At 65.1% G+C, this 92,803-nt stretch carries 85 protein-coding genes and 2 tRNA genes (1 of these 87 running past the window's edge); 39 read left to right on the top strand and 48 right to left on the bottom strand.

Annotated features, from left to right (window positions below; translation table 11 throughout):
- Positions 1-230, bottom strand: the start of a protein-coding gene (locus tag IEV62_RS08350) for a response regulator transcription factor (RefSeq protein ID WP_229732953.1). 394 nt of this gene lie to the left of the window's left edge; only the first 230 of its 624 coding nucleotides appear in the window; the start codon lies at positions 228-230; the stop codon falls past the left edge of the window.
- A gap of 135 nt (positions 231-365) precedes the next feature.
- On the opposite strand from IEV62_RS08350, the gene IEV62_RS08355 reads away from it, so the two are divergent.
- Positions 366-1,745 carry a hypothetical protein gene (locus IEV62_RS08355; RefSeq protein WP_188446433.1) on the top strand — a complete coding sequence of 460 codons (1,380 nt, stop codon included), beginning with the start codon at positions 366-368 and terminating at the stop codon, positions 1,743-1,745.
- Between the two features lie 32 nt (positions 1,746-1,777).
- Here IEV62_RS08355 and IEV62_RS08360 read toward each other — a convergent pair.
- From IEV62_RS08360 to IEV62_RS08370, 3 genes are all read right to left on the bottom strand, one after another.
- Positions 1,778-1,854, bottom strand: a tRNA-Pro gene (locus IEV62_RS08360).
- A 66-nt stretch (positions 1,855-1,920) separates the two neighbouring features.
- Positions 1,921-2,592, bottom strand: a complete 672-nt coding sequence (locus IEV62_RS08365) for a hypothetical protein (protein ID WP_188446435.1) — start codon at positions 2,590-2,592, stop codon at positions 1,921-1,923.
- Positions 2,593-2,661: 69 nt separating this feature from the next.
- Entirely contained in the window at positions 2,662-2,973 is a 312-nt protein-coding gene (locus IEV62_RS08370) for a putative quinol monooxygenase (protein WP_188446437.1), read from the bottom strand.
- Positions 2,974-3,120: 147 nt separating this feature from the next.
- Here IEV62_RS08370 and yajC point away from each other — a divergent pair, with 147 nt between their 5' ends.
- The 5 genes from yajC to IEV62_RS08395 all read left to right on the top strand — a co-directional run bounded on the left by yajC (position 3,121) and on the right by IEV62_RS08395 (position 7,736).
- Positions 3,121-3,465, top strand: coding sequence for a preprotein translocase subunit YajC (gene yajC, locus IEV62_RS08375; protein ID WP_188446439.1), 345 nt, complete (start codon positions 3,121-3,123; stop codon positions 3,463-3,465).
- Positions 3,466-3,469: 4 nt separating this feature from the next.
- Complete coding sequence (secD, locus tag IEV62_RS08380; protein ID WP_188446440.1) at positions 3,470-5,050, top strand: protein translocase subunit SecD; 1,581 nt, start codon at positions 3,470-3,472, stop codon at positions 5,048-5,050.
- A gap of 104 nt (positions 5,051-5,154) precedes the next feature.
- Positions 5,155-6,111, top strand: a complete 957-nt coding sequence (gene secF, locus IEV62_RS08385; RefSeq protein ID WP_188446442.1) for a protein translocase subunit SecF — start codon at positions 5,155-5,157, stop codon at positions 6,109-6,111.
- Positions 6,111-6,491: an Mth938-like domain-containing protein gene (locus tag IEV62_RS08390; RefSeq protein ID WP_188446444.1), complete on the top strand. Its 381-nt coding sequence runs from the start codon at positions 6,111-6,113 to the stop codon at positions 6,489-6,491. Before secF ends, IEV62_RS08390 begins: the two co-directional genes overlap by 1 nt.
- A 54-nt stretch (positions 6,492-6,545) precedes the next feature.
- A complete protein-coding gene (locus tag IEV62_RS08395; protein WP_188446446.1) occupies positions 6,546-7,736 on the top strand; it encodes a DUF3089 domain-containing protein in 1,191 nt (396 codons plus the stop codon).
- Between the two features lie 159 nt (positions 7,737-7,895).
- Here the strand turns inward: IEV62_RS08395 and IEV62_RS08400 are convergent, their stop codons facing one another.
- Both IEV62_RS08400 and IEV62_RS08405 read right to left on the bottom strand, forming a co-directional pair.
- Entirely contained in the window at positions 7,896-9,062 is a 1,167-nt protein-coding gene (locus IEV62_RS08400; protein ID WP_188446448.1) for a glycosyltransferase, read from the bottom strand.
- A gap of 154 nt (positions 9,063-9,216) precedes the next feature.
- Positions 9,217-10,041, bottom strand: coding sequence for a class I mannose-6-phosphate isomerase (locus tag IEV62_RS08405; RefSeq protein ID WP_188446450.1), 825 nt, complete (start codon positions 10,039-10,041; stop codon positions 9,217-9,219).
- Positions 10,042-10,154: 113 nt separating this feature from the next.
- Between IEV62_RS08405 and IEV62_RS08410 the strand changes: the two genes are divergently transcribed.
- The 6 genes from IEV62_RS08410 (at position 10,155) to IEV62_RS08435 (ending at position 18,995) form a co-directional block, all read left to right on the top strand.
- On the top strand, positions 10,155-11,105 hold the full coding sequence (locus IEV62_RS08410) for an outer membrane protein assembly factor BamD (protein ID WP_188446452.1): 951 nt from the start codon (positions 10,155-10,157) through the stop codon (positions 11,103-11,105).
- A gap of 161 nt (positions 11,106-11,266) precedes the next feature.
- Positions 11,267-12,931 carry a DNA repair protein RecN gene (recN, locus tag IEV62_RS08415; protein WP_188446453.1) on the top strand — a complete coding sequence of 555 codons (1,665 nt, stop codon included), beginning with the start codon at positions 11,267-11,269 and terminating at the stop codon, positions 12,929-12,931.
- A gap of 426 nt (positions 12,932-13,357) precedes the next feature.
- Entirely contained in the window at positions 13,358-13,564 is a 207-nt protein-coding gene (locus IEV62_RS08420; protein WP_176496810.1) for a cold-shock protein, read from the top strand.
- 18 nt (positions 13,565-13,582) lie between these two features.
- On the top strand, positions 13,583-13,864 hold the full coding sequence (locus IEV62_RS08425) for a hypothetical protein (protein ID WP_229732955.1): 282 nt from the start codon (positions 13,583-13,585) through the stop codon (positions 13,862-13,864).
- A 198-nt stretch (positions 13,865-14,062) separates the two neighbouring features.
- A complete protein-coding gene (gene ligA / locus IEV62_RS08430) occupies positions 14,063-16,135 on the top strand; it encodes an NAD-dependent DNA ligase LigA (protein WP_188446455.1) in 2,073 nt (690 codons plus the stop codon).
- A gap of 184 nt (positions 16,136-16,319) precedes the next feature.
- The gene (locus IEV62_RS08435; RefSeq protein WP_188446457.1) at positions 16,320-18,995 is read left to right on the top strand and encodes a TonB-dependent receptor; all 2,676 of its coding nucleotides are present in this window, start codon (positions 16,320-16,322) and stop codon (positions 18,993-18,995) included.
- A 78-nt stretch (positions 18,996-19,073) separates the two neighbouring features.
- Here the strand turns inward: IEV62_RS08435 and IEV62_RS08440 are convergent, their stop codons facing one another.
- Entirely contained in the window at positions 19,074-19,670 is a 597-nt protein-coding gene (locus IEV62_RS08440) for an HD domain-containing protein (protein ID WP_188446459.1), read from the bottom strand.
- 158 nt (positions 19,671-19,828) lie between these two features.
- On the opposite strand from IEV62_RS08440, the gene IEV62_RS08445 reads away from it, so the two are divergent.
- Both IEV62_RS08445 and IEV62_RS08450 read left to right on the top strand, forming a co-directional pair.
- Entirely contained in the window at positions 19,829-20,965 is a 1,137-nt protein-coding gene (locus IEV62_RS08445) for a sensor histidine kinase (protein ID WP_188446461.1), read from the top strand.
- Positions 20,962-21,759 carry a LytR/AlgR family response regulator transcription factor gene (locus IEV62_RS08450; RefSeq protein ID WP_188446464.1) on the top strand — a complete coding sequence of 266 codons (798 nt, stop codon included), beginning with the start codon at positions 20,962-20,964 and terminating at the stop codon, positions 21,757-21,759. Before IEV62_RS08445 ends, IEV62_RS08450 begins: the two co-directional genes overlap by 4 nt.
- Positions 21,760-21,906: 147 nt before the next feature.
- Here the strand turns inward: IEV62_RS08450 and IEV62_RS08455 are convergent, their stop codons facing one another.
- Entirely contained in the window at positions 21,907-22,182 is a 276-nt protein-coding gene (locus IEV62_RS08455) for a DUF3297 family protein (protein WP_188446466.1), read from the bottom strand.
- A 94-nt stretch (positions 22,183-22,276) separates the two neighbouring features.
- Positions 22,277-22,678 carry a hypothetical protein gene (locus tag IEV62_RS08460; RefSeq protein ID WP_188446468.1) on the bottom strand — a complete coding sequence of 134 codons (402 nt, stop codon included), beginning with the start codon at positions 22,676-22,678 and terminating at the stop codon, positions 22,277-22,279.
- A gap of 145 nt (positions 22,679-22,823) precedes the next feature.
- Here IEV62_RS08460 and IEV62_RS08465 point away from each other — a divergent pair, with 145 nt between their 5' ends.
- Complete coding sequence (locus IEV62_RS08465; RefSeq protein WP_188446470.1) at positions 22,824-23,231, top strand: EVE domain-containing protein; 408 nt, start codon at positions 22,824-22,826, stop codon at positions 23,229-23,231.
- Positions 23,232-23,233: 2 nt separating this feature from the next.
- On the opposite strand, the gene IEV62_RS08470 is transcribed toward IEV62_RS08465, so the two are convergent.
- The 3 genes from IEV62_RS08470 to IEV62_RS08480 form a co-directional block, all read right to left on the bottom strand.
- Positions 23,234-23,701, bottom strand: coding sequence for a DUF2269 family protein (locus IEV62_RS08470; RefSeq protein ID WP_188446472.1), 468 nt, complete (start codon positions 23,699-23,701; stop codon positions 23,234-23,236).
- A gap of 273 nt (positions 23,702-23,974) precedes the next feature.
- A complete protein-coding gene (typA, locus tag IEV62_RS08475) occupies positions 23,975-25,816 on the bottom strand; it encodes a translational GTPase TypA (protein WP_188446474.1) in 1,842 nt (613 codons plus the stop codon).
- Between the two features lie 119 nt (positions 25,817-25,935).
- On the bottom strand, positions 25,936-28,311 hold the full coding sequence (locus tag IEV62_RS08480) for a TonB-dependent receptor (RefSeq protein ID WP_188446476.1): 2,376 nt from the start codon (positions 28,309-28,311) through the stop codon (positions 25,936-25,938).
- A gap of 175 nt (positions 28,312-28,486) precedes the next feature.
- Between IEV62_RS08480 and IEV62_RS08485 the strand changes: the two genes are divergently transcribed.
- Positions 28,487-29,686 carry a toxic anion resistance protein gene (locus IEV62_RS08485; protein WP_188446477.1) on the top strand — a complete coding sequence of 400 codons (1,200 nt, stop codon included), beginning with the start codon at positions 28,487-28,489 and terminating at the stop codon, positions 29,684-29,686.
- Between the two features lie 4 nt (positions 29,687-29,690).
- A complete protein-coding gene (locus IEV62_RS08490) occupies positions 29,691-30,389 on the top strand; it encodes a hypothetical protein (protein WP_188446479.1) in 699 nt (232 codons plus the stop codon).
- Here IEV62_RS08490 and IEV62_RS08495 read toward each other — a convergent pair.
- The 4 genes from IEV62_RS08495 to ubiA all read right to left on the bottom strand — a co-directional run bounded on the left by IEV62_RS08495 (position 30,386) and on the right by ubiA (position 34,039).
- Entirely contained in the window at positions 30,386-30,814 is a 429-nt protein-coding gene (locus IEV62_RS08495; protein WP_188446481.1) for a hypothetical protein, read from the bottom strand. The genes IEV62_RS08490 and IEV62_RS08495 overlap by 4 nt on opposite strands.
- Positions 30,811-31,614 carry a 3'(2'),5'-bisphosphate nucleotidase CysQ gene (locus tag IEV62_RS08500; protein WP_188446483.1) on the bottom strand — a complete coding sequence of 268 codons (804 nt, stop codon included), beginning with the start codon at positions 31,612-31,614 and terminating at the stop codon, positions 30,811-30,813. The genes IEV62_RS08495 and IEV62_RS08500 overlap by 4 nt, the downstream gene beginning before the upstream one ends.
- On the bottom strand, positions 31,607-32,965 hold the full coding sequence (locus IEV62_RS08505) for a TldD/PmbA family protein (protein WP_188446485.1): 1,359 nt from the start codon (positions 32,963-32,965) through the stop codon (positions 31,607-31,609). The genes IEV62_RS08500 and IEV62_RS08505 overlap by 8 nt, the downstream gene beginning before the upstream one ends.
- A gap of 156 nt (positions 32,966-33,121) precedes the next feature.
- Positions 33,122-34,039: a 4-hydroxybenzoate octaprenyltransferase gene (ubiA, locus tag IEV62_RS08510; RefSeq protein ID WP_188446486.1), complete on the bottom strand. Its 918-nt coding sequence runs from the start codon at positions 34,037-34,039 to the stop codon at positions 33,122-33,124.
- A gap of 129 nt (positions 34,040-34,168) precedes the next feature.
- Between ubiA and IEV62_RS08515 the strand changes: the two genes are divergently transcribed.
- The 3 genes from IEV62_RS08515 (at position 34,169) to IEV62_RS08525 (ending at position 36,707) form a co-directional block, all read left to right on the top strand.
- Positions 34,169-34,324, top strand: coding sequence for a hypothetical protein (locus IEV62_RS08515; RefSeq protein ID WP_188446488.1), 156 nt, complete (start codon positions 34,169-34,171; stop codon positions 34,322-34,324).
- 218 nt (positions 34,325-34,542) lie between these two features.
- The gene (locus tag IEV62_RS08520; RefSeq protein WP_188446490.1) at positions 34,543-35,283 is read left to right on the top strand and encodes a 16S rRNA (uracil(1498)-N(3))-methyltransferase; all 741 of its coding nucleotides are present in this window, start codon (positions 34,543-34,545) and stop codon (positions 35,281-35,283) included.
- 50 nt (positions 35,284-35,333) lie between these two features.
- A complete protein-coding gene (locus IEV62_RS08525; RefSeq protein WP_188446492.1) occupies positions 35,334-36,707 on the top strand; it encodes a glutamate--cysteine ligase in 1,374 nt (457 codons plus the stop codon).
- A 118-nt stretch (positions 36,708-36,825) separates the two neighbouring features.
- Here the strand turns inward: IEV62_RS08525 and IEV62_RS08530 are convergent, their stop codons facing one another.
- The 4 genes from IEV62_RS08530 to IEV62_RS08545 all read right to left on the bottom strand — a co-directional run bounded on the left by IEV62_RS08530 (position 36,826) and on the right by IEV62_RS08545 (position 41,354).
- Positions 36,826-38,145, bottom strand: coding sequence for a methyltransferase family protein (locus IEV62_RS08530; RefSeq protein ID WP_188446494.1), 1,320 nt, complete (start codon positions 38,143-38,145; stop codon positions 36,826-36,828).
- 80 nt (positions 38,146-38,225) lie between these two features.
- Positions 38,226-38,999 (bottom strand): enoyl-CoA hydratase, encoded by a 774-nt coding sequence (locus IEV62_RS08535; RefSeq protein WP_188446496.1) that lies wholly within the window; start codon positions 38,997-38,999, stop codon positions 38,226-38,228.
- Positions 38,996-40,066: an enoyl-CoA hydratase/isomerase family protein gene (locus IEV62_RS08540; RefSeq protein WP_188446498.1), complete on the bottom strand. Its 1,071-nt coding sequence runs from the start codon at positions 40,064-40,066 to the stop codon at positions 38,996-38,998. The genes IEV62_RS08535 and IEV62_RS08540 overlap by 4 nt, the downstream gene beginning before the upstream one ends.
- 130 nt (positions 40,067-40,196) lie before the next feature.
- Positions 40,197-41,354 carry an acyl-CoA dehydrogenase family protein gene (locus IEV62_RS08545; RefSeq protein ID WP_188446500.1) on the bottom strand — a complete coding sequence of 386 codons (1,158 nt, stop codon included), beginning with the start codon at positions 41,352-41,354 and terminating at the stop codon, positions 40,197-40,199.
- Between the two features lie 87 nt (positions 41,355-41,441).
- Between IEV62_RS08545 and IEV62_RS08550 the strand changes: the two genes are divergently transcribed.
- Both IEV62_RS08550 and IEV62_RS08555 read left to right on the top strand, forming a co-directional pair.
- Positions 41,442-42,497, top strand: coding sequence for an AraC family transcriptional regulator (locus IEV62_RS08550; protein ID WP_188446502.1), 1,056 nt, complete (start codon positions 41,442-41,444; stop codon positions 42,495-42,497).
- Positions 42,498-42,602: 105 nt separating this feature from the next.
- Positions 42,603-43,418 (top strand): sterol desaturase family protein, encoded by an 816-nt coding sequence (locus tag IEV62_RS08555; RefSeq protein WP_188446503.1) that lies wholly within the window; start codon positions 42,603-42,605, stop codon positions 43,416-43,418.
- Positions 43,419-43,424: 6 nt separating this feature from the next.
- On the opposite strand, the gene IEV62_RS08560 is transcribed toward IEV62_RS08555, so the two are convergent.
- The 6 genes from IEV62_RS08560 to IEV62_RS08585 all read right to left on the bottom strand — a co-directional run bounded on the left by IEV62_RS08560 (position 43,425) and on the right by IEV62_RS08585 (position 48,016).
- The gene (locus IEV62_RS08560; RefSeq protein ID WP_188446505.1) at positions 43,425-44,444 is read right to left on the bottom strand and encodes a polysaccharide deacetylase family protein; all 1,020 of its coding nucleotides are present in this window, start codon (positions 44,442-44,444) and stop codon (positions 43,425-43,427) included.
- A gap of 91 nt (positions 44,445-44,535) precedes the next feature.
- The gene (gene rutA / locus IEV62_RS08565; RefSeq protein ID WP_188446507.1) at positions 44,536-45,606 is read right to left on the bottom strand and encodes a pyrimidine utilization protein A; all 1,071 of its coding nucleotides are present in this window, start codon (positions 45,604-45,606) and stop codon (positions 44,536-44,538) included.
- 4 nt (positions 45,607-45,610) lie between these two features.
- A complete protein-coding gene (rutD, locus tag IEV62_RS08570; RefSeq protein ID WP_188446509.1) occupies positions 45,611-46,411 on the bottom strand; it encodes a pyrimidine utilization protein D in 801 nt (266 codons plus the stop codon).
- 140 nt (positions 46,412-46,551) lie between these two features.
- Positions 46,552-46,935, bottom strand: a complete 384-nt coding sequence (gene rutC / locus IEV62_RS08575; RefSeq protein WP_188446511.1) for a pyrimidine utilization protein C — start codon at positions 46,933-46,935, stop codon at positions 46,552-46,554.
- A gap of 4 nt (positions 46,936-46,939) precedes the next feature.
- Entirely contained in the window at positions 46,940-47,671 is a 732-nt protein-coding gene (gene rutB, locus IEV62_RS08580) for a pyrimidine utilization protein B (protein WP_229732957.1), read from the bottom strand.
- Positions 47,672-47,731: 60 nt separating this feature from the next.
- Positions 47,732-48,016 carry a hypothetical protein gene (locus IEV62_RS08585; RefSeq protein ID WP_188446513.1) on the bottom strand — a complete coding sequence of 95 codons (285 nt, stop codon included), beginning with the start codon at positions 48,014-48,016 and terminating at the stop codon, positions 47,732-47,734.
- 147 nt (positions 48,017-48,163) lie between these two features.
- Here IEV62_RS08585 and IEV62_RS08590 point away from each other — a divergent pair.
- The 6 genes from IEV62_RS08590 to IEV62_RS08615 all read left to right on the top strand — a co-directional run bounded on the left by IEV62_RS08590 (position 48,164) and on the right by IEV62_RS08615 (position 52,460).
- Positions 48,164-48,237: transfer RNA gene (locus IEV62_RS08590), tRNA-Gly, on the top strand.
- Between the two features lie 17 nt (positions 48,238-48,254).
- Positions 48,255-48,863: a methylthioribulose 1-phosphate dehydratase gene (locus IEV62_RS08595; RefSeq protein ID WP_188446515.1), complete on the top strand. Its 609-nt coding sequence runs from the start codon at positions 48,255-48,257 to the stop codon at positions 48,861-48,863.
- Positions 48,860-49,396, top strand: coding sequence for a 1,2-dihydroxy-3-keto-5-methylthiopentene dioxygenase (locus tag IEV62_RS08600; RefSeq protein WP_188446517.1), 537 nt, complete (start codon positions 48,860-48,862; stop codon positions 49,394-49,396). Before IEV62_RS08595 ends, IEV62_RS08600 begins: the two co-directional genes overlap by 4 nt.
- Positions 49,393-50,049, top strand: a complete 657-nt coding sequence (gene mtnC / locus IEV62_RS08605) for an acireductone synthase (RefSeq protein ID WP_188446519.1) — start codon at positions 49,393-49,395, stop codon at positions 50,047-50,049. Before IEV62_RS08600 ends, mtnC begins: the two co-directional genes overlap by 4 nt.
- A 93-nt stretch (positions 50,050-50,142) precedes the next feature.
- A complete protein-coding gene (mtnA, locus tag IEV62_RS08610; RefSeq protein WP_188446521.1) occupies positions 50,143-51,174 on the top strand; it encodes an S-methyl-5-thioribose-1-phosphate isomerase in 1,032 nt (343 codons plus the stop codon).
- Between the two features lie 50 nt (positions 51,175-51,224).
- Positions 51,225-52,460: an ArnT family glycosyltransferase gene (locus IEV62_RS08615; RefSeq protein WP_188446523.1), complete on the top strand. Its 1,236-nt coding sequence runs from the start codon at positions 51,225-51,227 to the stop codon at positions 52,458-52,460.
- Here IEV62_RS08615 and IEV62_RS08620 read toward each other — a convergent pair.
- The 4 genes from IEV62_RS08620 to IEV62_RS08635 all read right to left on the bottom strand — a co-directional run bounded on the left by IEV62_RS08620 (position 52,417) and on the right by IEV62_RS08635 (position 58,257).
- On the bottom strand, positions 52,417-53,559 hold the full coding sequence (locus IEV62_RS08620) for an aminotransferase (protein ID WP_188446525.1): 1,143 nt from the start codon (positions 53,557-53,559) through the stop codon (positions 52,417-52,419). The two genes, IEV62_RS08615 and IEV62_RS08620, sit on opposite strands and share 44 nt — an antisense overlap.
- A gap of 75 nt (positions 53,560-53,634) precedes the next feature.
- Positions 53,635-55,452 (bottom strand): hypothetical protein, encoded by a 1,818-nt coding sequence (locus IEV62_RS08625; RefSeq protein WP_188446527.1) that lies wholly within the window; start codon positions 55,450-55,452, stop codon positions 53,635-53,637.
- A complete protein-coding gene (locus IEV62_RS08630) occupies positions 55,449-56,480 on the bottom strand; it encodes a ferritin-like domain-containing protein (RefSeq protein WP_188446529.1) in 1,032 nt (343 codons plus the stop codon). The genes IEV62_RS08625 and IEV62_RS08630 overlap by 4 nt, the downstream gene beginning before the upstream one ends.
- 106 nt (positions 56,481-56,586) lie before the next feature.
- The gene (locus IEV62_RS08635; protein ID WP_229732959.1) at positions 56,587-58,257 is read right to left on the bottom strand and encodes a hypothetical protein; all 1,671 of its coding nucleotides are present in this window, start codon (positions 58,255-58,257) and stop codon (positions 56,587-56,589) included.
- Positions 58,258-58,357: 100 nt separating this feature from the next.
- On the opposite strand from IEV62_RS08635, the gene IEV62_RS08640 reads away from it, so the two are divergent.
- On the top strand, positions 58,358-59,371 hold the full coding sequence (locus tag IEV62_RS08640) for an NAD(P)H-binding protein (RefSeq protein WP_188446531.1): 1,014 nt from the start codon (positions 58,358-58,360) through the stop codon (positions 59,369-59,371).
- 29 nt (positions 59,372-59,400) lie between these two features.
- The gene (locus tag IEV62_RS08645) at positions 59,401-60,645 is read left to right on the top strand and encodes an NAD(P)/FAD-dependent oxidoreductase (protein ID WP_188446533.1); all 1,245 of its coding nucleotides are present in this window, start codon (positions 59,401-59,403) and stop codon (positions 60,643-60,645) included.
- 53 nt (positions 60,646-60,698) lie between these two features.
- Here IEV62_RS08645 and IEV62_RS08650 read toward each other — a convergent pair whose 3' ends face one another.
- The 8 genes from IEV62_RS08650 to IEV62_RS08685 all read right to left on the bottom strand — a co-directional run bounded on the left by IEV62_RS08650 (position 60,699) and on the right by IEV62_RS08685 (position 68,701).
- Positions 60,699-61,400, bottom strand: a complete 702-nt coding sequence (locus IEV62_RS08650) for a haloacid dehalogenase type II (protein ID WP_308510775.1) — start codon at positions 61,398-61,400, stop codon at positions 60,699-60,701.
- On the bottom strand, positions 61,397-62,488 hold the full coding sequence (gene hisC, locus IEV62_RS08655; RefSeq protein WP_188446535.1) for a histidinol-phosphate transaminase: 1,092 nt from the start codon (positions 62,486-62,488) through the stop codon (positions 61,397-61,399). Before hisC ends, IEV62_RS08650 begins: the two co-directional genes overlap by 4 nt.
- A gap of 195 nt (positions 62,489-62,683) precedes the next feature.
- A complete protein-coding gene (locus IEV62_RS08660; RefSeq protein WP_188446537.1) occupies positions 62,684-64,417 on the bottom strand; it encodes a DEAD/DEAH box helicase in 1,734 nt (577 codons plus the stop codon).
- Positions 64,418-64,507: 90 nt separating this feature from the next.
- Positions 64,508-64,927: a type II toxin-antitoxin system HicB family antitoxin gene (locus IEV62_RS08665; RefSeq protein WP_188446539.1), complete on the bottom strand. Its 420-nt coding sequence runs from the start codon at positions 64,925-64,927 to the stop codon at positions 64,508-64,510.
- 8 nt (positions 64,928-64,935) lie between these two features.
- Positions 64,936-65,115, bottom strand: a complete 180-nt coding sequence (locus tag IEV62_RS08670) for a type II toxin-antitoxin system HicA family toxin (protein WP_188446541.1) — start codon at positions 65,113-65,115, stop codon at positions 64,936-64,938.
- 32 nt (positions 65,116-65,147) lie between these two features.
- Positions 65,148-66,338, bottom strand: a complete 1,191-nt coding sequence (locus tag IEV62_RS08675) for a BaiN/RdsA family NAD(P)/FAD-dependent oxidoreductase (RefSeq protein WP_188446543.1) — start codon at positions 66,336-66,338, stop codon at positions 65,148-65,150.
- Positions 66,339-66,449: 111 nt separating this feature from the next.
- Entirely contained in the window at positions 66,450-68,027 is a 1,578-nt protein-coding gene (locus IEV62_RS08680; protein WP_229732961.1) for a sensor histidine kinase, read from the bottom strand.
- Positions 68,018-68,701, bottom strand: coding sequence for a response regulator transcription factor (locus IEV62_RS08685; protein WP_188446545.1), 684 nt, complete (start codon positions 68,699-68,701; stop codon positions 68,018-68,020). The genes IEV62_RS08680 and IEV62_RS08685 overlap by 10 nt, the downstream gene beginning before the upstream one ends.
- A 252-nt stretch (positions 68,702-68,953) precedes the next feature.
- Between IEV62_RS08685 and IEV62_RS08690 the strand changes: the two genes are divergently transcribed.
- Positions 68,954-70,150, top strand: a complete 1,197-nt coding sequence (locus IEV62_RS08690) for a thiolase family protein (protein WP_188446547.1) — start codon at positions 68,954-68,956, stop codon at positions 70,148-70,150.
- 133 nt (positions 70,151-70,283) lie between these two features.
- On the opposite strand, the gene IEV62_RS08695 is transcribed toward IEV62_RS08690, so the two are convergent.
- The 6 genes from IEV62_RS08695 to IEV62_RS08720 all read right to left on the bottom strand — a co-directional run bounded on the left by IEV62_RS08695 (position 70,284) and on the right by IEV62_RS08720 (position 76,948).
- The gene (locus tag IEV62_RS08695; protein ID WP_188446548.1) at positions 70,284-70,832 is read right to left on the bottom strand and encodes a pseudouridine synthase; all 549 of its coding nucleotides are present in this window, start codon (positions 70,830-70,832) and stop codon (positions 70,284-70,286) included.
- A gap of 8 nt (positions 70,833-70,840) precedes the next feature.
- A complete protein-coding gene (locus tag IEV62_RS08700; RefSeq protein ID WP_188446550.1) occupies positions 70,841-72,037 on the bottom strand; it encodes a bifunctional alpha/beta hydrolase/OsmC family protein in 1,197 nt (398 codons plus the stop codon).
- Positions 72,038-72,177: 140 nt separating this feature from the next.
- The gene (locus IEV62_RS08705; RefSeq protein WP_188446552.1) at positions 72,178-72,996 is read right to left on the bottom strand and encodes an EF-hand domain-containing protein; all 819 of its coding nucleotides are present in this window, start codon (positions 72,994-72,996) and stop codon (positions 72,178-72,180) included.
- Between the two features lie 70 nt (positions 72,997-73,066).
- Positions 73,067-74,449 carry a dihydrolipoamide acetyltransferase family protein gene (locus IEV62_RS08710; RefSeq protein ID WP_188446554.1) on the bottom strand — a complete coding sequence of 461 codons (1,383 nt, stop codon included), beginning with the start codon at positions 74,447-74,449 and terminating at the stop codon, positions 73,067-73,069.
- Positions 74,449-75,459, bottom strand: coding sequence for an alpha-ketoacid dehydrogenase subunit beta (locus tag IEV62_RS08715; protein ID WP_188446592.1), 1,011 nt, complete (start codon positions 75,457-75,459; stop codon positions 74,449-74,451). Before IEV62_RS08715 ends, IEV62_RS08710 begins: the two co-directional genes overlap by 1 nt.
- Before the next feature lie 187 nt (positions 75,460-75,646).
- The gene (locus IEV62_RS08720; RefSeq protein WP_188446556.1) at positions 75,647-76,948 is read right to left on the bottom strand and encodes a 3-methyl-2-oxobutanoate dehydrogenase (2-methylpropanoyl-transferring) subunit alpha; all 1,302 of its coding nucleotides are present in this window, start codon (positions 76,946-76,948) and stop codon (positions 75,647-75,649) included.
- 264 nt (positions 76,949-77,212) lie between these two features.
- Here IEV62_RS08720 and IEV62_RS08725 point away from each other — a divergent pair, with 264 nt between their 5' ends.
- Together IEV62_RS08725 and IEV62_RS08730 are read left to right on the top strand one after the other, a co-directional pair.
- Positions 77,213-77,965, top strand: a complete 753-nt coding sequence (locus tag IEV62_RS08725; RefSeq protein WP_188446594.1) for an ImuA family protein — start codon at positions 77,213-77,215, stop codon at positions 77,963-77,965.
- Complete coding sequence (locus IEV62_RS08730) at positions 77,871-79,760, top strand: DUF6504 family protein (RefSeq protein WP_188446558.1); 1,890 nt, start codon at positions 77,871-77,873, stop codon at positions 79,758-79,760. The genes IEV62_RS08725 and IEV62_RS08730 overlap by 95 nt, the downstream gene beginning before the upstream one ends.
- An 8-nt stretch (positions 79,761-79,768) precedes the next feature.
- Here the strand turns inward: IEV62_RS08730 and IEV62_RS08735 are convergent, their stop codons facing one another.
- Positions 79,769-80,173 carry a type II toxin-antitoxin system VapC family toxin gene (locus tag IEV62_RS08735; RefSeq protein WP_188446560.1) on the bottom strand — a complete coding sequence of 135 codons (405 nt, stop codon included), beginning with the start codon at positions 80,171-80,173 and terminating at the stop codon, positions 79,769-79,771.
- Entirely contained in the window at positions 80,170-80,478 is a 309-nt protein-coding gene (locus tag IEV62_RS08740; RefSeq protein WP_229732963.1) for a type II toxin-antitoxin system Phd/YefM family antitoxin, read from the bottom strand. Before IEV62_RS08740 ends, IEV62_RS08735 begins: the two co-directional genes overlap by 4 nt.
- A 30-nt stretch (positions 80,479-80,508) precedes the next feature.
- Between IEV62_RS08740 and IEV62_RS08745 the strand changes: the two genes are divergently transcribed.
- The gene (locus IEV62_RS08745; RefSeq protein ID WP_188446562.1) at positions 80,509-83,925 is read left to right on the top strand and encodes an error-prone DNA polymerase; all 3,417 of its coding nucleotides are present in this window, start codon (positions 80,509-80,511) and stop codon (positions 83,923-83,925) included.
- A gap of 37 nt (positions 83,926-83,962) precedes the next feature.
- Here IEV62_RS08745 and IEV62_RS08750 read toward each other — a convergent pair whose 3' ends face one another.
- On the bottom strand, positions 83,963-84,967 hold the full coding sequence (locus tag IEV62_RS08750; protein WP_188446564.1) for a fumarylacetoacetate hydrolase family protein: 1,005 nt from the start codon (positions 84,965-84,967) through the stop codon (positions 83,963-83,965).
- Between the two features lie 174 nt (positions 84,968-85,141).
- On the opposite strand from IEV62_RS08750, the gene IEV62_RS08755 reads away from it, so the two are divergent.
- Positions 85,142-86,299 (top strand): acyl-CoA dehydrogenase family protein, encoded by a 1,158-nt coding sequence (locus IEV62_RS08755; protein WP_188446565.1) that lies wholly within the window; start codon positions 85,142-85,144, stop codon positions 86,297-86,299.
- A 73-nt stretch (positions 86,300-86,372) separates the two neighbouring features.
- On the opposite strand, the gene IEV62_RS08760 is transcribed toward IEV62_RS08755, so the two are convergent.
- Complete coding sequence (locus tag IEV62_RS08760) at positions 86,373-86,618, bottom strand: hypothetical protein (protein WP_188446566.1); 246 nt, start codon at positions 86,616-86,618, stop codon at positions 86,373-86,375.
- Between the two features lie 209 nt (positions 86,619-86,827).
- Here IEV62_RS08760 and IEV62_RS08765 point away from each other — a divergent pair, with 209 nt between their 5' ends.
- From IEV62_RS08765 to IEV62_RS08780, 4 genes are all read left to right on the top strand, one after another.
- Complete coding sequence (locus IEV62_RS08765) at positions 86,828-88,267, top strand: amidohydrolase (protein WP_188446567.1); 1,440 nt, start codon at positions 86,828-86,830, stop codon at positions 88,265-88,267.
- Positions 88,264-89,559: an amidohydrolase family protein gene (locus IEV62_RS08770; protein ID WP_188446568.1), complete on the top strand. Its 1,296-nt coding sequence runs from the start codon at positions 88,264-88,266 to the stop codon at positions 89,557-89,559. Before IEV62_RS08765 ends, IEV62_RS08770 begins: the two co-directional genes overlap by 4 nt.
- A gap of 203 nt (positions 89,560-89,762) precedes the next feature.
- On the top strand, positions 89,763-90,986 hold the full coding sequence (locus IEV62_RS08775; RefSeq protein ID WP_188446569.1) for an HD-GYP domain-containing protein: 1,224 nt from the start codon (positions 89,763-89,765) through the stop codon (positions 90,984-90,986).
- A 233-nt stretch (positions 90,987-91,219) separates the two neighbouring features.
- Complete coding sequence (locus tag IEV62_RS08780; RefSeq protein ID WP_188446571.1) at positions 91,220-92,635, top strand: DEAD/DEAH box helicase; 1,416 nt, start codon at positions 91,220-91,222, stop codon at positions 92,633-92,635.
- Positions 92,636-92,803 lie beyond the last annotated feature (168 nt).

Raw genomic sequence — 92,803 nt, forward strand, 5'->3', positions numbered from 1 at the left:
GCGCCAGGCTGCAATCGCTTGAGCATCAGGAGCCCGGCGAGACCCTGGACATCGGGAAGCATGAGGTCGAGCAGGATCAAATCGAATTTTCGCTGCTCGGTTTGCACAACCGCATCGGCCAGCGTTCCGACCTGTTCGATCATCGCATCGGCCGCGACCTCACGCGCCGCCATACCGAGTGCCGCGGCGCACATCGGATGATCGTCAGCAATCAAGATGGCCTGGACCAACGGTTTACTCTCCTTCCGACGCGGCATTCCCTAAAGATCCGCCTTGCGTTGCTGTCATACTTTGGAACGGGTTTGCAAGTGTCGATCGCACGCGTGGAATGCTACCACGCGGCGATGCTATTCAGGTCGATCACCATGCCCCGCCCGATTTTAATCTGCATCAATGCCGTCCTACTGCTTGCGCTGGGCCACGCCCTGCTCTTCTGGCCCGGAATCATGACGTGGGACGCGATCCGCCAATATGGCCAGGCGCTGAGCGGCCAATATGATGATTGGCACCCGCCCGCGATGCATTGGCTGTGGCGGCAATTGGGGATTTTCGGCGCGGGGCCGGCGCCAATGCTGGTGCTGCAAATTGTCTTATATTGGGGCGGCACGGGGCTGTGGATGCAAGCGGCGTATCGGCGCGGCGCGGGACGCGGAGGCTGGTTGCCGGTGGCGATGCTTGGCATGCTCGCGCTCTCGCCGATCGCGCTCATACTCGTCGGGACGGTGTTGAAGGATAGTTTGTTCGCTGGCGCGCTGCTGCTGGCGAGCGGGCTGCTGGCGGTCGCGCAACCCGGCGCGTGGCGGATACGGCTGGCGGCGGCCTTGGTGTTGATCGCGGCGGCGACGCTGCGCTTCAATGCGGTGCCGGCGTGCCTGCCCGTGCTGCTGCTGGCGCTGCCGGCGGCGCGGCGGCGGACGTTGCCGCGGCTGGCCGCGAGTGCGGTACTGGCGGCGGTGCCGTTGGTGCTGGCGCTGCCGCTCGCCAATGCAGCACTCCACGCCAAGCGCAGCGGAGTCGAACTGTCGCTGGTGATTTACGATCTCGGCGGGATCGGACGTTACAGCGGGGTCGATGTCTTCCCGCCGACCGCAACGCCCGATCCGGTCGGGGTGAATGCGGCCTGTTATTCGCCCGTATCATGGGATCGTTATGCCTGGTGGGGTGCCGCGCCGTGCGGAATCGGGTTCGAGACGTTGCGGACGCCGTTGCAAAGCGGACACGGCCCGTACGGATGGTGGGCGGCGGCGGTGCTCGCCCATCCGCTTGCCTATGCGCAGCACCGGCTGGCGCATTTCGATCGCAACCTGCGCTTCATCGTGCACGATTCGGACGTGCCGGAGCTGTCGCTCACGTCGGACCCGAACCCGTGGGGCTTCGCGCTGCCGCCGAGCGCCGTGCGGACTGGCATCGCGCACGCGGCGACGTGGCTCCTGACGACGCCGCTCGGCTGGCCGGCGTGCTGGCTCGCGCTCGGTATCGGGCTGCTGGTGCTGCGTCCGTCGCTCGCGGACGGCGACCCGGCGGTGGCGCTCGCCTGGTCGGGTGTGCTGTACGGCTTCAGTTATTTGCCGCTGAGCGTCGCCTCCGAAGTGCGCTATCATTTCTGGACGATCGCGGCGGTGGGGATTGCAGCCGTACTGACGCTGGCGCGGCGGGAGACGGGGGCGGCACCGCCGTGGCGGCTTGCCCTGGCGGCGGCACCTGTGGTGATGGTGGTGGTTGCGGGCGTGGTCGCGCGCTTGTGACCTAAGCCTTGGCGCGATGAAGCGGTTCCTCTTGGTCGGAGCGACAGGATTCGAACCTGCGACCCTCACACCCCCAGTGTGATGCGCTACCAGGCTGCGCTACGCCCCGACCGAGGGGGCCGCGCTTAAGCCGGGTGGCGCGCAGATGCAAGCCACTGTGTGGCCGCAGCGTCCGTCATTTGAACTGGCCGAGCGGCAACAGCCGCTTGGCGAGCGCCTGGATCAGCTTGGTGTCGCCGCCTTTGACCACGGTCGCCATCTGTACCGCGCGGCGCTGGATCAAGTGGTCGAGCGGGGTCGGGGTGGCGCCCCGGCTCGCTGCATCGAGCAAAGCCGGGGCGGCAGCATCCGACGGATCGGTCGCCAGCCGCAGCAAGGCGGCCAGCCCCGGGAACAAGGCGCGGCCCCCGCCAAGCGCAATCGCGCGGTCGAGCGCCGCGAGGCCGGTCGCCTTGCGCGCGCCGAGCGCGGCGCGTGCGGTGAAGCTACCCAGCGCCTCGATCGCGTTCAAATGCCAGGCACCGAGCGCGGCCTGCGCCTCGGCATCGCGCGGGTTCTTCGCAGCCAGCGCCTCGAACTGCGCCTTTGCGGTGAGCGCGTCGCTACGGCTGTGCGTCAGTTTGGCGCGGTAGCTGACCGCCATCGCGCGCGTCATCTGCGCTTCGCTATCGCCCGGGGCGCGTGCGAGGCTGACCGCTGCCGCCGCCTCGACACTGGCGATCTGCGCCAGCGCGACGGTCCTGTCGCGCGCGGCGAACGCGGTTTGCGTCAATTGCTCGCGCCCCGACTCCGCCAAAGCAGCGGCAGGGGCGATCAGCATCACGGCGGCGGCCAGATAACGGAACATGCGGTCTCCCATCGCGTGGCTCAACGCAGCACGCGGGTTTTGGCCTCAAACGGAAACGCAGCGAACGCGTCAGTCGCCGATCAGCGTGCGCCAGAAGGTACCATCCCACGCCTTCACGCTGATCTCGACGACCGTGAAATCGCGCAGCGCGCGGCCGAAGGCTTTCTGGTGATCGGCGGCACCGTGCGCGGCGAGCGCTTCGGCGCTGTCCCAGCGTTCGGAAATGCGGATCGTATCGGGGTCGGAGGCGTCAAAAGCGAAATTGTAAAGCGCGCAGCCGGCCTCGGCGGCGGTCGTCGCCATGTGCGCGGTGAGCAGGTCGGTCATCCGCGCGGCGTCGCCGGGGGCGGTCTTGATATGGCCCATTACTAGGATCGTCATGGCAGTCTCCGAAGGGTGCGCGCAGCAACGCCCGTTGCACCCGCGTTCAAGTGATGATAGCGCGCGCCGCTTGTAGCGAGGCCGCAAGGTCGCGCCATCCCCGCTTGCCGTTTCGTGCAATCGGGTCCTGCTTTACCAAGGTAGCCCATGTTCGCCACCCCTGCTTTTGCCCAAACCGCCGGCGCCGCCGTGCAACCCGATGGCTTTCTTGCGATGGTCGTCAATTTCGCGCCGTTGCTGCTCGTCTTTGTCGTCTTCTACTTCCTGATCCTGCGCCCGCAGCAAGCGCGCGCGAAAGCGCAGGCCGCGACGATCGGCGCGGTCAAGAAGGGTGATTCGGTCATCACGGCGGGCGGCATCGTCGGCAAGGTCGTGAAGGTCGAGGAGCGCTTCGTCGAAGTCGAGATCGCGCCAACGCTGAAGGTCAAAGTCGTCAAGGCGACGCTTGCCGAAGTGACGCCTTCGGGCTCCGGCAAACCAGCGAACGACTGAGCCAATGCTCGATTTCCCGCGCTGGAAGGTCGTCTCGATCCTGCTGTTCCTCGGGTGCCTGATGGCGCTTGCGGTGCCGAGCGTGATCCCGTCTTCGGTTACTGCCAATTGGGGCGTACCGCTGCCGCGGATCAACCTCGGGCTTGATCTGGCGGGCGGCGTCGATTTGCTGCTCGAGGCCGATACCAAGAAGTTCGTCGATGACCGAGTCGAGGCCAAGCGCGAGCAGATCGTCACCGCGATGGCGACCGCCCCCGCCATTTCGATCGGCGACATTGCCACCGATGGCGGCAAATTGAGCTTCCTGCTGCGCGACGTGCGGCAAATCGATGCGGCGCGCGAGCGGTTGAGCAAGCAGACCACCGGCGTCGGCTATACCGCGCAGCGCGACTGGGACGTGGCCGTCACCGACGGCCAGCGGATCGTCATGACGCCGACGCAAGCCGGCATCACGCAAGCGATCGACGATGCGATGAAGACCGCGACCGACGTCGTGCGCTCGCGCATCGACAAGCTCGGCACCAAGGAACCCGACGTGCGGCGTCAAGGGACCGACCGGATCGACGTGCAGGTGCCGGGGGAGAAGGATCCCAAGGCGCTGAAGGAATTGCTCGGCAAGACCGCCAAGCTCGAGTTCAAGATGGTGTCCGACACGCCGTACAGCCCGGGCGTGATCCTGCCCGCTGGCACGCAAGTGCTGCCCTATCCCGAGCAGGGACCGGGCGCGCAGATCATCGTCAAGCGGCAAGCGGTGCTGACGGGCAATGAGCTGGTCAGCGCGAAGCAATCGTTCAAGCAGGAGGACAATCGGCCGATCGTCGATTTCACCTTCAACAGCGACGGCGGGGCGAAATTCGCGCGGATCACCCAGAATAATGTCGGCAAGCGCTTTGCCGTGGTGGTCGATGGGCAGGTGATCTCGGCACCGTCGATCAACACCCCCATCCTGGGCGGACAAGGCTATATCGAGGGTGGCTTCACCGTCGAATCGGCGAACAATCTCGCGATCGCGCTCAGCTCTGCCCTGCCGATCACGCTGAAAGTGATCGAAGAGCATAGCGTCGGGTCAGAGCTTGGGACGGACTCGATCAATGCGGGCCTCACCGCATCGGCGCTGGCGGTCGTGCTCGTCGTGATTTTCATGATTTTGACCTACGGTCGCTTCGGTTTCTATGCCGATTATGCGGTGATCATCAACGTCGTGGTGATCATGGGCGTGCTGGCAGTGCTGGGCGGCACGCTAACGCTGCCGGGGATTGCCGGGTTCGTGCTGACGATCGGGACCGCGGTCGACGCCAACGTGCTGATCAACGAGCGCATCCGCGAGGAACGGCGGCGCGGGCGATCGGTGATCCAGGCGGTCGAGCTCGGCTATAAGGAAGCGAGCCGTACGATTTTCGAAGCGAATGCGACGCACGCGATTTCGGCACTGATCATGCTTGCCTTTGGCTCCGGCCCGGTGCGCGGGTTTGCGATCGTGCTGCTGATCGGCATTCTGACATCTGTGTTCACCGCAGTGACCTTTACCCGGATGCTGGTGGTGCAGTGGATCCGCCGCACCCGCCCGACGGATATGAATATATGATCCTCTTTTCCGTCACCCCAGCGAAGGCTGGGGTCTCCACGTGGCAGGTGCTGCGCCTGCCCCCACAAGATGCCAGCATACGCTGGCATGACGAGGCTTTGTAAATGCGCCTGCTGAAACTCGTCCCCGACAATACTAACCTGCCGTTCGTGTCGCTGCGCCGCTGGGCGTTTGCGCTGACGATGGCGTTGACGATCGCGGCGGTCGTTGTGGTCTTTGCCAAGGGCCTCAACCTCGGCGTCGATTTCCGCGGCGGCCTGACGATCGAGGAGAAGTTCAAGACCGCCCCCTCGACCGACACATTGCGCACCACGATCGACCGGCTGAAGCTCGGCGAGGCGCGGCTGCAGGCGATCGGCCTCGACGGCAAGACCGTGTCGATCAAGCTGCCCCCGGTCGACAGCACTGATGAAGGCGCCACCGCGCGCGTGGTCGATGCGGTGCATGCGGCCGTGGTCAAGGACTTCCCCGACGCGACCTTCTCGCAGCAAAGCTCGGTCAGCGGCAAGGTATCGGGTGAACTGATCCAGAACGGCATCCTCGCGGTGGTGCTCGCGGTGCTTGGCATCGGCCTGTTCGCAATCTTCCGCTTCGAATGGCAGTTCGGCGTCTCGACCGTGGTCGCGATCGTCCACGACGTGCTGATGACGCTGGGCTTCTTCGCGCTGACACAGTTCGAATTCGACCTCAACATCGTCGCGGCGGTGCTGACGATCATCGGCTATTCGATCAACGACAAGATCGTGATCGATGACCGCATTCGTGAGAATATGCGCCGCTATCGCAAGATGGACATGTCGCAAATCGTCGATTTGTCGGTCAACGAAACGCTGCCGCGCACCGTGATGACCTCGCTGACGATCTTGCTCGCGTTGTTCGCAATGCTGATCTTCGGCGGGCATGTGTTGCGCGGCTTCACGTCCGCGATGATCCTCGGGATTTTCGTCGGGACCTATTCGTCGATCTACGTGTCATCGTCGCTGCTGATTTCGCTGGGGCTGCGGCCCGATCCGAAGCTGACGGACGAGGCCGCGGTACCGGTCAAGCAACCGACCCGCTGATGCGGATCGATTCCGAGCGCGGTGCCGGGCCGATCATCACCGGCTTCTCCGCAGGCGGGTTCAAGGTCGAGGCGGGCAGCTTCAAGGGCGTGTATCGCGCGCTGACGATCTCGCCCGAGGCGGTGGCGGAATGGACGCCGCCACCGATCGAAACGCTCGATGCCGCCGCGCTCGGTGCGGTGCTAGCGACCGAGCCGCGTGCGGAATTCCTGTTGCTGGGCACCGGCGCGACGCTGCAGCGCCCGCCGCCTGCCTTCACCCGCGAACTCGAAGCGCAGGGCATCGGCGTCGAGGCGATGGACAGCCGCGCGGCCGCGCGCGCCTGGGCGGTGCTGCGCGGCGAAGGTCGCTGGGTCATCGGCGCGTTCTATCCGCTTTAACCGCGCGCCACGTGCGGCTATCCTTTGTCCAAACTGTTTGGGGGAGAGTCGGACATGAGAGCATTATTGGCAGCGATTGCGCTGATCGCGACACCGGCGCTGGCCCAGACAGCGCCGACTGCGCCCGCTCCGGTTGCCACCCCGGCGGCGACGCCCGATTACACCGACGCGCAAAGCTGGCTGTGCCGGCCCGGCCGCACCGACCCGTGCAGCGCCGACCAGAGCGCGACGATCGTCAGGCCCGACGGATCGCGCAGCATCGAACGCTTTGCCGCCGCCCAGGACCCGACCTTCGACTGTTTCTACGTCTATCCGACCGTCTCGCTCGATCCGACGCCGAACAGCGACATGAAGGCGGGGCCGGAGGAAAACGCCGTCGCGGCGTATCAGGCGGCGCGCTTCGCCAAGCATTGCCGCGTGTTCGCGCCGCTCTACCGGCAAGTCACGTTATCGGCGTTGCAAGCGCTGTTGAGTGGCCGGGCGGTCAGCGCCGACCGCGCAATGGCGTATAACGACGTCAAGGCGGCGTGGGACGAATATCTGGCCTATGACAATCACGGGCGCGGGGTCGTGCTGATCGGGCATAGCCAGGGGTCGGGCGTGCTGAAGGCGCTGGTTGCCGACGCGATCGAGGGAACGCCGGTGCAGAAGCAGATCATCTCGGTGCTGATCCCCGGCACCAATGTTGCGGTGCCAATGGGCAAGGACGTTGGCGGTGATTTGAAATCCACGCCGCTCTGCCACCGCGCGAGCGATACCGGCTGTGTGGTCAGTTACGTGAGCTTCCGCGCCGATGCACCGCCGCCGCCGAACAGCCGCTTCGGCGTGGTGCCGCAGCCGGAGATGATGGCGGCGTGCGTCAATCCGGCGGCGCTGGGCGGTGGCTCGGCGACGACCGACGCTTATCTCGGCGCGAAGGGCGCGGGGATTGCGAGCGCGCCGCAAGGGCCGTGGTCAAGCGACGGCGCGCCCGTCACCACGCCGTTCGTCAAAGTGCCCGGCTTGCTCAGCACGGCATGCGTCGCGAGCGGCAAGTTCAGTTACCTTGCGGTGACCGTCAACGCCGTACCCGCCGACAAGCGCACCGACACGATCGTCGGCGATATCGTGTTTGGTGGGGGGATCCTGAAGGAATGGGGCCTCCACGTGATCGACATGCCGGTGGTGATGGGCGATCTGGTCGAATTGAGTGCGGCGCAGGCGAAGGCGTGGTTGGCGAAGCAACCCGCCGCAGCGGTGCAGTGAGACCGGGTCGCACTAGCCCTTTATTTTTGTTTGCTTGCCCGGCGAAGGCCGGGGCCCAGTTGCGAGCCGTCGATTGGCGCGCACAACTCTCGCCAACACAAGCCTGTCCTGCTGGGCCCTGGCCTTCGCCGGGGAAGCGGGAAACGGCAAGCTTGGCAGCTACCGCGTCACCAAGCTCGCCAAATGCTCATACAGGCCGGCGGTATTCGCTTCCCAGGTGAAGCGCTCCGCCCCGCGGCGGACCGCTTCGGACGCGGGCGGATTGGCCAGCACTTCCGCGATCCCGGCAGCGAACGCGGGCGCGTTACGCGCTACAATCCGGCCATAAGCGTGGTGGGTCACCACCTCCCCGGCCCCGCCGGCAGCGGTGATGACGATCGGCGTGCCGCACGCGAGCGCCTCGACCCAGGCATTGGCGAGGCCTTCGGAGGAGGAGGCCAGCGCCATTACGTCGGCGGCGGCGAGCAAGGCGGGAAGATCGACGTGCGGCACCGATCCGAGGAGCCGCACGCGGTCACTCAGCCCAAGCGACGCGATCTGCGCAGTGAGCGCGGCGCGTTCGGGTCCCTCGCCTGCGATCAGCAGGGTCGCATCGGGCAGCGACGCCAGCGCCTCGATCACGAAGTGATGCCCCTTGCGCGGGATCAGCGCGCCGAGCGACACGATCAGCGACCCGGTGACGCCATAGACTGCCTTGGCTGCAACGCGGTCGCGCGGGGCGAAGCGGTCGAGATCAACGCCGGTGTGGTGGACACGGATCGTGTTCGCAGGAATGCCGAGCGCCGCCATGTCGGCGCGCATCGCCGCGCTGACCGCCAGCACCCCGTTTGCCGCTTGGCCTGCGGCGATCACTCGGTGCGCCGTGGCAGGCGCGCTGCCCCAATAATGAATATCCGCGCCGCGCGCCTTGATCGATACCGGCACGCCGAAATGCCGCCCCAGCGCGATCGCGGCGGGGCCGTCGGGGAAGAAGAATTCGGCGTCGATCGCATCGAACGCGAAATCGCGGCGGATCTCGGTGAGCAGCGGGATCAGCCGCTGGGTGAGCGCGCCTGCGTGGAAGCGTCCGCCGGTGCCGGGCAGCGTGGTGAAACGCGGGCGATGGGTGTCGAGGCCTTTCCAAGTCTCCCGCGTGGGCAATCTGGCGAGGCCGGCATACTGCGCGTGAGCGTTCAGCGGCCAGGGCGGCATCCCGACCGGCGCGACCAGCCTGAGTTCGACCTCAGGGTGCGCCGCCAGCCCAAGCGTCTGCCGCTCGACGAACACCCCGAAATTGGGGCGCGACGCGTCGGGGAACAGGGTCGAGAGCGTGAGGACGCGGAGCATATGCGGGCGATAGCATGACAGGCGTTAACGTGGGGTGGTCGGCGTGGTGCCGTACTGCGCAGTGGCCCCCTGCACGAGGCCGGGGTGACGGTGAGACCCACAGCGCAACCGACGTCGGCGACCGGGCAGAGCTCGCCGTTTGGCTTTCCTTACGCTAAATCCGCTGATCCCCCGGATAGGCCAGCGCCACATCGCTCCCCGCGTCGCCCGAAATTTCGCAGCGTCCGGCCAAGGTGAGACATTCGCCCGCCGAGAACACCACGCCGTCGACCACACCCGCGCCGACGATCGGCACCAGCCACGCGGTCACACCCACGGGCAAATCCACCACGCGGTCCCCGCCAGCGAAGCGTTCGATCACGAATTTCGGGCCCTCGGCCAGCACTTGGCGGTCCGCGCCATCCGACGCGGGCGTCGGCAGCGGCACGAACGGCACCGCATCCGACACCGCGACCCCGGCATCGAGATGCAGTTCGCGGTCGCTGCCATAATCGTAGAGGCGGTAGGTCAGATCGACATTCTGCTGGATCTCGACACAGGTGATCCCTGCGCCGATCGCGTGGATCGTGCCGGCCTTGTTGTAGATGAAGTCACCTGCCTTGACCGGTTTCCAGTCGAGCTTGTGCGCGATCGACCCGTCGAGCGCGGCCGCGCGGAGTTCCTCGTGCGTCATCGGTGCGAGCGTGCCGATCGCGATGGTCGAATCGGGTTCCGCGGCGAGGACGATCCACGCTTCGTCCTTGCCACGCGGATAGCCCGCGGCTTGCGCCTGCGCATCGTCGGGGTGGACCTGCACCGACAGTTTCTCACTGGTGAAGAGATATTTGACCAGCAGTTCGGGTTCGCCGGCATGCGGCGTCTGGAACCAGACTTCGCCGATCTTTTCGCTACCGGCTGCAGGATCGGCGAAACCGGGCCATAAATGGGTCCGGCCCCAGGGCTTTTCGACGCGTTTGGTGGCGAGCAGGGTTGCGGTCACGGTGCGCGATCTCCAGTCGGACAAGGAATAGAACAACGCATCGTTCGGGCCAAGCGATCCGTTCGCCGAAAAGGATTGTTTGCCGACGCGCGCTTGCGCTAAGACCGGCTCCGATGCGTACCCCCCTTACCCGCTCGCCCCTCCTCCGCAGCCTCGCGGTCGTCCTGATCGCCGGAACCGCGCTCGTCACCACCGGCTGCGCGCGCAACCGCACCAAGGGCGACATTCCGTACGTCGCACGCGATGTCGGCACGCTCTATACGGCGGCGCGCAAGCGGTTGGATAATAAGGAATATAAGCTCGCAGCCGCCTTGTTCGACGAGGTCGAGCGGCAGCATCCCTATTCGGTATGGGCGCGCCGCGCGCAGTTGATGAGTGCGTTCAGTTACTATCTGGCGCATGATTACACCGCGTCGATTCAGTCGGCGCAGCGCTTTCTGTCGATCCACCCCGGCAACCGCGATGCGGCTTACGCCTATTATCTGATTTCGCTCGGCTATTACGAGCAGATTAGCGACGTCACGCGCGACCAGAAGATCACGCAGCAAGCGCTCGATTCGCTGGGCGAATTGATGCGGCGCTACCCCAACACGCGCTATGCCGCCGACGCACGGCTCAAGGTCGATCTTGTGCGCGACCATTTGGCCGGCAAGGAAATGGAGATCGGGCGCTTTTACGAAACACGCGGACAGTGGCTCGCGGCGACCGGGCGTTTCCGCAAGGTGGTCGACGATTATCAGACGACGACGCACACGCCTGAGGCGCTGATGCGCTTGACCGAGACGTATCTGGCGCTCGGCGTGCCGGATGAAGCGCGCAAATCCACCGCCGTGCTCGGCGCGAACTATCCCGGCACTGGGTGGTATGCGCGCGCCTATAAACTGTCGAACGAGCACCCCCCGGTCGCCGTGGCGGCGATTGCGACGGGTGAACCGGTCGTGCCCAATACCGGGACGCCGGCCCAGGTCGACATCAAGAAGCGTCGCGAGATCAAGCGCGACACCAGCGCGGCACCGGTCGGAAGCTCGTCGACCAACCCGGGCAACCCCAATCCGGGCGGCTGAGCGGAATCGGCGATTTATGGTTTCCTGCGCAAGCAGGAATGTCGCATGACGCACGTGCAACCTTGGATTCCGGCTTTCGCAGACGAGCGGCATCGTCGCTGCGCGAATCATCAAAAGAACGATACCGGAACACACAAAGCTCGGATAAAGGGAGCAGCACGATGCTGAACTCTCTCGCCATTCGTGATGTCGTGCTGATCGAAGCGCTCGATCTGCAGTTCGGTGCGGGGCTGGGCGTGCTGACCGGCGAGACCGGCGCGGGCAAGTCGATCCTGCTCGATGCGCTGGGTCTGGCGCTCGGCGCGCGCGGCGAGGCGGGGCTGGTGCGGCAAGGGGCGGCGCAAGCCGTCGTCACCGCGACCTTCGATACGCCGCCCGCCGATGGGCCGATTGTCGCTTTGCTCACTGAAAACGGGCTCGACGTGGAGCCAGGCGAACCGCTGCTGATCCGCCGGATCGTCAAGGCCGATGGCGGCAGCCGCGCGTTCGTCAACGATCAGCCGGCCTCAGCCGGATTGCTGCGCGAACTGGCGACGTGGCTGGTCGAAATCCACGGCCAGCATGACGATCGCGGGCTGCTCAACGCGCGCGGCCACCGCGCCTTGCTCGATGCGTTCGGGCGAGTCGATACGGGGCCGACCGCGCGTGCCTATAAAGCGTGGCGCGAGGCCGAGGGGGCGCTGGCGGCGGCGCGCGCCGGGATCGATACCGCGCAACGCGACCGCGAATGGCTGGAACATGCCGTTGGCGAACTGCGCGCGCTCGCGCCCGAGCCGGGCGAGGAGGAGACGCTGGCCGATCGCCGCCGCACGATGCAGCGCGCCGAGAAGATCGCCGAGGATTTGGCGGCAATCGAAAATTGGCTGGAAGGATCGGATGGCGGGCTGTCACAGTTGCGCCAGGCGGCGCGCGTGCTCGAGCGGATCGCCGGCGACCATGCGGCCTTTGCCGATGCGCTGGCGGCGATCGATCGCGCGGTGATCGAAGGGGCCGTCGCCGAGGACCGGCTGCGCATCGCGAAGGCCGATCTGTGGTTTGATCCGGCGACGCTGGAGGAGGATGAGACGCGGCTGTTCGAATTGCGCGGTATGGCGCGCAAACACCGCGTTCAGCCCGACGATCTGGCCGAATTGGCAAGCGAATTGGAGCGCAAGCTGGCGGCGCTTGAGGCCGGGGAAGAGGGACTCGCCGCGCTTGAGGACAAACTTGCCGCCGCACGGACGCGCTACGATGCCGCCGCCGATGCGCTGAGCGCCGCGCGGTCTGAAGCGGCGACGCGGCTGGATGCGGCGGTAAAAGGCGAACTTGTGCCGCTAAAGCTGGATGCCGCGCGCTTCCGCACCGTGGTCGCGGCGGCGGCGGGGGAGAATTGGTCGGCGGCGGGCAATGACCGAGTCGAGTTCGAAATCTCGACCAACCCCGGCGCGCCGTTCGCGCCGCTGGTCAAGATCGCGAGCGGCGGCGAATTGTCGCGCTTCATCCTCGCGCTGAAGGTCGCGCTCGCGGAGCAAGGCGGGGCAGCGACGATGATTTTCGACGAAATCGACCGCGGCGTGGGCGGCGCGGTGGCAAGCGCGATCGGCGAGCGGCTCGCGCGGCTGGCGGGGGGCACGCAATTGCTTGTCGTGACGCACAGCCCGCAAGTCGCAGCGCGGGGGCAGCATCATCTGCTGATCGCCAAGAGCCACGACGGGACCGTAACGCGCACCGGGGTGACCGCACTCGACGAGGCCGCGCGCCGCGAGGAAATCGCGCGGATGCTGTCGGGCGCGACGATTACGCCTGAAGCAAGGGCGCAGGCGGAGCGCCTGCTGGAGACGGCGTAGCGTTCCCCCCCTCCCTGGAAGGGGGGGTAGGGGTGGGTTGGTTCGTTATCGAACGCAGCGCCAGCCCCACACCGACCCACCCCCAGCCCCTCCCTTCCAGGGAGGGGGGAAGAGGGGCGACCGCCGCCACCTAAACCCCGCGACAATCCCGTAACGATCTGCTATTGCAAAACCATCGTGCGAGTCTGCCCCCAAGCATCGCGCGGCTGAGAGACCTTCTGCGCTCCCGCTTGCATGGCATCGGACGCGCGCTCTTGCTCTCTTGCTTCCCCCTTTTCGGTCGGCCTGCTCGCTGCGGATCACCCGCGCGCCGCTGACCTGCAGCGATCGGATGCGCCGGCCGGGGCCGGACGACGCCTCCGTCTTCGATCTCGGCCCCATTCGGCACGCCCCAGTCGGGCGGAGCCGGGACCAAAGGAATCAGTTATGGCTATCGGCACCGTTAAATTCTTCAACGCCGACAAGGGTTATGGTTTCATCGCGCCCGAGGGCGGCGGCGGCGATGCGTTCGTCCATATCAGCGCGGTCGAAGCGGCCGGCATGGCGACGCTCGATCGTGACCAGCGCGTTTCGTACGAGCTGGAAGAAGACCGTCGCGGCAAGATGTCGGCGGTCAAGCTCGCACAGGCATAATCGCCTCATCTAAACGGGGTGTCGCACGCCTCTGCTTTTGCAGCGGCGGCGGCACCCTTGCTCGTCCTCTTATTGTCGCGGAGACCTCCGACGAACACCACCGCCCTCTTCTATCGCGACCGTGCCCGCCAGGCCGAGTCCGACGCTTCCACCGCCACGCTCGACAATGTGCGCAGCCGTTTTCTGCGTGCCGCCAAGGCATGGGACGAAATGGCGACGCGCGCCGAAAAAACCGCCGAGCGCCGCTCGGTCAATGAGGAAGCCAAACACGTCGCCGAAATGGATGCGAGCGAGGATTAAACTCGCCCTGATCCCGCCCTGTTGCCTTCCCCGGCGAAGGCCGGGGCGCAGCGGCGGGACGTATCACGGCTCGTGCATCGCCCGGATTTCGGACGCTGCGCAACGGGGCCCCGGCCTTCGCCGGGGAAGGGCGTTGGGCGAAGATAGGCGAGCAATCGCTCCTTGATCCGGCGCGCCGCCCTCCGCTACCCAAGCGGCATGAGCACCCCCCTCCCCGCCAGCGACGATGATGCAGCCGCCGAACTGGCGCGGCTGGCGGCGGAGATCGCGCACCACAATCGCGCCTATCACACCGATGACGCGCCCGAGATTTCGGACGCCGACTATGACGCGCTGACGCGGCGCAATGCCGCAATCGAGGCGGCGTTTCCGCAGCTGATGCGTGCCGATTCGCCGTCGCTGGTCGTCGGCGCAGCGCCCGCCGCGCATCTGGCCAAGGTTGCGCACGCCCGGCCGATGATGAGCCTGGAGAATGCGTTCTCCCCCGATGAGGCGACCGAATTCGTTGCGCGCGTGCGGCGTTTCTTGAATTTGCCCGAGGATGCGCCGGTCGCGCTGACGGCGGAGCCCAAGATCGACGGCCTGTCCTGTTCGCTGCGCTACGAGCACGGCCGGCTGGTGCAGGCGCTGACGCGTGGCGATGGGCAGGTCGGCGAGGATGTCACCGCCAATGTCGCGACGATCGGCGACATCCCTGCCCGCCTGAGCGGCGACGCCCCCGACATCTTCGAGATTCGCGGCGAGGTCTATATGGCCAAGGCCGATTTCGCCGCGCTCAACGCGCGTTTGATCGCCGAGGCGGAAGACACGGCCAAGGAGGCGCGGCAATTCGCCAACCCGCGCAACGCCGCCGCCGGATCGCTCCGCCAGAAGGATGCGGCGGTCACGGCGAGCCGCCCGTTGCGCTTCCTCGCGCATGGCTGGGGCGAGACATCGGCGCTCCCGGCGGACACGCAGTTCGGGGTGATGCAGGCGATCGCCGAATGGGGCCTGCCGGTCAGCGATCTGCTCGTGCGGTTCGACGGGATGGACGCGGCACTCGCACACTATGCCGAGATCGAACGCCGCCGCGCCGACTTGCCGTTCGATATTGACGGCGTCGTCTATAAGGTCGACCGGCTCGACTGGCAGGGGCGGTTGGGCGCGGTCGCCAAGGCACCGCGCTGGGCGCTCGCGCACAAATTCCCGGCCGAGCGCGCCGAGACGACGCTAGAGCGGATCGACATTCAAGTCGGCCGCACCGGCAAGCTCACGCCCGTCGCGCGGCTGACCCCCGTTACCGTCGGCGGCGTGGTCGTTACCAATGCGACGCTGCACAATGCCGATGAGATCGCACGGCTGGGCGTATGGCCGGGCGACCGCGTGGTGCTGCAGCGCGCCGGCGACGTGATCCCGCAAATCGTCGAGAATCGCACGCCCGATGCCAGCCGCGGTGCGTGGCCCTTTCCCGCCGTCTGCCCCGAATGCCAGTCCGACGCGGTGCGCGAAGACGGCGAAGTCGATATCCGCTGCACCGGTGGGCTGATTTGCCCGGCGCAACGGATCGAACGGCTGCGCCATTTCGTCAGCCGGGCCGCGCTCGACATCGAAGGCCTCGGCCTCAAGCAAATCGAGGACTTCTTCCATGACGGGCTGATCCACAGCCCCGCCGACATCTTCCGTCTTACCGAAGCGCAATTGCTAGCGCGCAAGAAGGATGGGCGGGTGTGGACCGCGAATCTGCTCGCGGCGATTGAGGCGAAGCGGCAACCCGATCCGGCGCGCTTCCTGTTTGGGCTCGGCATCCGTCACGTCGGGCAAGTCACCGCGCGCGATTTGGTCAAGGCGTTCGGCACGGTCGCGCGGATCGCCGAAATCGCCACCGCCGCGCCGGAAACGCCGGAGGCGCGCGCCGAACTCGAATCGGTCGACGGGGTCGGCCCGGTCGTCGCCGAGGCGCTGATCGACTTCTTCGCCGAAGCACATAACCGCGATGCCTGGGCCGATTTGCTCGGCGAAGTTTCGCCGCTTGCTTATGTGTCGAACGTCCGCGAGTCGCCGGTCAGCGGCAAGACCGTGGTGTTCACCGGCAGCCTGGAGACGATGAGTCGCGACGAAGCCAAGGCGCAGGCCGAGACGCTGGGCGCGCGCGTGGCGGGCTCGGTATCGGCCAAGACCGACCTGGTCGTGGCCGGACCGGGGGCCGGATCGAAGCTTAAAAAAGCCGCAGATTTAGGGGTTTCGGTGATCGACGAGGCGCGTTGGGCGGAGATCGTCGCTGCCGCGCGATAATCCCGAAACGGCCTGATTGTGATGCTTTTTTGCAACGCAGCATGAAGCGTTTGTCATGACTCATGGCAACATGACTCGACTGTCATTCAACCGAAATATATCGCGTGCAAGGGGCAGTCGCGATGGGGTGGTACGGTTTGTAATGCCGGCCCCCAGGCAGTTTCGAGATTCTAAGGGGAATATCATGAAGATGAAGCTTTTCACGAGCGTGGCCTTTGCTGCGCTGCTGATTCCGGGTGTGGCGTTCGCGCAGTCGTCCGGCACGATCGCATCGGAAGATTCGGGTGACATCGTCGTCAAGGGCACGCGCGGGCCGCGCAGCTCGACCGGCGTTGCATCGGGTACGACGCCAAAGGCGAGCACGATCCTGAACAACGAATTCCTGCAGACTTCTTCGCCGGGCCAGACCGTTCTCGAAGCGCTGAACCAGGTTCCTTCGGTCAACTTCACCAACAACGATCCGACCGGTGCATCAGGCGGCAACATCCGTATCCGCGGCTTCGACGGCAACCGCATCTCGCTGACGTTCGACGGCCTGCCGCTGAACGACACCGGCAACTATGCGATCTTCTCGAACCAGCAGCTCGACCCCGAGATCATCGACCAGGTCAACGTCAACCAGGGCACGACCGACGTCGACAGCCCGACCGCGGCATCGTCAGGCGGCACGATCAACTATCGCACGATCGTCCCCAGCGAGAAGTTCGGTGCGCTCGCGCGTGGCAGCTATGGCACGAGCTATGCGGGCCGCGGCATCTCGCGCGCGTTCGGCATGATCCAGACCGGTGACATCTTCAACACCGGCATCCGCGGCTTCGTTTCGGCCTCGGTCCTGCAGGCCGAAAAATATCGCGGCGTCGGCGATCTGCACAAGGAGCAGTTCAACGCGCGTCTGTACAAGAGCTTCAGCAACGGTGACTTCATCTCGCTGGCCGGCCATTACAACCGCAACCGCAACACCTCGTACCGCTCGCTCTCGCTGTTCCAGGCGCAAGTCGACCTGAACGGCGTCCCGACCGGCACGACCGGCCTGACCACAACGGGAACCAGCGTCGCTACGCCGCTTGCGGGCGATGGTCGCTTCAATTTCGACAACAACCCGCTCTGCACCCGCCCAACCTTCGTAAATGGCACGGCACAAAGCGACAACGCCACGGCGCAGTCCTCGACCGTCATTCCGAACAACTTTTTCGTGACGCGGCAGGATCAGCTGACGACGCAGACGGTTGGCGGTCAGGACACTAGCTGCACCAACTATGCCGGTGTGCGCCTCAACCCGTCGAACACGGGCAACGTGCGCTTCAACTCGAAGTTCACGATCACGCCGAACCTGACCTTCACGGTCGACGCCGGCTACCAGTACGTCCTCGCCAATGGCGGCGGCTTCACCACGCTGTCTGAGAGTTCGGTGCAGGCGCGCGCCGGCGGCGCGGTCGGTCGCGATTTCTCCGGCGACGGCGACACGCTCGACACCGTCGCATTCTATGCGCCCAACACCACCAACACCAACCGCTATACCCTGCTGTCGTCGCTGCGCTGGGATTTCGCCGACAAGCAGTCGATCCGTATCGCGTACGCGCTGGATTACGGTCGTCACCGTCAGACCGGTGAGTGGACGCCGCTCGATTCGATCGGCAACCCCGCCAACCCGTTCGGCGGTCGCGGTGGTGCGGCGCAGGTAAACGACATCAACGGCTACTTCCTGCGTCAGCGCGATCGCTTCTCGATCGCCGAGCTGAACCAGGTTTCGGGCGAATATCGCGGCAAGTTCTTCGACAATATCCTCGAAGTGATGCTCGGTGTGCGCGCGCCGTTCTTCCACCGCGAGCTCAACCAATATTGCTACACGTTCGCGTCGAGCGGCAACCCGTATTGCACCTCGCAAGTGCTCGGCACGACGCTCATCCCCTCGGCGCAGGCATCGACGCTGGGCAACTACCTGATCCCGAACAACACGGTGTTCACGGGCGGCGTGCCGAGCAACGCCGTGTACGCACCGTTCAGCAAGTCGTATAACTATCGCAAGGTCCTGCCAAACGTTGGCTTCACCGTAAACCCAGGCGGCGGCTTCCAGCTCTATGCCGCCTTCGCCCAAGGTCTTTCGGCGCCGCGTACCGACAACCTTTATCGCGCGCCGGTCGTCAATGTGACGCCCGAAACCACCAACAATTACGACGTGGGCATCCGGTACTCGTCGCCAATGGTACAGGCGACGTTCGGCGGCTTCCTGAACAACTTCAAGAACCGCATCGTCACCTCGAACGATCTCGACCAGTCGAGCCCGACATTCGGTCTGTCGATCGACCGCAACGTCGGCCGGGTGAAAATCAAGGGCCTGGAAGCGACGCTCGACGTACGTCCGGTCAAGTGGTTCTCGGTCCGCGGCTACGGTTCGTATATCGACGCCAAGTATCAGGATAATCTGGTCATCAGCAGCCTCGTCACGCTGCCGCTCGCCGGCAAGAAGCTGGTCGAAACGCCGACCTGGTCCTACGGTCTGCGCTCGCAGGTTCGCTTCGATCCGGTGTCGTTCGGCATGAACTTCAAGCATGTCTCGTCGCGCACCGCGACCGATCTGAACGACGTCGTGCTCGGTGCCTATGACACGGTCGATCTCGACGCGCGGCTCAGCCTGGGCGGTCTCGGCATGGAGAAGACCTATCTGCAGCTCAACGTGAACAACCTGCTCGACAACCAATACCTTGGGTCGATCAGTTCGCAATCGTCGCTGCCGACCAACGTCGCTGGGCTCGTCACCGGAACCGGGATCACCACCGCGACCGGCCTGGGCGGCTCCAACCCGACCTTCCAGCCCGCTTCGCCGCGCAGCTGGTCGATCGCGCTGCAGGTCGCTTTCTAAGCGATTACGCGACGGAAAAGGGCCGCTGTCCAACCGGACAGCGGCCCTTTTTCATGTCCGGCGTCAACGAAACCGAGGTCAGGCCGCCTCAGCCTCCCCAATCTTGGCGTAGATCGAGGTGATCGGCCGCGCGAAGACACGCCCGACCATCGGCTCGAAGAAGGCGAGCGGCGCGCTGTCATAGGCCGGGTCGAACGCCGCCTGGTCGTATTTCTCGCAAAACTCGGCGCATGCCTCGAAATGCGGGTGGCCGCGATACTGCTCGCGCAGGTCGCGGTCGCCGCCGATATAGTGGAAGAAATAATAGCCCTGGAACACGCCGTGGGTGTTGGCGATCCAGTGGAGTTCCTCCGACACGAACGGCCGCAGCATCGCCGCGCCGATCTCGGGATGGTTGTAGGTGCCGAGCGTATCGCCAATGTCGTGGAGCAGCGCCATGACGACATAGGCCTCGTCGCGCCCGTCGCGATGCGCGCGCGTCGCGGTCTGGAGCGAATGTTGCAGCCGGTCGACCGGGAATCCGCCATAATCGCCGTCGAGCAAGCTCAAATGTGTCAGCACACGGCTCGGCAAACTGCGCGCGAACTGGCCGAAATGGCCGGAGATCAGCGTCCAATCGGCTTGCGTGCCGTGTTCCATCGCGGTGAACTGCGCGCGCTCGGGCTGGTGATTCATGGCTCTCTCTCCTAAACCTCGTCACCCCGGCCTTGTGCCGGGGTCTACCGGTCCGCGAGCGCAACGTCGGCAAAGTATGCGGCACCGCGGACCCCGGCACAAGACCGGGGTGGCGGGTGCACTTTGCGCATCGATCCCAGCCGGTCTAGAAGGCCCGCATGCCGCTGTTCACCCGCCCTACGATTTTCTCGCGGCCGTTCTTCGAAGATAAGAGCCGCGCCTTCTGGACGCTGCAAGCGGTCGGGTGGAGCGGGTATCTGATCCTTCGCGCCGCCCCAACTGTGTCGAGCATCGCCGGGGCGGCGGATTTGAAGCTGCTGGTTCCCATCATGTTCGAATCGATCATCGGATATAGCGTCACGCTGCTGCTCTCGACGCTGTACCATATTTACCGCCGCCAGCCGCGCTTCGCGATGGCGGTGCTGACGGTGCTGACTCTGGGGGTGGCGACCTTGCTTTACGCCGTACTCGACGCCTTTTCATTTTCGTTCGTTGGCGATTCGCCGCCTGGGCTGACCTTTGCCCGCGTCTTGGCAGCGATCTTCCTCAACTTTACCGTGCTTGCCGGGTGGACCGCGCTGTATTTCGGGATCAATTTCTATCTGATCGTCGAGGATCAGATCGACCAGCTCGCAGCACTTGAAAGCACGGCATCCTCGGCACAGCTCGCGATGCTGCGCTACCAGCTCAACCCGCATTTCCTGTTCAACACGCTCAATTCGATCTCGACGCTGGTGCTGCTCAAGGAAACCGAGCGCGCCAATGCGATGCTTGGACGGCTGTCGTCGTTCCTGCGCTACACGCTGGCGAACGAGCCGACCGCGCATGTGACGGTGCAGCAGGAGTTCGAGACGCTGAAACTCTATCTCGAAATCGAAAAGATGCGCTTCGAGGAACGCTTGCGCCCGAGCTTCGAACTCGATCCGCGCGTCGCCAAGGCGCGGCTGCCGTCGCTGCTGCTGCAACCGTTGGTCGAAAATGCGATTAAATATGCGGTAACGCCGCAAGAGGATGGTGCCGAAATCGCGGTCGTCGCGCGGCTCGCCGGGGATCGGGTGCAGATCGTCGTATCCGACACCGGACCCGGCTTGAACGAGGCGAAGAACCGGTCAAGCGTTTCGTTGGCGATTCAATCCCTTTCAACCGGGGTTGGGCTCGCCAATATCAGGGAGAGACTGGCTCAGGCTTACGGGCCCGATCACAGTTTCGAGACGCGATCGATCCCGGGGGGCGGTTTCGGGGTCGAAATTGAAATCCCGTTCCAGTTCGAGGAACCTAGGAAAGACTCTGCATGACGATCCGCACCATCCTCGTCGATGACGAAAAACTTGCTACCCAGGGCCTCGCCTTGCGCCTTGCCGCGCATGACGATGTCGAAATCATCGATACCTGCCAGAACGGCCGCGAGGCGATCCGCTCGATCAAGACCAACAAGCCCGACCTCGTCTTCCTCGACATCCAGATGCCCGGTTTCGACGGCTTTTCGGTCGTGCAGGGGCTGATGGAAGTCGAACCGCCGCTGTTCGTGTTCGTGACCGCCTATTCCGACCATGCGTTGAAGGCGTTCGAGACCGACGCGGTCGATTATCTGATGAAGCCGGTCGAGGAATCGCGGCTTGCCGACACGCTCGACCGCGTGCGCCAGCGCCTGACCGAGAAGCGCGGGGTCGAAGAAGCCGACCGGCTGAAGGAAGTGATCGCCGAGATTGCGCCCGAATCTGTCGAAAATCTTGGCGATGCCGAGCATGTGTCGTCGAACCGCTTCGAAAAGCTGATCAATATCAAGGATCGCGGCCAGATCTTCCGCGTCGATGTTGATACGATCGAGCTGATCGAGGCAGCCGGCGATTATATGGTAATCAAGACCGGCGACAATTCGCTGGTGCTGCGCGAGACGATGAAGGACCTCGAACGGCGGCTCGACCCGCGCCGGTTCCAGCGGGTGCATCGCTCGACGATCGTCAACCTCGATCTGGTGAAAGAGGTGAAGCCGCACACCAATGGCGAATGCTTCCTGGTGCTGCAATCGAACGCGCAAGTTAAGGTGTCGCGGTCGTACCGCGATGTGGTTGCGCGGTTCGTCCACTAACGAGTCGCGCGTTCAGAATGACGCACTTCCCCGTTCGCCCTGAGCTTGTCGAAGGGCTGCTTGCCACACATCCGACGGCTCTTGTGGCAAGGAGGGCTTCGACAGGCTCAGCCCGAACGGGGTTGGGGATGCGGGGGTGCCCGCGCGTTATTCGGTCGCTTCGGACTCACCGCCCGGCGCGGGACTCTCAAAAAAAGATTCAACCTCGCCCGACAGTTTCAGCGTTAGCGGGTTGCCGTGGCGATCGACCTTCTTGCCGAGCGCGACGCGGATCCAGCCCTCGGAACGGCTATATTCCTCGACGTCGGTGCGTTGCAGCCCCTTAAAGCGGATGCCGATGCCGCGGGCCAGCACGGCCTCGTCATAATGCGGGCTGCGCGGGTTGGAAGAAAGGCGGTCGGGCGGGAGATCTGTGTCGCTCATGGACGCGGCTCATGACGCAAATTGTCGCGCAACGCCAGACACGAAAACGGCGCGGGGAGCGCGCCCCGCGCCGTGTCGTCCCCGCGCGATCGGATCAGCGGCAAACGCGGACCCGAACCTCCTGATCATAATACCGATCGTAGCGACGCTCGATATAGCAGCGGCTATAGTCGCCGCGACGCTGATAGGCGTAATAGCCGTCGCTCGGATAAAAATTGTGCGCGCGGTAGTAATTGTCGTCGTAATACCGATCATAGCCACGCTCGCGATAATAATCGTCGCGATAGCGATCGTTGCGGTTCGACGCGATTGCCGCACCGATGGCGAGCCCGGCGATCCCCGCGACGATCGCGGTGCCGCCATTGTCGCGGTCATAATGGCGATACCCGCCGCCATAGCCGCCGCGCCAACGCTGTGCCTCGGCCGGGGCCGCTGCCGTCAACGCGGTCGCGCCAAGCGCCACGGCGAGACCGATCTGTTTCATGACACTGTTCACTGCAAAATCTCCTCGTTCCAGCAGCCCCTCATGCATCGCCAAACAACGCACCAATGGGATAGCCTGTTGCATCGAATAATCGAGTCGCCCTGAATGCGTGCGGAACGGTCCGTTTAACCGGGGTTCAGCGAAGGAGAGACGGGACATGGCCTATTGGCTGCTGAAATCGGAACCCACGACCTATGGCTGGGACGATTTGCTGGCCGAGGGGCGTACCGAATGGACCGGGGTGCGTAATGCCGCGGCCGCGCTGCACTTGAAGGCGATGCAGGTCGGCGACCGCGCCTTTTTCTACCACAGCGGCAAGCCGAAGGAGATTGTCGGCACGGTCGAAGTGACGCGCACAGCGCAGCAGGATGGCGACGAAGCGCGCTGGGTCTCAGTCGAGATCGCCCCGCTCGCGCCGTTGGCAAGGCCGGTTACGCTGGCCGCGATCAAGGCCGAGCCGCGCCTGGCCGGCATGGAATTGTTGCGCCAGTCGCGGCTCAGCGTATCGCCGGTGCGCGCGGCGGAATGGGACGCGATCACGGCATCCGGCGCGGACACGCAATAGGGTCAGCTGGGCTTGGCCACCATCACCCAGGCGGCAGCGACCAGCGGGACGGTAATCGCGAGGCCAACGATGAACCAAATGCGGCTGGCGCGCCAATAGGCGTCCGGGATGGTGTCGCCAGCCTCGAATGCCCGCGCCATCCGCGCCATGCGAATTTGCAGCGGGACGAGGATGCCGATCCACAATGCGCCCGAGGCCACGAACAGGATTTGGCCGAGCACCAGCCAGCGTTCGGACATGAGATCCATCTGCGCGATTGCAGCGGCACCGTAGCCGCCGATCATCGTCAGCGCCGCACCCCATACGGTGAGGCTCCAGTCGGTGAGCGTGACGAGGCGTTGCCCGAACCCGACGATTTTAGGGTCCTTGCTGCGGTCGGCAAAGAATTTCCAGATTGCGGTCGCGGTGACGTTCCCGAGCAGCATGATGATGCCGAGGATGTGGATGAACTTTGCCGTTTCGTAAGCCATGCGCGATTTCTATCCGCGATCCCGGCACGGTCAAATGCGAATGCCGCGCACGACGTCGGAGGTAAACTCTCCCGCCGTTCGGCCCCGGACTTGATCCGGGGCTGTCGAAGCCTTGCGTGCCACCAGCGATGCCGGACGGGTGGCACGAAGCCCTTCGGCAGGCTCAGGGCGAACGGGAGGGGGTGCAGCCTCGCCAAAAGACGCTGAGAAGTGCCCAAGAAAAAGGGCCAGACGCTTGCGCGCCCGGCCCCTTTCGCCTCGGCTAGCGATGGCTCAGCTTTGCAGCTTGGCCCGGCTCGCGCGCTTGCGGTCGTTCGCGTCGAGATAGCGCTTGCGCAGCCGGATCGACTTCGGCGTCACTTCGACCAGTTCGTCATCGTCGATATAGGCGATCGCCTGCTCGAGCGTCGCGCGCTTGGGCGGGGTCAGGCGGACGGTGTCGTCCTTGCCGCTGACGCGGAAGTTGGTCAGCGCCTTGGTCTTCATCGGATTGACTTCGAGATCGTCGGGCTTGGCATTCTCGCCGACGATCATGCCCTCATACAGCGCCTCGCCATGCGCGACGAACAGGATACCGCGCTCCTCGAGCGGGCCGAGCGCATAGGTATTGGCTTCGCCTGCACCGTTCGAGATCAGCACGCCATTCTTGCGGCCTTCGATATTGCCCTTATGCGGGCCATACTTCTCGAACAGCCGGTTCATGATGCCGGTGCCGCGCGTGTCCGACAGGAACTCGCCGTGATAGCCGATCATCCCGCGGCTGGGCGCGGAGAAGGTGATGCGCGTCTTGCCGCCGACCGATGGCCGCATGTCGGTCATTTCGGCCTTGCGGATATTCATCTTCTCGACGACCGTGCCCGAATATTCGTCATCGACGTCGATGATGACGGTTTCGTACGGCTCGGTTTTCTTGCCGTCTTCATCCTCGCCGAACAGCACGCGCGGGCGGCTGATGCCGAGTTCGAAGCCCTCGCGGCGCATCGTCTCGATTAGCACGCCGAGCTGAAGCTCGCCGCGGCCGGCGACTTCGAAGCTGTCCTTGTCGGCCGCCTCGGTCACCTTCACGGCGACGTTCGATTCGGCTTCGCGGAACAAGCGCTCGCGGATCATGCGGCTGGTCACCTTGGTGCCCTCGCGGCCCGCCATCGGCGAATCGTTGACGGCAAAGCGCATCGACAGCGTCGGCGGGTCGATTGGCTGGGCGTGGAGTGGCTCGGTCACGCTGGTGTCAGCGATCGTATCGGCGACGGTCGCGATCGACAGGCCGGCAAGGCTGATGATGTCGCCCGCTTTGGCTTCGTCGACGGGAACGCGATCGAGCCCGCGGAACGACATGATCTTCGACGCGCGACCGGTCTCGATGATCTTACCGTCATTATTGAGCGCGTGGATCGGCTGGTTGACCTTCACCACGCCCGAATTGACGCGGCCGGTGAGGATGCGGCCGAGGAAGGGATCGCGATCGAGCAGCGTCACCAGGAAGGTGAAGGGCACGCCGGCGACTTCCACCGCGGGGGGTGCCACGTGGCTGACGATCGTCTCGAACATCGGGATCAGCGTGCCTTCGCGCGCATCCATGTCGGTCGAGGCATAACCGTTGCGGCCCGATGCATAGAGCACGGGGAAATCGAGCTGTTCGTCCGTTGCGTCGAGCGACACGAACAAATCGAACACTTCGTCGAGCACTTCCTGAATGCGCGCGTCGTTGCGGTCGACCTTGTTGACGACGACGATCGGCTTGAGGCCGAGCGCCAGCGCCTTGCCGGTGACGAACTTGGTCTGCGGCATCGCGCCTTCGGACGAATCGACCAGCAGGACGACGCCGTCGACCATGCTCAGGATGCGTTCGACTTCGCCGCCGAAATCGGCGTGGCCTGGGGTATCGACGATGTTGATGCGGATGCTCTCGCTGGCGCCCGGGGGCGTCCAGTCGACCGAGGTCGGCTTGGCGAGAATGGTGATGCCACGCTCTTTTTCGAGGTCGTTCGAATCCATCGCGCGCTCTTCGATGCGCTGATTGTCGCGGAAGGTGCCGGACTGACGGAACAGTTGATCGACGAGAGTGGTCTTGCCATGATCGACGTGTGCGATGATGGCCACATTGCGGAGGCTCATAGATGGGTCCGGTGCTTTAGCTTGAGATGTAGCGCGCGCCCCTAGCGCAAATGTTGCACGGCAACAAGGTGGGGGAATGGGCGGGTGGCACCCCGGAACGCGCCACCCGCCGGTCCGGCTTAGAATTTACCGCCGATTTCGATCCCGTAAACGCGCGGTTCGCCGCGAATATAGCTCGGAATCCCGAAGCCGCCGCCGGTGTTGCCGGCATCGATCAGATATTTGCGATCGAGCGCGTTGCGGGCGAATCCGCCGATGCGGTAGCGCCCGCCGGCGATTTCGACACCGGCGCGGATGTTGACCAGGGTGTAGGGTCCCTGGCTGATCGCCGCCGAATTGGGCAGTTCGAAGAACACGCTGCTCTGATAGGTCGCGGACGGCGTGGCATACAGCGTTAGCCCCTGCACCGGCACGCGCACAGTGACGCCGCCTGATGCGCTATATTGCGGCTGCAGCCGGAAGCGCGCGCCCGAAAAGACGCCAAAGCTGGCATTATTGGCGATCTTGCCGTCGACATAAGCGAAGTTGCCGAACAGCGAGACGAAGCGCCCGAGTTTCAGATTACCCTCCGCCTCGACGCCGGGGCTGCTCGCCTTGCCCGCGCTCTGGGTCGTCGTCACGCCATTATTGGTGACCGAAACCTGGAAGCGATTGTAATCCTGATAGAACACGCCGAGCGAGCCAGTGAACGGCCCGACCTTGCCCTTGATCCCGGCTTCGTAGTTCCACACGACTTCGTCCGGCACGACCTGCAAATTGGGCACCACGACGCCGCCGACCGTTGCCGCGTTGAGCTGCACCACCGGCGAACGGCGGCCTTTGCTGATCGTCGCATAGACGTTGACGCTGTCGGTGACGCGATACAGCACGTTGGCGCGCGGCAGCACTGCGGTGAAGCTCTTCTGCGCGGTGAAGATCTGGCCATTGGTATTCGCTGTGCCGAGCAGGCTGGACCGAATGCCGAGCGACGCGAGAATCGTCGAATTGGGCTGAACCGAGCTGTAGCCCGATTTACGCTGTTCGATCAGCAGCCGCGCCCCGGCGGTGATTTCCAGCCGCGGAGTGGGGATCCACGTGCCGTCGGCGAAGACCGAATAGGTGTCGTTGGTGCCGTAATTGGTGAACACCGCCTGATACGGCAACTGCGTCGCTGCACCGCCAGTGAGCACCGCCGTGGTGCGCGCGGCCGTCACCGTGCCATTCGCCGCGACACAGCCAGCGACGCCGTTGGCGGCGAGCAGGCTTCGAATCCCGGCAAAGGTCGGGGTGACCGAGCAGCCGAGGTACGTGCCTTCCTCGGTCGAGAACGGAACGCGCTGCAAATTGTTTTCAAAGAACGCGTTCCAGCCGAACGACGCGCGATATTTCGGGCCGGTGAAGTTGAAGCGGCCTTCATGGCTCCACTGATCGCCACGCGCATCCTCGGCGAATTCGAGATACCAGGCCGGGCCGCCATCGGCATCGAACACTTCGTTGCTGTTGAACTTGCGATAGCCGTTGACGGTGGTGAAGCTGACGCCCGGTGCAATCTGAGCGGTCAGCGTGAAATTGGCGTCATACACGTCGCGCTTCAGGCCGAGCTTGGCATCGCCGAGCACCGCCGCGCTGAACGGCGAGCCCGACAGTTCGGCATAGCTATAGTCGCCGCCATTGCCGCCGGTGGGGCTGAGCGCGCGCGAACGGAAGGCGGTGCCGGGGTTACGCTGCCCGTCATAGGTGAGGACGAGGCTCGCGGTGATCGCATCGCTCGGCGTCCAGCGCAACGAGCCGCGAATGCCGCGCTGATCCTGTCCGTTGAGGTCGTCCTGCTTGATCCGACCCTGATTCTGGTTGGGGATCGTGGGGTCGCCCGCAATGTTGCGGACGAAGCCGTCATGATATTTGTAGGCAAATGCCAAGCGGCCCGACAGCGTATCGTTGCCGAGGTTGATGAAGCCCGAAACCTGACCACGATTGTAATTGCCGTACGAGCCGGTGAGTTCGGCCGAGGTGCCCGCACGCGGCTGCGCCGAAATGAGGTTGACCGCGCCGACGGCCGAGGCAGTACCGAACAACGTCGCCTGCGGGCCCTTCACGACCTCGATGCGCTCCAGATCGTACAGATCCTGATACGCACCGCGCGTGCGCGAGATATCGATGCCATTGTAATAGAGCGAAACGCGCGCGCCCTGCTGCGACGAGCCGCTGTCCGAGGTGATGCCGCGGATGACGAAACCCGGATTGTTGGCGCTTTGCTCCTGAATGCGCAGGCCCGGAATATACAGTGCGACTTCAGCGAGCGAGTTGACGCCAAGTTCCTGCAAGCGGGCACCGGTCAGGGCGGTCACCGTGATCGGAACGTCCTGGATTTTCTGTTCGCGCTTTTGCGCGGTGACGACGATGTCAGCACCCTCGGCATCGGGCGCGGTCGGCTGCACCGCGGACTGGGCGAGCGCCGCGGTCGAGCTGCACCCGAGCAATAGGCCAACCAGAACGAGCGAGAAAGAACGAGTCATTTGCGCAAAACCCCTTTTCTGTTTGCGGATTGTTGCGGTGCGGTATCGTTGGCGCGCGTCGGATTCGCGTCGTTTTGATGAAAAGTGCGTGACACGTAGCGTATTACTATAATGACACACTTGAACCGGGCTGCGATCCGCTTCATCTAGGGGCGATATTGGCCGGAGGGACGACATGGCGACCGCTGCAGAGACCGAAACGAGCGATCTGGTGCTGACACCGCCCGCCCCCGTGCCGGTCGTCACACCCGAAAAAGCGATCGGGCTGGTGCCGATCGAAGATGGCGTGCGCACCAAATTGCAGGCGAAGGTTGCCGATTTTGTCGATGACCTTGTCGCGCAGGACGTGAATTCCCCCGAATTCGGCAAGCGCGTCGATGCGATTGCGGCGATGGGGCAGAAGGAAATTCGTGCCGCAGCCGACCAGTCGAATCGCTTTCTGGATCGGCCGGTGAAGGCGATGGACGGCGAAAGCGGCGTTGGCGCCGACCTGACCGAACTGCGCCGGACGATCGAAAAGCTCGATCCCAGCGTCAACGGCAAGCTGATTTCCGGGCGGGGGATGCTGAGCAAGCTGTTCGGCGGCGGGCTCAACACCTATTTCGACAAATACCGTTCTTCGCAGTCGCACATTTCGGCAATCCTCAAGACCTTGTCGCGCGGCAAGGACGAGTTGCTGATGGACAATGCCGCGATCGATACCGAGCGCGCCAATCTGTGGACCGCGATGGGGCGGCTCGAACAGATGATCGTGCTGTCGAAGGAAATGGACGGCCGGCTGGAGGAAAAAGCCAACGATCTCGATCATAGCGACCCGGCCAAGGCCAAGGCGATTCGCGAGAGCGCTTTGTTCTATGTCCGCCAGCGCACGCAGGATTTGCTCACGCAAATGGCGGTGACGGTGCAGGGCTATCTCGCGCTCGATCTGGTGAAAAAGAACAATGTCGAGCTGGTGAAGGGCGTCGATCGCGCCTCGACCACGACGGTGTCCGCGCTACGCACGGCGGTGACGGTGGCGCAGGCGCTGGCCAACCAGAAGCTCGTGCTCGACCAGATCACCGCGCTCAATTCGACCACTGCGAACATTATCGATGCGACCGGCAAGCTGCTGAAATCGCAGACCGCGACGATCCACGAACAAGCCGCCGCCGCGACCATCCCGGTCGAAACGCTGCAGCGCGCGTTCCAGAACATCTATGACACGATGGACGCGATCGATTCGTTCAAGGCCAAGGCGTTGGTGTCGATGAAGGCGACGGTCGGCACGCTCTCGAGCGAAGTCGAGAAATCGAAGGGTTATATCGCACGCGCCGAGGGTGCCGCGCAGAACCAGCTGTCGGGCCCGACCGACGGCTTCAAGCTGGAGGCGGAGTGACGCTGTGACCGATGTCGATCGCCAGATTGCCCGCGCCGGCGAAGTGCTCGACCGCACCCGCGCCGAACGGCGCGCGCTGGCGGACCGGCGGCGGCAAGCCACGAGCGTGGCGAAGCGGCTGACGCTGGCGGCGGGCGCGGATCTTGCGATCATCGTCGCGGCGATCCTGATCGGCTGGTTCATGCCGATCGGCATGGGTGGCGCGCTGCTGGTCGGGGCGCTGCTGATCCTTGTCACACTGTTCGCGCTGTTCGGCAATTTCACCCCGACGGTGCGCGCCGAGCAGCTTCCCACGGTGCCGCTCAAATTGCTGCCGGCGCGGACCGGCGCGTGGCTTGAGACGCAACGCAAGGCGCTGCCCGCTCCAGCGCAGACGCTAGTCGACGGGATCGGGGTGCGGCTCGACATGCTGTCGCCGCAGCTTGCGACGCTCGACGAGCAGCAACCTGCCGCTGCCGAACTGCGCAAGCTGATCGGCGAGCAATTGCCCGATCTGCTGCGCGATTATGCCAAGGTCCCGCCTGCGCTGCGCAGCGTCGCGCGCAACGGCAAGAGCCCCGATGCGCAGCTGTCCGACAGCCTAAGGCTGATCGACGACGAGATCAGCGAAATGTCGACGCACATCGCGCAGGGCGATCTCGATTCGCTGGCGACGCGCGGGCGGTTTCTGGAAATCAAATATCGCGACGAGAGCGGAGTTTAGCGCTCGACCGCGCGCGCGCAGAGGACCAGCACGCGGACCTTGCCCTCGCTGCGATCGCCGAACATTTGCGTGGCCGTGCCAAGCTTCATCGTCCTGACGGTTTCGCGCAAAGCGGGGGGCAGCGCGGTCAGGGGCACGCCGTTGGCATCGGTCACGCTCGCGCCAACACTCTGCGCGATCTCTGCGACATCGGCGCAGGAGAAAATGCCGAGCGTTGCCGACTGAAACGCCGCGATCTTATCCGCATTGGCTTTGGCATCCGCCGCCGGATCGATCGTCACGGTGACTTGCTTCATCGACACCAGCACGGCCTTGGGCGTGGCGGTCTTGGCTGCCGGCTTTGGCGCAGCCGGGGCGGCAATCGGGAGCAGCAGCAATACCGCCATCACGGCAGCGGATATGGGGGCGAGCCTGGTCGTGGTCATCGGGCAACTCCTCCTTCGTCTTTACCGGCAGACAGTACCTTCGCCCGCTCCGCCAACCGCGCGACGGCGGCGGCATGGATCGCGGGCGTCGTCGCCAGCACGCCGAACGCCAGTGCGCTTGCGGTGTTGAAGCTGAGCTGAACGCCGTGCGCGTCGGTTACCGTCGCCCCCGCCTCGGTGGCGATTAACGCCGCCGCCGCGACATCCCACTCATGGCCCCAGCGCAGCGTTGCGACCAGATCCGCCTCATCGGCGGCGACCATGGCGATGCGCAGCGCAATCGAATTGGGCTTGGCGACCGCGACCAGATCGCTGTCCTCCGCCAGCGCGTCGATCGGCACGCGCGCGCCGACAATATCGCGGCGGTTGCCGACCTTCACGGAAACACCGTTGCGGAGCGCCCCCTGCCCCAGGCCCGCACACCACACTTCCCCCCGCGCGGGTGCGTCGAGCACACCGATCGTCACGCGGCCCGCCTCGGCCAGCGCAATCGACACCGCCCAGCCAGCGCGCCCGCGAATGAAATCCCGCGTGCCATCGATCGGATCAACCACCCAAACCCGGTCGCATGCAAGCCGATCAGCGGTGTCGGCGGTTTCCTCCGACAACCATCCGGCATCGGGCAGCAGCGCCGACAGCCGTGCACGGATCAACGTATTAACGTCGAGATCGACCTGGCTGACCGGATCGCCCGGGCTCTTTTCCCAGCGGCGAAAATCGGTGCGCCACTGCGACAACGCAAGCGCGCTGGCCTCGGCTGCGACCGCTGCGACCGCGCGGGCAAGCGCCGCATCAGCCACTCGCCACCGTCATCCCCTCGATCCGCAGCGTCGGCACATTGGTGCCGTAGCGGAATTCGAGATCGTTTGCGGGCGTGAGATTACGATACATATCTTTCAGATTACCCGCGATCGTGAATTCGGCGACGGGCCCGGTGAGCAGGCCATTCTCGATCCGGAAGCCCGCGGCACCGCGGCTGTAATCGCCGGTCACACCATTCACGCCCATGCCGATCAGTTCAGTAATGAATACGCCGTCGGTAATGTCTTCGATCAACGTCGCGACCGGAATCTTGCCCGCCGCCATGTGCAAATTGCTGGTCGAAACACCGGGGCCACCGCCAACGCCGCGTGCGGCGTGGCCGGTCGGCTCGAGCCCCAATTGCCGCGCCGATGCGCTGTCGAGCAGCCAGCCCTCCAGCATGCCATCGGCGATGATCGTGCTGGGCGAAACGGGCAGCCCCTCGCCATCGAACGGGCGCGAGCGCAGGCCGTGCGGCCGGTGCGGATCATCGAGCACGGTGACGCCGCGCGCGAACACTTGGGTCCCGAGCGCATCGAGCAGGAAGCTCGTTTTGCGCGTAATCGAACCGCCCGAAATCGCACCGATCAAATGGCCGAGCAAGCTGGAGCCGACGCGCGGATCGAACACCACCGTCATCGGTCCGCTGGCGAGACGACCGGGGTTGGCGCGCGCAACAACGCGGTCGCCGGCTTGACGACCGATCACCGCTGCCGATTCGAGCCTCTTCCGGTGGCGCGCCGAGCTATAGGCATAATCGCGCACCATCGCCCCGCCCTCGCCCGCCAGCACGCTTGCGGACACGCCATAGCCCGTTGCGGCATAAGCGGCAGCAAAACCGTGGCTGGTGGCGAGTGCCCAAATCGAGCGCGATGCGCTGGCCGAGCCGCCTTCGCTATTGGTGACGCCGGGAACGGCGCGCGCGGCATCCTCCGCCTCCAGCGCGACGTCGCGCAGCGATTCGGGCGAGGCACTGTCGCCGCCGCCGGCGAGATCATCGAGATCGAGCAACGGCGGCGCGCCGTGCATCAGCCGATTCGCCGGGGCGAGGCCGGCCCAGGCATCCTCGGGGGCTTCGCGCGCCATGGCGATCGCGCGATCGACCAAAGCGGTCAGCGCGTCGGAGGAGAGATCGGACGTCGACACGCTGGCCGACCGCTTGCCCACGAACACGCGCAGGCCAAGCTCGGCGCTTTCCGACCGCCCGACATCCTCAAGCGCCCCGAGCCGCACCGAAATATCGAGCGACATATCGGCGGCATACACCGCATCGGCGGCATCGGCGCCGGCCGCCGTCGCACGGGTGACGATATCAGCGGCGCGCTCACGGGCTTGATCGGGGTTTAGCATGTTGGCGACTTAGGTTGGAGGGGGCGACGGTGCAACTAGCTAAGCCCCTCCTCTTCAGGGGAGGGGTTGGGGTGGGGGCTCTCCACACCTTCGTCGCTGGGGTCTTGCGGCACGGCCCCACCCCCAACCCCTCCCCTGAAGGGGAGGGGGATCCGTTTAATACGGCCAGGGCGTGCCGACGACCACGCAGGCCAGAAAGACCAGCAACCCGGCGAAGCGATTCGAACGGAAGCGGTGCAGCGCCCCTGCACCGTCGGCGGGGGTTAGCGTCGCGACTTGCCACGTGAAATGCAGTGCAACCGGCAGCAGCGCGACCAAGGCGAGCCAGTCGGGCCGCAGCACCCAGATCGCACCAGCCCAGAGTGCCAGTGCGCCCATGTAGAACAGACCGACGCCCAACCGGACGCGATTGCCCATGCGCAGCGCCGAGGAGCGCACCCCGATCAACGCATCATCCTCGCGGTCCTGCAGCGCATAGATCGTGTCATAGCCGACCACCCAACAGATCGATCCGGCGTAAAGCAGGAGGCCGGGGAGCAAGAGCGACCCCATCACATCGCTCCACCCGACCAGCGCCGCCCAGGAAAAGACGAGGCCAAGCCACAGTTGCGGCCACCAGGTGATGCGCTTCATGAAGGGATAGGCGGCGACCGGGGCGAGGCTGAGCAGCGCGACCACCGCGGCATAGACATTCAGCTGCAGCAGCACGGCCAGCCCGATCAGGCACAGCATCACCAGCCATACCCACGCCGCCTTGAGCGACACTGCCCCGCTTGCCAGCGGTCGTGCCGCGGTGCGTGCGACCTGACGGTCGAGATCGCGGTCGACGATGTCGTTATAGACGCACCCCGCGCCGCGCATCGCGATGCTGCCGAGCAACAGCCAGAGGATCAGATCGAAACGCTCGACCGCGCCGCCCGCCAGCGCCACGCCCCATGCACCGGGCCAGAACAGCAGCCACCAGCCGATCGGCCGATCGAACCGCGCGAGCAAGGCGAACGGGCGGGCGGCGGCGGGCAGCAAGCGGATCAGCCCGCTATGCTGGGTATCGGGGGTGAGATCGGTCGCGGTCATGGCTCCGCTCCATGCACCAGCACGCGGGCCGGAGACAGTCCTTCCGATGCGATCGCTCGACATCGGGCGGTAGCACGGCGATAGCGGGAATGCCGGATGTGGAGGCATCAGTCAGCAAAGGCGGGCAGCGTGGTTCATCTCTCCGTCGCGATTGGGCGGTTCTTCGAGGCGTTGCTCTGGGCGCTGGCGCGCGGCGTCGGTGTGATGGCGGCGTGGGCGCTGCTGGCGGTGGTGGTTTCGGCGGTAGTTGCGGTGATCGTGCGGGCGGTGTGGCGGCGGCGGTAACAGGTACCTCCTCGCTTCCCCGACGAAGAGTGCAGGGTCGGATCGTCCCCCGGACGATCCTTGAACATGCGGGGCATGTTCAATCCTGCGCTGGGCCCAGTTGAGATGGCCGAGGAGATCGAGCGCTTCCGCCCGCATTCCGACGTTCCGCAACTGGGCCCCGGCCCTCGCCGGGGAAGAAGATTTCAAAACATGAAGAACCCACGCTAGGACAGCTTATGCCCGCAACCCCCGCCTGGCCCCCGCAATCAACCCCGCGCTTGTTCGTCGAGGCAGTGCTCGCGCTCGGCCCGCTCCGGATCGAGGGACCGCAAGCGCATTACCTGTGCGCGGTGATGCGCATGAAGGTGGGCGATCCGGTCAAGCTGTTCGACGGCAAGTCCGGCGAGTGGCTCGGGATTGCGGCGAGCGTCGGCAAACGCGACCTGATGCTCGACGTGACCGAGCAATTGCGCGGACCCGAGACGGTGCCCGATTTGTGGCTGTGCGCCGCGCCAATCAAGAAAGGGCGGATCGACTGGGTCGCAGAAAAGGCGTGCGAACTGGGCGTGGCGCGGCTGGTGCCGGTGCTGACGCGGCGGACGGTGGTCGACCGGCTGAACGGCGAGCGGCTGCGCGCGCATATGATCGAGGCCGCCGAGCAATGCGGGCGCACCGCCGTGCCCGAGCTGGCCGAGCCGGTGAAGCTGGCCGCCTTGCTGCGCGATTGGCCGGCGGGGCGGGCTTTGTTCTTCGCCGATGAGAATGGCGGAGAGCCTGCATTGGCAGCGATGCGTGACGGCGGGACATCGGCGGCGATCCTGATCGGGCCGGAGGGCGGCTTCGATAGCGATGAACGCGCCGCGATTCGCTTGGTGCCGGGCGCGGTCGGCATTGCGCTCGGCCCGCGCATTTTGCGCGCCGATACGGCAGCAGCGGCAGCGGTCGCTTTGTGGATGGCAGCAAGGGGCGATTGGTAGCGAATCGAAACGCGCTGGCGGGCGGACAAGCGGGGCGCTAAAGCGCGCAAATGACGACGCACCTCGACTCCGTAAAGACATCCCCGCTGATCGAATCGCACGATCAGCTCGTCACCAGCTTCGCGCGCGGGGAGAAGCCGCCGGAGCGCTGGCGGATCGGCACCGAGCATGAGAAGTTCGTCTATGCCGATGGCGACCATCACGCGCCGAGCTACGCCGAAAAGGGCGGCATTCGCGATCTGCTCGATGCGCTGACCGAATTCGGTTGGGTGCCGGTCGAAGAGGGCGGCAACGTCATCGCGATGAACGGGCCGGACGGATCGATCAGCCTGGAGCCCGCCGGGCAGTTCGAGCTATCGGGCGCGCCGCTCGAGAATCTGCACGAGACCTGCGCCGAGACCGGGCGACATCTCGAACAGGTCAAGGCGATCGGCGACCGCTTCGGGATCGGCTTCCTCGGCCTCGGCATGTGGCCCGACAAGACCCGTGCCGAGCTGCCGATCATGCCCAAGGGCCGCTACGCCATCATGCTGCGCCACATGCCGCGCGTCGGCACGATGGGCCTCGACATGATGCTGCGGACCTGTACCATTCAGGTTAATCTGGATTATCAGTCTGAAGCCGATATGGTGCAGAAGTTCCGCGTCGGCCTGGCACTCCAGCCGCTCGCGACCGCGCTGTTCGCCAATTCGCCCTTTACCGAGGGCAAGCCCAACGGGATGCTGTCGTATCGCAGCCATATCTGGTCGGACACCGATCCAGCGCGCACCGGCATGTTGCCGTTCGTGTTCGAGGATGGCTTCGGATACGAACGCTACGCCGACTATGCGCTCGATGTGCCGATGTACTTTGTCTATCGCGCCGGCAAATATATCGACGCCGCCGGCCTGTCATTCCGCGATTTCCTGAAGGGCGATCTGTCGGTGCTGCCGGGCGAGAAGCCGACGCTGGACGATTGGAACGATCACCTCTCGACCGCCTTCCCCGAAGTGCGGCTCAAGACCTTCCTCGAAATGCGCGGGGCAGATGGCGGGCCGTGGGGGCGGATTTGCGCGCTGCCTGCGCTGTGGGTCGGGTTGCTGTATGATCAGGGCGCGCTCGATGCGGCGTGGGATATGGTCAAGGGCTGGACGATGGAGGAGCGCGAGGCGCTGCGCTCGTCGGTGCCGAAGCTGGGGCTCGACGCGCCGATCGCGGGCGGACGCCGTCTGCGCGACATAGCGGGCGAAGTGGTCGATATCGCCAGCGCCGGGCTTTCGTCGCGCAACCGGCAGGATGCGAGCGGGAGCAACGAGACGGGCTTCCTCGATCCGCTGCGCGAGATTGTGCGCAGCGGCAAGGTGCCGGCGCAGCTGCTGCTCGACAAATATCATGGCGAATGGGGTGGTGATGTTTCGAAGGTATATGACGAGCTGCGGTTTTAGGTGAGCCAAAGCCCCTCCCCTTCAGGGGAGGGGTTGGGGTGGGGCTGTAACCGACGATACGCTCTGCGAGGCATCCCCCACCCCCTACCCCTCCCCTGAAGGAGAGGGGCTGGAAAGCTCAGTGCTTCCCGCCGACCCAAGCAAAAATCTGCGGAACCGCGCCATTCCGCGCCATCCATTCCGAATAGTCGCGGTACGCCGGGTCCATCCCGAGATGCCGTTCCTCGGTCTTGGCGCGCCAGTAATAGACGCCGCTGACCACCGCCATCAGGATCGTCGCGCGCGCGGCATCGACCATCGATCCGGTCGTCAGCACCGGGATCGTCGCGATCCACCAGAACAGGTTCTTCGACAGATAGGCCGGGTGGCGCGAGAAAGCGTAGGGCCCATGCGTCAGGATGCCGCGATGCGTCAGGTTCGAAAAGCGAAACCCAAACGCGATCGTCGCCCAGGCGTAGATTGCGGTCAGGCCGACCAGCACCGCGCCCAAGGGAATCAAAATCGCCGGATGCCCCGCGAACCACATCGACCAGCCATCCGCGCCGTACGTGCCAGTGTGATAATCGAGCGGGCCGTTATCGGCCATCAGCGTGAAGGGCGGATAACAGATCAGCGCCGCCATCCACGCCGCCGCGAGGGGATTGGCGCTGCGGATGTGCGAATCGAGCGGGCGGAAGGTGAGGATATAGCCGACGGTTGCGAACGCACAGTCGATCACGAACATGAAACCGATCAGCCAATTGGCGAGCGCGACCGGGTTGTGCAGCACCTCCGACAGGTTCCCGCGAACGAAATTGCCGAACCCGCCGGGCACGACCGCAAGCATGAAGGCGAGGAAGAACGCCTTCACCGCCCAGGAGCGCAAATGGTTGTAGATCGCCTCGCGGTTTTCTTCAGGGCTGTCGACCTCTTCCTTCAACCCCATCAGCCACGCGCCGAGCGCCCAGGCACCATCCTTGGGCTGCACGAGGCGACGGTCGATCCACAGCACATACGGGACCGAGCCGAGGAACAGCAGCGGTGCGGCCGTGCCGAAGCACCACATCGCAAACGGAAAGCCGCCCCATTGGTTGGTCCAGTAAAAGCGCCCGGTGCCATAGATCAGCGCGATCCCGGCCCAGGTCAGCCACAGGCCCGCCAGTTTGGTCAGCGAAATGTCGAGCGTCTCGCGCCACGGTTTCGCGGCGGACCAGTCGATCCCGGTCGAGGGGCTGCGATGGACCTTATCGACGAAGATCGACCACAACACCATCGGCAGTCCGCATGCGGCGACGTTGGCGAGCGCCGCAAACGGGCCGTCCATGCCGAAATGGCGCGCGACCGCGACCCAGACGAACAGACCGGCCAGCCCCGCCAGCCCGCAGCCCGTGCTGACGGCGGATGGCGGGCGGGGATCGGCAGCCTTGGCCGCACGCGCGAGGGCGGTATCGTGGAACATTGCCGCAGTGGTAGCGCGGCAGTGGTTAGCGCACGGTAAAGGCTAGAGATCGCGCAAGCCGAGGCGCGAGAACCGGCGGGCTATTTCCCGGTCCACACCCCGTGGCGCTTCTCGACGAACGCGGCCATGCCCTCACTTTGATCCTCGGTGCCGAACAACGCGTGGAACAGCCGCCGTTCGAACTGCACGCCCATCGCCAGGCCGGTCTCGAACGCGGCGTTGACCATTTCCTTGTTCGCTTTGACCGCGAGCGGGGCCATCGAGGCGATCGTCGTCGCGGTCTTGACCGCATCGTCGATCAGATCGGCGGTGGGGACCACGCGGCTGACGAGGCCCGCGCGCTCGGCTTCGGCGGCGTCCATCATCCGGCCGGTGAGGCACATTTCCATCGCCTTGGCCTTGCCCACGGCGCGCGTGAGGCGCTGCGATCCGCCCATGCCGGGGGAGACGGCGAGCTTAATCTCGGGCTGGCCGAACTTGGCGGTATCGGCGGCGAGGATGAAGTCGCACATCATCGCCAGCTCGCACCCGCCGCCCAGCGCATAGCCCGCGACCGCCGCGATGATCGGCTTGCGCGTCTGCGTGAAGCGGTCCCATCCGGCGAAGAAATCATGGCCGTACATGTCGGCAAAGCCCTGCGCCTGCATCTCCTTGATGTCGGCCCCCGCCGCAAACGCCTTTTCGCTGCCGGTGATGACCGCGCAGCCCTGCGACGGATCGGCATCGAACGCCGCCATAGCGGCGAGCAGATCGGCGAGGATCTGGCTGTTGAGCGCATTGAGCGCCTGCGGGCGGTGGAGCGTCACCAGCGTCACAGCGCCGCGCTGTTCGACGAGGAGGGTTTGGTAAGTCATGCAGGCGTCCATTCGTCTGATTGGGGGAGCGGCGCGAAAATCTGGTCGAGGACATGCCCCGTCACGCCCTCGGGCGTATCCGGGTTCCATTTGGGGGCATTGTCCTTGTCGACGATCACCGCGCGCACGCCTTCGAGGAAATCGTGGCGCTGAACGACACGGCACCCGACGGCATATTCTTGGCGCATCTCATCCTCGAACGTCGCCATCGTCGCGCCTTCGTGGAGCAGGCGGAGCGAGACCTTCATCGTTTGCGGCGATTTGGTGCGAAGCGTGGCGAGCGTTTGCATCGCCCATTCGCCGCCATCGGCCTCGAGCGCGGCGTAAATCGCTTCCAGTTCGTCCGAAGCGAAGAGCCGGTCGATCGTTTCGCGCTGCGCAAGAATGCGGGCTTCGGGTGCAGATTGCGCGCTTTCCCCAAGGATCGCCGCCATGCGCTGCGGATCGGCCGCGATCCGCGTCTTGGCATCGTCGAGCGCGGCGCTCGGCACATACTGCGTCGCAAGCCCGAGCGCGAGACATTCCGCTCCGTCGAGCCGATGCCCGGTCAGCGCGAGATACTGCCCGATTCGCCCCGGCAAACGCGACAGATACCAGCCGCCGCCGACATCGGGGAAAAGCCCGATCCCCGTTTCGGGCATGGCAAACTTCGTATTCTCGGTCGCGATGCGGAAATCGCACGGGCAGGCAAGGCCGACGCCGCCGCCCATCGTGATGCCGTCCATGAAGGCGATCGACGGCTTGGCATAGGTGAACAGCGCGTGGTTCATGCGATATTCGGTGTGGAAGAACGCGCGCGCCTCGGCCCCGTCCTTTGCGCCCGATTCCGCCAGCATGCGGATGTCGCCGCCGGCGCAGAAGCCGCGCGACAGTTTGGGGTCGCCATCCGGCGCGGGCGCATGATCGATCATCACCGCTTCGACGGCCGGATCGGTACGCCAGGCCTCGAGTGCTTCGAGGATGGCGGAGCACATTGCAGTGTTCAGCGCATGGAGCGCCTTGGGTCGGTTGAGCCGGATGCGGCCGACCTTGCCTTCAATTTGGGTGATAACGTCAGAGGTCGTCATATCCTTGGCCCTTCCCCGGCGAAGGCCGGGGCCCAGTCGTGAAGGTTTTGCAATCGAAGCGCAGCACCCGAAACGCTTGGACGGCGCGACTGGGCCCCGGCCTTCGCCGGGGAAGGGCAAAGCAGAGACGTCACTGCCGCGTCAACTCGCGCCCGACGATCATGCGCATGATCTGATTGGTGCCCTCAAGGATCGAATGCACCCGCAAATCGCGCCAGAAGCGTTCGATCGGGTAATCCATCAGATAGCCATAGCCGCCATGCAATTGCAGCGCGCGGTCGGCCACCGCCGAGCCGGTGTCGGTCGCCAGCCGCTTCGCCATCGCCGCAAACTTGGTCTTGTCGGGGGCGTTCGCGGTGACCTTCGCCGCCGCCATGTACAGCAGCGCGCGCGCCGCTTCGAGATCGGTCGCCATGTCGGCGAGCGTGAATTGGGTGTTTTGGAAATCGGCGATGGCGGTGCCGAACTGCTTGCGATCGCGGGTATAGCCGATCGCTTCGTCGAGACAGCGTTGTCCCCCGCCGAGCGAGCACGCGCCGATATTGAGTCGCCCGCCGTCAAGGCCCATCATCGCGATGCGGAAGCCCTCGCCCTCGCCGCCGACAAGGTTCTCCGCCGGGACGCGAACGCCGTCAAAAATCACTTGCCGCGTGGGTTGCGAATGCCAGCCGAGCTTCTTCTCGTTCGCACCGAAGCTGATTCCGGGCATGTCCTTTTCGATCACCAGGCATGACACGCCCTTGGGGCCATCCTCGCCGGTGCGCACCATCGTGACATAGACTTCGTTCTCGCCCGCGCCGCTGATGAACTGCTTGGTGCCCGTGACGATATAATGGTCGCCATCCTTGACCGCCTTGGTTTTCAGCGCGGCGGCGTCGGAGCCAGAGCCGGGTTCGGTCAGGCAATAGCTGGCGATTCGGTCCATCGTGACCAGCGAGGGCAAATATTTGTCCTTAACCGCGGCCGAGCCGAAGCGATCGATCATCCACGCCGCCATATTGTGGATGCTGATGAACGCGCTGGTCGAGGGGCAGCCATAGGCCATCGCCTCCATGATCAGCGCCGCCTCGAGCCGACCGAGCGCGATGCCACCCGATTCCTCGCTGACATAGATCGCCGCAAAGCCGAGCTCGGCCGCCGCCTTGATCGTGTCGCGCGGAAAAATGTGTTTCTCATCCCATTCTGCAGCGTGCGGCGTGATCCGGTCGGCGGTGAACTTCCGCGCGAGATCCTGGATCTCGCGCTGGTCGGGGGTGAGGTCGAATTGGGTGTGGTCGGGCTGGCTCATGCCGCGCGGTCTATCGCGCTTGTGCGGCGATGCCTACCCCGCACTGCCCGATGGACGAGGTTTACGGACGCGGCCATAACGCGCTCCATGACGCGCATCACTCTGGTCATTTTCGCGGTTCGCCTGCTCGCGATCGGGCAAGTGCTGCTCGTCGCGCTGGTGATCGCGCGCACTGCCACGCCGCGCCGAATCCGGCTGTCGAGCGGCTTCCTGTTGCTGTGCACCTGTGCGTTTCTGGTGCTGCAAACGCCGCTGTCGGCGATGGCGGAGGGACCGTTCTGGCCGCTGCTCCCGCTCGCTGCACAGCTCGTGCCGCTGGCGCTGTGGGTGTTTGCGAACGTCCTGTTCGAACGGCAAATCGATCGCCGGATCGCCGTGCTGGCCTTGATCATGGCACTTTCTTGCTGGGCGACGCTCGGCATGGGGCGCATCGACGCCGGGGACGGCGAGCGGCTCGCCTTGCTGATCGTCGCGCAGGTGCAGCGCGTATCGCAACTTGCCCTGGTCGCGCATGCCATCGCGATCGCGTTGCACGAGCGCGGCGACGATCTGATCGAGAAGCGGCGGCGCTTGCGAGTCGGTTTCGTGATCGTCGTGGCGGTGCTGGCGATCACGGTCATCGTCCTCGAATTCTTCTTCGGTTTCGAGGCTGTGCCGCCCGGCTTCACGCTGGTGCAAATGATCGCGATCCTGATCGCGACCTTCGCGCTGGGCGGCGCACTGCTGCAAAGCGACCCCGATCTGCTCCACGATCCCGATACGCCGACGCCGCCCGCCACCGGGATCAGCCCGAGCGAGCATGTGTTGAAGGGCAAGCTCGACGCGGCGATGGCGGACGGGATCTACCGCGAGACCGGACTCACGATCGGCCAGTTGGCGACTCGCCTCGGCACGCCCGAGCATCGGCTGCGCGCGCTGATCAACCAGCGGCTCGGCTATCGTAATTTCTCGGCCTTTCTCAACGCCCATCGGATCAACGAGGCGAAGACGCTGCTGGCCGACCCGGCGCAAGTCGATCGACCGATCCTGACGATCCCGATGGACCTCGGCTATGCCAGCCTTGCGCCGTTCAACCGCGCCTTTCGCGACACAGCCGGACAAGCACCAAGCGAATTTCGCCGGGCGCAGATCGTGCGCAACTGAAAAAAGCCGATCGATTCCGAAACCGATCGAAGATTTTCAGCACCGCCGCGACGGCCGCCGCGCAAACGGGCAGCGCCGTGGCATCGCCTTTGTCGGAGTCTCGCCATGTCCCTGCTGTCCTCGCTTACGCCGATGCTGTCCGAAATCGCCAATGAGACGCGTTGGGCGGTGCAGATCGAATTCGAACGTTATCTGGCCGGGGCGGCGGGAGTCGCGATCCTCTATTGGCTGATCCGCCGCTGGATCGAGCCGCGCCGAATCCAGGCCGCCAAGCCGAGTCTCGCCGATCGCCGCCGCGAATTCGGCCAATCGGTACAAGCGATTCTCGTCTTCTCGGTGGTCAATCTGCTGACCTTCGCGATGTATCGGGCGGGGTGGTTGCCGATTTCGCAGGGCGAACCGATCCTCGGCATTCTGATCGCGCAGATCGTGGCGATGGTGATCCTGCACGACACATGGTTTTATTGGATGCACCGCACGCTGCACCTGCGCGCCTTGTTCCGGCGCGCGCACGCCGCGCATCATCGCAGCCGCACACCGACAAGCTGGGCCGCGTACAGCTTCGCGCCGATCGAGGCGGTGTTCGAGAGCATCTACGTCCCGGCGATGTTCGTCATCGTCAGCCATGTTGCGCCGATGCAGCCCTGGGCGATCTTCGTCTTCCTCGGCCATCAGATCGCGCGCAACGCGATCGGCCATTCGGGGTTCGAGCTGGCGTGGCCCGGCTTCACGCGCGCGCCGCTGACCGGCTGGCTGACGACGACGACGCATCACGACCTGCACCATACCGAGGGGCGCTATAATTTCGGGCTGTACTTCACCTGGTGGGACCGGATCATGGGCACCGAGCATCCGCACTATCATGCGCGGTTTGAGGCGGTGGTGGGGCGGCGCGCAGTGGAGCAACCGGTCGCGGCGTGATCCGGCCTATTGCACCGCCGCGACCTGCTGCACCGTGGCGCCGGTCGGGCGGTAGAGCACGCGCTCGGCGAACAGTCGATTCGCCAGCGGTACGTCGTTGCGCTCGTAATAAAGCGGGCCGGGCAAGCGCTGCTGCCATGCCAGCGCCTCCGGCAGCGTCCCGTTGGCGCTGTCGAAATCGCCGGTCTGGTGATAGACCGGATCGGCAAAGGCAGCGTCTGCGGTGATGATCGTCCAGCCGTCTTGGCGCAGCGCGCTTACGAGATCGCCGACATAGCGCGCCGCGATATCGGTTTCGTGAAGCAGCAGCACTTGCGGGGTTTGCCGCCCGGCGACACGCCGCATCAACGCATCGGAAAAGTCGGCCGATTGCACCATCGTCTCGACATAGAGATCGCGAAGTGCTGCATCGTTGATCGGTTTTCCGGCCTTTTTTGCCGCGATCGTCTGGCCTTCGATATTCCAGTCGGACCCGTCGACGCTGACCCAAGCGATCTGCAAGCCCCGTGCGGCGAGGCCGTCGAGCACCGCACGGCGTTTTTCCCGATCGCGGCCACCCTGGTTGAGGCCGGGGAAGCGGAACCACGGGCGGTAATTGCGCTGGCCCTTCAGCACGGCTTCGGCCTTGTCGATATCGGCAAGAAAAGCGTCTGCCGACATCGCGCGCAAATCACGGTGCGACCAGGTGTGATCGGCGATCGCATGCCCCGCCGCAGCATAAGCCGCGAGCCGCGCGCCACCGTCATTTTTCGGGCCGATTCGCCCCGGATTGGCGAAGAAGGCGGCTTGGCGGACGCCGCTGGCGCGCAACGCCGCGATCAGCCGCGTGGTGCGTTCGGCGGGCGTGTAGAAAGCGCCGGGGCCGCGCGGGATATCGTCAAAGGTCAGCGCGATGCGCTTCCCGGGGACAAGCCCCGCGAGCGGCGCGGCCTTCGGTGCTTGCGCGCGCGGTAGCAGCCCGACCGCCAGCGGCAGCGCGACCAGCACGAGTCCGGCCACGAACATCACCTGGCGCAGCGGAGTCATCGGGCGGGGCTCATACCCTTAATCTTGCCCTAACCAACCGCCCGACGCAAAGGATGGTGATGATCGTTCGCGCGGAATCGGGACGGTCCCGTCACCCCGCGATATGCGCCCGGCATTGCATCAACGGCTGAATTCGCGTTCCGAACGCCTCCACCCCTTCCACGAAATCGTCGAAGGTTAGCAACACACCGCCGGTATTGGGCACCTCGGCCATCTCATCGAGCATCCGCGCGACGCTTTCGTAACTGCCGACCAGCGTCCCCATGTTGATGTTGACCGCGCCTTCGGGCGCGGCGAGTTGGCGGACGTTGGTGTCCTTGTTGACCGTGTCCTTGGCGCCTTGATCGGCGAGCCAGGCGATCGCCTCGACATCGACGCCGTCATTGTACGATTTCCACTTGGCCATCGCTTCTTCGTCGGTTTCGGCGGCGATGATCATGATCAGCACGAAAATCGACACGGCGCGCCCGGTCTTGGCGGTGGCGGCGGCGAGGCGAGTGTTGTTCGAGGCAAACGCCGTCGGGGTGTTGACGCCCTTGCCCAGGCAAAAGGCGTAATCCGCCCATTTTGCGGAGAAAGCGAGGCCCTCGTCGGACGACCCGGCGCAGATGGTCTTCATGTCGCCTTCCGGTTTGGGCCGGACGCGGCAATCCTCCATCTGATAGTATTCGCCCTTGAAGTCGCTCACCCCCTCGGCCCACAATTCGCGCAGGATATGCGCATATTCGTCGAGCATCTTGTAGCGATTGCGGAAATGCTCGTCGCCCGGCCACACGCCCATCTGGGTATATTCGGGTGGCTGCCAGCCGGTGATGAGGTTCAATCCGAACCGCCCGTGGCTGATCGAATCGATCGTGTTGCACATCCGCGCGGCGAAGGCGGGCGGGATGACGAGCGTCGGGCAGGTCGCGAAAATCTTGATCTTTTCGGTGACCGCAGCGAGCCCCGCCATCAGCGTGAAGCTCTCAAGGCCATATTCCCAGAACTCGGTTTTGCCGCCGAACCCGCGCAGCTTGATCATCGACAGCAGGAAATCGAGGCCGTGCTTTTCCGCCGACTGCGCGATCGTCTTGTTGAGATCGAACGACGGCATGTATTGCGGCGCATTCTCGCTGATCAACCAGCCGTTGTTGTTGATGGGCACGAAAACGCCGACTTGCATGGGGTTACTCCTCTACGGTTTCGCCCGCCAGCCAGGCGAGCACGAAGCTGTTGAAGGCGCCCGGATCGACCACGTTGACCGCATGCCCGCCATGCTCGGCACGGCAGAAACCGGCGATCGGCAGCCCGTTGGCAAGGGCCACACCTGCGTTCGGCGGGACGAGCATATCGTCGTCGGACACCACGACCAGCACTGGTCGATGGATCTCGCGCAACCGTTCCGAAACGTCGAACGCGGCGAGTGCGGCGATCCGTTTCTCCATCGTCGCTGCACCGGGAAAATGCGCGAGCTGTTCGGGCAGTTCGGCCTCTAGCAGGGCGTCGTTCGCCGAGATCCAGTTCGGCGGATAGAGAAACAGCGGCTGCGCGCGCAGATACGCCTCCGCCCCGCTGCCGCGCAGCAATGCGAGCCGCGCAGCGAAGCAGCGCAGGAAGTGCGGATCGGGCGACGCCCAGCCATTGACCACCACCAATTTGTCGATCCGGTCGGGAGCCAACAGCGCCAGTGCCAGTGCGGCGACACCGCCCGCGGCATGACCGACAATCGTCGCGCGCGGCAGGTCGAGCGCGTCGATCAGCGCGAGGATGTCGGCGGCGAAATCGTCGACAGTGACCACTTCGGGCAACGCGCGGTCGCTGCGCCCGGTGCCGCGATGATCGTAAGCGATGACGCGGTACTGCGTGGCGAGCGCGGTGATGTTGGGTTTCCAGTAGCTCGCTGATCCGCCGAGGCCCGAGGACAGGATCAGCGGCGGGGCGTCGTCGGGCCCGTGGGTTTCGTAATAGAGGCCTGCGGCTTGGGGCATTATCTCACCCCTGCCCTTCCCCGGCGAAGGCCGGGGCCCAGTCGCAGGACGGAAGGAAACTGCGCGTAGCACTTGAACAACGCAACGCTCGCAACTGGGCCACGGCCTTCGCCGGGGAAGCGGAACAGGGGGAAGCTGTTTTACCCAAGATGCGCAACGCTTGCGATCTCGACCAGGCATTCGGGCTTCACCAGATCGGCGCGGATGCAGTAGCGCGCTGGCTTCGCGCCCGGAAAGTATTGAGCATAGACCGCGTTGAAGGCGGCATAATCGGCGAGATCCTTCAGGAAGATATGGTTCATCGCCACATCTTCCAGCGTCGCGCCCGCCGCCTCCAGCGTGATCTTGATCACGTCGAGCACATGCCGCGTCTGCGCCGCCGCATCGCCGACATGCAGCACCGCGCCGCCCTCGCCCAGCGCCAGCACGCCCGAGACATAGACGGTGTTCCCGGCCTTCGCGCCGGCCGAATAGGGCGCGATCGGGGTGGGGAATTGCGGGGGGTTGATCGGTTCGAAGGGCATTATGCTACTCCTGTGGTGACTGCCCGAAACTTCCGCAGAAATCCGCGGTCGTGCTAATCCAGCCGAAGAATTTCTCGACATTATAGACGCTCGCCGCCTGCATTTCGGGTGGGCCGAGATGGTGCGTCGCATCCTCCAGCATCACCCCGAAATATTCGAGGTGGAAGCCGTCACGCAGCGTGCTTTCGACGCAGACGTTGGTCGCAATGCCGACGAACACGATGTTGCGGATGCCGCGCGACCGCAGCACGCTGTCCAGTTGCGAATTGAAGAACGCCGAATAGCGCGTCTTGTGCAGGCTGATGTCACCCGGCTGCGGGGTCAGCGCATCAACCAAGGCATAATCCCACCCGCCGCGCGCGAGCAATTGGCCGGAAAGTTCAGGCCGCTTGCGCATCGTCTTCAGCGCATTGGACTTGTGGAAATTGGGCGAACCGGGGCCGCCCGCTTCCTTGTAATCCGGGTCCCAGCCATTTTGCAGGAACACCACTTGCACCCCCGCGGCGCGGGCAGTTTCAAGAACCGTGGCGATCTTGCCGATCGTGCCCGCCGCCCCCGCAATATCGAACCCGGCGAGATCGACATAGCCGCCCTCGCTCGCATAGGCATTCTGCATGTCGATCACGACGACGGCGGTGGTCTCCGCCGCAAGCCGCAGCGCCTCGGGCCGCGCGGGCAGCGTGATCGCCGCTGCGCCTTCGCCGCCGGGGCACATTACGGTCTGGTCGTCGGACATCGGCGCTCCTGCAGTGCGAAGCGCGAGTGTGATCGGCGCAAGCGCGTTCGGCAAGTCCCGTCAGGTGCGCGATGCGCGCGCGACGGTTTGTTCCGGTGCTGGCAAGCTGATCGCGGTGCCGAAGATCAACAACATGACCCCGCCGAATAGCTGGCCGGTGTCGGCCGCGCCGATGAGGCCACCCACGAGCAGGACCAGCCCGGCCGTCCCCATCGCCATGCTTCCCGCGCGGAACATCCGATGGCGCTGCGGCGCGCGCGTCGCCCATGCACCACCGAAAATTCCAACCAGCCCAAGCAGCGCGAGAACCCCGGCTAGGACGGTGATAAAATGCGCAAGTGTCATCGTGATCAGCCCTTTCAAACGATATGCACCACTGACATTTAGTCATGTACACATGACACTCGATCTTGTCAATGCGCTTCAGCTTGCGCCGCAAACCGCGGCGCGCTAGGGCAAACGCCGTCGATGCACGGTTGCGCGACAAGGCGCGCGGGTGTAGTACAATGGTAGTACAGCAGCCTTCCAAGCTGAATACACGGGTTCGATTCCCGTCACCCGCTCCACCGCCGAACCCGGCCCGATGACCGATTTCACAACCGCGCGCGACCAGATCGTTGCGGTCGGGCGGTGGCTCGACGGCAAGGGCTGGGCGCCGGCGACTTCGGGCAATTATTCGGTTCGGCTGGACGATGGCAGCTTTGCCGTCACGGTATCGGGGCGGCACAAGGGGCGGCTGACGCCCGACGATGCGATGCGCGTCGATGCAGCGGGCGAATCGCTCGACGGCAAGCGCCCCTCGGCCGAGACGGCGCTGCATCTCGCTTTGTATCGCGCTTTCCCGGACGTCGGCGCGGTCCTGCACAGCCATTCCCCCGCCGCCGTCGGGCTGAGCCGCGCCGTGACCGGGGACGGTTATACGCTTACGGGCCACGAAATGCTGAAGGCGCTGCCCGGCATCGCGACGCACGATGCGTCGGTTATCCTGCCGATCGTAGAAAACAGCCAGGACATGGCGGTGATCGACGCAGGCATCACGCCGCGCCTGCTGGAACCGGGTGCGATCCCGGCCTATCTGATCCGCAGCCACGGCCTGTACGGCTGGGGCCGCGACATGGCGGAGGCCGAACGCGTGATCGAGGCGATCGAATGGATGATCGCCGCCGAGCTGGCTGAAAGGAGCTTCCGATGAGCCGCTTGCAAGTCTTTGCCGAAGATGACGGCACGAGCGCCTTGCTCGACACCAGCGACGCTACCGCGATTGCGGCGGCGCTCGGCCAGATCGGCGTGGCGTTCGAACGCTGGCCGCTCAAGCCGCTCGATGCCGACAGCGACATCCTTACGGTCTATGCTGACGAGGTCGCACGACTGACCGCGCAAGGCGGCTATCGCTCGATCGACGTGGCGCGGATCGCGCCCGACCATCCCGATCGTGACGCGCTGCGCGGGAAATTCCTGTCCGAACACACGCATGGCGAGGACGAAGTGCGCTTCTTCGTCGCGGGCGAGGGGCTGTTCACGCTCCACCATGACGCGCGCGTGTTCACCATGCTGTGCTGCGCGGGCGATCTGATCTCGGTGCCAGCCGGGATGCGGCATTGGTTCGACATGGGGGCGGCCCCCAGCTTCACTGCAATCCGGCTGTTCGTGAACCCCGACGGCTGGGTCGCGGCGTTCACCGGCAGCGACATTGCGACGCGCTTTCCCCGGCTGGAGCCCGCGTGACGGCGATCCTGACCGATATCGAGGGGACAACATCGAGCATCGCCTTCGTGGCGGAGGTGCTGTTTCCCTATGCCCGCGCGCGCGTCGCCGATTATGTCGCGGCGCACCGGGAAGAGACGGCGGCGATCCTGGCCGAGGTTACCGCGACCGAGCCGGGCGATCCGGTCGCGACGCTGATCCGCTGGATCGACGAGGACCGCAAGGCGACCCCTTTGAAAGCGTTGCAGGGGATGATCTGGGCGGATGGCTATGCGTCGGGCGCGTTTCGCGGGCATGTTTATCCCGATGCGGTTGCGGGCTTGCGGCGCTGGCACGCGGCGGGGGTGCGGCTTTACGTGTTCTCATCGGGGTCGGTGGCGGCACAGAAATTGCTGTTCGGGTATAGTGACGCGGGGGATCTGACGCCGCTCTTCTCGGGGTATTTCGACACGAATATGGGGGCGAAGCGCGAGGCGGGGTCTTATGCCAAGATCGCCGAGGCAATTGGCGACACGCCTGCCGACGTGCTGTTTCTGTCCGACACGCCCGAGGAGGTGGCGGCGGCACGGGAAGCGGGGATGGAAGCGCGGTTGATCGACCGAGTGGGTGGCGAGGGGGATGTGTCTAGTTTCAATGAAGTACACGCCACCCCGGCGAAGGCCGGGGCCCGGTAGCGAAAACGATTTTTTGGTGAGCACAACTCTCGGTTGATAAACCTGTGCGACTGGGCCCCGGCCTTCGCCGGGGAAGCGGGTAAAAAACAAGATATGATCCTCGAAGGCATCCATCAACGCTCCATCAAGCGCACCGCCGACGGCGCGGGCGCCTGCATCCTCGATCAGCGCGAACTGCCGTGGGCGGTCACATGGGTCGAACTCCGCAGCGCCCGCGATGCCGAAATCGCGATCCGCGAGATGTGGACGCGCGGCGCGCCGCTGATCGGGGCCACCGCCGCTTACGGCTTGGCGATGGCGCTGGCCGAGGATGGATCCGATAGCGCGCTTGCGGCGAGTTATGCGCTGTTACTCGAGGCGCGCCCGACGGCGGTGAACCTCAAGTGGGCGCTCGACAAGATCGTCGAGGCCGCTCGCCCCCTCCCCGTTTCGGACCGCGCCGCCGCCGCTTTCGCGCGCGCCGATGCGATTTGCGACGAGGATGTCGCGCTCAATCAGGCGATCGGACAGCACGGCCTCGCGATGTTGCGCACACTCCACGCGCAGCACCCCGAACGCCCGCTCAACATCCTGACGCATTGCAACGCCGGGTGGCTGGCGACGGTCGATTACGGCACCGCGACCGCGCCGATCTACTTGGCGCACGATGCCGGGCTTCCGGTGCATGTCTGGGTCGACGAAACGCGCCCGCGCAACCAGGGCGCGTTGCTCACGGCGTTCGAACTGGCCGGGCACGGCGTGCCGCATACCGTTATCACCGACAATGCCGGCGGGCATTTGATGATGAGAGGCCAAGTCGATGCGGTGATCGTCGGGACCGACCGGGTGGCCGCCAATGGTGATGTGTGCAACAAGATCGGTACTTATTTGAAAGCGCTGGCGGCGAAGGACAATGCTGTGCCGTTCTACGTTGCGCTGCCCTACACCACCTTCGACCCCGATACCGCGACCGGTGCCGACGTGCCGATCGAGGAACGACCCGGCGAGGAAGTAACGTGGGTTGCCGGGGAAGGCGGGCGGATTCGCGTGACCGCATCGGATGCCGCGAACCCCGCCTTCGACGTCACCCCGGCGCGGCTTGTGACGGGATATCTTACCGAACGCGGTCTGGTCGACCGGGTATGAGCGCGCAGGAACGGTCGCTTGCAGCGGTAAAACGTCGTTTTGCGCTGACGATGAGCGTGATCCTTGTTTTCGCCTTTGCCATTCGCATTGCCGTGCGAGCGGCAAGTGGAAGCGCGTTCTTCTGGAAAAACAGCTACCTCTTCTATTATACGTTGGCGCATTCCCTTGCGAACGGTGACGGCTATTCGGCCGCCAACGGTCATCCGACGGCGTTTCGGGTTCCATTTTATCCCATGTTCATCGCCGCTGCCACTCAAGGGCGGCACGATTTCTGGGCGCTCCTGATCGCGCAAGCACTCGTTTCCACCGGGACCGTGGCCTGCGCAGCAGCGTTGGCATGGCGGTTTTTTGGGCGCGGTGCTGCTTTGACCGCGGCCGCGCTGGCGGCGCTTTACCCTTATTATGTGTGGCATGACACTTCGTTACAGGAAACGGGGTTGCTGACGTTTCTGACTGCTTTCGCCACCGTATTGCTATTCGCGACGCAACAATCGCGGTCGCTGACACTGGCGGCATCGACCGGGTTCGTGCTCGGACTCGCAATCCTGACGCGATCGATCGTTTTGCCCTTTGCCGTTTTCGCGGCGGCATGGCTGATCGTGACGGAACAATCGAGGCACGCGCTCGGCACGCGGATCGCCACCGCGCTGATCTGCGGTGCCGCGATCGTTGCAACAGTGTCGCCTTGGCTGATCCGCAATCACGGTGTGACCGGGCACTGGACGCTCAGCACCGAATTCGGCGCGGCCGTCTATTTCGGTAACAACCCGCATACCTTCGATTTCTATCCGCGACAAACCATCGACCTCAGCGCCGCCGCAGCACGCGCGGCGCTGACAGCAGACGATCGTTCGACGATAGGTGCGTTTCGCAATGATGAAGTAGCGCGGGGCGCTTGGTTCCAGCGACGTGGCATGGACTATATTATGGCCAACCCAGGCCGCTTCCTCATCGGCGCGATCCGCAAGAACCTCGCAGCTTTCGGCGTGCTACCCAGCCCGCGGCATGATTGGAAAACGGATCTGATCCAAGGCGGAGCTTATGGGATCATCCTTGCCCTTGCCCTGGTCGGCCTATGGCAGACGCGCTCGCGGTGGCGCGAGTTCGTGCCAGTCTATGCCAATTTCATTCTGTTTGCTGGCATTACCAGCGTACTTTGGGCGCATTCGAGCCACCGCGCTTTCCTCGATGTCTATCTGATCGTGTTCGCCGCAAGCGCACTGGTCGCCATCGTACCCAAGATCAGGGCCGCTTTTCCATCCGCGCGAGCGCCGCATCCAGCGTAGCGTCCTGCTTGGCAAAGCACAGCCGCACGACAGTGGTGACCGGATCCTCGGCATAGAAGGCCGAAACCGGGATCGTCGCCACCCCGGCCTCCTCGATCAGCCACGCGGCAAAGGCAACGTCACCCATCGCGATGCCCGATGCGGTCAGGTCGATGTTGAGGAAATAGGTCGCGCTGCTCGGCAACACGGCATAACCGAGCGCGCCGAGGCCCGCCGCCAGCCGGTCGCGCGAGCCTTGGTAGCCCGCGCGCATATCCGCGAAATAGGCCGCGTCCTTCCCCAGCCCGAACGCGGCTGCCGCTTGCAGATTGGGCGGGGTGGTGAAGGTAAGGAATTGATGCGCCTTGGCCAGCACACTCGCAATCGCGGGCGCGGCGCACATCCAACCGACTTTCCAGCCGGTGAGCGAGAAGATCTTGCCCGCCGACCCGATCTTGACGGTGCGATCCCGCATCCCCGGCAGCGTCATCAGCGAACGATGCGCAAGGCCGTCGAACACGACATGCTCCCACACTTCGTCGCAAATCGCGATGGCATTATGGCTGATGCAGAAATCGGCGAGTAGCGCGAGTTCCGCGGGCGTGGCCAGCGTGCCGCACGGATTGAGCGGCGAATTGAGGATGACGAGCCGGGTGCGGTCGCTCGCCGCCGCCGCGAGCGCGCTCGCCGTGATGCGCCATTCGGGCGGCTCAAGCCGGACGAGCTTCGCCACGCCGCCCGCGCGCTGTACCAACGGCAGATAGGCGTCGTAGAGCGGCTGAAACATCACCACTTCGTCGCCGGGCGAGACCAACGCAAAGATCGCCGCCGCCAACGCCTCGGTCGCGCCCGAGGTGACGATCACTTCGTCGGGCGAGAGATCGAGCCCCTGATGCACGCGGTAATGATCGGCCACCGCTTGGCGCAGTGTGGGGGTACCCGCCATCGGCGGATATTGGTTCGAGCCTTCGAGCAGCGCGCGCGCGCCTTCCGCGAGCACATCCTCCGGCCCGCGCCCGTCGGGGAAGCCCTGGCCGAGATTGATCGCGCCGGTTGCGCGCGCGCGCGCCGACATCGTCTCGAAGATCGTGGTGCCAAGCGCGGTGTAAACTGGATTCATCGTGGGCGCCCGGGAAAGCCTGATCTCCCCCGACGCTTTATCACACGAAAGCCAATGCGTAAGACCTACAGGCGCTCAATTACCCCGCATCGCGCGGCTGAGTTCGGCATTGGTCGGTTCGTGCGCCGACTCCTCGACGAGCGTCACCGTCATCCTCTCTGCAACCTTCGCCGCGCCGGGCGCCGGTCCATCGAGGAAGCGGTAAAGCAGCCCGCGCGAATCCGCCGTCATGTCGCGCACCACCGGCATGAAGCGGAACGCTTCGAAATTCGCTGGGTCGGTCAGCGTTTTGAGCAACGGGCCATAAGCATGGACTTGCGCCGGATCGTCGAGCCGCAGCCAATTGTCCATGCACGGCGCCATCGCATACCAATTGATCAGCACGGCATTGTAGACGTTGGCCCATGTCGCGGGGACCTGTTCCAGCCCGTTATCGGGCAATGTCCGCGCATACATATAGGTGGTAACTTGCGGATCGATCCCGCTCACCGGCACCACCGCATCCGCGCCGGGCACGAAGACGAAGCCGTTGACTTGCCCCTGGCTGCCGATCACGTCGAACGCGACTTGGCCGTTCGCATCGGTCGACGCGACCGAAGTGACCGTCACGCTCGACGCGGACGCTGCAATCGTCACCGGTACCCCTGCCCCGACCGGCACCCCGCGCGCATAGACTTGCGCGACGGCGGTCTTGGTGTCGCCCTGATCGAGATAGAGGTTGGGGGTGAGCGGAATCGCACGCAGCGCGCTCTCGGTCGCAAGCACCGTTCCGTTGCTTTGGCGCAGGCACAGATCGGCATCGGCGGCGATTGCCGCGGCGCTTGGATCGAGCTTGAGCGTCACCAGACCCGACGCCCGATCATAGGCAGCCTTGTCATAATCGGCATAGGCGAGGCTGCCGAGCACCGCGAGATCGGTGCCGCTGGCATCGCGTGCGACAACATCGATCTGCCCCAAATTCTGTTTGGTCAGCGCCTGATCGACTTCGCTGACGCTGTTGCCCAGGTCGAGCGTCAGCGTGTCGCCGTCGATCCGCGCGAAGGCGGTGCCGAACGCGGTCGCCCCCTCGCTCGACAGCAAGGCGCGGTCGCCCGGCTCGCGGATCGGCTCGCCCGTGCGCCACAGCCCGACCACGCCGACAATCTCGCTGCGCGCCGGATTAGGCTGAAAACCACCGCCGAGCAACTTGGCCTGCAATTCGGCGGCGCGCGCCGCCTGACGGCGTTTCTGTTTGGCCGGATCGCTGGCATCACCGAGCGCGGGATCATCATAATAGACCGTGAAATAGGAATTCCACCGCACCGTCAGCCCGAGCACGCCGGGATCCTCAAGCGCGGTGTTGAGCGCCTGCAGCGCGGGCGAATCGAAGGCGTCGATTTGGAGCCCGTCGGCCTTGGCGAACGCCGTTTGCCAAATGACCGAGGCGACGCCTGCGATCATGCGATTGGCACCGTTACGGCGGAAGTTGATGTAGCGCGCGGTGAAGCGCGTGGTGCGCGGCGCATAGATCCGACAACCCCCGGCGATCCCCAGACTGAGCGCATCAAAAAATAGCTGCGAACTGAACGCACCGTACGGCTCGCAATCGACCAGCATCCCCTGGAAGCCGACCGGCGCGCTGACAAACGGATCGTCGGTGACGACCCCGCCGCCGGTATCGACGCCGCTGATCTGCGTATCGAAAAAGGTCGATCGGTGCGTGCCCCCCGGGTTCCAATTGCCATTCTCGACCGCGGTGATCGCCTCGTCGCGAAAGGCTTGCGCGGTTTCGGCCGGGATTTGCCCCCAAGAGGCCGCCGCTTCGTCATACATCGTGCTGTAATTGTTGGTGGTGATCGGGTCCCACGCCACTTTGCCGCGGAACAGGATATGCGGGGTTTCGAGGACACTCACAGCAATGCTCCCTCGGTGGTGGGATTGTAGAGGAAGCTCGGCCCCGACACTTTGGTCGGATCGGCGAGCGGGGTGCGGAACGCGACGAGCATCGCCATCCGCAAATCGAACATCGCCTGCGCGGCGTTGCCCATCCGCGCGGGTTCGCCCGAGACAGCCCGCTGCAGCTCATCGACCATCAGCGCATAAGCGTCATCGCAGGCGGCTTGTGCGGCTTGCGCGGCGGGCGGATCGTTCGAAAAGTCATGCTCGCCGGGATCGGAGATCGCCGGAAACACCGCATCCCAATCGACGCCGAGCGGCTCGGGGCCCCACGTATAGCCCTTCTCGGTCCCCGGCGCCTTGGTCAGTACGCGATCGTAGAACACCTCACCGAAGCGATAGAAATGCGCGATGTCGTTCTGGAAATCGAGCGGATCATCGGGTGCACCCTCGCCTTCGGAAATGATCTGCGTAATCGCGAGATGGGCATCGGCGTAATTGTTGACCGCGAAAATCTGGCCCGCAAAGAACTGATTGTCGGTGATCTGGTTGCGATCGACATGCCACGCCTCGGGCGGCAAGGTGGCGAGATAGGCATCGAGCATCGTATAGAATTGCCCGATCGTCATCGCCTGTGGTCCGGCGGCGAGCGATGCCTTCAGGATCGGGAAATCGGGCACCTTCTCCGGCTCCTCAATGTTCATCGCCTGTTTCATCGCATCGCGCGACAAGGGCAGCAGATGGATATCGAGCGGTGTGCCGTGCGGGCCGATATCGCCCGGCAACGGCCCGGGATAGGTCGGCGGGGTGAGCGTGGGTGACCCACCCAGCGCATTCAGGATGTTGCAGGCGAGGCACATGTGCACCATTTCCTGCAGCATCACCGAGCGGATTCGCGCGCCTGCTGCGGGGTTCTTACCCGGCGGGATCGAGAAGAGCGCGTAGAGATAGGGCGGCAGCGTGCCGAACTCGACGCCGATCGCGGTCTGGAGCAGATCGAAGGCGTCCTCCAGCGTGTCGAGCGGCCTGGCCTGCAGTCGGATCATAGCGCGTTCCCCCGATGTCTTTCCTAAGGGATTGCATTGTTTGCCGAGTCGCGGAAGCACAAACATCGTCGGATCGGAGTATTTTTACAGTAATGCTCACGACATCTTACCGTAAAAAACTCCAGACCCGTGGTCCACGGGCATCAAGGCGACAGACCTTGCTCAGGCTGTGGCGTACCGCATAGGTTGCGATCCGCGAGTCGTAATTGGCAGCATCAGGATCGGCGAAGTCCCAGTCGGGTGGATTGAAGGTAGAAAACCCATTGATGGTCGGCAGTTGCCAATGCTCGGCCAGCAACATCGCGTCGACGTTATGCGGGTATAGCGCGGTGCGTTCGGCATCGACGTACAGCGGCGCATCGCGACGCGCGCTTACCACGTAGAAGCTACGGCACTCCTTCGGGGGTGACGAAAGCGACCACAATGCCGCACCGTCTTGACTCCGGCTAACTTGCACCGGCACGTCGCTGCCGAACTGTTCGGCGATCAGCAGCGCGACCATGCCCGCCAGCAAAATCGGTCGCCGCCCGGCCCAATCGCGCGCGCGCGTCCGCCAGGCACCGATACCGAGCAGCAGCACCGGCAAGATCAGGAACAGCTGGAAGCGCAACACGACGCGCATCCCCTTCGCCCCCGGCACAAGGTCGTAGACCAGCGCCCAGGCGGAGACACCGCCGACCCGGATCGTGAGCAACCAGCACAACAGGATTGCCGCCGCAAACGCCCGAAACACGGCGTCGACCGCGCCCCCGTTGACCGTGCGCCGCCGTATGACGGCTTGCCATAAAGCGACGGTTGCGAGGATGAACAGCAGCAGCGGGATGCCGGTGCCATGTTCACCCTCAGGCATCGCATTGCCCAATAACCGCACCAGCCAGCCCCACATATAATTGGCAGTGCCGACGTTCACCGGATCGAGCGGCAGGACGAGATAGGGGAGCACTGCTTGATAGGATTGCCCGCCAGTCTCGCGCGCCTTGGGCAAATACACGTTCAGGAACGGGATCGCTGCGATCGCAAAGACGATGCCGCCCACCTCCAGCACCAGATTGTGCCGCACGGCCAACCGCAGCAGGGCGATCGGACGCCATTGCCCGCTCATCACCACCCAGCACAAAGCGAAGACTGCGCCGAAGAAGATCGTGAACCACGCCATATAGAAAGCGGTGAACAGCCATGCGGCCAGCAGGAGCGCGAGCCCGGCGGCCGCGCAGCACGCCGCGCCGCGTCGCCTTGCTTGCTCGGCATGGCGCACCGCTACGGCAAGGATCATCGCCACCGGCAACAACGCGATGCTCTGCAATTGCGCGTGCCCGGCCTGGACCATCAGGCCATTCGCATTGGTGAAGAGGAAGGCGACCAGCAAGCCAGCGCCCCGCCCCCAGCGCAGCGATCGCGCGACCAAAGCATAGGCCGCGAAGAAGCCGATCGTCTTGAAGGTCGCAATGTTGAGCGTATCGGCAAGGAACGGGTCAGCGACCAGCCGCCAGAACGCATAGACCATCCCGTACAGGAAATAGCCGTCATTATAGCCGAGCGTTGCCGGATAGGGATGAAAATAGTTGGTGACGTTCCACGTCGACGCGCCCGCCAGCACATTGCGCCAATGTTCGAGAATGCTGATCTCGATGATGCCGTCGGCGCGATCGCTGAAGCCTTGGTCGAAGCCGCTGGCGATGACCTTGCGGAAAAACAACAGCATCGCGACGCCATAGGTCAGCACCACGGCTGCCGGGTCGGGCCACGCCGGTGTCGAATCTGCGTGCTGCCCACTCATCGCCGCGACCCTAGGGACGCGCGCGCGATCACGCAAAACCCCGATCCGATATGCCACAGCCGTTGCGCCGAGCCCAGGCCTGCGGCAACACCGCGCAACGATGGCCGAAATACGATCCCCTCTCCCGCCGCGCCGCGTGTTCGTCCTTGGGGCGACCGGGACGATCGGACAGGCGACGGTGCGCGCGCTGGTCGAACGCGGGCATAGCGTCGTGTGTTTGGTGCGCGCGAAGACGGGGACGGGCGGCAAGATGTCCGCGACCGAGATTGCAGCGATACTGCCCGGCGCGGAGTTGCGCTTCGGCGATGTGACCGATCCGGCATCGCTGGCACGCGACGGGTTTCGCGGCGAGCGGTTCGACGTTTTGCTCTCCTGTCTCGCCTCGCGCACAGGCGCACCCAGGGACGCCTGGGCGATCGACCACCGTGCGCATGTCAGTGCGCTTACCGCCACGCAGGCGGCGGGGGTAACGCACATGGTGCTGCTCTCGGCGATGTGCGTGCAAAAGCCGCTGCTGGCGTTTCAGCACGCCAAATTGGCGTTCGAGGCCGCGCTGATCGAATCGGGCGTGACCTATTCAATCGTCCGCGCAACGGCGTTTTTCAAATCGCTTTCGGGCCAGATCGAGCGCGTTCGCCGCGGCAAGCCGTTCCTGCTGTTCGGCGATGGTCGGCTGACCGCGTGCAAGCCGATCAGCGACGATGATCTCGGGCGCTATCTGGCCGAGTGTATCGATCTGCCCGAGCGCCATAACAGCATTCTACCGATCGGCGGGCCCGGCGCTGCCATTACGCCGCGCGAACAGGGCGAGCGGTTGTTCGCATTGTTGGGGCGCAAACCGCGCTTCACATCGGTGCCGATCAAGCTGCTCGACACGATCATCGCGGTGCTCGGCACGCTCGGTCGCGTGGTCCCGGCGCTGGCCGACAAGGCCGAGCTGGCGCGGATCGGGCGCTATTATGCGACCGAATCGATGCTGGTGCTCGACCCTGCGACCGGGCGCTACGATGCGACGGCAACGCCTTCGACAGGCACCGAAACGCTGTTCGATTTCTATGCGAAAGCCGTTAAAGGCGAGGCATCGATCGATCGCGGCGACCATGCCGTTTTTTGATCCGGCGCGCAGCGGCAGATAAGGAACGCATGACCGAAACACCCACACGCTATGACGTCCTGATCGTCGGTGCCGGACACGGCGGCGCGCAAGCCGCAATCGCGCTGCGCCAGCGCAAATTTGTCGGGAGCATCGCGCTGCTCGGCGACGAGCCAGAGCTGCCCTACGAACGCCCGCCTTTGTCGAAGGAGTATCTGGCGGGGGACAAGCCGTTCGAACGGATCCTGATCCGCCCCGCCGCTTTCTGGGCCGAGCGCGACGTGACGCTGCTGCCGGGGCGAACGGTGGTGTCGGTCGATGCCGCCGCGCATAGTGTAACAACGGCGGACGGCGCGACGATCGGCTACAAGACGCTGATCTGGGCGACCGGCGGGAGCCCGCGGCGGCTGACCTGTGCGGGGCACGATCTGCGCGGCGTGCACGGCGTGCGCACGCGCGCCGATGTCGACCGGATGATGGCCGAACTGCCCGGCGTGACGCGCGCGATCGTCGTAGGCGGCGGCTATATCGGGCTCGAGGCGGCCGCCGTGCTGACCAAGCTCGGCAAGCACGTCACCGTGCTCGAGGCAGCATCCCGCGTGCTGGCACGCGTGGCGGGCGAACCGCTGTCGCATTTCTACGAGGTCGAACACCGCGCGCACGGGGTCGATTTGCGCACCGACATGCAGGTCGATTCGATCGTCGGACAGGACGGCGCGGCGAGCGGCGTGCGGCTGGCCGACGGCACGCTGCTCCACGGCGAACTCGTGATCGTCGGGATCGGGATCATCCCGGCGGTCGCACCGTTGCTGGCCGCAGGTGCGGCGGGCGGCAATGGCGTCGATACGGATGCGCTGTGCCGCACCAGCCTGCCCGACATCTTCGCGATCGGCGATTGCGCGGCGCACGCCAATGGCTTTGCCGATGGCGCCAAGATCAGGCTCGAATCGGTGCAGAATGCCAATGACCAGGCGACGACGGTGGCGAAACTGCTGACTGGGGAAGATCAACCCTATGACGCAGTCCCGTGGTTCTGGTCGAACCAATATGATTTGAAGTTGCAGACGGTTGGCCTGTCGACCGGATACGACGCGCTGGTTGTGCGCGGGGAGATGGCGGCGCGCAGTTTCTCGGTGATCTACCTGAAGCACGGCCGCGTGATCGCGCTCGACTGCGTCAACGCGACGCGCGATTATGTGCAGGGGCGGGCGCTAGTGGTGGCACGCGCGGTGGTCGATCCGGCGTTGCTCGCCGATGCGGGCGTGCCGTTGAAGGAGATGATGGCGGCTGGGTGAGCCTTTCCGCTCGCACTTCGCCGGAGAAGGTCTACCGGGGAAGGCGTAGCGGATCAGCAGCCCATCTGCTCCGCCAGCTCCTCCAGCGACCCCGCCCTATACTCCCACTCCTGCGCCGCCCCACGGTCCGGTGCGGGACGGCCGCCATATTCCATCGGGCGATCGACATAGGCCGTGCGCAACCCCGAGGCGCGCGCGGCGGCAAGGTCGCTATGGTGCGCGGCGACGAGGCAGAGTTCCTCCGGCGCGAGGCCCAAAATCTCCGCCGTGCCGAGATAGGCTTGCGGCATGGGTTTATAGACCCCGGTCGCCTCGGCTCCGAGGATCGCATCCCAGGGAAGACCCCCGCGCCGCGCCATTTCGAGGATCAGCGCGACATTGCCGTTGGACAGCGTGACGATCGGAAAACGCGCCTTCAACCGCGTCAGCCCCGCAACCACATCGGGCCACGGATCGAGCCGACGCCACGCCATTGCCAGATCGGCGACCGCCATATCGTCCGCGTGGACATCGTGCTGCGCCAACAGCGTATCGAGCGTCTCGCGATTGAGAACATCGAGCCGGGTATAGGCGCGGCGCCCCGAACGACATTCCTCCATCGCAGGCTGATACAGACCACGCCACGCATCGGCGAACGCGGCGGGATCCATGTCCCTCCGACCGAGCGGGCTGAAGAACGCCGCCGCTTCGCGCGCGATGCTGCTACGCCAATCGACGACGGTGCCGAAGACGTCGAAGGCCAGAACCTTTATCAGGCGACGATCTCGCGCAGCGCGGCCATCACGCCGCGGGTCTCTTTCTCGGTGCCGATCGTGATGCGCAAGCCATTGCCAAGCCCCTGCCCCGGCAGCCAGCGCACGATATAGCCGCGCTCCATCAGCGCCTTATACGCAGTCTCGGCGCTCACCGCGCCGTCGAACAGGACCAACACGAAGTTTGCAGCACTCGGAACGGCGCGCAGGCCCGCATTGCCGAGCTTGGCGATCTCGTCGTTAAACCACGCGCGCCACACCCGGTTATGCTCGCGCGACGCGGCGATGAAATCGGCGGCCCCCAGCGCCGCGACTGCGGCTTCCTGCCCCGCGGTCGTGCAGCAGAACGGCGCGCGGATGCGGTGCATCGCCGCGATCGCGTGCGCAGAGCCATAGCCCCAGCCGATCCGCTCAGCGGCGAGGCCGTGGATCTTGGAGAAGGTGCGCGTGACGAGCACGTTCGCCTGCGTGCGGGCAAGCTCGAGTCCGCCATCGTCCTCTTCGGGCAACAGATATTCGGCATAGGCCTGATCGAGCACCAACATCACGTGCGGCGGCAAACCGGCGTGCAGCCGCGCGATCTCGCGCGCCGGGGCATACGTGCCGGTCGGGTTGTTGGGGTTGGCGACGAACACGATCCGGGTGCGATCGGTCACGGCGGCGAGGATCGCATCGACATCGGTCGCATGGTCGCGGTCGTCCGCGATCACCAGCGTCGCGCCAACGCGGCGAGTTGCGATCTCATAGACGGCAAAGCCGTACCGCACCTGAATCACTTCATCGCCCGGCCCGGCATAGGCCCCGGCGATGAGGTGGAGGATTTCGTCCGATCCTGTGCCGTAAATCACGCGTGCCGGGTCAAGCTCGTGATGCGCTGCAATCGCTTCGCGCAGCACCGCCGCGCCCGCATCGGGATAGCGCGCCAGATCGCCGACATGCGCGACGAACGCCGCCTCGGCTTGCGGACTGGTGCCCAGCGGATTTTCATTCGACGACAATTTGACGACAGGCGCGCCGCTGTCGCTGGTCGACCGCCCCGGTACGTACGGGGCGATATCCATGATCCACGATTTAGGTTGGGGTGCGTTCATGGGACGCGCTTAGCGGGGAAAGCCGCCGCCTTCAATTCCTACTCCCGTTCCTCCCCGGCACGGGGAGGGGGACCGTGAGCATTCAGCGAACGGTGGAGGGGCAGTTACAGAGCGGCGCGCTTGTGGCTGCTCCTCCACCACTCGGCTGAAGAAGCCGAGCGGTCCCCCTCCCCGTTCCGGGGAGGAATAAGGAATTTACCCCCGTGGCCGCTTATGCCCGCCACCCGCCCCGGCGGGGCGGAGCGTCGGACGCTCGTGCCGCGCCGGCGCCGGCCCGTTGGCACGACGTCCGGCGCTCGGCCGCTCGGCATCGGCCGGGCCGCCCTGGACTTGTTCGAACTGGACAGCACCTTCGGGTTCCTCGCCCACGGTGCGCTTCACCGCCGCCATGAACTTGGCCGCGATGCCGCGCGGCACCTGGAACATCGTCTCGTTCGCGGCGATGCGGATCGCGCCGACTTCATTCTTGGTGATGTGCCCGCGACGGCAGATCAGCGGCAGAATCCAACGCGGATCGGCATTCTGGCGACGACCGATATCCATGCGGAACCACACCGTGTCATCGAAGCCCTCGCGGTGATGCTCCTTGCCGGCCTCACGCGGCGATCCGCCGGCACTGCTGTGCTCGATCATTTCCTCGGGCGCCGGCATCCGCGCGCGATAGCTGCGTACCAGAGCTGCCGCGATGTCCTCGGGGGTCTTCTTCTCGAGCAATTGCTGCGCCAGGGCGCGATCGTCCTCGTCGACTTCGACGTCTTCCATCAGCATCGTCATCAACCGCGACTTGTCGGCCTGGCGGATGTCGTCGACGGTCGGCGCATTCATCCATTCGACCGCGATCCGCGCACCGCGCAGCATCATCTCGACGCGGCGCTTCCGCTGATACGGCACGATCAGGATCGCGGTGCCCTTCTTGCCCGCACGGCCGGTGCGGCCCGAGCGATGCTGCAGCGTCTCGGCATCGCGCGGCAATTCGACGTGAACGACCAGCGACAGCGACGGCAGATCGATCCCGCGCGCGGCCACATCGGTCGCCACGCAAACCCGCGCGCGTTTATCGCGCAGCGCCTGCATCGCGGCATTGCGCTCGTTCTGGCTATGCTCGCCCGACAGCGCGACCGCGGCGAAGCCGCGTTCGATCAGCCCGGCGTGCAAATGCCGCACATTGTCGCGTGTCGCGCAGAACAGCATCGCCGTTTCCGCCTCGTGCAGCCGCAGCAAATTGACCACGGCATTTTCGATATCGGCGGGGGCAACGGTCACCGCCTGATAGCTGATATCGCCATGGCCGCGATCTTCGCCGACGGTCGAGATGCGCAACGCATCCTTCTGGTAGCGCTTGGCGAGCGCGACGATCGACTTGGGCATCGTCGCCGAGAACATCAGCGTGCGGCGTTCACCGGGCGACGCGTCGAGGATCAGTTCGAGATCCTCACGGAAGCCCATGTCGAGCATCTCGTCGGCTTCGTCGAGGATGACCGCCTTGAGGTTCGACAAATCGAGCGCACCGCGTTCGATATGGTCGCGCAAGCGGCCCGGCGTGCCGACCACGATATGCGTGCCGTGCGCGAGGCTGCGGCGCTCGCGGCTGGCGTCCATCCCGCCGACGCACGTCGAAATGCGCGCGCCGACCTTGCCGTAGAGCCATTCGAGCTCGCGGCTGACTTGCAGCGCGAGTTCGCGCGTCGGCGCGATGGCGAGCGCCAGCGGCGCGCGCGGCGACGGCAGGAGACCGTCCTCACCCAGCAATTGCGGCGCGATGGCGAGACCAAAGGCGACGGTCTTGCCCGATCCGGTCTGCGCCGAAACGATCAAGTCGCGGCCTTCGGCCTCGGGCTGGATGACGGCGGCCTGGACCGGGGTGGGCGCGGCATAACCACGCGCGGATAATGCTTCGCCAAGAAGCGTGGGGAGGTGTGAAAAGGGCATGATATTCCGGATCTGGGGGCGGCGGGGGCGCGCGCCAAAGCGGGCGTATAGCACGGGTGTGCGGGAAATGCACGTGTGCCGAAACGCCGATCAGATCGCGCGGTCGATCGCCAATCGATCCGGCATTTCCAGCGTCATCTGCGCGATATAGCTGGACCGGCTCTCCCCCGCCGCCTGTGCCATCGCGTCGAGTCGCTTCAGCACCCGGCGCGGCAGGGTGACGTTGACGCGTTCGATCGTGTCTTCGAACAACGCGGCATCAAGCGTGATGACACCCAAACTCCACCCGGCGAACTGCGGATCGAGCCGCAGCGTATCCAAACTGCTCGCACGCGGAATCGCCAGCCCGGCGTCCAGCGTGGCATCAATCCACGCCGCTGCCGCCTCTTCGGCACCGACAAGTGCCTCGTCAAGCGTATCGCCCGCAGAAAAACAGCCCGGCAAATCCGGCACTACGACGCCAAACGCAGTGGTGTCATCACCCGGTTCGATCGCGATGGGATAGCGCATATGACCTCCTACACTCCCGCCTGCTTGCGGATCGCCGCAACCAATCCGCGCCCCAAATCCTTCTTCGGATGCGGGATGACAACATGGCCGCCGCGATCCGGATGGGTGAACACATGGTGCGAGCCACGAACCCGATCGAGCACCCACCCTGCCGATTTCAACTCACGGATGAGATCGGCACTTTTCATGAGTGCGCATCATACACACTGCCTCATAAAAGTCAATCGCGAGCGATCGCCATCCCCGCCGCCCAACCGCTCGCCCAGGCCCATTGGAAATTGTAGCCCCCTAACCACCCGGTAACGTCCACCGCCTCGCCGATCGCGTAAAGCCCCGGCACCTTGCGCGCTTCCATCGTCTGCGAGGAGAGTTCAGCGGTGGAGATGCCGCCCGCCGTTACCTCGGCCTTGGCGAAGCCTTCGGTGCCGTTAGGAGTAAAGCGCCAATCGGCGAGTTGCGCCGCCGCCGCCGCGACCGCCTTGTCGGTGTGGGTGCCGAGTTCGCCGTCGATGCCGATCCGGTCGGCCAGCGTATCCGCGAGGCGCGCAGGCAAATGATTGCCGAGCGTATTGTCGAGCCGCGCGCGCGGGCGGGCATGCTTGACCGCGACGAGCCAGCCCGGCGCGAGATCGGGCAGGAAATCGATTCCGACCGGCTCGCCGTGCCGCCAGTAAGACGACACTTGCAGGATCGCCGGACCGCTCAATCCCTTGTGGGTGAAGAGTGCGGCCTCGCGAAACTTGGCCTTGCCCGCTTTGGCAACCACCTCGGCCGCGACACCCGAGAGCGAGCGGAACAGCGTTTCGTCGCCGCCCAGCGTCAGTGGCACCAGAGCCGGGCGCGGTTCGACCACTTTCAGTCCGAATTTGCGCGCGAGGTCATAGGCGAAGCCAGTCGCGCCCATTTGCGGGATCGACGGGCCGCCAGTGGCGATGACGAGCGCCGGCGCAGTGGCGGTGCGGTCGCCGACGGTGACGCGGTAGCGACCGTCGGCATGCTCCACGTCACGGATCGGCTGACCGAGCGCGATCTCGACCGCACCCCGGTCGCATTCATCCTGCAACAGCGCGACGATTTGCTTGGCCGAGCCGTCGCAGAACAATTGGCCGAGCGTCTTTTCGTGCCAGGCGATGCCGTGGCGTTCGACCAGAGCGAGGAAATCCTGCGCGCTGTAGCGGCCAAGCGCCGATTTGGCGAAGTGCGGATTGGCCGACAGGAAGCGATCCGCTGCGGTGTGGAGATTGGTGAAATTACACCGCCCGCCGCCGGAAATCAGGATCTTCTTGCCGATCGCCTCGGCATGATCGACCAGCAAAACGCGGCGCCCGCGTTGTCCGGCGGTAAGCGCGCACATCAGGCCGGCAGCGCCTGCGCCGAGGATGATGGTGTCGTAGGAGATTATCGCGGTCATCGGCTGGTCGTCACCCCGGACTTGTTCCGGGGTCCACCGGGCCGCACCTTGCGACGGTGGTTGCTTGCGGCACCGTGGACCCCGGAACAAGTCCGGGGTGACGATTTAGAGTCAGATCGCCGCGACGAGCCCGATCCGGAAACACGCCCCCGTCGCCACCCGCTCGGCCACGATAGTCCCGCCGCTCGCCGCCAGCAGCGAGCGCGCGATCGCGAGGCCCAGGCCCGCCCCGCCTTCCTCGCGCCGCCCGGTGAAGAAGGGTTCGAAGATGCGCGCGATGTCCGCTGCCGCCACCCCCGGTCCATCGTCCACCACTGACAGACGCACACCGTCGATCGCTTCGATGCGGATCGTCACCAGCGAAGCCCCCGCCTGCCGCGCATTTTCGACGACAGTCTCGAGGATCGTCTCGATCGCTTCGCTGGTGACCCGGGCGTCTGGCACCACCCCCGCATCCACGCCGACCGCAAAGCCTTCCCTCCGAAACGAATCTGCCACGCGCCGCGCCGCTGCCACTACATCGGCGCGCGCATCGGCATCGATCGTCGCCATGTCGGCGCGCGCGAGATCAAGCAGCCGCTGCACCAACCGCGCCAGCCGATCGGCATCCGCCGTCGCATTGCCAAGGAAACGCGCGCGCTCCGCTGCGCTCATCTCGGCGCCATGATCGCCGAGCAGTTCAAGCGCACCGCGAATCCCGGCGATCGGCGTCTTGAATTCGTGGCTCACCGCGGCGGCGAAATCGCGCAGATAGCGCGAGCGGCGCTCGATCCGCTCGGCCATACCGCGGAAATTGTCGTAAAGTTGCGCGATCTCGATTGCCGCCGTCACCGGCGTCTCGGGCACCACCGGCACGCCGCGCGCGACATCGTCGCTCGCGCGCGCCAGCGCCGAGATCGGCCGCGCGATGCCACGCGAGAGCAAGCCAGCGAGCACGAGCAGCGTCAGGAAGATCACCCCCGAACCGAGCAGGATCGCCACCCGATCCTGCCAGATGCCGATAAACAGCCCGCGCGGGGAGCGCGTGACCATCACCACGCCGATCACCTTGCCGCCAGCCATCACCGGGCGGGCATGATGGACGCGGATCGCATAGGCCCGGCTCAGCATCGCCCGCCAATCGGCCATTTCCACCGCGCTGCGTTCGCGCAGGACGGTCGCCGGACGCCCGCGCAGCGCCGCGCGCACCTCGGCCAGCTTCGCATAACTAAGGCCGGCATCGTTGCGGCCGAGCACGACCGTGCCCCGCGCATCGAGCAGGCGCGTCGCGGTCAGCGTGACCGCCACCGCATCGCTCACCATCGGGCGGAGCATTTGCCCGACCTGCTCGGCATGGGGGTCGGGCGGACCGGGCGCGCGCCCCCCGCGTGGCGCAGACGGCAGCACCGCATCGGTGCGCAAATCGATCGCCGGCGTTTCGGGCGCAAGCGGGCGTGGGACCGGGTCCGGCGCACCGTCTCGCCACGCCGATTTATACGCCGCCGCCAGCACCACGCTTTGCGCGATCAGTTCGGATTCGGTCTGCTGGACAATCGTATTCTCATACACGCGCAGCGACAGCGCCGCGACGCCGGGCAAGGTCGCCACGAACAGCAACGTCCCGAACAGGATGACGCGCAGCCGCAGCTTGGGCCAATGCGCCTTGGCAAAGGTCTTCAGCGCCCCGATCACATCAAGGCTCAACGGCAACTGCCGATGCGATACCCGATCCCGGCGCGCGTCTCGATCAGATCGACCTCGGGAAACTTGCCGCGCAAATTGCGGACATGGCTGTCGATCGTGCGATCGGTGATCGCAAAGCCCGGCCCGTGCAGCCGATCGATGATCGCATCGCGCGAGAAAACCTTGGTCGGACTCGTCGCGAACAGCAGCAGCAACTGAAACTCGGTCGCGGTGAGCAGCACCGGCGCATCGTCGAAGCGCGCCTCCCACGCCTCGGTATCGAGCGACAGGCGCGCGCGGGTCACCGCCTTGGGCGGTACGGCAGGTGCGGTCCCGCGCTTTAGGATCGCGCCGACACGCGCCACCACTTCGCGGGGAGAGAAAGGCTTCACGACATAATCGTCGCCGCCGATCTCGATCCCGACGATGCGGTCGATCTCGTCATCGCGTGAGGACAGAAACAGGATCGGCAGCGTCGCCCCCGCCCCGCCCTCGGCCCGCAATTTGCGGCACAGATCGAGCCCGTTGAGCCGTGGCATGTTGATGTCGAGCACCATCAGATCGGGCATCCGCCGCGCGAGCGCCGCCAGCGCATCCTCACCATCCGCCGCCTCCGCCACGCTCATCCCCGCCTTGCCCAGCGCGAAAGCGAGCAATTCGCGAATGTGCGGGTCGTCATCGACGATCAGGATGTGTCTCATAAGCGGCATAGTGGCTCCGGGTACGCAGGGGTCAACTCTTCTTGCCTCCCCTCCCTCGAAGGGAGGGGCTGGGGGTGGGTCGGTGTGGAGAAGTCACGCCGCCGCCCACACCGACCCACCCCTCAATCCCCTCCCTTCCAGGGAGGGGAGGAACAAGGGACACTATCCCAACCCTATCCACCGCTGATCCCGCGCTTGTGGAGAAACGGTGCAGACGGTACGCCCCGAAGCCCCAAGCGAAAGGCCATTCCCATGCGCGAAGCCGCAATTGTTTCCACCGCCCGCACCCCGATCGGCAAAGCCTATCGCGGCGCCTTCAACGCAACCGAAGCACCCGTGCTGGCGGCGCATGTGATGAACGCGGCGGTCGAGCGCGCTGGCATCGACCCGGCGCGGATCGACGAGATTTTCTGGGGCGTAGGCAATCAATGGGGCAGCCAGGGCGGCAATGCCGGACGCATGGCGACCTTTGCGGCCGGCCTGCCGCAAAGCGTGCCTGCCTTCACGCTCGACCGCAAATGCGGTTCGGGCCTGACGGCGGTGGCGCTCGCCGCGCGGAGCATCATCTGCGACGAAATGGATGTCGCGCTGGCGGGCGGGATGGAATCGGTCAGCTTTACCGTGACCAAGGATGCGCCGCGCTACGTCAACCAATCGGTGATCGCGCAGGAACCCGCCGCCTACATCCCGATGATCGAGACCGCCGAGATCGTCGCCGAGCGCTATGGCATCAGCCGCGAGGCGCAGGACGCCTATGCCGCGATGAGCCAGCAACGCGCAGTACGCGGGCTGGAAACGGGTGCGTTCACCGCCGAAATCGCGCCGATCACGGTCGAGCGGGCGCTGTTCGGCAAAGGCGGTGAGCCGGCCGGCAGCGAGACAATATTGCTGTCGCAGGACGAAGGCATTCGCGTCGGGACGACGGCTGAGGGGCTGGCGGGGCTCAAGACCGTCTGGCCCGGCGGCGAGTTCACTGGCCCCGGGCAGAACATCACCGCAGGCAATGCCAGCCAGCTGTCGGACGGTGCCTCGGCGCAAATCGTGATGGACCATGCGACCGCCAAGGCCGAGGGGCGCGAGATCCTCGGCCTGTATCGCGGTTTTCAGGCGGCGGGCTGCGGACCGGACGAAATGGGCATCGGCCCGATCTTCGCAATCCCCAAATTGCTGGCGCGCGCCGGGCTGTCGGTCGCCGATATCGGGCTGTGGGAATTGAACGAAGCGTTTGCCTCGCAATGCCTCTATTGCCGCGACTTCCTCGGGATCGATCCGGAAAAGTATAACGTCAATGGCGGCGCGATCGCGATCGGCCACCCGTTCGGGATGACCGGATCGCGCTTGGTCGGTCATGCGCTGATCGAGGGGCGCAGGCGTGGGGTGCGCTATGTGGTCGTGTCGATGTGTACGGCTGGGGGAATGGGCGCTGCCGGACTCTTCGAGATCGTCTAACGGCGCACGGGCGATACCCATTTCCGTTCGTCCCCGGACTCAGTCCGGGGCTGTCGAAGCACCGCTCCTCCAAAACACCGCGCGCGGGCGGATAGGTGTCTTTCGACAAGCTCAGGGCGAACGGGAGAGGGGGTCAAACCCCAACTTCCCGCCACGCGCCAGGCATTACGCCTTCGAGCGTCCACTCCCCGACCCGCCAGCGCACGAGCCGCAACGTCGGCAACCCAACCGCCGCCGTCATCCGCCGCACTTGCCGGTTGCGCCCTTCGCGGATCGTGACCTGCAGCCAGCAATCGGGCACACTCTTGCGAAACCGCACCGGCGGGTCGCGCGGCCACAGCTCGGGCGGGTCGATCCGTTCGATTTCGGCGGGGCGCGTCATCCCGTCCTTCAGCACAACGCCGCCGCGAAGGGCCGCAAGGCTCGCCTCGTCCGGCTCGCCCTCGACTTGCACCAGATAGGTCTTGGGCAGCTTGAAGCGCGGGTCGGCGATGCGCGCTTGCAAGCGCCCGTCATCGGTCAGCAGCAACAGCCCCTCGCTATCGCGGTCGAGCCGTCCCGCCGGATAGACGCCGGGCACAGCCACGAAATCCGACAATGTCGCGCGCGCCGTCTCCGATCCGGCATCGGTGAATTGCGAGAGCACGCCATACGGCTTGTTGAACAGGATAAGCCGCGCCATCGAATAGGCTATAGCAGCCGCGTCTCGATCCGGGGATGGTTTTCGAGCGTGCGGTGGACCGGACATTTGTCGGCGATCACCAGCATCCGCATCCGCTGCGCCTCGCTCAAATCACCCTCCAGCCGGATGACGCGTTCGAGCACTTCGAGCTTCGGCTTGCCCCCGGCCGCAGCGGCGCAATCGTCGGCATGGCGACGGCTGTGGTTGAGCGTCACCGAGACCCCGGTCAGCGGGATGTTCTCGTTCGCCGCGACGATCCGCAGCGTCATCGCGGTACACGTGCCGAGCGCCGAGAGCAGCAGATCATACGGCGTCGGCCCAAGATCGCTGCCGCCGACCGCCAAGGGTTCGTCGGCGAGAAAACTATGCCCTGAGGAGTCGACGATCTGCACGAACTTCGCCTCAGTCGAAGTGACGCGGACATGCCCCTCGGGCACCGCGTCGATCGGCATGGCCGGGCCGAGAAAGGGTTGCACCCAGGCCGCGATGATCATCGCGGCATAGCTGGCCTGTTCGGTATCAGTCAGCAAATGGTCCGCCCCATTCAGCGCGACAAAGCTCTTGGGATGCTTGGCCGCCTCGAAAATGGCGCGCGCATTCTCGATCCCGACGGTCGCATCGGTCGCCGAATGCAGCACCAGCAAGGCGCGTTTCAACCGCCCGAGCCGCGCCGCCTGATCCTGCCCCGCGACCGATTCCAGAAAATCGCGACCGATCCGGAACGGGCGGCCACCGATCGACACGTCGGTATGCTGCGCGCCAATATCCTCGGTCCCTTTGATGAGATGCAGCACGTGCGCCGGATCGAAGGGCGCGGCGATCGTCACCACCGCCTTCACCGATGGAATGCGTTCCGCCGCCGCGATCACCGCCGCGCCGCCAAGCGAATGGCCGATCAGGATCGCGGGCGCGCCGATATTGCTTCCCAAAAAGGTCGCCGCCGCAACCAGATCGTCGACATTGGCGGTGAAATGGCTGTCGGCGAACGCGCCTTCGCTATCGCCGAGGCCCGTGAAATCGAAGCGCAGCGTGGCGATGCCCTGCTCGGCAAGCGCGAGGCTGACGCGGCGCGCACCGTGGCTGCGCGCGGTGCAGGTGAAGCAATGGGCGAACACCGCAACCGCGCGGATCCGCCCCGGCGGGAGCTCGATCGACCCGGCGAGCATAACGCCGGCCGCATTGGGGAACCGTACTTCACGCTTCATGGCCAACGCCCTTCCTGCCCGCGCCCGGTTGATCGCCGGACGCTGCGACGAAGGATAGCATAGCGAGACGCGCCCTGCGCAAGGCGGTGCGAATGGGCACGCTTCTGATAGCCGACGCGCCCGCTAAGCGTACAAACTCTTTATTCGTCTCCATCGCGCGACGGCATCGCGCCACCGCGGCGTCCACCCGGCCCGCCCGGTCGACGCCCCCCCGGTCCGCCGGGCGCAAGCTGGGGTAATTCGTTAAACGTCAGGCGTCCGTCCCCCCGCTTGTCGAGCAAAGTAAAGCGCTGTTCGGCGGCGGCGCGAAACTCGCGGATATCGACTCCGCGATTGAGATTGGCGTCGGCTGCCGTGATCGGTTCGGGATAGCCGAAAAAGCCGAAGCGGGCGGCACCCTGGGCGAACGCGTCGTACGATCCGACCGCTGGCGACCTCGCTCCGCCACCGCTCTCCGGTCCGCCTTCCGGCCCGCCCTCCGGACCACCGCCGCCGCCGCCGCCGGGGGGCCTGCCACCACCACCTCTGCCACCTTTGCTGCCGCGAGGACCGCGACCCCCACCACCGGGCGGAAACGCGCCGCCCGGGCCACCACTGCGGATTTCAGGCGCAAGCACGGTTTCATAATAGTCGATGTCCCCCGGATCGATTTCGCCGTCATGCTCGCGGTCGAGCATCAGGAAGAAGCGATCGGCATCGGCAACGAATTCGGCTTGCGTCACGACGCCGTCGTGGTTCGCATCGGCAGGATCGAACCAGATGCGGACGGGATCGGGGCCGCGAAACGGTTCGCCCATCGGGCTGATGAACAGCGGTCCGCGCGAACGGAAGTACTCCGGCCCACGCTCGCCTGGTTCATCGAGCGGCGGCAAGCGACCAGCCAGCGGCTCGGTATGGACCTGCGGGGACGGCGGCGCTGTCGCTTGGAGCAATGCCAGCACCAAAATCCAACTCGCCATCGTCCACACTCCCATCGCCCGACTGCAGGACGCAGCTAAGCCCGGATTGTCGCAAGAATGTGTCGGCGGTTCAGTCGGCGAAAAGAAGAACCGGCGTCTCAAGATACCGCTTCAACGCCTGGACGAAGCTCGCCGCGTCCCAACCGTCGACAACGCGGTGGTCGCAGCTGATCGACAGGTTCATCAGCTTGGCGCGGACGATCTCGTCGCCGACGAAAATGGGGCGCTCGACGATCTTGTTCGGGCCGATGATCGCGACTTCGGGGCGGTTGATCACCGGCGTCGTCGCGATCCCGCCCAAGGGCCCAAGCGAGGTGACGGTGAGCGTGCCGCCGCCCATCTCGTCGGGCTTCAGTTTGTTGGCGCGCGCCGCCTCGGCGAGACGCAGGATCTCGGTCGCGAGTTGCCAGACGTTGCGGTCCTGCGCGTCGCGGATCACGGGGACAGTGAGGCCAGCATCGGTCTGCGTCGCCATGCCGAGATGCACTGCACCATGCCGCGTCACCACACCCGCTTCATCGTCGTAGCGCGCGTTGATCATCGGGAACGCCGGCACGGTCTTGCAGATCGCCGCGATCAGCAGCGGGAGTAGTGTGAGCTTGGGGCGCTGCCCGCGATTGGCGTTGAGATCGCCCCGCATCGCCTCAAGCGCGGTGACGTCGATCTCTTCGACATAGGTGAAATGCGGGATCGCGCGCTTCGACGCCGCCATATTCTCGGCGATGCGGCGGCGCATGCCGATGACCTTGATCGCCTCGTCTGGGCGGGCGTGGCTGGCGTGCGGGGCGTGATAGCCCTGTCCCTGTCCGTAGCGCAGGAACGCGTCGAGATCGCTATGGCGAACGCGGTCGGATTCGGTTTTCACCTGCGCAAGGTCGATGCCGAGGTCGGCCGCGCGGGCGCGCACCGCGGGGGAGGCGAGGACGCGCGCCGCGGCGTGGTCTTCCTCCTTCCCCGGCGAAGGCCGGGGCCCAGTTGCGAAGGTCGATGTTGACGAGGGCTGCGCGTCGTTACCAAACGCGCGCGACTGGGCCCCGGCCTCCGCCGGGGAAGCAGTAAAAGAAGCGGGAGCGGGAGAAGAAGGTGCCCCCACTCCCGGATTCTCCGCCTCATATTGCTTCGCTACCTCAACCTGATCTTCGCTCAGCGGCGCGACCTTCACTTCATCGGTCAGCGGCTCGAGCGCAGGCGCTTCCGACGCCGAGAAATCCCCCGCGGTCTCGATCACCACCAGCGCAGCACCAATCGACACGGACTCGCCGACTTCGCCCGCCAGTTCGACCACGATCCCCGACACCGGCGATTCCATTTCGACCGTCGCCTTGTCGGTCATCATGTCGGCGATTTGCTGGTCTTCCTCGATCCGGTCGCCGACCTTCACATGCCACGCGACGATCTCGGCCTCGGAAATGCCTTCGCCGATATCGGGGAGTTTGAACGTGAACCGCGCCATTACCGTGCGTCCTTCATGATCTTCTTGAGCGCCTCGCCGATGCGGACGGGGCCCGGGAAATACGCCCATTCCAGGCTGTGCGGATAGGGCGTGTCGAAACCGGTTACGCGCTCGATCGGGGCTTCGAGATGGTAGAAACAGCGTTCCTGTACTTGCGCCGACAGTTCCGCGCCGAACCCGCTGGTCCGCGTCGCTTCATGCACGATCATGCAGCGCCCGGTCTTCTGCACCGATGCGGCGATCGTTTCGATGTCGAGCGGCACCAACGTGCGCAAATCGATCACCTCGGCATCGACGCCGGCTTCCTCGATCACCGCGAGGGCGACATGCACCATCGTGCCATAGGCGAGCACCGTCAGCGCCTCGCCCGGACGAACGATCTTCGCCTTACCAAGTTCGATCTTGTAATAGCCGGTCGGCACGTCGCCCGCGGGATGCTGCGACCAATTCTGCGTCGGTTTGTCCCAATGGCCGTCGAACGGGCCGTTATAGATGCGCTTGGGTTCGAAGAAGATCGTCGGATCGTTATCCTCGATCGCCGCGATCAGCAGGCCCTTGGCGTCATAGGGGGTCGAGGGGATGACGGTCTTGATGCCCGAGACGTGGGTAAAGATGCCTTCGGGCGACTGGCTGTGGGTCTGCCCGCCGAAGATGCCGCCGCCGAAGGGCGATCGCACCGTAATCGGCGACGTGAATTCTCCGCCCGAGCGATAGCGCAACCGCGCCGCTTCACTGACGAGCTGGTCGAGCGCAGGATAGATATAATCGGCGAACTGGATTTCAGGCACGGGCCGCAGGCCATAAGCGCCCATCCCGACCGCGACGCCAATGATCCCGCATTCGGTGATCGGCGTGTCGAACACGCGGGTCTTGCCGAACTTCGCCTGCAACCCGGCGGTCGCGCGGAACACGCCGCCGAAATAACCGACATCCTCGCCCATCACGACAATGTCGGGATCGCGGTCCATCATCACATCCATCGCGGAATTGATCGCCTGGATCATGTTCATGCGGGTGGATTCTGGTGTGTCGGTCATACTGCTACACCCGCCGCGCAAGCGGCCTCAAAAAACTTCTTCTTCTCCGCGTCTCCGCGTCTCCGCGTGATCCAACCTTCTTTTTGTTCACGCGGAGACGCGGAGACGCGGAGGAAGAAGGAAGACAAAGATGATGCGGCTGCGCCGCCGATCGACGCGCTCATGCTTTTCGCGCCCATGGCCGGCCGCTGGCGGTTTCTTCGGCGATCATCTGCGCTTGCTGCTCGCGCAAATGCCACGGCATTTCCTCGAACACGCCGTCGAACAGCGTGTCGAGCGGTTGATGCAGGCCGTGGCCAAGAATGCCATTGGCTTCGGCTTCCTTCTGCGCGCGCTTCACCGATTCGGCGAGCTCCAGATCCTGCGCCATGTGACGCGCCTCATCCCATTCGCCGATCGCGATCAGATGCTCCTTCAGTCGCTTGATCGGGTCGCCGAGCGGCCAGGCAGTCGGCTCTCCGGCGGAACGATATTGCCCCGGGTCGTCCGAGGTCGAATGCCCCTCGGCGCGGTAGGTGAAATGCTCGATCAGCGTCGGCCCCTGATTGGTCCGCGCGCGCTCGGCGGCCCAGGCGGTCGCAGCGTAAACCGCGAGCGCGTCATTGCCGTCGACGCGCAAGCCCGCAATCCCGTAACCGACCGCGCGCGCCGCGAAGGTCGTCGATTCGGCACCGGCAAAGCCAGAGAAGCTCGAAATCGCCCATTGGTTGTTGACGACGTTGAAGATCACCGGCGCGCGGTAGACGCTCGCGAAGGTGCAAGCCGAATGGAAATCGCCCTCGGCGGTCGAGCCCTCGCCGCACCAGGTCGCGGCAATCCGCGTATCGCCCTTGGCGGCGCTCGCCATCGCCCAGCCGACCGCCTGCGGATATTGCGTGGTGAGGTTGCCCGAGATCGAGAAGAACCCGGCTTCCTTGACCGAATACATGATCGGCAATTGCTTACCTTGTAGCCGGTCGGCGGTGTTCGAATAGATTTGGTTCATCATGTCGACCATTGACCAGCCGCGCGCGATCAGCAGGCCCTGCTGGCGGTAGGACGGAAAGCACATGTCCTCATAATCGAGCGCAAAGGCCGCGGCGACCGCGACCGCTTCTTCGCCTGTGCACTTCATGTAGAAGCTGGTCTTGCCCTGCCGCTGCGCGCGGAACATGCGTTCGTCGAACGCACGGACCAGCGCCATGCTGCGCAGCATCGCGCGGAGCGTATCGGGCGGCAGCCGCGGATTCCACGGGCCGACCGCTTGCCCTGAATCGTCGAGCACACGGACCAGATCGAACGCAAGCTCGCGGAACGTATCGGCGGGATCGGCGATATCGGGGCGGCGCGCCTGCCCCGCCGGGGGAATCGGCACTTGCGTGAAATCGACCGTGTCGCCGGGCCGGAACTTGGGTTCGGGCACGTAAAGCGACAGTGGCGGCAGATTCGGCTTCAAATGGGCAGGGACGCGGTCGCTTGCCATGATCTCTCCAGCGGAACGTGCTCTCATATACGGTCGGCACGTGGATTCGTTCTATCACATCGTTGTTATAAAATTTCGCGAGGCTTGGCGAGAGGCTCGCGTGGGCGGAATGCGACGGCCTGTCCCGTTCCGGTGATTCAGCAGCTTGACTCAGTGGGCCGAAAAGGAACAAAATAAGAACAATCCTGCTTCTGCGAGTCGTGTCCTGTGTCCTCCGCCGCCCTTCCCTCCGCCACTTTGGCCCATGCCGCAATCGTTGCCGAATTGCGCGAGAGCCTGAAGAAGGTCGCAGGCGACGGCTTGCGTCGGCGCCCGGTGCTGCCGTTCGGGATCGGCGCGATCGACGGTGCCTTGGCGCCGGGCGGGCTGCGGCTCGATTCGCTCCACGAAATCGCGGCGGCCAGCCCCAGCCCGTCCGACGATGCCGCCGCGACGCTGTTCATGGCCGGGATCGCGGCGCGCGCCTGGGGGCCGGTGCTGTGGGTGGTGCGACGGCGCGATCTGTTTGCGCCCGGCCTGTATCAAGCGGGACTCGCGCCCGAACGGCTGATCTATGCCGAGGCGGCCGACGATGCCGAACTTCTGGCGCTGATGGAGGAAGGACTGCGCCACCGTGGCCTCGGCGCGGTGGTCGGCGAGGTGAAGCGCGCCGCCATGCCCAATACGCGGCGGCTGCAACTGGCAGCCGAGGGCGGCAAGACCGTCGCCTTGCTGCTGAAGCGACACGCGCGGGCGGCGAGCGATAAAGGCGGCGGCAATCCACTGGCGGTGCCTTCGGCGGCGGTGACGCGCTGGCGGATCGCATCGGCCCCCTCGGCCGCGCTGCCGATTGGCGTCGCCGGGGTCGGGCGCGCGATGTGGCGGGTGGAACTGGTCCGCCAACGCGGCGGCGAATCCGCCGAATGGACGATGGAGGCATGCGATGAAACGGGTCGCCTCGCTCTACCTGCCCGATTGGCCGATCGAACGGATCGTACGGCTGACGGTGCCGGCCGAGCGTATCGTCGCGCGGCCTGAGGCTGCGCCTTCAGAAGTTGGGCCGCCCGACCCTGCCCGATCCGCCACGCCCCGCGTCGGCGGCTGGCGCCCCGGCGCGCGCTGGGCGCGGGGGGACGCAGCACATCCGTTCAAGCCGATGCCATCGGATGAGGGTAGGACACCGGTGCGGAACACGCGCGGTGTTCCCTCCTCCCCTCCCTCACACCCCCGCCGTCACCCCGGCCTTGTGCCGGGGTCCACCGCGCAAAAATATCTGTCGCGCGAGTTGAAGAGTGGACCCCGGCACAAGGCCGGGGTGACGGAGGGAGGTATTAGCGGAGAGGCGCCAGCCCCCCTCGTCACCACGCTCCAGCAAGGCAACAAACTCGTCATCGCCGCCGCCTCCCCCGCCGCACGCGCGCTCGGAATCATCCCCGGCATGGCGGCAACGCAAGCGCGTGCTTTGGTGCCCGAGCTCGACATCCGCCCCGCCGATCCGGAGGGCGACCGGGCCGCCTTGCGCGATCTCGCGCTGCGCGCCGCACGGCGCTGGTGCCCGCTGGTTGCCATATCGGGTGAAGACGGCCTGTTCCTCGACATCACCGGCACCGCGCATTTGTTCGGCGGGGAAGCGCGGATGGCGCGCGGCATTGTGCGGTTGCTCGCGCGCGCCGGTTTCACCGCACGCCTTGCCGTCGCGGATACGCCGGGGGCGGCCTGGGCGCTCGCGCGCTACGCCCCCCAGCTGTGCGCCCCCGCCGCGCATTTCGACGCGATCGCGCCCCTCCCCACCGCCGCGCTCCGGCTTGAGCCGCGCGCGATTGATCTGCTCAAGCGGCTCGGCGTCGATACGGTCGGACAGCTGGCCGCGCTCCCCCGCGCGCCGCTGGCGCGACGCTTCGGCGGCAGGCTGATCGCGCGGCTCGACCAAGCGAGCGGACGCTTGCCCGAGCCGCTCGACCCGGTCATCCCGCCCGAAGCGATTGCCGTGATCCAGCGCTTCGCCGAACCGATCGCCACCGCCGACGCGATCGACCATTGGCTCAAGGAGCTCATGCCGCGCCTCGTCACCGCGCTCGCGCAAGCCGGGCTCGGCGCGCGCGCGATCGAATTGGTCGCGGACCGGATCGACGGCGTCCCGCAACGCCTGCGCATCGGCCTCGCCCGCCCGACGCGCGATGCCGGACATTTGCTCCGCCTGACACTGCGGCGGATCGAGGAGATCGCGCCGGGCTACGGCATCGACGCGCTGACGCTCCATGTCCGCCGCGCCGATCCGCTCGGCGCCGAGCCCTTTACCGAAACGCTGGAGGCGCGCGCGCCCGATCTCGCGCCGCTGATCGACACGCTCGCCAACCGCATCGGCGAAGCGGCGGTGTGGCGCATGGCCCCGCTCGAAAGCGATGTCCCCGAACGCGCGCTTCACGCCGTCCCCGCGCTCGATCCGCCGCCTGCCGCCGAGCGCGATTTGAAGGCCAGCGACGTCCGCCGGCTCGACGCGCGCGCGCCCGATCATCCCTGGCACATCCGCTGGCCGCGCCCGCCGCGCTTGCTCAGGCGGCCCGAACTGCTCGACCATGTCATCGCCGAACTGCCCGATCAGCCGCCACGCCGCTTCACTTGGCGCGGTGAAACCCACCGCATCGTGCGCGCCGACGGCCCCGAACGGATCGGCGGCGAATGGTGGAAGCGCAGCTCCGAGCGCCACAGCGTGCGCGATTATTTTCAGGTTGAAAACGAGGCTGGTCAGCGTTTCTGGCTGTTCCGCCGCGGCGATGGCGAGCGCAGCGAAACCGGCGATCTCAGCTGGTTCATCCACGGGTCGTTCGGGTGAATACGGCCTTAGCGGCGCGCGTCGATCGCCTTGAGATGGCCATTCGCTGCGTAGCGCAAAATCGCGCGATCGGATGTGACGAGCGGACATCCCAATGCGCGTGCCGTCGCAACCATGATCCGATCGCACGGGTCGCCGTGGATGTTGCCTTGCAATCCCCCAGCGTCGCGGCCGATCGCGCCGGTAACCGGCACTTCGACAATCCCGAACCCCCGCATTGCCTGATCAAGCCAAATATCCAGCGGACTTTCGAGCGCGATGCGTCGCTTATCGACCAGCATCGCCAGCTCCCAGGCGACCATCGCCGACATTCGCCGTTCGGGCTGCTCTTCGATCGCTCGAAGCGCCTTCGATCCGAGGTCGCTTGTACCCGCCGCCAGCCAAATCAGGGCATGGGTATCCAGCAGGATCATCGGGGCAGGCCGTCATCCCGCAAGCGCTCGTCCCATTTGGCTTCCCACTTGGCCTCCCAATCAGGATCGATCGGGCTTTCGATGTCGCCCAGGATCTTGATCGTTCCCTTCATCATGCCAAACAGCGGCGCAGAGGGCATTTTTTCGGCCACTGCCGATACCGTCGCGACCGGCTTGCCGCGCTTGGTGATGGTGATCGATTGGCCGGTGGCCTGGACCTCGTCGAGGATCGCCAGACACTTGGCCTTGAATTCTGCCGCGCCCATCGATTTCGTCACGATCGTCGCCTCTTGCAAACTGGTCACTTACTATAGTCACTTCCCCGGTTTCCGGCAATGAACTACGCCGAATTGCAAGTGACGACGCATTTCTCGTTCCTGCGCGGCGCCTCCTCGCCCGAGGATCTGTTCGCGACCGCCGCGGTGATGGGCATGGCCGCGCTCGGCGTGACCGATCGCAATTCGGTCGCGGGCGTGGTGCGCGCGCTGTATGCCTGTGACGAACTGGCCAAGCAGGGCCTGCGCATCCGCCCCGTCTCCGGCTGTCGGCTCGATCTGGTCGATGGCACCGCATTGCTCGTCTGGCCGCAGGATCGCGCCGCGTGGAGCCGCCTGACGACGCTGCTGACGATCGGCAAGGGCCGCGCCGATCCGCAGCACGGCGAGAAAGGCCAATGCTTCCTCCATTGGGACGATGTCGCGGCACATGCCGCGGGTCTGGTTGCCGCCCTCGTCCCAGGGCTCGACCCCGAACCGACCCCCGCCGACGAGGTCAATTTGCGCTGGATGGCCGAGCTGTTCCCCGATCGCGGGCATGTCTGCCTCACGCATCACCGCCGCCCGCGCGAGGCGGCACGGCTCGCCGCATTAGCTCAGGCCGCGCGCCGGTTCGGCCTCACCCCGCTCGCGACCGGCGATGTGCTGTATCACGACCCCGACAAGCGCATGCTGCAGGATGTCGTGACCGCAATCCGCGAGAAATGCACGATCGACGACCTCGGCCTACGCCGTGAACGCAGCCTCGACCGGCATTTGAAACCCCCCAGCGAAATGGCGCGGCGCTTCCGCGATCTGCCGCACGCACTCGCGGCGGGGGAAGCGATCGTCGAGCGCTGCACCTTTTCCTTGCGCGAGCTGAAGCACCAATATCCCGACGAGCGCGTGATGCTGGCGCACACCCCGCAGAAATCGCTCGAGAAGATGGCATGGCGCGCGCTCAACGCCCGCTTCACCCCCACGCGCCCGAGCCAACGCTATCGCACACTCCTGACCAAGGAACTCAAGCTCGTCCGTCACTGGAACTATGCCGCTTATTTCCTCACCGTGCATTCAATCGTGCAATTTGCGCGCAGCCAGGAAATCCTGTGCCAGGGGCGCGGATCGGCGGCGAATTCGGTGATTTGCTTCGTGCTCGGCATTACTTCGATCGACCCCGTCGTCCACCAATTGCTGTTCGAACGCTTCCTGTCCGAAGACCGCGCCGAACCGCCCGACATCGACGTCGATTTCGAACATGAACGGCGCGAGGACGTGATCCAGTGGATCTATCAGACGTACGGCCACCACCACGCCGCGCTCACCGCCGTCGTCAGCCGCTTCCGCGCGCGCGGCAGCATCCGCGAAGTCGGCAAGGTGCTCGGCCTGCCCGAGGACATGACCGCCGCGCTTGCCAGCCAGGTGTGGGGCTGGTCGAACGACGGCGTGCCCGACGAACATGTCAAGGCGCTCAACCTCGATCCGAGCGAACCGCGCCTCGCGCTGGCGCTGGAGCTCGCGCAGCAATTGCTCGGCACGCCGCGGCATTTGTCGCAGCATCCCGGCGGCTTCGTGCTGACGCGCGACCGGCTCGATTCGCTGATCCCGATCGAGCCCGCCGCGATGATCGACCGCCGCGTAATCGAATGGGAAAAGGCCGATATCGAATATCTGAGCTTCATGAAGGTCGATATTCTGGGCTTGGGCATGCTCGGGTGCCTGCGCCGCGCCTTTACTTTGCTCGAACGGCATAAGGGGCAGGTCGTCACGATGGGATCGGCCACGCTGCAGGGCAACGATCCCGCGACCTATCGGATGATCCAAGCGGCCGATACGCTCGGCACCTTCCAGATCGAGAGCCGCGCGCAAATGTCGATGTTGCCGCGGATGCGCCCGGTCGATTTCTACGACCTCGCGATCCAGATTGCGATCGTGCGCCCCGGCCCGATCCAGGGCGACATGGTCCACCCCTATCTCAAACGCCGCGAACAGATGCGCAGCGGCAAGATCGAGATCGAATATCCCAGCCCGAAGCTCAAAAGCGTCCTCAAGAAAACGCTCGGCGTGCCACTGTTCCAGGAACAGGCGATGCAAGTCGCGATCATCGGCGCCGGCTTTTCGCCCAATGAGGCCGATCAATTGCGCAAGGCGATGGCGACCTTCAAGATGACCGGCGGCGTCGGCGAATTCGAGGAACGGCTGATCGCGGGCATGCGCCGCAACGGCATTACCCAAGCCTTTGCCGAACGGCTGGTGCAACAGATCAAGGGCTTTGGCAGCTACGGTTTTCCCGAAAGCCATGCCGCGAGCTTCGCCAAGATCGCCTACGCCTCGTGCTGGCTGAAATGCCATCACCCCGATATATTCTGCGCGGCATTGCTCAACGCGCAGCCAATGGGCTTTTACGCGCCCGCGCAAATCGTCCGCGATGCGCGGGAGCATGGGGTGGTGATCGAACCGCTGTGTGTGAACCGCAGCGATTGGGATACGATCGTTTTAAGTTCCCTCTCCCTTCGGGAGAGGGAAGGGGCCCACGCCGAAGGCGTGGGAAGGGTGAGGGCGACAGCTCCTGATCACCCTCACCCTTCCGTCGCTTCGCTCCTCCCTCCCTCTCCCGCTGGGAGAGGGATCCCCCTCCGCCTCGGCCTGCGCATCGTGCTCGGCCTGTCGGGCGAAGACGCCGGCCGCATCCTGCTCGCGCGCGCCACGCGCCCGTTCGCGTCGGTCGAGGATCTGTGGCGGCGCACCGGCGTGTCGCGCGGCACGCTCGAGAAAATCGCGCAGGCCGATGGCTTTCACGGCCTCGGACTCGACCGGCGGCAAGCGCTGTGGGCAGTCAAGGCGCTCGGCGAAAAGCCGCTGCCGTTGTTCGCCGCGACCGAATCCGCCGCCGAACCGCAGGTCACGCTCACCGCGCTCACCGCGGGGCGCGAAGTGGTCGAGGATTACCGCGCGACACAATTGTCGCTGCGCGCGCATCCAGTCAGTTTCTTACGCGGCGCACTCGATCTGCGCCGCATCACCCGCTGCGGCGATTTGAAGGGGTTAAAGGACGGCACCCGCATCGAAGTCGCCGGCCTCATCCTCGTGCGGCAACGCCCGGGCAGCGCCAAGGGCGTGGTGTTCGTCACGCTGGAGGACGAAACCGGCATCGCCAACGCGATCCTGTGGCCCGACAAGTTCGAAGCACAGCGCCGCACCGTGATGGGCGCGGCGATGCTCGGCATCACAGGCCGCGTGCAATGCGAAAGCGGCACGATCCACGTCATCGCCGACCGCATTACCGATCTGACCGGGTTACTGCGCCAGATCGGCGACTTGGATTTGCCCGACATGACGATGCCCGGCGACGGCGCGACGCATGGCGGCACGATCGATCCGCGCGACCGCAAGCCCGAGTGGAAACCCACCCCACAACGCGCGCTAGAAAGCTGGCCCCCGCGCGAACGGCGCGGTGATGGTGACCTGATCCCGATCAGGAGCCACGATTTTCACTAGCTCCCCTCCCTTTCAGGGAGGGGAGCTAGCTCGCGCCTCAACCCACCACCGTCTGTTCGATCACCCCGAAGATCGGGTGGCGCTTGTCGTCCTCGGCCCAGATGCGCACCGTGTCGCCCGCTTTCAGGAACGGCGTGTGCGGGCTGCCGCTGCGGAGCATCTCGACTGTGCGCATTTCGGCGAGGCACGAATAGCCGACTCCGCCCTCGGCGATCGGCTTGCCCGGGCCGCCATCGGCACCGCGGTTGGAAACGGTTCCCGAACCGATGATCGTCCCAGCACACAGCGCCCGCGTCTTGGCGGCGTGGGCGATCAGCGTGCCGAAATCGAAGGTCATGTCCTCGCCTGCATCGGCGCGGCCGAACGGCGTGCCGTTGAGATCGACGCACAGCCGCCGGTGCAGCTTGCCCTCCTGCCACCACGCGCCGAGCGCATCGGGGGTCACGAAGACGGGTGAGAAGGCGCTGGCCGGCTTCGATTGGAAGAAGCCGAAGCCCTTGCCCAGTTCGCCGGGGATGAGATGGCGCAAGCTGACGTCGTTGGTCAGCCCGACCAGCCGCACGCTGGCCAGCGCATCCTCGCGGCTCGCGCCCAAGGCTACGTCGCCGGTGACGACGACGACTTCGGCTTCGAAATCGCAGCCCAGTGCCTCGTCCGCGAACGGGATCGGGTCGCGCGGGGCCAGGAACCCGTCGGAGCCGCCCTGATACATCAGCGGATCATGCCAGAAGCTGTCGGGCAAATCCGCGCCGCGCGACTGCCGCACCAAAGCAACATGGTTCACATAGGCCGAGCCATCGGCCCATTGATACGCGCGCGGCAGCGGGGACGCAGCGGCATGTTCGTGGAAGCGCCGCATCGGGATCATCTCATGCTCGAGATCGGTCGCGAGGTTCTGCAGATCGGGCAAGAGCCTGTCCCAATCGTCGAGCGCCGCTTGCAACGTCGGCGCGATATGCGCCGCATCGGCGCACCAGGCGAGATCGTTCGATACGACGACGAGTTGCCCGTCGCGACCCGATTTGAGGCTGGCCAGTTTCATGCGCGCTCTCCTAGCGTTTTTCACACCCTATCCGTTCGCTTCGAGCGAAGTCGAGAAGCCATTCGCCGGATGGGTGATGTTTCTCGACTTCGCTCGAAACCAACGGAGGGAGTTGACGCTTCCGGAAACTCCCCCCAAACCGGTCAAAACAAGTTGCAAGAGAGGACCTATCCCATGTCGTCGCTCGACACCGTGCCCGGACGCTTCGCCTATACCGAGGATCATGAGGCGTTTCGCCAGACCGTGCGCAGCTTCCTGCAAAAGGAAGGCGTGCCGCACGTCAACGAATGGGAGGAAAACAAGCTCGTCCCCAAATCCTTCTGGATGAAAGCGGGCGAAATCGGGATGCTCTGCCCGACCGCGCCCGAGGCGTATGGCGGGCTCGGCCTCGATTTCGGCTATAATGCGATCGTCGATGAAGAGATGTCGTATAACGGCGTCCCCGCCGGCTTCTCACTGCAATCCGACATCGTCGCCGGCTATATCGAAACCTATGGTTCGGAGGAGCAGAAGCAACACTGGCTGCCCAAGATGGTCTCGGGCGAAGTCATCACCGCGATCGCGATGACCGAACCGGGCACGGGGAGCGATTTGCAGGCAATCTGCACCAGCGCCAAAAAGGACGGCAACCATTACGTCATCAACGGCTCCAAGACCTATATCACCAACGGCCAAAATACCGATCTGACGCTGGTCGTCGCCAAGACCGATCCCGACGCCAAGCCCGCGTGGAAGGGCATGTCGATCATCCTGGTCGAAAGCGACCGCGACGGCTTCAAGAAGGGCCGCAAGCTCAACAAGATTGGCATGGAGGCAGCCGACACCAGCGAGTTGTTCTTCGAGGATGTCCGCGTGCCGATCACCAACTGCCTGGGCGAGGAAGGCAAGGGCTTCATCTATCTAATGAGCCAATTGCCGCAGGAGCGTTTGTCGATCGCGGTATCGGTGCAGGCCTCGGCGCAAAAGGCGTTCGACGAAACGGTGGAATTCACCAAGACGCGCAAGGCCTTTGCCGGGATGGTGTTCGATTTCCAGAACACGCGCTTCGTGCTGGCGGACCTTAAGGCGAAGCTCCAGGTCGGCTGGGCGCATCTCGACTGGGCGATCGCGCGGCATTTGAAGGGGGAGCTGACCAATGAGGAAGGTGCCGCCGCCAAGCTGTGGCACACCGATCTGCAATGGGAAGTGATGGACAAGTGCCTGCAGCTGCATGGCGGAGCCGGCTATATGAACGAATATCCGATCGCCCGCGCGTGGCGCGCGGCGCGCGTGACGCGCATCTTCGGCGGCACGAACGAGATCATGAAGGAACTGATCGGGCGCTCGCTCTAGCAGGCACATAACGGGCCCGACGGCGTCCCGTCGGGCCTGATATCCCCGTCCCTTTCAAGGACAGGGCGACTCCTTACAGCGTGTTGCCTGCGACTGCATTCGTCTCGGGTCCGGCCTGATCGACGAGCGTCGCATTATCAGCCTCATCGCTTCCGTCTGCGCCGTTGCCGAGCGTTGCGTTGTCGATCTCGCTTGCATTGGCAGGCGCGGTGTCATTCAGGCTCGCATCCGCCGTTTTGCCGTTACCCCACCAGTCGCACGCCGCGAGCGGCAACGCGAGGCTGGCGACGAGCGCCAGCGGCATGATCTTTTTCATCATCGTCGTCTCCGATTCGGTGCCCAAGTCACGGTGTCCCGCCGCAACTTCACAAGCACGATCAATTCATACTCTTTCACTGGGAAATGAATCAAGGCTTTTTTGGGGCAGAATGTGGCGATTATGTGGAAACGCCTCAATCCATTGACACCTCATCGGAAAGTCCGGATTGTCGGGGCGAAAACCAAACGGCCAAAGGCCAAGGGGACTGCATGATCCGGAACGCCAGGACCGCCACTTCACGAACCTTGCTCACGGCAGTCGCGACGTGCGCGCTGCTCGCCGGCTGTGCGAGCGACGGCGGGGCGAAACCCGCCACCGCCTCCTCCAAGCCTGGCCCCGGCATGGGCAAGGGCTATAGCCACGACCCCTTTCCCTCGACCTACAAAGCCTATCCCGGCGTGCCGACGCTGGTCACCCACGTCACGATCTTCGACGGCGAAGGCGGGCGGATCGACGATGGATCGGTGTTGTTCGCCGATGGCAAGATCGTCAGCCTCGGCCAGAGCGTCGCGGCGCCCGCGGGGGCGACCGTCATCGATGGCACCGGCAAGACGCTGACCCCCGGCATCATCGACATTCACAGCCATCTCGGCGACTATCCCTCGCCCGGCGTACAGGCCAATTCCGACGGCAATGAAGCGACCGGCCCGGTCACCGCCGACGTCTGGGCCGAACATAGCGTGTGGCCGCAAGACCCCGGCTTCAGCCGCGCGCTGACCAATGGCGGCGTCACCACGCTCGAAATCTTGCCCGGCTCGGCCAATTTGATGGGCGGGCGCTCGGTCGTCATCAAGAACGTCTATGCCCGCACCGAACAGGGCATGAAATTCCCCGGCGCGCCCTATGGCCTCAAGATGGCGTGCGGCGAGAATCCGAAGCGCGTCTATGGCGGCAAGGGGCGCGAACCCTCGACCCGGATGGGCAATGTTGCGGTCGACCGGCAGACCTGGGCCAAGGCCGTCGAATATAAGCGCAAATGGGACAAATACGAAAAGGACGGCGGCGAAGCGCCCAGTCGCGACATCGCGATGGACACGCTGCGCGGCGTACTGTCGGGCGAAATCCTCGTCCAGAACCATTGCTACCGCGCCGACGAAATGGCCATCGTCATGGATATGGCGAAGGAATTCGGCTATCATGTCAGCGCGTTCCACCACGCAGTCGAAGCGTACAAGATCGCCGATCTTTTGAAAACCAACGGCACCTGCGCCGCCGTCTGGGCCGATTGGTGGGGCTTCAAGATGGAATCGTACGACGCGATCGGCGAGAATCTCGCGCTGCTGCAAAAAAATGGTGCGTGCGGCATGATCCATTCGGACGATGCCAACGGCATCCAGCGTTTGAACCAGGAAGTCGCCAAGGCGCTCGCCTCGGGGCGGCGCGCCGGGATCGACATTTCGGACGCGGTCGCGTGGGAATGGCTGACTTACAATCCCGCCAAGGCGCTCGGCATTGCCGACAAGACCGGCAGCCTCAAGCCCGGCAAGATGGCCGATGTCGTGTTGTGGAACGGCAATCCGTTCAGCGTGTACACCCGCCCCGAAAAAGTGTGGATCGACGGCGCGCTGCTCTACGATTCAGGCAATCCGAAGCTCAGACCCGTGTCCGATTTCGAACTTGGCCAGCCCGGCTCGGGAGATGTGAAGTGAAACGCCTCCTGCTCCTCAGCGTCGCGTTCTTCGCGACGCCAGCCACCGCGCAAAGCGTTGCGATCACCAATGCCAAGCTCGTAATCGGCGACGGCTCTGCCCCGATCGAGGGCGGCACTGTCGTCGTCCAGGGCGGACGCGTGATCGCCGCGGGCAAGTCGGTCGCGGTCCCGGCGGGCATGCCGAGCGTCGATGCCGGCGGCAAATGGGTCACCCCCGGCATCGTCGCGGGCTTCACGCGGATGGGCATCGTCGAATCCGACGGGATCGAGGAAACCAACGACACCGCCGCGCGCGGCAGCCCGTTCCACGCCGCGATCGATGTCGCCCCCGCCGTCAACCCGGCGACCTCCTCAATTCCGCTCAACCGTGCCGAGGGCATCACGCGCGCCATCGTCGCGCCCGACAATGACGGGTCGATCTTCGCCGGATTGGGCGCGGTGATCGATCTCGGCGTTGACCGTGCGCCCATCACCAAGGCGCGCGCCTTCCAGTTCATGGAATATGGCGGCGGCGGGTCGCGCAGCGGCAACAGCCGCCCGGCGATGATCGCGATGTTCCGCAACGCGCTGGCGCAAGTGAAGGACTATGTCCGGTCTCCCGCTGCCTATCCCGATCAGGGCAAGGACGCGTTGCTTACGCGCGCCGATGCCTCCGCGTTGGTACCGGTCGCGAATGGCACGATGCCGCTGCTGATTCATGTCGAACGCGCCTCGGACATGCTCGCGCTGATCGATCTGAAGCGCGATTATCCGGCGCTCAAACTGGTGTTCGTCGGCGCCGCCGAAGGCTGGCTCGTCGCCCCGCAGATCGCCGCCGCACACATCCCCGTCATCGCCTCGGCACTGACCGATTTGCCCGCGACCTTTGACCAGCTCGGCTCGACGCAATCGAACATCGGGCGAATGAAGGCGGCGGGCGTCCTCGTCGGCATCGGCACGATCGACGACAATGAAGCGCGTCAGGCACGGCTCGAAAAGCAATATGCCGGCAATCTCGTTGCGCTGACCAAGCTGCCTGGCGCGACCGGGCTCGACTGGAACGCCGCCTTCGCCGCGATCACCTCGATCCCGGCCGAGGTCATCGGCATGGGCGGCGAGATCGGCTCGCTGAAGGCTGGTCGCCGCGGCGACGTGGTGATCTGGGACGGCGATCCGCTGGAACTTGGAACGGGCGTCAACGCAGTCTGGATCGACGGGATCAAGCAACCGCTGCGCACACGCCAGGATGCGTTGCGCGATCGCTACATGCTGCCGGGCGAAGGGGCACTGCCCAAGGCCTATGAACGGTAACCGCATCGGTGCGGTTACCGCCAAGCTAAGGCTCATCGTTTTAGCGTAGACCGTCGTCCCCTTCTGAGCGCCGTCTATAATGCGCTGAAATGGGGCGCGGTCGGCCCCGGGGCAGGGGCGATGAGATTGATGGACGGACGGCGTTACTGCCAGCACGAAGCCCGGAAAGTGCGCGCTGGCTGCCGTCGCGGGCGATCCGGCGGATGCTGAAACGCGTTCCCGTGCGCGAGATCACACTCGGCATGTACGTCCACGCAATCGACGGGCCATGGCTGGCGCAGCCATTCTGGCGCTCCCGCTTTTTGCTGACCAGCCTCGATCAGATCGCCATGCTGCGTCGCAGCAACGTCAAGGCCGTGATGATCGATCTCGATCGCTGTGTCGGATCGGCAAGGCCCGTCCATCCCGGGCGCGTGCGCCGAGTGCAGGTGCAAAACGACATCGTGCGACGCGAGGCCGATCTAACGGCAGCGAAGCACGTCACCGACGATGCCCGCGCCTTTATGAAAGCCGTTTTCGACGGCGCGAGCAATGGCGCGCGCCTTGAGACCGGCCCACTCGATGGGGTGGTCCGGTCGATCACGGATGCGCTCGAACGCAATCGTCCGATGCTGCTCGGGATGATGCGGCTGAAAACGCGCGATAGCTATACCTATTTTCATTCGGTCGCGGTCGGCACGCTGATGATCAATTTCGCGCGCGAACTGGGTCTTGCGGCCGACGATGTACGGCTGATGGGGCTGGGCGGGCTATTCCACGATATCGGCAAGATCCGCATCGCCAAGGACGTTCTGAACAAACCGGGGCGGCTGACCCCGGCGGAGTGGGACGAAATGCGCCGACACCCGGAAATCGGGCACGCCCTGCTGCAAGCAGGCGATGTTCCGTCGACTGCGCTCGACGTCTGCCTCCATCACCATGAGAAGGTCGATGGCAGCGGCTATCCGTTCGGCCTTGTCGGCGACGACATCAGCCTGGCGGCGCGGATGGGGGCGATTTGCGACGTGTATGATGCCCTCACCTCGGAACGCGCGTATAAGGACGCCTCGTCGCCCGTCGCGGCCGTCGCCGCGATGGCCAGTTGGTCAGGGCATTTCGATCCGGCGCTGCTCTTCGTGTTCATGAAGAGCATCTGCGTCTTCCCGGTCGGCATGCTCATCCGGTTGCGCTCGGGACATCTTGCGATGATGCGCGATAATGGCCGTCGGACCAGTCGCGCGCGGCTCACGGTCTTTTACGACATTGCGGACCAGCGGCTGCTGCCGCCGTACGAAGTCTACCTCTCTGACATCGACACGAGCGCAACGATCCTCGATGTGCCGGATCCGCTTCACTACGGCTTAGCCAACTGGGCCGAAGTCAAGGAGCAGCTACTGGAGGGCCATGATCCATCGATCGGCAGCGGAGCGCGCCCGAAGCTGGGGTGAGCGCCACAACCTCTCCCCGAGATCCGCGCCATCTTGACTTTTCTCCGTTCCCTGCGTAATGGCGCTCCATCGAGGCGTCATGCAGCGTGATCGGATGTGCCGCAAAGGCAGTCCAAGCTCCGCCTCGGTCGTTATCCAACGGACTTCCCTTTTCACGCGGGGTGTCATCCTCCCCCGCCATCCGTGCGCCCAAAAGGCGTGCGTCCATGGCACATGCAATGGACCGAACTACTATGACTTTCGCACAACTCGGCCTGGCCGAGCCGCTCGTCCGCGCGCTCGAAGCCAAAGGCTATACCACCCCCACCCCGATCCAGAAGCAATCGATCCCGATCCTGCTCGAAGGCGGCGATCTGCTCGGCATCGCGCAGACTGGCACCGGCAAGACCGCAGCCTTCGTGCTCCCGTCGATCCAGCATCTCGTCAATAACGAAAAGCGCGTGCTGCCGACGCATTGCCGCATGCTCGTGCTCGCCCCGACGCGCGAACTGGCCAGCCAGATCGCCGAGAGCGCGCGCGACTATGGTAAATTCTCCAAAATGTCGGTCGCAACCGTCTTCGGCGGCACCAGCATCAACAAGAACCGCCAGGACATGGCACGCGGCGTCGATATCCTCGTCGCCACGCCGGGCCGCTTGCTCGATCTGATCGAGCAACGCTTCGTCAGCCTTGCGATGCTCGAAATCCTCGTGCTCGACGAAGCCGATCAGATGCTCGACCTCGGCTTCATCCACGCGCTGCGCAAGATCGTCCGGATGCTGCCCAAGCAGCGCCAGACGTTGTTCTTCTCGGCGACGATGCCCAATGCGATCCGCGAGCTGGCCAACCAGTTCCTCAACGATCCGCAGACCGTCAAGGTCGCGCCGGTCGCGACGACGGCCGAGCGCGTCGACCAGAAGGTCGTGTTCATCAACCAGGGTGAAAAGCAGGCGATGCTGACGATCCTACTGCGCGACGAAGCCGTCGAGCGTTCATTGGTCTTCACCCGTACCAAGCATGGTGCCGACCGCGTCGTGAAATTGCTCGCCGCCAACGGCATCGAATCGAACGCAATCCACGGCAATAAGAGCCAGCCGCAGCGCGAACGCGCGCTCGCCGAGTTCAAATCGGGCAAGGCCAAGGTGCTCGTCGCGACCGATATCGCCGCGCGCGGGATCGACGTGTCGGGCGTCAGCCATGTGTTCAACTTCGAACTGCCCAACGTGCCCGAGCAATATGTCCACCGCATCGGCCGCACCGCGCGCGCCGGCGCATCGGGCATCGCGATCAGCTTCTGCGCCGATGACGAGCGGACGTATCTGCGCGACATCGAAAAGCTGACGCGCGTGAAGCCCGAAATGTTGCCGCTGCCCGAAGGCTTCATGGCCGAAGCCGCGCGGATCAAGGCGGCGCGTCCGGCCGGGTCCGACACGTTCGAACGCCGCGACGAATCGGGCCGTCACCGCGCGCCGCCCAAGGCAACACACGCCGCGCGCCCGACCGGGGATCGTCCGGCTGGTGCCGGTCGTCCTGGTGGTCCAGGCCGTCCCGGTGGCCAAGGTCGCCCCGGCGGTCAAGGTCGGCCTGGCCAGGGCCGTCCTGGCGGCAATGGTGGTGGTCGTGGCGCGCAAGGCGGCGGCGGCGGTCGCCGTTCGCCTGCCGCAGGCTGATTGCTGGCATCCACCCCGGCGGCGAGTTAAACGCCAAACCGGGGTGGCCGGGCTGAACTCGCCTTGCTTAGAGGCTGTCTCGAAACGGCGGCGTAATGATAGTGGACGATCGAGCTCCGGTATGATTCCAGAGGGTTGCGACACCTGATCTGGAAGAACCGATGTGGA

This window comes from Sphingomonas psychrolutea (assembly GCF_014636175.1).
In the GTDB taxonomy this organism is placed as follows: domain Bacteria; phylum Pseudomonadota; class Alphaproteobacteria; order Sphingomonadales; family Sphingomonadaceae; genus Sphingomonas; species Sphingomonas psychrolutea.

What these genes read in the sequence shown, in the direction of transcription:
- IEV62_RS08355 (WP_188446433.1), top strand. Translation starts at nt 366, where the DNA reads ATGCCCCGCCCGATTTTAATCTGCATCAATGCCGTCCTACTGCTTGCG.
- IEV62_RS08365 (WP_188446435.1), bottom strand. Translation starts at nt 2,592, where the DNA reads ATGTTCCGTTATCTGGCCGCCGCCGTGATGCTGATCGCCCCTGCCGCT.
- IEV62_RS08370 (WP_188446437.1), bottom strand. Translation starts at nt 2,973, where the DNA reads ATGACGATCCTAGTAATGGGCCATATCAAGACCGCCCCCGGCGACGCC.
- yajC (WP_188446439.1), top strand. Translation starts at nt 3,121, where the DNA reads ATGTTCGCCACCCCTGCTTTTGCCCAAACCGCCGGCGCCGCCGTGCAA.
- secD (WP_188446440.1), top strand. Translation starts at nt 3,470, where the DNA reads ATGCTCGATTTCCCGCGCTGGAAGGTCGTCTCGATCCTGCTGTTCCTC.
- secF (WP_188446442.1), top strand. Translation starts at nt 5,155, where the DNA reads ATGCGCCTGCTGAAACTCGTCCCCGACAATACTAACCTGCCGTTCGTG.
- IEV62_RS08390 (WP_188446444.1), top strand. Translation starts at nt 6,111, where the DNA reads ATGCGGATCGATTCCGAGCGCGGTGCCGGGCCGATCATCACCGGCTTC.
- IEV62_RS08395 (WP_188446446.1), top strand. Translation starts at nt 6,546, where the DNA reads ATGAGAGCATTATTGGCAGCGATTGCGCTGATCGCGACACCGGCGCTG.
- IEV62_RS08400 (WP_188446448.1), bottom strand. Translation starts at nt 9,062, where the DNA reads ATGCTCCGCGTCCTCACGCTCTCGACCCTGTTCCCCGACGCGTCGCGC.
- IEV62_RS08410 (WP_188446452.1), top strand. Translation starts at nt 10,155, where the DNA reads ATGCGTACCCCCCTTACCCGCTCGCCCCTCCTCCGCAGCCTCGCGGTC.
- recN (WP_188446453.1), top strand. Translation starts at nt 11,267, where the DNA reads ATGCTGAACTCTCTCGCCATTCGTGATGTCGTGCTGATCGAAGCGCTC.
- IEV62_RS08420 (WP_176496810.1), top strand. Translation starts at nt 13,358, where the DNA reads ATGGCTATCGGCACCGTTAAATTCTTCAACGCCGACAAGGGTTATGGT.
- ligA (WP_188446455.1), top strand. Translation starts at nt 14,063, where the DNA reads ATGAGCACCCCCCTCCCCGCCAGCGACGATGATGCAGCCGCCGAACTG.
- IEV62_RS08435 (WP_188446457.1), top strand. Translation starts at nt 16,320, where the DNA reads ATGAAGATGAAGCTTTTCACGAGCGTGGCCTTTGCTGCGCTGCTGATT.
- IEV62_RS08440 (WP_188446459.1), bottom strand. Translation starts at nt 19,670, where the DNA reads ATGAATCACCAGCCCGAGCGCGCGCAGTTCACCGCGATGGAACACGGC.
- IEV62_RS08445 (WP_188446461.1), top strand. Translation starts at nt 19,829, where the DNA reads ATGCCGCTGTTCACCCGCCCTACGATTTTCTCGCGGCCGTTCTTCGAA.
- IEV62_RS08450 (WP_188446464.1), top strand. Translation starts at nt 20,962, where the DNA reads ATGACGATCCGCACCATCCTCGTCGATGACGAAAAACTTGCTACCCAG.
- IEV62_RS08455 (WP_188446466.1), bottom strand. Translation starts at nt 22,182, where the DNA reads ATGAGCGACACAGATCTCCCGCCCGACCGCCTTTCTTCCAACCCGCGC.
- IEV62_RS08465 (WP_188446470.1), top strand. Translation starts at nt 22,824, where the DNA reads ATGGCCTATTGGCTGCTGAAATCGGAACCCACGACCTATGGCTGGGAC.
- IEV62_RS08470 (WP_188446472.1), bottom strand. Translation starts at nt 23,701, where the DNA reads ATGGCTTACGAAACGGCAAAGTTCATCCACATCCTCGGCATCATCATG.
- typA (WP_188446474.1), bottom strand. Translation starts at nt 25,816, where the DNA reads ATGAGCCTCCGCAATGTGGCCATCATCGCACACGTCGATCATGGCAAG.
- IEV62_RS08480 (WP_188446476.1), bottom strand. Translation starts at nt 28,311, where the DNA reads ATGACTCGTTCTTTCTCGCTCGTTCTGGTTGGCCTATTGCTCGGGTGC.
- IEV62_RS08485 (WP_188446477.1), top strand. Translation starts at nt 28,487, where the DNA reads ATGGCGACCGCTGCAGAGACCGAAACGAGCGATCTGGTGCTGACACCG.
- IEV62_RS08495 (WP_188446481.1), bottom strand. Translation starts at nt 30,814, where the DNA reads ATGACCACGACCAGGCTCGCCCCCATATCCGCTGCCGTGATGGCGGTA.
- IEV62_RS08505 (WP_188446485.1), bottom strand. Translation starts at nt 32,965, where the DNA reads ATGCTAAACCCCGATCAAGCCCGTGAGCGCGCCGCTGATATCGTCACC.
- ubiA (WP_188446486.1), bottom strand. Translation starts at nt 34,039, where the DNA reads ATGACCGCGACCGATCTCACCCCCGATACCCAGCATAGCGGGCTGATC.
- IEV62_RS08520 (WP_188446490.1), top strand. Translation starts at nt 34,543, where the DNA reads ATGCCCGCAACCCCCGCCTGGCCCCCGCAATCAACCCCGCGCTTGTTC.
- IEV62_RS08525 (WP_188446492.1), top strand. Translation starts at nt 35,334, where the DNA reads ATGACGACGCACCTCGACTCCGTAAAGACATCCCCGCTGATCGAATCG.
- IEV62_RS08530 (WP_188446494.1), bottom strand. Translation starts at nt 38,145, where the DNA reads ATGTTCCACGATACCGCCCTCGCGCGTGCGGCCAAGGCTGCCGATCCC.
- IEV62_RS08535 (WP_188446496.1), bottom strand. Translation starts at nt 38,999, where the DNA reads ATGACTTACCAAACCCTCCTCGTCGAACAGCGCGGCGCTGTGACGCTG.
- IEV62_RS08540 (WP_188446498.1), bottom strand. Translation starts at nt 40,066, where the DNA reads ATGACGACCTCTGACGTTATCACCCAAATTGAAGGCAAGGTCGGCCGC.
- IEV62_RS08545 (WP_188446500.1), bottom strand. Translation starts at nt 41,354, where the DNA reads ATGAGCCAGCCCGACCACACCCAATTCGACCTCACCCCCGACCAGCGC.
- IEV62_RS08550 (WP_188446502.1), top strand. Translation starts at nt 41,442, where the DNA reads ATGACGCGCATCACTCTGGTCATTTTCGCGGTTCGCCTGCTCGCGATC.
- IEV62_RS08555 (WP_188446503.1), top strand. Translation starts at nt 42,603, where the DNA reads ATGTCCCTGCTGTCCTCGCTTACGCCGATGCTGTCCGAAATCGCCAAT.
- IEV62_RS08560 (WP_188446505.1), bottom strand. Translation starts at nt 44,444, where the DNA reads ATGACTCCGCTGCGCCAGGTGATGTTCGTGGCCGGACTCGTGCTGGTC.
- rutA (WP_188446507.1), bottom strand. Translation starts at nt 45,606, where the DNA reads ATGCAAGTCGGCGTTTTCGTGCCCATCAACAACAACGGCTGGTTGATC.
- rutD (WP_188446509.1), bottom strand. Translation starts at nt 46,411, where the DNA reads ATGCCCCAAGCCGCAGGCCTCTATTACGAAACCCACGGGCCCGACGAC.
- rutC (WP_188446511.1), bottom strand. Translation starts at nt 46,935, where the DNA reads ATGCCCTTCGAACCGATCAACCCCCCGCAATTCCCCACCCCGATCGCG.
- rutB (WP_229732957.1), bottom strand. Translation starts at nt 47,671, where the DNA reads ATGTCCGACGACCAGACCGTAATGTGCCCCGGCGGCGAAGGCGCAGCG.
- IEV62_RS08585 (WP_188446513.1), bottom strand. Translation starts at nt 48,016, where the DNA reads ATGACACTTGCGCATTTTATCACCGTCCTAGCCGGGGTTCTCGCGCTG.
- IEV62_RS08595 (WP_188446515.1), top strand. Translation starts at nt 48,255, where the DNA reads ATGACCGATTTCACAACCGCGCGCGACCAGATCGTTGCGGTCGGGCGG.
- IEV62_RS08600 (WP_188446517.1), top strand. Translation starts at nt 48,860, where the DNA reads ATGAGCCGCTTGCAAGTCTTTGCCGAAGATGACGGCACGAGCGCCTTG.
- mtnA (WP_188446521.1), top strand. Translation starts at nt 50,143, where the DNA reads ATGATCCTCGAAGGCATCCATCAACGCTCCATCAAGCGCACCGCCGAC.
- IEV62_RS08615 (WP_188446523.1), top strand. Translation starts at nt 51,225, where the DNA reads ATGAGCGTGATCCTTGTTTTCGCCTTTGCCATTCGCATTGCCGTGCGA.
- IEV62_RS08620 (WP_188446525.1), bottom strand. Translation starts at nt 53,559, where the DNA reads ATGAATCCAGTTTACACCGCGCTTGGCACCACGATCTTCGAGACGATG.
- IEV62_RS08630 (WP_188446529.1), bottom strand. Translation starts at nt 56,480, where the DNA reads ATGATCCGACTGCAGGCCAGGCCGCTCGACACGCTGGAGGACGCCTTC.
- IEV62_RS08635 (WP_229732959.1), bottom strand. Translation starts at nt 58,257, where the DNA reads ATGAGTGGGCAGCACGCAGATTCGACACCGGCGTGGCCCGACCCGGCA.
- IEV62_RS08640 (WP_188446531.1), top strand. Translation starts at nt 58,358, where the DNA reads ATGGCCGAAATACGATCCCCTCTCCCGCCGCGCCGCGTGTTCGTCCTT.
- IEV62_RS08645 (WP_188446533.1), top strand. Translation starts at nt 59,401, where the DNA reads ATGACCGAAACACCCACACGCTATGACGTCCTGATCGTCGGTGCCGGA.
- hisC (WP_188446535.1), bottom strand. Translation starts at nt 62,488, where the DNA reads ATGAACGCACCCCAACCTAAATCGTGGATCATGGATATCGCCCCGTAC.
- IEV62_RS08660 (WP_188446537.1), bottom strand. Translation starts at nt 64,417, where the DNA reads ATGCCCTTTTCACACCTCCCCACGCTTCTTGGCGAAGCATTATCCGCG.
- IEV62_RS08665 (WP_188446539.1), bottom strand. Translation starts at nt 64,927, where the DNA reads ATGCGCTATCCCATCGCGATCGAACCGGGTGATGACACCACTGCGTTT.
- IEV62_RS08670 (WP_188446541.1), bottom strand. Translation starts at nt 65,115, where the DNA reads ATGAAAAGTGCCGATCTCATCCGTGAGTTGAAATCGGCAGGGTGGGTG.
- IEV62_RS08675 (WP_188446543.1), bottom strand. Translation starts at nt 66,338, where the DNA reads ATGACCGCGATAATCTCCTACGACACCATCATCCTCGGCGCAGGCGCT.
- IEV62_RS08685 (WP_188446545.1), bottom strand. Translation starts at nt 68,701, where the DNA reads ATGAGACACATCCTGATCGTCGATGACGACCCGCACATTCGCGAATTG.
- IEV62_RS08690 (WP_188446547.1), top strand. Translation starts at nt 68,954, where the DNA reads ATGCGCGAAGCCGCAATTGTTTCCACCGCCCGCACCCCGATCGGCAAA.
- IEV62_RS08695 (WP_188446548.1), bottom strand. Translation starts at nt 70,832, where the DNA reads ATGGCGCGGCTTATCCTGTTCAACAAGCCGTATGGCGTGCTCTCGCAA.
- IEV62_RS08700 (WP_188446550.1), bottom strand. Translation starts at nt 72,037, where the DNA reads ATGAAGCGTGAAGTACGGTTCCCCAATGCGGCCGGCGTTATGCTCGCC.
- IEV62_RS08705 (WP_188446552.1), bottom strand. Translation starts at nt 72,996, where the DNA reads ATGGCGAGTTGGATTTTGGTGCTGGCATTGCTCCAAGCGACAGCGCCG.
- IEV62_RS08710 (WP_188446554.1), bottom strand. Translation starts at nt 74,449, where the DNA reads ATGGCGCGGTTCACGTTCAAACTCCCCGATATCGGCGAAGGCATTTCC.
- IEV62_RS08715 (WP_188446592.1), bottom strand. Translation starts at nt 75,459, where the DNA reads ATGAACATGATCCAGGCGATCAATTCCGCGATGGATGTGATGATGGAC.
- IEV62_RS08720 (WP_188446556.1), bottom strand. Translation starts at nt 76,948, where the DNA reads ATGGCAAGCGACCGCGTCCCTGCCCATTTGAAGCCGAATCTGCCGCCA.
- IEV62_RS08730 (WP_188446558.1), top strand. Translation starts at nt 77,871, where the DNA reads ATGAAACGGGTCGCCTCGCTCTACCTGCCCGATTGGCCGATCGAACGG.
- IEV62_RS08735 (WP_188446560.1), bottom strand. Translation starts at nt 80,173, where the DNA reads ATGATCCTGCTGGATACCCATGCCCTGATTTGGCTGGCGGCGGGTACA.
- IEV62_RS08745 (WP_188446562.1), top strand. Translation starts at nt 80,509, where the DNA reads ATGAACTACGCCGAATTGCAAGTGACGACGCATTTCTCGTTCCTGCGC.
- IEV62_RS08750 (WP_188446564.1), bottom strand. Translation starts at nt 84,967, where the DNA reads ATGAAACTGGCCAGCCTCAAATCGGGTCGCGACGGGCAACTCGTCGTC.
- IEV62_RS08755 (WP_188446565.1), top strand. Translation starts at nt 85,142, where the DNA reads ATGTCGTCGCTCGACACCGTGCCCGGACGCTTCGCCTATACCGAGGAT.
- IEV62_RS08760 (WP_188446566.1), bottom strand. Translation starts at nt 86,618, where the DNA reads ATGATGAAAAAGATCATGCCGCTGGCGCTCGTCGCCAGCCTCGCGTTG.
- IEV62_RS08765 (WP_188446567.1), top strand. Translation starts at nt 86,828, where the DNA reads ATGATCCGGAACGCCAGGACCGCCACTTCACGAACCTTGCTCACGGCA.
- IEV62_RS08775 (WP_188446569.1), top strand. Translation starts at nt 89,763, where the DNA reads ATGCTGAAACGCGTTCCCGTGCGCGAGATCACACTCGGCATGTACGTC.
- IEV62_RS08780 (WP_188446571.1), top strand. Translation starts at nt 91,220, where the DNA reads ATGACTTTCGCACAACTCGGCCTGGCCGAGCCGCTCGTCCGCGCGCTC.